This window comes from Arenibacter sp. S6351L (assembly GCF_023016025.1).
GTDB classification, from domain to species: Bacteria; Bacteroidota; Bacteroidia; order Flavobacteriales; family Flavobacteriaceae; genus Arenibacter; species Arenibacter algicola_B.
The window spans coordinates 1-115,343 of record NZ_JALKBB010000013.1 but is presented as its reverse complement, the minus strand read 5'-3'; the positions used below and the strand labels follow the sequence as shown (position 1 = coordinate 115,343).

Here is a 115,343-nt window from a genome sequence, read left to right as displayed (position 1 = left end):
TCTGAACATGATTAATGCCTTCCTTGGCACCCAATTCCATATATTCTTTCTGCCAAAGTGAAATAACCTTTGTGATATCGGATACAGACATTAATGGTAATGTAAGGGCATGGTTAGGCGAAAAACAAACCACCTTGCAAATACCGGATTCGGCTTCCGCATATAAAAGACCATTTTCGTATGTCTCTTCTTTAACATCCGGTAGTAGGGCAGAAAAATCGTTGACAAAGGAATATGGCTTTTCGTAACTGGGATTGAACTCCCCTCCCATTCTTTCGTTCGTAGGGCAAAGGTAGCATGAAGGGTCATACACTGGTAAGTCCGTAGTAGCACTTTTTTCGGTCTTTCCCTGCCATGGCCTTTTGGTCCTATGGGGAGAAACTAAAATCCATTCTCCCGTTAGAATATTTAACCTTCTATGCGGATTATCATTGAAACTATTTGTCATTGCGCTCAAATTTTTATGTAGGTTCCTGCACTGGGTTTTACCTCAAATGCATCCAATTCAATATTAAAAGCTGCCTTGTATGCCTTGGTAGCTGCTTCCACAAAATCATCTACCTTGTCCTTATGTACAATATTTAAGGTACAACCTCCAAATCCACCACCGGTTTGTCTAGCCCCCAACACGGTATCATACTGTTTGGAAAAATCGACCAAAAAATCAGATTCCGGACAGCTCACTTCATATAATTTGCTTATTCCTTCGTGTGCCTCGTATAATAAGGCTCCAAAGAGGTTTAAATCATTAGACTTTAGAGCATTTGCCGTTTTCAACACCCTATCATTTTCATTGATGATAAAAGAACATCTTTTAAAAATAGTGGCACTCATTTCACTTTTACAAACTTCCAGCATTTCGTTATTGGCATTTCTTAAGGAAGTTACTTCTGGATAGTGTCCTTGTAGAATTGCAACACCCTCCTCGCATTCCCTTTTCCTAGTGTTGTACTCACTGGAGGCCAAGTTGTGCGACACTTTTGTATTCAGCATTATCATCTTATATGGATCTATTTGGATAGGTATTTGTTGATGTTCCAAAGACTGGCAATCCAACAAGATTACGTGCCCTTTTTCGCTCATTACGGAAGCAAATTGGTCCATGATTCCACATTGAGTTCCTACAAAGGTATGTTCCGCCTTTTGCGAAAGCAGCACAATATCCATTTTGGAAAGCCCAAGATCAAACAGTTCATTGAGCCCAAAAGCCAGTCCACATTCCAAGGCTGCAGAAGAACTTAGACCAGAACCCATTGGTAATTTACTTTCAATGGTACAGTCAAAACCCCTTAATTTATCGGTCCTTAATAATATCTCATTTAAAACGCCCAGAATATAGTTTTCCCATTCCACATTGCTCTTGGCAATTTTATCCAATTGAAGGGTGAACCCGGTATTGTAACCCAAACTATACAAGTTACACTCCTTATCCGTATGGTTCCTTTTGAATTTAAAAGTAATTTTCTTCTCTATGGCCGTAGGCAATACATAACCAAGATTATAATCTGTGTGTTCCCCGATCAAATTGATCCTTCCTGGGGATTCAACAACTAGTTCAGGGGTGAAATTTTCCGGAAACGACATATACTTTAAAGTGTGTTAGAGCACAAATATAAAAAAATATCTTTTATAAATGTATAATTTACGTTTATAGTAGCTGCTTATTCCGTCAAAACTTACACTTAAAACATCTTGGCAAAAAAAATCCCCTTGGCAAGCCAAAGGGGATTTAAAATTTAAAATATTTAGAAAATACTACTTTTCCTCTGTAAGCATATCCACAGTAGCCACGGTCCTAAATCCCAGGTGCTCCAAGGAAGAATCCAAACTGGAAGCCATCCTGGAAGATATCCTGTAACTGGCACAATAGGAAGCATTACATAAAAAAGACCCTCCTCTCATTACCTTCTCTTTTGCATAGGGCATATTGGGATTATATGCAGTGGCTGCTCCTTGGGGATTTACCACTGGAGCATTCAGGGCACCCAATTCGTTATAATAATTGGTATTGTACCAATCACTGGTCCATTCCCATACATTACCGGCCATATCGTACAGGCCAAAATCATTGGGAGGATAGGATTTAACTTTTGCGCGCTGTTCAAAACCATCCGCTTTGCTATTGGTTACCGGAAATTCTCCTTCCCAGGTATTTGCCATTTGGGACAAAACAGAATCGTCATCACCCCAGAAATAAATACTTTCAGTTTTATTGCCTCTGGCAGCTCTTTCCCACTCAGCTTCGGTAGGCAATCTTCTACCGGCCCATTGGCAATAGGCCAGTGCATCCTCATAGGCCACTTGTACAACAGGTTCGTTATCTTTTCCCTTAATGGTGCTTCCTGGCCCGTTGGGTTGTTTCCAATTGGCCCCAATGGTCCAGTTCCACCATTGTGAAAAATCGTAAAGGTTGGGCACGGAAGTTTTGGTTTTCTTAAAGGTCAAAGAGCCTGGTTGCAAAATGGAATCATGGGGTTTTGGAGTTCCTTCTGGAACTTGAGTTTTCATCTCCTCCCAATCTATTGCCCGTTCGGCCACAGTAATGTAACCTGTTTCCTTAACAAACTTTGCGAATTGGGCATTGGTCACCTCTGTTACATCCATAAAAAAACCATTTACCTTTACCTTATGCGCAGGTTTCTCATGGTCCATTGCCATTTTGTCCTGGGGTACGGCACCTTGGATGAATTCACCACCTGGAATCCACACCATACCATCCGGTGCATTAATATTTTCTGGTTTTTCTACCAAGATAGGAGTTGTGTCGACCACTGATTCCGCAACCTCCGATATTGCGTCACTAGTTTCAACATTATTGGTCGACTTCTTTTCCTCCTTGCATTGAACCATCAAAGCCATAACAAAAAGGGCACTTATAAAATTAATTTTTTGCATTCTATAGTTTTTAATCCTTACAAATGTAAAGAACGAAAATGATTCTATTCCCCTTGCGGAATAAATTTCATGTCATAAGATGTTGAAGCCACTTTCATAATAGCATTGAATATATAATGGCAAACCTGTTTTTGTCCCTCAAAGTTAATCAGCTCTACCGTATCTTCTGGGGTGTGATACTGTGGATGACCCCCAGTATGGATCCCCAGTACGGAAATGTTTTTTTTATAAAAGGAAACATGATCCGAACCTCCTACGGAGCCTGCATGAACTACCGGAGACAAGCCCAAGGGCGGGCCTAATTCCTGCATCAGCTCCACACCACCCGGAAAGGTTCCGGCTCCACCCATATAGACCTGCTTGGCATCGTTTAACCTGCCTACCATATCCATGTTGATCATTAATTTAATCTGTGACAACGGAACAACAGGATTGTTCGCAAAATATTTACTGCCCAACAGCCCTTGTTCCTCTGCCCCAAAAGCGATCAACAAAATACTTCTTTTTAATTCTGACCTGTGTGCCATTAGCTTCTCCCCTATTTCCAATAATGCCGAAGTACCACTTGCATTATCATCCGCGCCATGGTGTATTCCAATTTTATCGGACTTTGATGATGGTCCGCCCCCCATTCCCAAATGATCGTAATGGGCGCCCAAAACAATGTATTCATTCTTTAATAATGGATCATTACCCTCTATAAAGCCTATTACGTTCCATGTCTCAACGGTATTTTTAGGAACCTCCCCTTTCTTTACCCTTAATTGGGCCACGAAAGACTGCTTATAGGATGTCTCAAAGGGAGGTATTCCCGACTTTTTAAAATCCTTGGTTATATATCTGACAATCCTTTTATTGATTTTTCCTCCGGGATATCTTCCAGAATTTTTGTCGGCCGTTAAATAAGAAATATGTCCCTTAAGTTCAACGGTAGTAATATCTTCCTGTGCGATGCAAATATTGAACCAACTGCCCAACAAGAAAATTGCAATAATTAATTTCATATATCGATGTTCTTTACTTCTTTTCTTCAAATTTTGCCTTTTCAAAATTCATCGGCAAACTTATGCCTTGACCTCTCCATCTAATCAACAATCGGTCTAAATTGGAACGGAAAACACTATAATCTTTTCTAGTTTTGGATGTCCAACCTACCTCTGCATAAGCAGCTATTCTAGGGAAAATCATTTTGTCCATGTCAATGGCTTCAGGAATCCATTCTCCCCACATTTGGCAACCGCTCCCAATAACTTTGTCGTGAAATCTTTCTTCCAATCCTTCAGGAATGGGGTCAAAACTATAGGACTTTTCCAGTGGGATAAATTTATAGGAATAGTCCAAATAGGTATATTCATGATATGAATTTACTATATCATATCCGTCGTGAACCGCTTTCGATACCAAATCCAAATTCCCTTTCCAAAAATGGACCAAGGTATTTTTGGCTAAGCTTTTTTTGACCTCCATGTCCGTAGCTTCCTGCCATTCATGTACATTTTCTCCAAGAATTTCATTCCAGCCCATCATTCGGTGCCCTTTCTGATTTAAATAATTCGATATTTTGTTTGTAAAAAAAATATGCAAGTCTGCTGGAGATGTCAATCCGTTTTCTTTAATGAAATTTTGAATTTCCACTGAAGATTTCCATGCATCAAATTTTACTTCATCACCACCAATATGGACTATATTACTTGGAAATAATGCCATAACCTCTGAAAGTACATTTTCAAGAAACTCGTACACCCGTGGATCGGACACATTAAAGGAATCTGGGAGCTTCCCAAAAACGGTAGGTACCTCCTTGAGTTCCCCAATAGTTCCCAACCAAGGATATGCGGCAATAGCTGCAGATGCATGACCGGGCATTTCGATTTCAGGAATAATAGTAATTTGTCTTTCGTTGGCGTATCCAATAATATCCTTAATCTCTTCCTGGGTATAATATCCGGAGTGAGGGGTGTTAGACCTTTCTGCACTATCCCAACCCCCTATTTGGGAATTGTTCCTAGTAGATCCAACTTCCGTCAATTTGGGATACTTTTTTATTTCCAATCGCCATCCTTGATCATCCGTCAAATGCCAGTGGAACACATTCATCTTTAGAAGTGCCATCTGATCTAATAGTTTTTTCACCTGTTCAGTTCCTTTAAAATATCGGCCTTCATCCAACATAAATGCACGCCAGCTAAATCTTGGACCATCTTCGATGCTGATCCCGGAAATTGAAAGGTTCCCATTATCACTATCCTCCCCAATTAACTGCCTAAGGGACATTATACCATAAAAAACACCAGCAGATGTTCCAGCTGAAATTGATATGGCACTATTAGCAACCTTTAAGACATATCCCTCTTCCCCTAATTTCTGGGCTAATCCAGGGTCGAGGGTAAGGATGATTCCTTTTCCCCCTTTTCTTTTGATTTTCAGTTCTTTCTGATATTCAACTTTCAATAATTCTTGGAGATAGCTTGCATTTTGTTGGTTGGGGCTGTCAGCTATTATAGGCGTATTGGAAGTAATAATATACTTCCCTTCTTTCAAATCCGCACTCAAAGGTTGTGGAATTATTCCAGTGTTTTGTCCAATACTAGATAAAGCCCAAAATAAAACCAAAGGCAAAACAATTCTAATGTTCTTCATTTTTTTCAATAATTGCTAATTAAAATCATTTAACAGGAAGTTCTTTGCAGATAATATAATTCCATTTCTTCACAGACCGTCACTAAGGGCCGGAATCCTAAATTTTTCAATAGTGGGTTCCGTATGCTGACTTTCCAAAATCTTGGCCGCTTTTTCCAGTATCTCGGGGTGTTGATCTGCTACGTTTGTGGTTTCTTTTAAATCTGTCTTAAGGTTGTACAATTCTAATGTAGGCTCATTTTTTTTATCCTTCAGGTGAGTTTTTACCACTTTCCAATCGCCCATTCTGATCGCCAATTGCCCACCATATTCCGGAAACTCCCAGTACAGGAAGTCGTGTTTCTTCTCTTGATCCCCAGCAATTAGAGTGGGCAAAAAGCTGATTCCGTCGGTATACTTTGGCGCCTCATAACCTGCAACATCTGCCAGCGTTGCCATAACATCATAGTGTACGGAAATATGATCGGTTGTGGTACCAGGTTTTATACTGCCGGGCCATGTGGCAATCATTGGTACCCTAATCCCCCCTTCATAAACGAAGCCTTTTCCACGACCAAGCTCACTCCTAAATGGTTTGGCACTATCAAACCATGGTGAGTCCGTACCTCCATTAAAAGTGGGGCCATTGTCCGAGGTAAAAATGATCAAAGTATTCTCGTACAACCCGTCTGCTTTTAACTTCGCTACTAGTTTCCCAACATTTTCATCCAAATAAGAAACCATTGCAGCGTAACCGGCATGGGGGTTTTGATGTGGAAAATATCCTCTTTCACCCAAATAGGGTTCCTCTTTCCCAAACTTATTTTTATAATAATCCACCCATTTTTGGGGAGCTTGGATAGCCGCATGGGGAATGGGCGTGGCCCAATAAATAAAAAATGGATTTTCCTTGTTCCTATCTACAAAACCTTGTAACTCCTTAAACATAAGATCGGGAGCATAATCGTTTAATGTATAAGGCGCATAACTTGCTGGTTCATTAATATCTGCCCCTTTGGCCAACTTAGTACTTGGCGCTATAGTATCGTTATTTAAATGTACCCTTTTTTCGTTTTTGTAAAGGTGCAACGGATAGTAGGTGTGGGCTTGTCGCTGACAGTTATATCCGAAAAAGAAATCGAATCCCATTGTTGTGGGAATAGAATTGGTATGGGGCGCACCCAATCCCCATTTACCGAACATAGCGGTGCTATACCCTACCTCCTTTAATTTTTTGGCAATTGTAATGGTGCTGTCCGGCATGGGGCGCTGCCCTTCCAATACGGAGTCTTTGGCCATTGCTTTGTAATTCCATACCTCCCCGCGTTCTCCCCATTCCTCATTACCACGAATATGGGCATGCCCGGAATGAGTACCCGTTAACAACATATAACGTGCAGGGGCACAGACTGGAGCACTTGTATAGTGTTGTGTAAACAACATCCCTTCCTTTGCCAGGGCATCAATATTGGGGGTCTCAATTTTCTCCTGACCATAGGCACCCAGTTCGGCATATCCAAGATCATCGGCCAAAATGTAGATTATATTTGGTCTTGATGCTGGAATTACACTATCTTCTTTTTTACCTTCATCCTTACAGCTTAATAAGATGAATGGAATTAAAATTAGAGCAATTAATTTATTCATAAGTTTTTTTCTTGTTTCTAGCTTGGCGCCTGTTTTATCTAATAACTAAAGTCTTAATTCTATTTTCTTTTCTCTTTTTTATGGCCACTAAGCAATCAATATTTTTTTTAACATCAATTGCACGCTTCCATTCCTTTTGCTCATTTACTAATTCTCAAACTAACGCATTTCCAAATTAATAAATTGCTATTGTATTGGTTTCTGAAGTAGTGAAAAATCTATCACTGGAGCTACTCCGTTAGCAGTCCTTTCATGAAAGGTATCTATAGAGGTCTTTTCATTAAAAAATCCACAATTCTTCATAAAAAATTTGTTGCCAACGGCCCCTCCGGCATAATCTTCCCTAGATCCCTTCCTGGCGGTAGCATCTGCCGTAAATTTGGCTTTGGTAAGTTCATGCCACTGCCCGTTGGTATCGTAAATCCATTGGTTGGTATATTCTCCCATTCTGGAAATATGGCCTACTTCTGTCCTAAAGTTTTCTAGAAAGGAATGTGGTCTTTTTAAATAGGTCGAGGTATGTGGTCTTCTAAAACTGGCTATTAAATTCCATTCTTCAGATTCCGAATCATAGAAATAGGCGGTATAATCAGTAGAATTATTTACAGAAGGTTCACCTTTTAGTAAAAATTTATAGGTATTGCCAGCTTTCCAATTGAACACTTTATAACTTTGTCCACCTGAGCCTTCGTTACCAAATTCGCCTGTGGTTACTCCTTCCCCTTTACCTAGCAAAATTATTCTATATTCCTCCGGAATACTTTTTGGGTCCTGGGTTTCAAACGGACTCCAGACAGAAAACAGGATTCTCCTTTCAGTCTCAGAATTCACCTGCATTCCAAAATAGCCCTCGCCGAAGCCATTGGCCATATAATAGGATCCAATAACATCCTCGTTTTCAGGAACCGTAATTTCATTATAAAACCAAAGTATGTCGGTGTTTTCGGGAGTGGTATAGCTTAAATGGACAGATGGCCCCCTTCTACCCCAATAAAAGTCTTCCTTTACGTAAGTAAGCTTACCATTGGCTGCCTGTCCACCTATAAGTACCTCATTGACCTCCACAAAATTGCTTGCTGTTTTTTCCAATCCTTGAAGTTCCACAAAGTGATAACCAGGTGTGGCAATTTTGAAAACGCCTACATCCACTGTTTCAAAATCTTGATTGGAGACTTCGATCTCCTTTGTGGTTCCGTCCAAGGTAACTCTGATTTTGGAAAAACCTTCGCTCACTTTAAGATTTAGTCCCACATTTAATTGTCCTACTTGATCGGTTTTAAAATAGGTTCTTATAACCGTATTCGCATCATTCCAATTCCTTATCCCCTCATCAGAAATAAGATGTCGATTATCCCTTACCTCATTTACCACCCAGCTATTGCCTCCCGGTTTTATGCTATCGGTTAAGCTTAATTTTTCCAAGGATATTTCTTCAGGATTATCCTGCTTGGCCAAAGTTGTACAAGAGCCCACTACTAATAGTAAACCTAGTCCAATTACATTTTTGTATCCTTTAGTACTTGCTTTAATGCTTTTAGTAGCCACTTTAAAAAATCTGGGGCCAACATTCGTTATTGCTATCATTTTAATCATTGTATTATTATCGTTTTTTTTGAATATTTTGTCCTGTTCACTTTAATTTAAAACCCTCTAGATGATCTACTTTTCCCTTTAACTTTCGAGGACTCTTACCAAACTCTTTTTTAAAGCATTTCGAAAAATATTTGGGATCATTAAAGCCCACCAGGAACGCTGCCTCGGATACCGAGTAATTGCAATCGCCAATTAAAACCGCTGCCTTTTTAAGACGCATGGTCCTAACAAAATCTACTATTTTCTTCCCCGTTAGCCCCTGAAATTTTCTATAAATAGCAGAATAGCTCATATTTAGATCCTGTGACAGATCCTCGGTTTTAAAATCTGGATTACTAATCTGATTTTCCACAAGATTTACCAGATTTTCAAGAAAAACTTCATCTTGGGACCTACTTCCTCCATTTTTAGGAGTCGTAATTAGGTCGTTCTTATATTTCATAATTAACCGGTCACTACGGGTAATAATATTATTCACCTTTAGAACCAGTTCATTAATATTAAAGGGTTTGTTTATGTATTCGACCGCCCCTGTCCGCAACCCCAAAATTTTGTTTTTTGCTGCTTTTTTGGCGGTGAGAAGTATAATTGGGATATGAGTAGTGAGCTCATTTCTTTGAAGCATTTTGCTCATTTCAATACCATCCAATTTCGGCATCATAATATCACTTATTATCAGGTCCGGATTGTGCTCCAAGGCCAAGGCATAGCCTTCTTCCCCATTTTCCGCCAGCAGAACATTGTAGTAATCGGAAAAGATATCTTTTAATGATATTTGTAGTTCATAATTATCCTCTACCACTAAAATGGTCTTCGCCAATTTAGCTGAAGCTGTGACTATATTTTCCTCCTTCATTTCATATTCAACCTCCTCAACTTCCATAATAGCCTCTTCCAAGGTTACCTCATTTTGTACACTCTCATTCCTATTTTTATCCATAGGAAAACTTACACTAAAACAGGTTCCCTTGACCGGGTCCGACTTTACATCGATCTTCCCATGGTGCAGATCCACCAATTCCTTGGTTAGGGCCAGCCCTATGCCCGTCCCTATTTTTTGTTTCCCTGTATCTGCCTGATAGAACAATTGGAAAATATTTTCCAACTCCTCATTTGGAATACCCGGTCCGGAATCGGTAACGGATATTTTAACATTTCTTTCCCAGTCCTCCACAATTACATCTAATGAAATAGCCCCTCCTTTAGGTGTAAATTTGAAGGCATTGGATAGAAGGTTAAAGAAAATATGTTCCATTTTATCTTTATCGTACCACATTTTCAACTCATCACTGGGGTAGCTACATTTAAAATGGATTCCCTTGAACATGGCTTGCTCCTCAAAGGAGCTGGTTATTTCCTTTAGATCGGCAACAATATTGTGTTCTGCCGCCCTTAATACCAGTTTCTCCAATTCCTTGTCCCTTAAAGAAGTTAATTCAAATACAATTCGGGATAATCGATTAGCATTGTTGGAAATTAGCTTGAGGCGCTGTTGCAACAGCACATTACCACTTTTCATAGCACGTTGCAACATGTTTTCCAAAGGAATCAAAATCAAGGTCAAAGGGGTTTGAATTTCGTGGGACATCTTGGCAAAGAAATCCATTTTTAGGGCGTAAAGTTCCCTTTCATGTTTATGTTCCAGTTCATCTGCAATTACCCTGTTCCTAAGTCTGATCCAGATGACCGTTCCATAAAGTAGGCCAATAATTAAAAACAAATAAATCAACTGGGCCAGATTTGATCGCCAAAACGGCCGTAAAATGGTTATAGCAACAGATGTTTCTTTTATGTCCCATTCCCCGTTCCCGGTACTGGCCTTGACTTCAAAAAGGTAATTCCCGGGAGGTATGTTGGTATAAGTTGCCAAACGTTCCTTTTCGGAATTTATCCAATTGTCATTAAACCCTTTAAGTCTATAGGCATAATTATAATTGGAAAACAGCACATTGTCTATTGCCAAAAATCGAAAGGCAAATGATGATTGGTCATGGTCCAGTTCCAGTGCCTCCAATTTTTCAACCCCCTCCGTAATTTGTTCCGGAATGACGTTTATGGCGGGCTGGTTTAGGATAGCAATATCTTCAATAAATAACTTGGCTACTGTTTCTTCTTTTTTAAGTTGATTGGGCTTAAAGTAGCTTACTCCATTTAACCCCCCAAAATAAATATTCCCATCCCATCCCACATGCGCACTGCGCTGCATAAAGGAATCATCCTGCAGTCCATCTATTTTTTGAAACACCCTAGATATGGAATCCTTTACATTTATATGCCAGATGCCCTTGGTTGAACCCAACCATAAATTATCGTTGTTCTCCAATATTACGGATCTAAAGATGGTATTGTCATAAGTCCCGTTTATCTTTATTTTTTCAACTTGTTGGTCAGCAATATTAAATTTAATCAATTCCCCACTTACCATAACCAACCATATGGCATCTGCATTACTGGCGGCCATGGACCAGATATCATAATTCTTATTGGAAATGAGAGTATCGTTGACATGTTGGAACCGGGTAAAATTGGATTTAGCAATATCGCTACCATCTTCGTTGAACCTAAATACCCCACCTCCATTACACGCAAGCCAAACGGTCCCTGAAGAATCTTCAACAACAGATTGGGAAATGGATCCCACCAATCCGGCTGTGCCATTTTCAAAACGCGCCAACAATTTGTTTCTTTCCGAAAACAAATAAATTCCCATGTCGGTCGTCACCCATAATCTACTTTTGGAGTCCTTAAAAATAAATCGAACGTCCAAAACCATATTATTCTTGGAATTGTTCAAAGGCACCTTAGAGAACCGGCCTTTATTCGTATTATAAACCCACAATCCATTTTTATAGGTCCCTATCCAAATATTGCCACTATTGTCCTCATTGATAGAGTGAATATAAAACCCTTTACTTTGGGCCGAGTTGTTAAAAAATTGCTTTTCACCTCCATTTTCGTCAACCTTGGTAATTCCGTCCCCGTCCGTCCCTATCCAAAGTGTTCCATCCTTTGCCCTGTAGGAAGACAACACCCGTGCAGGGCTTCCCTGCACCGCTCCAGAATGAAAATTTATCTGATTATTCTTATTGCGCAGTATGTTTATATCCCCATAATTGGTAAGTACCCACAAGTTGCCCTTTAAATCTTCGTTTATACCGATTACTGTATTGGTACTCAAGGAAAACCCATTAAGATAATTGTGCTTATAAATTGTCAATTCGCCAGACTCAGTATCCAACCTGTACAGACCATCCCCATCGGTTCCCAACCAAATAAAACCATTTACATCGCAATACATTGATATAAACAATTCATTTAACTGACTACGCCATTGCTCATTTATAATCTCATCCTGAACAAAGGATTCTTTGTCAAAATCATAAACCATTATCCCATGCCCCACATAGGACGAACCGATCCATAATCTATTTTTTTTATCCAGCAGCAGTAGGCTGTTGTCTGCCAGGGTATAGTCATAGGGCACCTCCAATGTCTCTAGACGTTTGGTTCCCAAATAATAAATATACATAGGTCCCTTATAGGTGCTTACAATAAGTTGATCGGATTTCCTAACCACCAAGGAATTCACTTCATTTAGACCTGAAGAATTACCGGGAATGGTGGTAATACTATCCACAATTCCCTTGCCGTGGTCATAGGAATATATAACTCCCTTGTCCGTGGCCAACCAAATAATACCATTATCCTCGTTGACAATATTAACCTTGTGCTTCTTCTGAAACCCCTCTATGGAATTGTCTATGGACAAAAACCTTCCATTTTTCTCCAAATAGGATATTTGCCCATTCATGGATAAAGCCCAAATTACCCCCTTGGCATCCCTAAATATTTTTTTTAATTCATCTGAAGCAGTATCCTCCTTAAAAATTGACTCTTTGGGAGTAAATTCAAAATTATAACCATCGTATTTGGATATACCTTCTGCATGGGCCAACCAAACAAAACCCAGGCTATCCTGTACGGTATGGGTAACCTTTACATTACGGTTATCCAGTTTACTGGGAAGGTGGATAAAATTAGAAGAATGCTGTCCTGACAAATAGGACCAACAAAACAGCCCCAGTACATATAGAGCGTAAATTTTATTCCTATTTATTTTCTTGTTCAAACTGCAACAATTACAATTAATCCTTCCTAATTCTGTCCGAAACAAATGTACCTATAATTGGTGTCAACCTAAAGGAGGTATTTTTTGCAAAAAGGTGGAAAAAAACTTCAAATATCGAAATAATCCGAAAATTTACCCCTAGAACGCAAAAAAAGAACACCTAAATAATTAACACAATATTAATATTTGTGGAACATTAACAACAAGTATCTGTATTAAGGAAAATATGAACCAAAGAAGAAATTTTATTAAGAAGACCGCCATTACTGGAGCTGGTATAGCCCTATTGCCTAATCTAAGTTTAGGAAATGGTTTTGCAAAAGACGCCCAAAAAATAAGAGTAGGTGTAATTGGTGTTGGATTAAGGGGAACCAATCATTTGGATAACCTTTTAAAAAGAACGGATGTTTTGGTTACGGCCATATGTGACATAGACCAAAACCGTATTGATATTGCACAGGATCATATAATAAAAGCTGGCCAAAAGAAGGCCAAAGCCTTTGGAAAAAATGAGCACGATTATAAAAACCTATTGGCACTGGCAGACATAGATGCAGTGGTCATTGCCACTCCTTGGTTATGGCATACAAAGATGGCGGTAGACTCCATGAAAGCTGGTAAATATACCGGCCTTGAAGTATCCGCAGCCAATACCCTTGAGGAATGTTGGGATTTGGTCAACACCCATGAGGAAACCGGTTCCCACCTCATGATTTTGGAAAACGTAAACTATAGACGTGATGTGCTTGCCGTATTAAATATGGTTAAACAGAATGTTTTTGGGGAATTATTACATTTTAGATGTGGATATCAGCACGATCTGCGCGGGGTAAAATTCAATGACGGAAAAACTGCCTACGGAAAGGGTGCCGAATTCGGCGCCAAAGGTATCTCCGAATCGGCTTGGAGAACACAGCATTCCCTGTTGAGAAATGCAGATGTCTACCCTACCCATGGTCTTGGACCTATAGCGGTTATGGCAGATATAAACAGGGGAAATAGATTTTTATCACTTACTTCACATGCTACCAAAGGTGTTGGTCTACATAAATATATTGTGGATACCGCTGGTGAAGATCATCCCAATGCCAAATTAAAGTTTAAACAAGGTGATATCATTACCTCTACCATAGAAACTTCCAACGGGGAAACTATCATAGTTACCCATAATGTAAACAACCCCCACCCCTACTCCTTAGGTTTTAAAGTTCAGGGGGCACAGGGACTTACGGACTTCGATTACCACACCCAACGAATCCATATTGAGGGAACTACAGAAGGACATGGATGGGAGAATATGGATTCCTGGTTCGAAAAATATGATCATCCGCTTTGGAAAAAATTCGGAAGCAGTGCTACGGAAGCTGGTCATGGCGGTATAGATTTTTATGTGATAAATGCCTTTATAGAGTCGGCCAAAGAAAATATTGCACCTCCTATGGATGCCTATGATGCTGCCGCATGGAGTGCCGTAACACCACTTTCCGAACTATCTATAGAAAATAATGGGGAACCACAGGATTTCCCTGATTTCACCAGAGGTACTTGGATCAAAAGAAAACCTTATAACTGGATTAAGGACACATACTAGTTGTAAATATAGAATTGCTTATTGAGTTGTTTGAGTTAGTTGTTTTTCAAAACCCATTTCATGAAAATGGAATGGGTTTAAAAAGTAACAGACACTACACAAAAGTAAAACCCAAATAGAATATGAACAGAAACATTTAAAAAAATTAGCTCGACAAGAATTTTTCAAATTTTAACATCAACCGATTATTAATTTAAACTAGATCAATGAAAAAACCATTTTTTTATTTACTAATTCTAATTTTGAGTGTAGGCCATTTAGCCCACGCTCAAAATAAAACGGTCCAAGGAACCGTTTTCGATGACAATGGAGTTCCATTACCAGGAGCTTCTGTCGTAGTTAAAGGAACCTCTACCGGAACACAATCCGACTTTGATGGTAATTTTTATATTGACGTACAAGGTCCACAATCCATTTTAACAGTTTCCTATCTTGGTTTTAAACCACAGGAAATCCTTGTGGGAAACCAAACACAGATAAACATCACCTTGGCTCCGGATGCTACCCAATTGGACGATGTAGTCTTAATTGGTTACCAAAAGGTATTTAAAAGGGATGTTACCAGTGCTGTCTCCAGTATTAAGAGCGACGATATTGAAGGAATTCCGGTATTGGACGTATCAGGATTGATCGCTACCCAAGCCACTGGTATCCAGAGTGTGAATATGACAGGGGCACCTGCAGGTAGGGGTGCACTAATTATTCGTGGTAACACCAGTATAGGCGGGGATATCGATGCCGATTTGGCCTACAGTAGTCCGTTATACGTAATTGATGGGGTACAGACCAGTTTAGAGGATTTAGCCGGTTATGGTGTCTCCAACGTTGACTTTTTGGCCTCACTGAACCCTAACGACATAGCGAGTATAGATGTACTTAAAGATGCTTCAGCAGCGGCCATTTACGGATCCAGGGGAGCCAATGGGGTTATAATCATTGAAACCAAAAAAGGTGTAGCCCTTGACAAACCGGAATTTTCGTTTTCCACCAGTTTAGGGTTGCAACCCAAACCCAACTTGGTACCAATGTTGGCAGGAAGCGCTGAAAGGCAAGCCAAAATGGGGATGATCCAAAGATGGTGGCATACGGACGAATTACAATCGGGACAAACACCAATGGTCTTGACCGACAGTATAAACCCTGCATTTAATAATAATGTAGATTATCAAGGTTTATTTTATAAAACCGGGATTGATCAGCAGTACGATTTTAGTGTTCGTGGTGGTAGTGAGAAAACCAACTATAGGGTTTCCCTAGGTTATGACAACCAGGAAGGTGTTATAAAAGGTACTGGTGTTGATAGGGTTACTTTTTCCTCCAATCTTAATTTTACTGCTGGGGAAAAGTTTCGCAACCAATTAATTACAAGATTTACCCATACCGATCTACAAACTGGACAAGGAAACCCTTACCAAGGAAGTTTTAACCTTAACTCTTCCCTACCTGTAGATCCGGCCGGACTACAATCTTCCCTATTTTATATCACTGACGAAAGAAAACAGTCCTTAAGTGGGGAGCTGGAAGGCAAATTAAATGAGGATAGGACAGTTAACTTTACCATTTCCAACTTTGCCACCTTTGACCTTTTACCAAGCCTTAGCCTAAACTCCCAACTAAGCTTTGTTTATGACAGCAATAAGAAGAACTTTTATGAGCCGTCTACCATAAGGACAGAAGGAGATGGTTTTGCAAGTTATGCTTTGTACAACAGAAAAAACTTGACCGCTGAAACCTATTTAAGCCTATTTAAAAACATTGGTGCCAATAACGATCATGAAGTTACTGGAGTATTGGGAAATAGGGTAGATTATAACAAATATGAAGACATGGCCATGACCGCCTTTGGTTTTGGTAGTGATGCTATTCAAACAATTAACAACAGGTACACCCAAGACCAAATAAGTGGATATACCGATATAAGTGCCAATGCATTGGTATCCTATTTTGGGCGTGTGAGCTATAAGTACAAAAATCGTTATATGGTGGGTGGAAACTTCAGTATTGATGGTTCCTCCAGATTTGGTAAAGATGTACGCTGGGCCAAGTTCCCTTCCCTAAATGCAGGTTGGGTTATTTCGGATGAGCCCTTCCTTAAGCCCCATATTTCCAGTTTTATAGATTATTTAAAAATTAGGGGTAGCTGGGGTATCAACGGGAAGCAATTCCCAGAAAACTACCTACGTTTCGGAAAATACAATTTAGGTTATGGTGGAAACCCTTATTGGGCCAACCAAATGAATGTTTCCAGTTACGGTGGTGTTACCGGGGTTATTCCAAATTACGACCAAATTGGGAATGCATCCCTTTCATGGGAAGAAACCGAACAATGGAATGTTGGGTTTGACCTGGATATGTTCAACAGAAGGGTAAGTTTGGCATTTGATGCCTATAACAAGAGTACGGACAAGTTATTTTTTGATGTTGCTTTCCCCGCCTATTCCGGTTATAACTCCGCTCCTACAAACGTAGCCGGGGTATTAAACTACGGTTGGGAATCCATGCTACGTTACCACGTTTTCCCTAGGGAGAACGACCTTCGAATGGAATTGTCCGTTGGTTTTGCTCAAAACAAAAACTACGTTTCCAAATTGCCAAATGGCAACCAGGATTACATAGGAGGTGATTATGGATATGTTGTTGGGCGTCCGCTTAACCTGTACAAGATGTTCATTAATGATTATATCATTGATGATCTGGATCAATTGCCTGTAAATCCATTTACTGGAGAACCTTTGCAAGGAAAATCCGCTTGGGCCAATATCCGCCCAGGTTTTCCAATATGGCAAGATCTTAACGGGGATTACTTACTTAATGAGGAGCACGATCTAAAATTAACTACAGACTACTCTCCTATCCCCGATATTACAGGTTCCTTCAATATAAACCTGCAGTACAAAAAATGGTACTTCCAAGCCTATAGTCAATTCTCCTTTGGTGCCGATATAAAGAATACCGTGTTAAACAGTTATATGGATAGCTACGATAGGGGTGGTGACGATTGGGCCAGAAGAGGACTTGCCGACCTAAGTGAATATACATTTTGGCAACAGCCTGGTGATGGTGCTGCCGGTGTTGACTTTCCTGCCATGTACCCACAGAGTCCAACACTTGGAGCATTTTACGGCTTTAGGGGCAATCAGACCCTTTGGATAGAAAGTGGTGATTATTGGAAAGTTAACAATGCTTCCATTGGATACACTTTTGATCAGAACGATAACTTTATGAAGAACATTGGCCTATCCCGTTTAAGAATCTACGGAGCAATGTTGAACCCTTACCAATGGCAGAGATCCAAGAAGGTAGTAGATGCCTCCATGGTGGATGCCAAAGGACATACTTATGGAAACGGATATCCACAAGCTAGGACAATTACCATTGGAATTGATACAAAATTTTAAATTATAAACGATGAAACAGATAAAAAGTTTTAAAATATATATCATGGTCCTGGGCTTACTAGGTGCAGCCAGCTGTTCCGATTTATTGGACCAGGAGCCTATCAGCATTACCCATCCCGATGTCTTTTGGGATAGTCAGGCAAACGCCGAACAGGCCGTTGCTGGTGCCTATGGTCTTTTTAAGGAAGCTATTATGACACAATCCAATTTTCTATATTGGGGTGAATGGACCGGAATGACCTTTATGAACAGTCGCAACTGGATCGTTAACTACATTGAAGGTAGTGGCAATTACGTATTGGCTTACCGAGATGCTTCCATGAACTGGAAAAACTTCTATAGAGCCGCCAACTGGGCCTATACCATTGAACAATATATAGCGGATATGCCCGTAGATATGTTCGATTCCCAGTCTGAAAAAGATCGCCTTTTGGGAGAAGCTGCCTTTATTAGATCACTGACCTATTTTTATATGGCCCGTATCTGGGGAGATGTGCCTATTGTAGAGCAATCCATAGAAAGCTCCGATCAGCTTATTTCTGAGGACGGATACATTGTTGAAAATGCAAGGGTTGATGAATTGCAAGTGTTGGATTATGCTCTGGAAGCCGCTAATAAATCTATTGGATTATTGCAGTATTCCACTCCAGGAGCCTCCAATTGGGCTATTACTGCCAACAAGGCAAGCGCAGAAGCCTTAAAGGCCCACATTACACTTTGGTATGCAGGAAGGGACAATGACAATCCCGAGATGTTACAGCAAGCCATTGACGCAACTACATCAGTTATCAATAATAGTGGTGCCAGTTTAATCGATTATGTAAACGAAGGAAAAGAGGGGTTTGATGAAATGTGCATCGGTCAATCCAAGACCGGCTTGTTCGAAATCAATATCAGCGCGGATATGAACGAATCCTTTAGGTTGCTTCAATATGATGATAACCATACTGGACTTACATTAAATTACCCTGTTTGGCAAAGTGTCAATACCGGTATAAGTCCTTATATGGATCCAGATTTCTATGGTAATGAGATGATGGCCACAGATGCCGATAGAGCTAATGACGTGCGTAAGGATCTTTTCTTTTATGAATATGGAACCAATGCAGACTACTCCTACCTACAGAAATACTCGCATTCTGCACAGGATGAAGCTTCCGAAGATGCCTATGCCCAATTTTCTGAATCCAATATCTTAATATTCAGGTTGGCAGATATGTATTTATTAAGAGCAGAGGCCAATGCCAGAAAAGATCTATCGGGTCCTGCTATTTCTGATTTAAATGAGATTAGAAGCAAAGCCAATGTTCCGGATTATACGGGAGGAACAGACCGCGAATCCCTAATGAAGGCCATATTTGATGAGCGCGCCATTGAATTTGTTGGTGAAGCCCAATCTGGTTATGATAGAATACGTATGGATTATTACGATGGAGTGCCATGGGTGAACCAAGCAAGAAATGCCAAAAAAGGATATTTCTGGCCCGTCCTTCCTTCAGTGATATCGAGGAATCCTTCCATTCTACAAACAGAATACTGGAGAGGTAAATTGTAGACTAATTTTAGAACTAAAGAAAACAATCACGATGAAAAAAATAATAATCATACTAACAGCCGTTGTAGTCCTTTATTCCTGTGATAAGGATGGAAACTACCTTGTAGATGGAGGTATTAGTAGTCCAGAGGTGGGAACTACCACCATGGAATTTTTTAAAGCCCATAGTCAGTTGGATACTTTGGCCCTATTAATTGAAAAAGCGGGAATGGCCGATTTGGTGAACGGAAACAACACCATCTTTGCTCCCAATAATCTTTCCATTAAGAATTATGTGAACGCTGTACTGGCAGATATGAGGGAAGTAGATCCACAAGCCCAGTTTACCGTAAACGATATTCCTTTGGATACCCTTACCAAATATATGGGGGGTTATATTTTTTCCGGAAAAATAAGAAGGGAAAACATGACCAAGGACCAAGGAAAAATCTATACTGCCGTAAACGGTGAAGAAAAAAGAATTTCCTTGGAACCAACAGATCAATATAATAATGAGTTGGATTCCAAACCCGAATATGTGTACTTCACTTATAAACAAGGTGATGACTGGGACGAATGGGATAACATAGATGATGATGATAAGGTGGTAGTAAAAACCTCCAATTTAATCTCTACCAATGGAGTTATTCATGTCCTACAGGGAAACCATACTTTGTTCAATTTTGAAAGGGACTAATAAAAATCATAAAAACAAAAAGATGAAAAATATAATTTATTCCATACTGATCATTATCGTAATGGTTGCATCTTGTCAACCACCGGAAGTGGGTTACATCAGTGACAATATCCATGCTTTGGAAGACACCATAGCCGTTCCACGTGGGGTGTTTAAAGTTGGGGCCGCACCGGCCATAGAAGGATCAACCTACCCCTTAAAATGGGAGATTACAAGTATCACGGATGCCCAAGGCAACCCTACCAACGATTTGTTCGACGAATATGAGCTGTTAACTTGGAAGTCCGCCTTTAATGCCGAAACCGATACTACTTTGGCATTAGTGGAAGAAAAGTTGGAACTGGGAGATTACCCCACCATCATGATCAATGAAGTGAGCGGACAATTGGCCTTTACCCAGGCGAGTAAGTTTGTAACCAATAATAACATTTACAAGGTAAACGTTAAAGCTACCAACGTAAGGGGGGAGCGTCAATTGGATGACTTTGTAATAGTAAAATTGGATGATTTTCAACCGGTTGAATTCCCAACAGAAATGCGTTCAAGACTGCAATTGGGCAAAGGTGGCGGCGCTTATGACATAGCCTATACCTCTACCATTATGAACGATTTTGACAACGGTGTTCCCAGTGTTTTGGATGGTACCCATCCTTATATAACAGTAACCAAGGTAAGTGAAGAACCAGCTTTGGGGGTTAAAGTGAAAATGATCATCGCGGACAGTTATGATAAACCATTAAATCCAGAAAAGGTTGTCTTCTATCCATCCGGGTCAACCTTCTTACAAAACTATCATGACAATTCTGTAGATACGGAAGTTGATGCAACTGGTTCCACATTCTCGCTACCGGCACCACCGTTCCCTCAGTACGGAAGAACTTATGCTACCGGGACCAACTCCTATTTAATGTATTACCTAACCACAGATGATGCCTTTACAGTGGACACTGCAGCCTTTGAAGCAGATAATGGACCTAAAGATTGGACACCATATATAGATCCAGACACTGGAGAAATTAGAAACAGGGCCTATATACGCTGGGGAATCAAAATAAATGATTCCGGTACCTGGGAGATAAAAATGAAAATACCATATACCAAGATAAAGGAATAATATAAACTAGTTTAGTATACCTTATAAATGGTTTGTTTTGGCGCAACTTTGGTTCCCATTTCAAACCATTTTTTTATTTATTTTTAGCCATAATGACAACAATTATACTACTTTACACAACTTGAAGTCAACCAGCATGAACAGAAGAAAATACATCAAGACCATTGCACTGGGAACCCTATTGCCCAGCTTTTCCGCTTCGGCATTCCCATTTGGATTAGTAGGCCAAAATAAAATACTTGAAACAATACAATTTAAAAGCAATTGGCACAACTGGCCCGATATGAAATGGGTAGGTCCCGAATATTGGGGAAACCGATTGCAGGATTGGCGACTTAAAAATGGAACGGTCGTTTGCAATATTAGTGCTGAAAATAGAAACCTTCAGTTATTGACCGTTCAAAAAACGGAAAATCTGTCCCCATTACAGGTGAATGTGGAAATAAACTTACTAAATAATAATATATCACCTACCGATAAAGGCTGTTTGGGAATAAGACTGGGATGTAAAGGTCCTTTTGAGGATTACCGATCCGCTGCCGTTTTTGGTAAAGGGCTCAATATAGGACTTAACCCTAATGGTACGCTACAGGTAAGGGATGAATCCTTCGAAACCAAGCTTTCACAAATTCCAAATAACTTCAAATTGGTAGCAGAGTTTAGGCCTTCAGAAAATAAATACCAATTAAAGGTTTTGATACTGGACTCCATAACCGATCAACTAATTCATACCCAGGAAAACATAGCCGTTGATGGTAAAAGTGTTGAAGGCAATTTTGCCCTGCTCGCCGATGTAAAAACGGCTAAGAGTAACGCATCCCAACCTTCTGCCTCATTTTCCAATTGGAATATATCCGCAGATAATCTTATTTCAAACAAGGACCAATTATATGGACCTATTTGCTTTGCCCAATACACCCTTCATGACCAAAAGCTAAAACTAACAGCACAATTAGCTCCCATTGAAGAAATTGAGGGACATACCATTGTGCTGCAATTCAAGGAGCAAGGCATTTGGAAAACCGCCAATAATACCAAGTTGGAACATATAGGAAGAGCAATAAGCTTCATTGTTGAAAACTGGACTGCCAACACGGATGTTCCGTACCGTGTTCTGGTAGAAATTCCTTTAAAAAACGAAACCCACCAATACACCTACGACGGAACCATAGCCCAAGAACCAATGGATAAGGTATCGGTTTCAGCAGCTGTTTTTAGCTGTAACTTTCACTATGGTTTTCCAGATAACGACGTTTACGAAAATATGTCCAAATTAAATCCTGATATTATTCTTTTCCTGGGTGACCAATTTTACGAGGGTACCGGTGGATATGGAGCAGAACGCAGTGGTGACCTGGACAATCTATGTCTGGATTACCTTAGAAAATGGATGATGTTCGGTTGGTCTTACAGGGAATTGTTTAGGCACAAACCCTGCGCCATAATCCCAGATGATCATGATGTATACCACGGTAATGTATGGGGCGAGAGTGGAAAAAAGGCCGATACCAGTGAAGGACATGGCATGCTGGCACAGGATTCTGGCGGATATAAAATGCCTGCCGAATGGGTCAACATGGTACAATTTACCCAAACCAGCCATTTACCGGATCCCTACGACCCTACTCCCGTACAACAGAATATCGGCGTTTATTATACGACTTGGAATTATGCTGGACTTAGTTTTGCCATCTTGGAGGACAGAAAGTTTAAATCGGCCCCAAAGCATGTATTACCTCCGGAAGCCCAGGTTAGAAATGGTTGGATACAGAACAAAGAATTTGATATAAAACAACACCGGGATCTGGATGCCGTACTTTTAGGAAAGAGGCAGCACAAATTTATAGATCATTGGACCCAGGATTGGAACAATGGTATAGAAATGAAAGTAGTGCTATCCCAGACCAATTTTGCCACCGTAGCTACCTTACCAAAAACGGCCCTTAACGATGATGTGGTTCCCTCCTTACCTATTCCTGAAAAGGGAGAATACGTACTTGGGGATGTCCCTACCGTAGATATGGATTCCAACGGCTGGCCTGCAAATGAAAGGGATAAGGCCGTTGAGGCCATCAGAAAATGTTATGCATTTCATATTGCCGGTGACCAACATTTGGGAAGTTTTATCCAATATGGCACCGATGAGCACGGAGATAGCGGTTATGCCTTTGCCGGTCCTGCCTTGAACAATATTTGGCCCAGAAGATTCTGGCCGGAAGTGAAAAGCGATGAACATACTTATGAAAATCCCGCCTATGTAGGTAATCATGTGGACGGATTTGGGAATAAAATATCTGTCCGTGCCGTAGGCAATCCTTTCAATACCGGGATTGAGCCTGCCATTGTTCACAATAGGGCCACAGGATACGGATTGGTAACCTTCAATAAGAAAGAAAGAACCATAACCACGGCCTGTTGGCCTAGATATGCCGACCCTAGCAGCAATAAAAATGAACAATTCCCAGGATGGCCAATCACCATAAAACAAGAGGACAATTATGGAAAAAAGGCTGTAGCCTGGTTGCCTACCATTAAGGTTGCCGACGGAAATAAACCGGTTATTTCAATTTTCGATAATAACCATCAGTTAGTTTATTCCATTCGTATGGCAACCAACACCTTTGCCCCCAAAGTCTTCGATGAAGGAAAATATACCATCGTAATCCTGGATACGCAAAACAAAAGAAAAAAGACACTAAAAAATATTAGGGCCAAAACAATCAACAAACGAATATTGGAGGTTAGTCTTGTATAAAATGGCTCGGTATTTCTTTTAACGCTATATGGACCAATAAAAAAATCCCAAACTTTCTACGATTATAGAAAGTTTGGGATTAATTATCATAAGTATTTAAAAACTTAAATCACTACCGTCTTTCCTGGGATTGGAATATTATAAGTACCATCGGCATTAGGTTGCACCGGTGCTGGGGAATCCCATGTTAAATTGTCCGGAGCCAAGTCAATGTTGGAAGTCATGGCTTCCTCCCACTTAATTACCTTTCCAGAATAAGTTGCCATTCTACCAATAATGGCACTCATTGTACTCATAGCTCCATTCTCCGCATCGGCAATAACTCCTTTGTTCCTAATAGATTCAAAAAGTTTAATATGCTCTACCTGATAAGGGTTTGGATCATCCTTTCCTCTATGGGTAAATATTTCCCCACCGGCATAATCCTTAATAAAGGTGTTATCACCATAGGTCTCAATAGTACCCTTGGTACCTTGGAATGTTTCCGCTACCCTACTCATAGTTTCTGGCATATGGCGGCACTGACTAGCGATTACCGCACCGCTTGGGTAGGTATATTCTACAAAATGGTGATCAAAAATCTCCCCATGGTCCTTTCCCGTCCTTACTTGCCTTCCACCAAATCCTTGTGCCGATATTGGGTATTCCCCAATAAACCAGTTGGCAACATCTATATTGTGGATGTGCTGTTCCAAAATATGGTCTCCGCACAACCAGTTGAAATAATACCAATTGCGCATCTGGTATTCCAACTCGGATTGTCCAGGCTGTCTTTCCCTTACCCAAACACCACCACTGTTCCAATACACTTGTCCGGAAACAATTTTTCCGATCTTATTGTCTTTAATATGTTTTATCCCTGCCAAATAGTTGTCCTGATAATGTCTTTGAAGACCAACAACCACGTTCAGTTTTTTATCCTTTGCCACTTGCGCCGCTGCCAATACCTTTCGTACTCCAGGTATGTCCGTGGCAACCGGCTTTTCCATAAATACATGCTTTCCTGCATTAACGGCATATTCAAAATGCTGGGGTCTAAATCCTGGAGGAGTCGCCAAAATAACCACATCTGCCATGTTTATGGCCTTTTCAGCGCCATCAAAACCAACAAACTGATTGGCCTTGGGAACATTTACCTTCTTGCTATCCTTAAACTCCTTCTGCAAATTCATTAAACTTCCCTGCAACCTATCCTCAAAAGCATCGGCCATAGCCACCAATTCAACATTGGGATCCGCCTTCAAGGCCTGTTGCGCCGCACCTGTACCACGACCACCACAACCAATCAAGGCTATCTTTAATTTCTTGTCATTAGCGACATTTACCATAGCATTCATCTGCATGGTAGGTAAAATCATTGCTCCTGTTACTAGAGCACTGCTCTTAACAAAATCTCTTCTACTGTTTTTAATATTGGTCATGGTGTTACTTGTTTGTTTAGTTTTTTATGTTTTAAATTAAAAAAATACCTAATCATTGCCTCATAAAAAATTGGAGGACAAGAATGGGTTGTCAAGATAGAGATTTATTTGGAAACGTACAATGTACATTTTTACAGAATAGCATCGATTATGTTAAATATTCTATGTTATCCCAAAAAACCGAAAGTAAATTTACCTAACACCAAAAATCCGACCATATTTAGCAGCTAACACTAAAAGGACAATTTCCTTATAGTTTGGACTTTTCTTCAATAGCTTCCGGTTTAAAATTCCGATGCCTTTCCATCATCATATTTTGAAGGGAATCCATTTGTTGGAATAGTTCCCGCATGTCCGAAAAGTTATTGCTACGTTGTCTTTCAAAGAAATCCTTAAAATATTGACTTCCGTTCATAATGGAATCCATATCCATAAACTGCCCCAAATTATGGCCCTCCATAAAAAAGGATAAATTACCCTGTGAAAAAAACTTCATTGAATTCATAATACTGTCCAGATTCATTTCCTTTGGCAAGTTCTTTAGATTGCTGTAGGAATAGGAGTAAATGGAGTCATATCCTATTACATTTCCTTTCTCATCGTATTTTTTATCAACCTTCCAGCTAATTTTCGGTTTATTCACAGAAATACTGTCCGTATTTTTTTCGGCCAGATCAACCTTGGATTTATTGCGGTCGTCCTGTGCCTGGCATGCAACCAAAATCAGACCCGACAAAAGGGAAAACACAAATTTTTTCATTTTAAAAAATTTTAATTAAACCTCCGTTTTTCATCATTGGCCTCAAAAAAATGCCATCCAAGTTATTATTTAAACAGTTGACAGGTTAAAAATGTGTTAAACATATGCTATCTTTAATTATAGAATTCAAAAGTGCCGATAGCGCAAGACAATGGTCAACCGCATGGGCCTTTTTATGTGATCTTAATTGAATGACTAAAGAAAAAATAGCTCAAGAACAAAAGCGATTGGAAGATTCCCGATCCAAAACGAAGGATTGGCATAAATGGGGTCCATATTTAAGTGAGCGGCAATGGGGGACGGTTAGGGAAGATTACAGTCCGGATGGAGATGCCTGGAACTACTTTTCGCACGAAGATTCCCGAAGTAGGGCTTATAGATGGGGAGAAGATGGGATTGCCGGTATATCTGACCGATATTGTAATATATGCTTTGGAATAGCCCTATGGAACGGTAAAGATAGTATTTTAAAGGAGCGACTATTTGGCCTAACAGGGCCTCAAGGGAACCACGGCGAAGATGTTAAGGAGCTCTATTACTATTTGGAGAATACCCCCACCCATTCCTATATGAAGCATCTGTACAAATATCCACAGAACGAATTTCCCTATATAGAATTGGTGGAAGAAAACAGGAAGCGGGGCAAGTATGATTTCGAGTACGAGCTTTTGGATACCGGCATCTTCGATAACAATGAATATTTTGATGTTGTTACAGAATATGCAAAGGCGGACAACGAGGATATTCTCATAAAAATATCTATTAGCAATAGAAGTTCCAAGTCTGCTCCCATACATGTTCTACCCACTCTTTGGACCAGAAATCTGTGGAGTTTCGTAGGCATGCCCGAAAAACCGATCATAAAAAAACAAACCCTTAAAGACCAAACCTTTGTCTCCATAGACCATATTTATGTTGGCAAATACAACCTATATTTTGAAGAACCAACCCGATTGTTGTTTACCGAGAACGAGACCAATATGGAGAAGGTCTATGCGCAGCCGAACGATCATCCCTTCAAAAAGGATCTCTTTCACAATTCCGTAGTGAACAACGATTATTCCATTATTTCTAAAAATAATAAAGGCACCAAATTTGCACCCTTGTACGAGATATATCTTAAAGCTGGGGAAACAAAATCGATTAAATTAAGATTGACCGCCTCTTCTTTGGAAACCCCGTTCGATAAGAGTTTTGAAACTGCCTTTACCAAAAGAATCCAAGAATCCCAAGAATTTCTGGATGCTACTTTTAAAACTACTTCCAAAGAAGCCAAAGAAATACAGAAACAGGCTATTGCCGGACTGTTATGGTCCAAGCAATATTACAATTACGAAGTAGAAAGGTGGCTTAACGGAGACCATAAGGAGATGCCCCCGCCACAAAATAGATTTAACGGCAGAAACAAGGAATGGAAAACACTGAGGAACCATGACATCCTTGCTATGCCGGACAAATGGGAATATCCCTGGTTCGCGGCCTGGGACACCGCCTTCCATTGTGTTAGCCTAGCCTTGGTAGATTCCAGTTTCGCCAAGGATCAATTGTTGTTATTTACCAAGGAATGGTATATGGCACCAAACGGACAAATACCGGCATACGAATGGAATTTCAGCGATGTTAATCCACCCGTACAAGCTTGGGCCTCCCTACAAGTTTATCAAATGGAAAAAAAGAGGACCGGTAAAGGGGACCTTATCTTTTTAAAACGGATGTTCAACAAATTGGCCCTAAATTTTACCTGGTGGGTAAACAGGGAAGATAGTCTTGAAAACAACGTTTTTGAAGGAGGATTTTTAGGCCTGGATAATATTGGGGTCTTTGATCGTAGTCGCGATATTCCAGGGGGAGGGGTTTTGGAACAGGTTGATGGAACCTCATGGATGGCCTTATACTGCCTAAATATGTTGGAGATGGCCCTTGAAATAGCATTGGAAGACATATCTTTTGAGGATATGACCATGAAGTACTTTGGCCATTTTGTCTTTATTGCAGAAGCATTGAATAACATAAGTCAGGATTATAACGGGTCATGGGATGAAAGCGAAGGTTTTTTCTATGATAAGTTGATATTCCCTAATGGCGAATCTATGCCCATTAAAGTGCGTTCCATTTCGGGATTGTTATCCCTTACAGCGGTATTGAATATCAAGAAGGAATATTTGGACAAACTACCCAGGTTTAGAAAAAGTATGGAATGGTTTCGTAGACACCGTATAGAAAACGCAAAATATCAGGTAATGGAAGAATACTCCGAAAATCAGGATGTTCTATTATCGTTGGTGCCAAAAGAGCGTTTGCAGAAGCTGATAGGAAGTATTTTGGACGAAAAGGAATTTCTTTCGCAATTCGGCATTAGATCACTGTCCAAAATACATGAAAATCCCTACACCATCCACATAGATGGAAAAACCTATGGGATTAATTATGAACCTGCGGAGTCTACCACTGGACTTTTTGGAGGAAACTCCAATTGGAGGGGGCCTATTTGGATGCCCATGAACTATTTATTTATTAATTCCCTAAGGGAGTATCATAGCTATTTTGGGAATAAACTAAAATTCCCTTATCCCACTGGTAATGGCAATATGATGAATTTAAAGGATATTAGTGATGAAATTGGCAAAAGACTGATACTACTTTTTGAAAAGGATGCTGACGGTAATAGACCCATTCACCAATTACACGAAGAAAAATACCAAAGCCCACATTTTAACGACCTTATCTTATTTTATGAGTATTTTCACGGGGACAGTGGTAGAGGTGTTGGAGCTTCACATCAAACCGGATGGACCGCTTTGGTGGCTAATTTAATGGAAGAAATATAATAGTAATTTGGAAAATTTGTTTAGAAAAGAATGGTTGGCTACCAACGGACTGGGCGGTTATGCCTCAGGAGCCGTCAACGGTGCCAATACAAGACAGTACCACGGTCTATTGGTCGCTGCCCTAGAGCCTCCTACCGACCGCACTGTGGTGGTGGCAAAAATTGAAGAACGGGTTCTAATAGATGGCCAATATCATAATATTTCCACCAATCAATATCCAAAAGTAGTTTTTCCGGATGGAAGTAAATATTTAAAGAATTTTGATGTTGCCCCCTCTCCTACCTGGCAGTTTGCCAATAGTGATTGGGATTTGCGGAAAAATGTACAAATGATATCCGGATCCAATACCACTTTACTTACCTATACCAACAATGGAAAAAGACCATTGGTCCTGGAGTTACATCCCCTTTATGCCTATAACGACTTTCATACTACCTTTCAAGAAGCTTCCTGCTATAATTTCTTTACCGAGTTCAATAATGACCATTTAAAAACATACCCCAAGTATGGAAGTAATCCGGTTTTTACCGGGTGGACAGCTGGACATTATTTTGAGGCCCGTTGTTGGTTTAAAAATATTATCCTCTCCAAGGGTAAAGCCCGTGGCCTGGGTTCGGTCTGCGACTATTATAGAATCGGATATCTAGTACATGAACTGCAGCCTGGGGAAGATCTAATATTATACTTCACTATTGAGGAGAACGTAATAGCGGAAGGAATAAAAAAAATTCTATCCCTAGACCGCAAAAAACGTACAATGAACAAAGAAAAGCTGGCACCTGGGTTTTTTAAAGACCTCATGTTATCCGGTGAACAATTTATGGTCCAAAGAAAGTCTACCAATAGCATGTCCATAATTGCCGGCTATCACTGGTTTACGGATTGGGGAAGGGACACTATGATCGCCATGCGCGGATTAACCATAGCTACTGGTAAAAAAGAGCTGTCCAAATCCATTTTGAATACTTTTTTTAAAAGTGTGGATCAGGGGATGATCCCGGACAGATTTCCAGATAATTCCAAAGACCCGGTACATTACAATACTATGGACGCCACGCTTTGGCTTTTCGTGGCCAGCTATGACTACCAAAAAAAATTCGAGGATATTGCATTCCTAAAAGATCATATTGAAATATTAAAGAATATATTGGACCAGCATATTGCGGGTGCCCGCTACAATATTCACGTTACGAAGGAAGGATTTATCTACGGCGGGGAATGCACGGTACAGCTGACATGGATGGACGCCATTGTAGGGGGCAAGGTCATTACCCCAAGAATAGGCTGCCCTGTGGAAGTCAATGCGCTTTGGTATAATGCCCTTAAGATTTACGAAAATTTCTGCGAAATTCTTGAAGTTAAAATTGAATCCCGTTACCTTGACTTAATTGCCAAGTTTGAATCCAATTTTACCAAGTTTTTCACCAATCCACAAGGAACCTTATATGATGTGATCATCCCTGGTGTCTCGCAGGACGATACTCTACGGCCCAATCAAATATACTGTCTGAGTCTACCTTTCGGCGTTTTGGACACCAACCAACAAAAGTCCATTTTTGAGGCTGTGGAAAACAAACTTTATACCCCCTTTGGACTTCGTACCTTGGATCCGGCTAGTCCTGAATATAAACCTAACTATGAAGGTAACCAATGGTCACGGGACCATGCTTACCACCAAGGCACGGTATGGCCTTTTCTACTTCATGAATATTTTCAGGCCTATTTCAAAATCTATGGCACTTCCCCAGAAAATAAGAAAAAAGTAATGCTGGAATTGGAGCCGTTGCGCGAACATTTTTATAAGGACAATGGCATTCATTGCATTTCCGAGATTTTTAACGGTAGCGACCCGCAAGAGGGAAAAGGTTGTATTCACCAAGCTTGGTCGGTAGCGGCCATTATTAAATTATATATCGATTTTGGGCTGGACAAAATTGAACAGGAAATAACATCAGAACCGGAACAAAACCCTAAAAAGGCCCAAAGTGAAATTTAGATATTCCCCTACAAAGAAAACAGTCCCTTGGGTATGGCATGAAACCCAACTCCCTTGACCATCTTTTCAATATCTTTTATTTCAACCATTTTAGTAGTATGTACCGTGAACTCTACTGGGAAATCATCATTAAAAATTACATTTTTTACACCTTCGATTTTTAATAGGTTCTCCTTAATTCTCCGTAGGTCATTGGCCTCTTTGGCATTGGTTCCAAAAACTTTTCCATGATTGCCGGGAATTACATTTTCTGATAGAATACTCATAATAAATTTCTGTTTATCTATAAATAATTAATTGACCTACACATCTCCTAAACCTAGATTTTATCATAATGGGTAAGCCTCCTATAAATTTACAAAAACAAGGATAGACAAAGGTCATAATTATCATAACTTTAAAAGCAACAATCATTAGATAATGAGTCTTACATCACCCAATTCCTGGATTTTATAGGGAAATTTATCCCCAGGGGAGCCAATAAACATAAAATTAGTGGGAATTCCCCATCGTTTTGAAAGTTCCTTTATTTTATCTGGACCAAACACACCCACTTCTTCAATAAATTGGATATGAATGTCTGGATAGGCCCTATCCAAAACCTCTATATCCTTCTTTAGATTGGGTGTTATGGTATGTTCCTCATTTATTACGGCAACAATTTTAAGGATTCTCGTTGGTTCATTATTTTTAATATAAAGCATCACCTTATTCAAGGTGGCCACATCATCATGATTGGTAAAAAAAACAAACTGTTGTCTATTAATTGCAGCCAGTAATTCCTTGGTATGTCGATTCAAAGTTTTAAAAAGGTGTCCCCTATCCGGAAATACATAGCTCAAAACATCAAGAAAGCCTTTAAAAATATAAGTGCGGTACAGCATAAAAAATATGACAATAAGCGTTGGGATTAAATACTCCGTAAATATGGCCAAATAAGAGGGATTAAGAAAAATGTTCCCTGCCATAGCTACCATCACCGCCAGGATGGCCACCGTTAGGCCCAACCAACTTGATTTTTCCGGGCGTGGTAATTTGGCCCTATTTATTTTAAGCATCATGTTTCCCAATCCGAACAATACCATAACCGATAAAAAGGCTATGGTATAAACTCCGGCCAATTTTGCCAGATTACCTTTAGTGGCCAATAATATGGAAACACAAAGTATAAAGAAAAGCGTGTAGATCATATAGGAACTGCCCGACTTGTTTTTCTTCAATAAAAATTTGGGCAGAATCCTGTCCAATGCCATGCGCTCCATAAGTCCTCCCACTCCAACGAAAGAGGTAAGTACGGCCCCGCTTAACACCAATGCCGCATCAATACCCACAAGAATGGAAAGCCAATTACCCCCGGATACATTGGCCATGTGGGAAAGCAGAGCATCTTGATTGGATTCAATGGTATGAAGTGGGATAATGGCGAGAGCCAGAAATGCAATCAATGGATTAAAAACAGTAACCACCACCCACATATTGCGCAAGGTCTTTGGAAAAATACCTGCCTCTTGCTCCTCAACATAATTGGCCGAACTTTCAAAGCCACTTATCCCCAACATCGCAGCAGAAAACCCCAAAAACAAAGCACTAAAAACACTACCCTCCACCGGAACCTTATAATTTAATATTAGGGTTTCAAAACCATTCTGAGCAAAAAAGACGATACAAAAAGCACATAATAAGGATAAGGAAAGAAGATGAAATAAAAAAATAACTATTGCCACCTTGGAAGATTCACCAATTCCGATGATAACCAAGGCCATAAAACAAAACATCAAGCCTATTGTTACCGGCAAAACAGGAATAAAGCTCCATATACTATATGCATATTTAACTGCCTCACTAGCCGATATCACGGCCGTTGCCATATATGACAAAACAGTCAATGCGGCCGCTAGGGATGCGGTCGACTTTTTAGTAGTATTCAACAATGCATTATATGCCCCTCCGTTCAATGGTAGTGCTCCCACTACCTCGCCATAAATTTTCCTAAAGAGAAACAAGACAAAGGCCACTACCAAAAGGGAAATCCAGGCATACTGACCGGAGTAAACGATGGCCAATGCGGAAACATATAAACAGGATGAACTTATGTCGTTACCACATATAGCCGTTGCCTCCAGCTGATTCAATTTTTTTTTCATCCAAAAATTATTAAGGAATGAATTCTTATTTAAAGATAAGGGTAATAACACAACTTTATCTTCATAAGGAAAGAAAATAACTTACATTTATTAGATAAAACGCTATAGACATGAAGACCTTTGTAAGCGCCATTTCCTTAAAGGAATATCCGATCAGCGAACAGGTTCCTGTAAAAACAATTCGAAAATCCATAATGGATCTTATCCACAAGGAACATCCAGAAATAAATTCGAAAAAATCCATTTCTGTTTCCGAACTTAATCTATACCGGCAAAAATACCTGTCCGACTATCTCATCCATGAGGTAGGTGAATTATCCACTTTGGAAGAGGATGTACTTAAAACGATAGAGCAACAAAAAATAATCACCACCCAGAGGGAAGGGTTGAATGCTGCAACAGACTATTCCTTTGGTCAGCGATTGGCAGACAAGGTTGCCAGCTTTGGTGGAAGCTGGAGATTCATAATTCTATTTGGCATTTTTATAATTATCTGGATGGTCATCAATATTGTTTTCCTATTGGATAAAGGATTTGACCCCTACCCTTTTATACTTCTGAATTTAATTCTATCCTGTTTGGCGGCATTACAGGCTCCGGTAATCATGATGAGTCAAAATAGGCAGGAGGAAAAGGATAGGGAGCGTGCCAAACAAGATTATATGGTCAATTTAAAAGCAGAACTGGAAATTCGCATCCTGCACGAAAAGTTGGACCACCTTATCATGCATCAACAACAAGAGTTATTGAACATTCAGCAAGTTCAGGTCGAAATGATGGAAGACATCATGAGGCAAATAAAAGGACAACAGAAAAGCTAGGTGTTAAAGGTGCTATAATCACATCTCAAAATTTTACACAGAATTTACGTCAAGGATTGAAGTTATTTTGTATTTTTTAAAAACCAAAAAAAAACCGAAATCAACCATGGACACCAAGATTTTTAACATCAACAGAAGACATTTTATAAAAGGGGCTGCGGCATCCTTGGCACTTTCCTCCTTTGGATCCTATGGCATGGAACTCATTTACCGGGATAAACCCCTTCGTGTTGGGTTAATTGGTACGGGTTGGTATGGAAAAAGCGATCTTTTTAGGCTTATGCAAGTCACTAAAGTGGATGTGGTATCTATCTGTGATGTGGACGACAATTTACTAAAAGAAGCAGCAAACCTCATCAGTCTTAGGCAGCCATCGGGAAAAACCCCGAGAACTTATAGGGATTATAGAAAAATGCTCGCCGAAAAAGATTTGGATATTGTGCTTATAGGTACCCCTGATCATTGGCATGCACTGCAGGCCATTGAGGCCTTAAAATCCGGGGCCCACGTTTATGTACAGAAGCCAATAAGTGTTGATGTCATTGAAGGCGAGGCCATGGTAGCTGCCGCCAGAAAATATAACAGGGTAGTTCAGGTAGGAACCCAGCGTAAGAGTACCCCGCATCTTATAGATGCGAAAAAAAATATAGTGGACGCAGGCTTATTGGGAAAAATTTCCCATGTGGAAATGTGTTGCTATTACCATATGAGGGCCAATGGCAATCCTCCTATAGAAAAAGTTCCTGATTTTTTGGATTATGAATTGTGGACCGGACCCGCTCCCCTGCGTCCTTATGATGGAATTCCCCACAGACGATGGTGGCGAACCTTTATGGAATACGGCAATGGCATTATGGGCGATATGTGCGTGCATATGTTGGATACCGTAAGGTGGATGCTAGAGTTGGATTGGCCAAAAAGAATAAGTTCTACAGGGGGAATCTATGTACAAAAAGACGGGAAATCCAATATTGCCGATACCCAAACCGCCATCTTTGAATATGAGGAACTCAACTGCGTATGGCAACATAGAAGTTGGGGAACCCCTGCAGACCCGGATTACCCATGGTCCTTTAAATTATATGGGGAGAAAGGCACATTGTCCGGAAGCACCATGAGGGCTGACTTTGTTCCGCATGGGGATGGGGAAAAGATCCATATGGACGTTATTTATGAAAAAGAAAAATATCCGGAGGACCTCACCGAAAAAGATATAGAATTGAACGCAGCACCGGCCACCAGATTACATATGTTGGATTTCCTTGCCGCTATTGATAAAGGAACTTTGCCTATTGCCGATATCCGGGAAGGACATGTATCCACAGCTAGCTGTATTTTGGCCAATATGGCTATGGCCACCGGAAGACCGTTGATCTATGACCCTAAAAATATTGTGGTGGTAAATGATGCAGAGGCAACGGCGCTTTTACAAAGGGATTATCGAGCCCCTTGGAAACATCCACATCCCAATGATTTTAAATAGAGCTAAGCTGGTTAAGGACGAGTTATAACCAATACATGTTTAATCCAGAATACGCCCATCCTCCATCTGGATGATGCGATCGGTACGTTTTGCAAAGTCCTCGTCATGGGTAACGATTAAAAGGGAAAGACCTTCCTCCTCTTTAAGCCGCTTAAATATACTGAAGACATTTTCGGAATTGTGACTGTCCAAATTCCCTGTAGGTTCATCTCCCATCAGAATAGCAGGATTGTTTATCAAAGCCCTGGCGATTGCCACCCGTTGTTTTTCCCCACCCGATATCCTTGAGGCACGTTGGTGGGCCAACTTTTCTATGTCCAACATTCTTAGCTTCTCCATGGCATCATGTTCTATTTCCGCTAGGGACTTCTCTGCCAATTTTTTGGCAGGCAGCATCACATTTTCCAATACGCTAAACTCCGACAATAAATAATGGAACTGGAACACGAATCCTATATTCTTATTTCGGATCTGGGACAGTTTGTTGTGTTTTTGACCCGTAATCAATTCATTGTTCAAATATAGTTCACCGGTATAATCCGTATCCATGGTAGACAGAATATAAAGCAGGGTAGACTTCCCTGATCCCGATTTACCCATGATAGAGGCAAATTCCCCCTTTTTTATTCCGAATGAAATATCTTTGAGCACATGAAATTTCACGGGCTTTTCAAAGTATTTATTGATGTTTTTTGTCTCTAAAACGAACTCCATTTTTCTTGGTTATGTTCCCCTAATAATACGCACAGGGTCTATACGCCTTGCTTTGTTGGATGGCAACCAACCGGCTACGAAGGTCGAAATCAGGGCAAAGGAAAATCCTATTACATAATACCATATATTATAGTTTATGGGATAGGTGGTAATGGTTGGCAATGCTTCGGTTTGAAAGGCCACATTATCTATTAGTTTGGAAAGAACGAACCCAACAATAAGCCCAAGAATCCCACCTAATGCGCCAATGATCATGGCTTGACTCATAAAAATAAGCTGCACGTCATTGCCCGAGAATCCCGTAGCTTTTAAAATGGCGATATCCTTCATTTTTTCATAAATGAGCATATTGAGGATATTATAGATTCCAAAACCGGCGACAATCAATAATGTAATGGACACGGCATAGGTAATCAGGTTACGGATATTGGATCCCGTCTCAAATTGGGCATTGGCCTCGTTGATACTTGTCGCCTTTACTTGAAACTGTTTTCCCAATCTGCTTGCCATGGCCGTGGCTTCGTTAATATCGTACAGTTTTACATTGATATCCGTGACATAGTTCTGGGCCTCCCCCAAAATACGTTGAACCGTCTTGAGATTGGCATAACTTTGAATATTGTCTATATCCGCAATACCACTTTGGTATATCCCCACAATTTTTAGTGGAAAAACATCTCCCTTTATGGTGCTGACCTGTACACGATCCCCCTCCTTAAGCGACATTTTTTTGGCAAGGCCTGCCCCTAAAAGTATTCCATTTTCACTGTTTTTTAGATCTTGTGGTGTTCCTTCTACAATATAATCACCAATGTTGGAGAGCCTTGCCTCCTCCATAATATCCACTCCTACCAAGTTTCCCCCTAATTCTATAGATCCCGAAAGATAAAAGATCTGTGCTCTTAGTTGGGGTGTGGCACCATAAACCTTTTTGTCCTTTTTTAAATAATTCAGGATAGGTAGACCATTATGGATTTTCTTCTGACTTTGTTTTGGCTTAATGGAATTAACCACATTAAAGGCATCCTCAAATTCCTGGTAAAGGGCAATGGGCTGTTTATCCGAGGGCTCTATCTCATTGTAGATATGGATATGGGGTGTTTGGTTCAAAATAAGGCTGTCCAGCATTTCATTGAGCCCTGTCATAAAACTAATCAAAGTAATATAGGCCCCGATACCAAAGGTAACGCCTAGGGAGGCGGTGACCGTAGATTTCATCTTGGTGAGCAGATGGGTTTTGGCGATGTTCAATATGACCCTCCAATTGATCATTCTTCAGGTTTTAGAATTTCCGTAGACTCATTAATGCCTTTTATAATTTCTACACGGTCCAAATTTTGCAACCCGGGAACAACTTCAACAAGTCCGTCCGGGGTCTTTACTTTGTTCCCCTCCAACAAAAATTCTTTGGGAATCGTCAAGACGCTTTCCTTTTCAGAAATAATTATATTTCCCTCCCCTGCCAAACCTGGGTAAAGCGCTTTAGGTGGATTGTTAAAAATGGCCTCTGCCTTAAACGTCTGTGAGCGCTCATCCTTTTTCGGATATATTTTACTTACTTTGGCATCAAAGACCTCATCCCCATAAGCATCCAACGTAATAAGGGCCTTTTGGCCCAACTGAAGTTTTACTATATCGACCTCGTCTATCAACAATTCAATAATAAAATCCGTAGCACTGCCAACGGATGCCAAAGGCTCCATAGTATTGACTATTTCCCCTGGGTTTTTGTATAAGGCATAAACCTTTCCGTTGATCTTACTGCTAACGGTAAAATCTTTGGTTGAAATCTGTGAGGTATTATAATTGTTGAGTGCTTGCTGAACTTGGGTAGAAAGTTCGTTCTTGGTCTGTACATACTTATTTTTAAGTTGCTTTAAACTATTCCCTGAAATTTCATAGGCAAGTTTGCGGTTCTCGAACTCCACTTTTGAACCAATATTTTGATCCCAGAGCCTCTTTTGCCTTAAATAATTCATGGAATCGTTTTTAAAGGATAAGGTTGCCGATTGGATCTCATCTTCCAACGAACTTAAAACCGCCGAACTTCCATTATAATTTGCCTGTGCTAATTCTAGGGTCAATCGGGCATTCTCCGTATTAAGCTTTGGGGTACTGTTCACGATTTGAATTATTGGTGTACCCTGACTTACCAAATCCCCTTCTTCCAATAAATTACGATCCAAAATGCCCGCTACAGGGGCATAAGCCTGATACAGACTATCTGGCTGCACGGTTACGGAAGCATAGACCGATTCGGTTAAATGGATTTTAGTGGGAAAAATCTTTTCTTGTTTGTCTCCACAGGATAACAAAAGAAAAAGACAATAGATCAATATAAAATTCCTCATGGATAATATAAAATATGATAGCCCAAAATAAAGGGAAATATACGTTAAAGAATATGAGAAAAATCATATAAGTGTTTAGGCATAAGGTATTCTTTATTAATCAAGCCAGCTTAAAACAAGAGTTTTATGTTTGTTAAAAAATGAATACAGTTGTATTGGGCTTCTTGGTTTGACTACATCACTCTCCAAAAATCCAAATTACCAGTAATTCCCTTCTGACACACCCAATTATTCCCCGCTTAAGGGGATTGAAATAAATCCATAGAGAAAGGACATCCCCAAAGCGCCTTATTAATCCCATCGCTATGGAAATGTCCTTTACCAGAATTTAGGATCAGTTCCTACCCATTGTTCTGTAAAAGGTAAGACCTATTAAAAATCCTAAAGAAATTTACCTGTTTCATCCAGTTTTACCCTTAACATCTTATCCCCGTTCTCCAATTTAACCTTGTAGGTTTTCTTGGCACCTGCGGCATCGGTAAAGGAGACCAAATAAATATCTTTCGTAACAACCCATTCAGGAAAACGATCTGCAATGGACTTCCTTACAGAGGTTGGCAGATTTATATCCTTAAACTTTTCAGCAGTACGCAATAATTTCCCTTCGCCATCATACGCGGCAAGAATTTTACCCTCGGGAATAAAGAACGTAATGTTGTAAAGGTCATAATCATCCTGATAGAATTCGGAGCTTTTAATATCATAGGTCGCCACCTTTTGCTGCAGAAGCTTCACCGGTATGGAGGCCAGCTCTCCCGTGTTTATATCGTTAAGGTACTTATAGTTCGTGGCGTATACCGTTACCTCCGATAGCTCCACCGTAGGGATAATTTGAGAAAAGGCTTGGGTGGTTAGTCCAAAGGCTAATAAACCAAATAGAATTTTTTTCATGATCATTAAGTTTTAATTATTAATTAGTGTTAATATGGATGTTTGTGATCCATTGATAACAAATTATCCTATTCTTAAGGCTTCTACAATGACCTAAGTCATTCAGGTACATTTAATAAGGAAAACCCTGATATACAGAAGTCAGAACTGACCAATATCATATTTTACCAGAAAAGAAGGAATTAGATTTGATCCTATCAAGGATTCATACGAAATGCCTTTTAGAGTATAACATAGAACTGTTACAGTATAGTTTAAAGATTATAGAAAAGAATATGACAAATTTGACCACCAGCGAAAGTTTACGTTTATTAAAAGGCAATTATACCGGACACCTTGGGTATATATATCTGGACAAGCCTTATGTTCTCCCTATTACCTATTATTATGATAAGGATGATCATTCTTTAATAAGTTATTCGGCGGACGGACATAAGATAGATGCCATGCGCAAGAATACTGCGGTGACATTATTGGTAGAGGAAATAAAATCATCCAACAATTGGCAATCGGTAATGGCCCATGGCACTTTCGAAGAACTCCAAGGTACCGATGCCAAATTTAAGTTGCATCAATTTACAGAAGGGGTAAAAGGTCTTATCCTAGAGAAAGAGCATCGGGAAACCGAATTTATTAGTGAATTTTCCAGCAAATTGTACTCTCGTGGAACTCCAACGGTATATCGCATCAAAATATTAGAGATTACTGGAAAAAGAAAAGAGACCTAGATAAGTAATCGACAAGGTTAGTTCCCCCAATTTTACAGCTAATAGCAATTGGACCTACATCTCTAAATGAAAAAATTAAAAACCCATTTAATATATTGGAGATGAAAAACTACATAAAACACTTTAACGAAATAGATATAAACGATGTGCCCGAAGTAGGAGGCAAAAATGCCTCATTGGGTGAAATGTACCAGAAACTGACCTTAACGGGTGTACAGGTACCTGACGGATTTGCCACCACCTCTGACGCCTACTGGCTTTTCCTGAAAGAAGGGCAATTAAAGGAATCCATATTCGCCGAAATTGCAAAATTGGATAAGAAAGATTTTTCAAATTTACGGGAAGTAGGGAGTGCTATAAGAACAAGCATAGCCAAAGCGGATTTTCCACAAGCCATCAAATCTTCCCTTGAAAAAGGATATAATGTACTAGTTAAAAAATACGGTAACCAGATTTCCTTGGCGGTCCGCAGTAGTGCTACGGCAGAAGACCTTCCCAACGCCAGTTTTGCAGGACAACAGGAAACTTATCTAAATGTAAAGGGGTTTGATGAATTGATAGCCGCCTGTCATAAATGTTATGCTTCCCTGTTTACAGATAGGGCCATAAAATATCGCGAAGACAATCATTTTGACCAGACAAAGGTAGCCCTATCCATAGGCGTTCAGTTAATGGTGCGCTCGGATCTGGCCTGTTCCGGAGTAAATTTTACCTTAGATCCGGACACCGGTTTTGATAAGGTAGTTCTTGTCTCCAGTATTTGGGGCCTAGGTGAAAATATAGTTCAGGGAAGTGTAAATCCCGACGAATACTTTGTGTATAAACCTAGTTTGAAAAATAGCATTCGCCAACCCATAATTTCCAGAAAATTGGGCAGCAAGGAAAAAACCATGATTTACGATAGCTCGGGCAGTGGTACCCTTAACCTAGATACCAAAATAGAAAAACAGGAAATATTTGTACTTACCGATGCCGAAGTGATAAAACTTGCACAATGGTCCATGATCATTGAAGAGCATTATGGACGTCCAATGGATATAGAATGGGCGAAGGACGGACTGACCAATGAATTGTTTATAGTCCAGGCCAGACCGGAGACAGTGCAAAGTGCAAAAAAGGACAAACTTAAAATCAGCACCTATACCTTACTGGAAAAAGGTAAGGAAATTACTAGAGGAATGGGTCTGGGCAACAAAATATCGGCTGGAAAGGCACGGATTATACATAGTCCATTAGAATCCGATAAGCTTCAACCAGGAGAAATTCTTGTCACCGAAAAGACAGATCCCGATTGGGATCCCATCCTTAAAAAAGCGGCCGGCATCATTACGGACCAAGGGGGACGCACAAGTCACGCAGCCATAGTTGCCCGTGAGGTAGGTGCTGCCGCCATTGTTGGCACTCTTAATGCTACAAAAACAATAAAGGATGGCCAGGATATTACCATTTCCTGTGCGGATGGGGATACTGGTGTAGTGTACGATGGATTACTGAAATGGGATGAAAAAACAGTGGATATTAAATCACTTAAAAAACCCGCAACCCAACCCATGCTCATTTTGGCAGATCCAGAGCAGGCGTTCAAACTATCATTTTATCCCACTTCCGGCGTTGGTCTTATGCGATTGGAATTTGTCATCAATAATTCCATACAAATTCATCCGATGGCCTTAAAACATTTTGACCACCTGAAAGATGCTTCGGCCAAAGCGCTTATTGAAAAACTTACCCACCACTACCCTGACAAGGCCGATTATTTTGTGCATAAACTGGCAGAGGGCATTGCCACCATTGCAGCCGCCTTTTATCCCAAAGATGTTATTGTGCGTACCAGTGATTTTAAATCCAATGAATATGCCAATTTAATAGGTGGTAAGGAATTTGAACCATTGGAGTCCAACCCCATGATTGGTTTTAGGGGAGCATCACGCTACTATCATCCCAAATATCAAGAAGCCTTTGAATTGGAGTGCAAGGCCATGAAAATGGTCAGGGAGGATATGGGTTTTAATAATGTTAAGATTATGATTCCCTTCTGCCGCACCCTTAAGGAAGCAGAAAAAGTAATTGACCTTATGGCAGATTACGGATTGAAAAGGGCTGAAAACGGCTTACAGCTCTACATGATGACCGAAATTCCTAACAACGTAATTCTGGCTGAAGAATTCGCACATTTTTTTGATGGCTTCTCCATCGGTTCCAACGACCTTACCCAATTAACCTTGGGCGTGGATAGAGATTCAGAACTCTTAAGCGATATTTTTGATGCCAATGATCCGGGAGTGAAAAAAATGATCGCTATGGTCATTGCTTCCGCGCATAAAACGAATACAAAAATTGGACTCTGCGGACAGGCTCCCAGTGATTATCCCGAGTTTGCCCAATTTCTTGTAGAAAAAGGAATTAATTCCATATCCTTTAATCCGGATGCACTCATTGAAGGAATCAAGAATATCAATTTGGCAGAGCAAAGTAAAATCAGCTTTGGAATGGCGGAAAGTAGTAATTAATGTGATAAAAACCATTAAGACCTAGATCGCCAGTTTAGGTTCTAAACCAGTTTTTTTTGAAATAAATCACAATATTTAATGACTTATCGCGCTAAGCAAAAAATTATTTTTATGATTGCATAATTTCCTCATATTCAATCTACATTTTCCGTAACTTAGGTATACGAACAACAAGGTATGTTCTTACTTCCCCTTTTAACCTTAATTCTTTAGAAAATGCAAAGAAATAGCTTTATCGTAGCGCTATCTGCGCTGACTACATTGCCTTTGTTATCTTTTTCGTCCATAGAAGATGTTATTGGAAGAAAAGTCAAAGGCTTTAAGGTTAAGGCTGGCGAAGGCAGAATACACGGGCACATAACCTTGAAAGGAGTAAACTCCAATATTTTGGATGTCAAAATATCCGGTAGTGATACCGATAAGGACCTGGCCATTTTTGAACAAACCTCGCTTACACCAGGAAAAGGGACCCCTTTGCATGTACACCACTTCCAAGATGAAATGTTTTATGTCCTAGAGGGTAGCTACTACTTTAAGGTTGGGGAAGAAACTTTTGATCTAAATGTTGGGGACAGCATATTTTTGCCCAAAAAAGTGCCACATGCTTGGACCCAAGTCTCGGAAAGAGGTAAAATGCTTGTCATCTTTCAACCCGCTGGCAAAATGGAGAATTTTTTTGTAGCCGTATCCCAATTAGACCACGAACCCAGTCCCAAAGAAATGGAACATTTATTTGCGGATAATGAAATGAAGATAGTTGGACCACCCCTTAAAATTAAATGACCAACCTATCTGGGCATTTGGAAAAAATTAAAATGCCTGGTTCTTGGCCCGTATGCTCGTAAACCTACACATACTCAAAATTATAATTTTAGCGCTAAAATAATATGGTATTTGCCATAAGTATAATGATTAATATCATATTAGATCACCTTCATAATTACTTCCTTTGGGATTGCAATTAGAACACCTATGCGTGGTCTGTAATCCAAAAAATGAAAGTAGCGGTTTTTAATACACATAAATTTGAGAAGGAATATTTAATCAAGGCCAATGCAAATAGACATAATTTAAAATTATTGGATTCCTATCTTACCCTAGATACTACAGTTTTGGCCGAAGATTGTGAAGGTATTTGCATCTTCACACAGGACAACGGCTCTGCTCCTGTTTTGGACAAGCTCCATGAAATGGGGGTTAAATATATTGCATTACGATCAGCTGGATATAACAACGTAGATATAGCCCATGCTAAATCCTTAGGTCTGAGGGTTGTCCGGGTACCGGACTATTCCCCCAATGCCATCGCCGAATTTACTGTAGCCATAATCTTGGCCTTGAACCGTAAATTGATACGAAGCCATTACCGCATTATGGAAATGAATTTTTCGCTAGACGGCTTGGTAGGCTTTGATATGCACGGAAAAACCGTGGGAATTATCGGTACCGGAAAAATTGGAAGAATCGTAGCTAAAATTCTACATGGTTTTGGATGTCATATTCTGGCTTACGATGCCATGAAAGACCAAAGCCTGGTAGAAGAATGCAAGGCCACCTATACCGATTTGGATACCTTGTGCAGCCAATCCGATATTATTTCCTTACATGTCCCTTTGATGGAACAAACACATTATCTAATAAACGAAGCCCAGATTGCCAAAATGAAAAAGGGGGTAATGCTAATCAATACCGGTAGAGGGGGATTGGTAAATACCCAAGATGTTATTAACGGCCTTAAATCCCAACAAATTGGCTATTATGGAATGGATGTTTATGAAGAGGAAGAAGGCTTATTTTTTGAAGACCATTCCGAAGATATACTTCAGGACGATATGATAGCGCGTTTAATGACCCTCAGAAATGTAATGATTACCAGCCACCAGGCTTTTTTAACAGATACCGCCCTAGGCAATATTGCACAAACCACCTTTGAAAATCTGGATTGCCTGGAGCAAGGCCTTCCTTGTAAAAATGAAGTCCTTTAAATTAATGATAAATGGGAAAATTGATTCTTATAAGACATGGACAAAGTCTTTGGAACTTGGAAAACATCTTCACAGGTTGGACCAATATTGACCTTTCACCACAAGGAAAGGAGGAAGCTAAAAATGCTGGCGAAATCATTAAACGCAATAAAATAAACATCGATATATGTTTTGCTTCCTATCTTAAAAGGGCCATACGCACGGCCTGGATCGTTTTGGACAATTGTGAACAAATGCATGTAGATACCTACTATCATTGGAAACTAAACGAAAGGCACTACGGTGATTGGCAGGGTAAAAATAAGGACGAGACCTTAAAAGAGGTGGGCGAAAAAAAATATTGGGCCATAAGGCGCGGATATTATGAGTCTCCTCCGAAATTGGGTCCCAACAACAAACTACATCCTAAATTCGACCCGAACTACAAAAATGTAGACCCGGCAGTCTTGCCATCGGGGGAATCGCTAGGGGACAGCTCAAAAAGAGTCGTCAATTATTATTTCGAAGCAATAGTTCCCAATTTGGTACAAGGTAAGACGGTCATGATTTCGGCACATGGTAATTCCCTACGTGCCCTAATTGGCTACATTTGTAATATTCCTTCTATAGATATAGCCGGTTTAGAAGTACCCACTGGCGTACCACATATATATGAATTTGACGGCAACCAAAATTTAATGGAACATCACAAATTAGAATAACACCATTTAAGTCGAATAAATGGGAAAACATAAAATTCAATCAACATGCTCAAAAAAATAGTAACACTTACCTTAAATCCTGTAATAGATAAAAGTGTCTCGGTAGCAGGTATCAGCCCCAATACCAAACTACGCTGTACCTCACCAACTTACGATGCGGGAGGTGGCGGTATCAATGTATCACGCGCCCTTAAAAAATTGGGAAAGGAATCACTCTGCATGTATCTGGCAGGCGGACCTACCGGGGAACATTTACATCAAATATTGGACAAGGCAGGTATTGATCAATTGGTAGTGCCCATTAAAGGATGGACAAGGGACAATCTTGCGGTTACCGATACCACAACCAACTTACAATACCGCTTTGGAGTACCAGGACCACAGGTTGCAAAGAAAGAGTGGGAAACCCTACTGACAAAATTGGAAAAGAATCTGGAAGAAGGAGATTACTTGGTAGCCAGCGGTAAATTACCTCCGGGAATGCCGGATGATTTCTACGTTCTGGTGGCCGAAATAGCCAAAAGTAAAAAAGTGCACTTTATTTTGGACACTTCCGGGGAGGCATTGGCTAAGGCTACCAAATCCAGAGTATTTATGCTAAAGCCCAACCTAGGGGAACTAAGCACTTTGTGTGGTGTTACATCAATTTCAGCTATGGAATTGGAACCCCTTGCCAAAAAGTTTTTGAAGGAACATGATTGTGAGATACTTGTCGTATCCTTGGGTCCGAAAGGAGCCCTATTGGCCACCAAGGATCTCATAGAACATATACCAGCGCCCACAGTGCTGCAAAAAAGCACCATAGGGGCAGGTGATAGTATGGTGGCAGGTATGGTAGTTAGTTTGCTTAAAGGCAAATCCTATAGCGAAATGGCAAAATACGGGGTAGCTTGTGGTACTGCGGCTACCATGCATGAAGGTACCCAATTGTGCAACAAGGATGACGCCGATAATTTGTACAAATGGATCCTAGGACAAAAAAACACTTGAAAGTAAACCTTGGATTACTTAATTTGATTCAGAATAAATAACAGGAATAGAACATAACCATTTTATAAAAGATAGACTTTATGGACAATATTCAAAGATTTTCATTACCCGCCATCCATGAAGGGGAGATTCCCTTAGCTTTTATGAATACCAACATATCCCGGGATAAGGGAGTAATTTTGGCCGCCGATGTTGGAGGCACTAAAACAAATTTGGCCCTTTTTCAAATCCAGGACGGAGACATGGTTCCTTTGAAGGAAAAATCATATCCCACTAAAAAATATAAATCTTTTTTGGAGATGGTATCTAACTTCCATACGGACGACATGCCTAGGATAAATGGAATATGTCTAGGTGTTGCCGGACCCGTAATTCGGGGCAAGGTATATGGCACTAATTTTCCTTGGGCAATTGACAGCGAAGAAATTAGTAGGGAACTTCATATACGTTCTGTTTCATTGATCAACGATATGGAGGCCAATGCCTACGGACTGGCAGCGCTCCAAGAAAAAGACTTCGAAACACTTAAGTCCGGAACAAATATACCTGGCAATGCCGCACTTATATCTCCCGGTACGGGACTTGGGGAAGCAGGAATGTTCTGGGACGGATCGCACTACCACCCCTTTGCCTGTGAGGGTGGCCATTGCGATTTTAGTCCTCGTAATGAATTGGACATAGAAATTCTGCAACACTTCCAAAAAAAATATGAACATGTCAGCTGGGAAAGGTTGTTGTCAGGTCCCGGAATCATGGAACTATATGTATTCTTGAGGCAAATAAGTGGCATAAAGGAGCCACAATGGCTGAGTAATCAAATGTCCAAAGGCAATCCTTCTGCTATAATTACCGGGACGGCAATGGAAGGAAAAGATTCCGTTTGTGTTGAAACCTTGGATATTTTTATTAGGTTCTTGGCTATAGAAGCGTCACAGCTTGCCCTAAAATTCAAGGCTACGGGTGGTATTTATATAGGTGGGGGCATCTTACCAAAAATAATAACAGGTATTAAAAGGGACGTATTCTACAACAACTTTGTACAATCGGGGCGGTTAAACGCACTCTTGGAAATGATACCGGTAAAGGTAATCCTTAATGAAAAAACGGCGCTTCTTGGGGCCGCTTATTACGGCGCTATGGCTCTGCAAGGGGATTAAAATGTGATGCTTTGCAGTTATCAAAATACAAGTAATGCATACTTCTATAGCATCAATCTAAAATTCCTTGCCTAAACCCCATTAACAAACAAGGGATATCCCTAGAAAAATAGGGTTTTATGGTTGTGTTCATTAAAGCTCATCAATATTATCTCGCCCTTATCCTCCATTTTTTTTACTAGATCCCTATGGAACCATTTTTTTAAAAATCCTTTCTTTTCCCTTTCCAGCATCACTACCATATCCGCATTTACGACCCCAAGATAGATTCTGAGGGTATCAAATACATCTTCCGAAAACAATAGTTCGAACTCAATTTCTGAATAATCTACCTTGGATTTGAGCATCTCCTTGAACCACTCCATTAATAAGTCTCCCGCATATTCCTCGTTCGTTGAAATATGCACTACCTTAATCTTTGCTTTTAAAGGTTTGGCAATTTCCGTAAGTTTTTGGATGGCATGTATATCTTCCTCCTCAAAATCGGTGGCATAGACCATGGTATCCATATTTCTAGGCAATATATCATTGGGAATTGCAATTACGGGACAAGGTGCTTTCTCTATGAGTTTCTTGGTGGTACTGCCCATGATCATTTCCTCAAGACCACTTGCTCCTTTAGTACCCACCACAATCAGTTGGGCGTGATACTCTTCTGCCTTTGATATAATTCCTTTGATTACCGAACTGTTCTGTACAGGCTCCAATTGTATTTTGGGATTGTCCCACTTGCTTCCAAGGTGTTCTGTGCAGAATTTTTCCAGCTGGGCACGGTGAATTTTAAACGGATTTCCTTCAAGGACAGGCCGGTCATCCTGTCCCTCAACACCCAAAACAGTAGGTAAATTAAATGTGTGGGTGACCACCAGTCGAGTTCCCAGATCCTGACTTAAATTATAGGCCAACTGCAAAGCAGAGACCGAGTTTTTAGAATAATCCGTGGCATAAAGCAATGTTTTCATTTTATGATGTATTGTAATTTATCAGCAAAACTTGCAAGCAACAGATCCGATTGGAGTACATCCTAAGATACTTGCTATTTTAAGAAGTTAAATTGTTAATGGAATAAATTTGATTGGTTAAAATTAGAACCTAATGTCGTATCCATAAATGACTTCTATCATATATGGTAATCTTTCTATGCCCGAACTTCGCAACTGGAAAAAGAATCGTTTATATAAATTCAAAGAATATTAATAGTTCATGAGCAAAGCCATATACCTTGCCACTACAGAGCCCAATAGCGGAAAATCTATCGTATCCTTGGGCATGATGCAGTTATTATTGGGGAAAACCGCGAAAGTGGGTTATTTCCGGCCCATTATCGATGACTTTGAAAAGGGCAGGATCGATGACCATATAGATACTGTACTAAAGCATTTTGAAGTAGACCAGAAATTTAAGGATTCCTATGCCTATACCCGTAGCCAAGTGGTACAACTTAAAAATATGGACAAGGATGACGAAATTATAAGTAATATCATCAATAAGTACAAGGCCATTGAGGATAGGTTCGATATTGTAGTGGTGGAAGGAACAGATTTTTCTGGGGAGGGCGCCATCATAGAATGGGACATTAATGTACTTATTGCCAAAAATTTGGGGATTCCGGCCATTATTATAGCCAACGGAATGGGCAAATCCCTTCAAGAATTGGTCGGAAATATATACATGGCCTATGACTCTTTTAGGGAAAAGGGCGTTGAAGTTCTACTGACCGTTGCCAATAAAGTACAACCAGGGAATTTGGAACAGGCAATATCGGGTCTCAAGACAAAACTGCCAAAAAAAGTATTGATAGCCGCAATCCCCGTGAATCCTGTTTTGGGAAATCCGACCGTAAAGGAAATTGCACAGGCCCTATCGGCCAAGGTTTTGTTCGGAGAAGATTTTATAAACAATCAGGCCGGTGAATTTAGCGTGGGTGCCATGCAGCTCCGCAATTACATCACCCATTTAAAAAAGGATAGCTTGGTCATTACCCCTGGTGATAGGGCCGATATTATTTTAGGGGCTTTACAGGCCAATATCTCCAGTAATTACCCCAATCTATCTGGTATTGTCCTAACAGGCGGTCTATTACCAGAGGATTCCATTATTAAACTTATTGAGGGCCTTTCCGATATTATACCTATCATCTCGGTTGCGGATGGCACCTTTTCGGTAACCAACCGCATTGGAACTATTAAACCCAGGATCTATCCCGAGAACAAGGAAAAAATAACTACCTCTATACAGGAATTTGAAAAATATGTCCCCACAAATGAATTGGCTGAGCGACTTATTACCTTTAATGCTGAGGGAATTACCCCTAGAATGTTCCAATACAATCTTCTTAAACGGGCAAAATCGGCCAAGAAGCATATAGTACTCCCGGAAGGAAACGATGAACGCATTCTAAAGGCTACTAAAAAACTTCTGGACACCAATGCCGTTACCATTACATTGTTGGGGGACAAGGAGCAAATAATGGCGAAAATTTCAGAATTGGATATCGATTTGGATTCCAGTGGCTTCGATATTATAGATCCCACATCATCCCCCAATTTCATGGATTATGCCACTACGCTATACGAACTGAGAAAAGAAAAAAATGTTAATCTTGCCATGGCAAAAGATCTTATGGAAGATGTTTCCTACTTTGGAACTATGATGGTCTATAAAGGCCATGCCGACGGAATGGTTTCCGGAGCGGCACATACCACACAACATACCATAAGACCGGCTTTACAATTTATCAAGACCAAACCGGAGGTCTCCATTGTGTCCTCCGTGTTCTTTATGTGCCTCCCCAACCGTGTCACCATATTTGGGGACTGCGCTATCAATCCAAATCCCACCGCTGAACAATTGGCGGAAATTGCCATTTCTTCTGCGGCCACCAGCCAAGCGTTCGGCATTGAACCAAAAATTGCCATGTTATCCTATTCATCAGGGGCTTCGGGAGTGGGCGAAGACGTGGATAGAGTGCGTAAAGCCACAGAAATTATAAAAAGAAAACGACCCGGTTTAAAAGTAGAAGGCCCCATTCAGTACGATGCTGCTGTAGACATAAATGTAGGCAAGAGCAAATTGCCGGATTCGGAAGTGGCGGGACAGGCCAGTGTATTCATTTTTCCAGATCTAAATACCGGAAACAATACTTATAAGGCCGTTCAAAGGGAAACGGGTGCCCTGGCCATTGGCCCCATGTTACAAGGTCTGAACAAACCTGTTAACGACCTTAGCCGTGGCTGTACCGTGGAGGATATCTATAACACTGTAGTCATCACCGCTATACAGGCACAAGGCCTATAATTTGAATCCAATAAAACAAAAGCTATGAACATACTGATCATAAACGCAGGTAGTTCTTCCATTAAATATCAATTGATTCAAATGCCTTCGGAGCTTATAATCGGTAAGGGATTGATAGAACGCATCGGCTCAGAAAATGCCACAGTGAAGTATAAAACCAACTCAGTGGATACCGAAGAGGTGATGCTGATTCCAAACCATAGTGCCGGATTCAAGAAAATGGCCACACTCCTGATGGATCCTGACCAAGGTGTTATTGCGAATGTCAATGATATCTCTATTGTAGCCCATAGGGTAGTACATGGTGGAAACACCTTTTCCGATACTACCGTGATTACACAAGAGGTTAAAGATAAAATAAGGGAACTTTCAGTATTGGCCCCTTTACACAACCCACATAATTTGGAAGGCATTATATTGGCAGAGGAAGCTTTTCCTACTGCCAAACAAATTGCCGTTTTTGATACCGCTTTTCACCAGACCATGCCAGTGAAGGCCAAGAAATACGCTTTGCCCAATGAATTATATACAGATCATCGTATCCAAGCCTTTGGTTTTCATGGTACCAGTCACAAATACGTGTCCGAGAAGGCAATTTCCTTATTAAAATTAAAATCTTCCAAGATAATTACCATACATCTGGGCCATGGGTGCAGTATCACTGCCGTAAGGGAAGGAAAAAGTGTTGATCATTCCATGGGGTTTACCCCTGCCAACGGACTTATCATGGGCTCTAGAAGTGGGGACATAGATCACTCCCTTATCTTTTATTTGGTAAATAATTTGGGCTATGGTCTGGAAGAAGTCAATGCTTTACTCTCCAAAAAAAGTGGGATGCTAGGGCTTACAGGCCATAGGGATTTAAGGGACATTGAAGCCAAAGCCAAAACAGGAAATAAAGAATGTATCTTGGCCTTGGAAATGAATGCCTACCGCATAAAAAAATATATAGGGGCCTATACAGCAGCCATGGACGGCTTGGATGCCGTGGTCTTTACCGCCGGCATCGGAGAAAATTCCAGTACCCTTAGGAGCCTTGTATGCACGGATATGGATTATCTTGGCATAACATTGGACCCTGCCAAAAATGAATCAAAATCTTCCAACATAAGGGAAATTGGCAGTACCGAGGCCAAAGTTAAAATCTTGGTAGTACCTACCAATGAAGAACTGGAAATTGCGAAACAGGCCTTCGGTCTATCCTAGAACCAATAATTATGGTATAGATTTTTAGTCAACGTTGGGAGAAATCAAATTTTCCATGATGACCGATGACTAGTATAGTCAAACAAAATTACCGTTTGTCACAAGCCAGGTTTACTCCTTTTTTGCCTTACATGTTTTTATTCCAAAAGGAAGGTACAACGGACAAAAGCCCATAAAGCTGGTAAGGAAAAAGATAATGGCCAAAACCACCAATACAATTCCCAACACCCCGGAAATAGTACCGTTATAATAAAGAGCGATCAATGCCGCCGCTATCACAAAACGCAAGGTTCTGTCCAAATTACCCATATTTTTCTTCATGATTATAAATTTAAGTTATAGAACTTTTAAAAACCCCACAAGGCACTTTCAATGCCATTGTTAAGGAATATTTTTATATGTAAACATCAATCTGTGAAAAGCATCCTTTTGCACTTCATTCCTAACGATTCATGCAACTTTCCGCTTTTTCCAATTTTTTAACTTGATAAATCAAAGTAAATGGATATGTATTCCTATTCAAATGATATATGTCATTTCAGGGACCAATACCTTTAAATAATTTTGTAGTACGCCAAGTATTATAGTACTTAAAGCAAATTATCATGGAAAAACAAATCATATATAACTCAAATCTGCATTTTGAACACGAAATTTGGAGGCGGGAACTCTTCTTTTGGCAGGATGAACTCATCATTTTCAATAACAGGCTTAGTGAGCTGGTTACTAGGTGGACCAAAAAAGAGGTATTAAATCAATTGGACTACTTTCAGAACGAATTTATCCTACATGGTGGAGTAATCGAGGATTTATTGGAAGAAATGGAAATCCATGAATCCCGCATGGCCGATCAAGATTTGTTGTCACATGATGCCATGGATACCATGATGGTAAAAAAACACATGGAGTTCCGAAAAAAAATGGAAATACAGGAAGAGATCTATACAGCTCTTAAAAGGGAATTCTTTCGTTTTTTGACCAAGCACCTATAAATCATATGTTTGGTATAAAATTTCCACAAAAACAAAATCTTAAAAGATACAACGCCCTATTTGTAGTACTTACCAAATATGGGTTTGAGGATGTAATGGCCAGTAGCAAGGCAAGAAAATTTATCCCTAAAAATTACCTTTTAAAACACCCTGATAAAGCAAAGAAATTATCAGAATCCACTTTTGAACGCATCCGCATGGTGCTAGAAGAATTGGGCCCTTCCTATGTAAAGATGGGGCAAATTATGAGCAACCGTGACGACATGTTGCCCCCAGACCTGGTGAAAGAACTAGAAAAACTACAGGACCATGCTCCTTCCCTACAGAATTTTGACGTAGAAAAAGTTTTGTCGCAAGAACTGGATATTGACTGTTCCCAACATTTCCTTTCCATAGACCCCAAACCTATGGCGGCAGCCTCTTTGGCCCAAGTTCATAAAGCTCAGCTCTCCAATGGGGATTGGGTAGTATTAAAAATACAGCGCCCCAATATAGCCGAAGTCATTGCGTCTGACATTTCCATTATGAAAGAAGTTGCGGAAGCAATGGAAAAATATAGTTCACAGGTAAAAGCCTTTCAACCTGTAAAATTGGTGGAATCCTTTGAAAAAAGCATTAACGAAGAACTTAGTTTTCATAGGGAAATGGACAATATGGAACATTTCGCCAAGAATTTCAAGGACAACGAGGCTATCTATGTCCCCCATCTATATCGCGAGCTTAGCAACGACCATATCATATGTATGGAGTGGATAGACGGAATCAAGGTTTCCGAGCTGAATAAATTAAAGGAAAGCAATATTGATTCCAGCGCCGTAGCCAAAGTTGGGGTAGATCTATATTTGGAACAGGTTTTGGAACACGGCTTTTTTCACGCGGACCCACACCCCGGAAATCTATTTGTGTTACCCGAGATCCAAAAAATCTGTTTCATAGATTTTGGCATGATGGGTACCATTATGCCCAATGACAAGGAGGCACTCATAGAACTGCTGCTTTCTTTTTTAAAAAAGGACGTAAGGAAAATCATCTCCGTCCTAAAAAAAATAGCCTTAAAAACCGAGATTCCCGACGAAAAAAAGTTGGAGTACGATTTGTACGAATTGATTGAAGGCATAAGCAATACCTCTATCCGTAACATTAAGTTGGGGACCACCTTGAAACAATTTAAAAATGTGCTTTATGAAAATAAGATTACCATACCGCATTACTTGTATATTCTAATACGCGCTTTGGTAATAATTGAGGGTGTAGGACTAAAATTGGATCCAGAATTCAACATAACGGATAATCTAGAACCATACATGGCCAAGATAACCCGTAAAAGGTTTGGCCTAAAACGACTTTTTCAAAAGAACCTAAATAGATTTCAAGATTACAATGCGCTGCTGGATAAATTGCCGACAGACATTAATGAAATAGTAGATAAGATCAAAGATGGGAAATTGGTCATTGTGCATGAGCACAAAGGCTTGAACGAGTTTAGAAAGTCTCTAAAAACTGCCTTTAACCGTTTGGTCTATGCGGTTATTATTGCAGCCCTCTCCATTGGCTCTGCCCTTTTAGTAATGGCCGATATGCCTCCAAAGATTAGCGGAATACCCGTATTGGGCGCAATAGGTTTTAGTCTTTCCGCCATTATTGGACTGGTTATTCTAATCTCAATTTATAGAAATAAGGAAGAGTAAATCTTAGTCTATTGCTATGAATAGTTGATAACAGATTGGGCAAAACTTTAGGTGTTCATTTTATAAAAATAGTTCGGAATCATTATCTTTATTCCGAATTGTATTTTTCATAGCATTGTCCAAAATAATATCCTAACAATGAGAATAATTTCATGGAATGTCAACGGAATTAGGGCCGTTGCAAAAAAAGATTTTTTCGAATCCATAAATAAAATGGCACCTGATATTCTATGTCTTCAAGAGACCAAGGCCCAGGACCATGAGGTTGAGGAGACCCTTTCGGCAATGGAACATTATACCATGCATTACAATTCGGCAGATAAGAAAGGATATTCCGGTACTGCACTTATCAGCAAAATAGAACCTATTGCCGTAACCAAAGATATGCAGGTATCGGAACACGATAGCGAAGGTAGAATACTGTGTGCGGAGTATAATGATTTTTACTTGGTAAATGTCTACGTGCCCAATTCCGGACAACAATTGGATCGTTTGGACTATCGTGAAAAATGGGATGCCGATTTTCTGAACTACCTTAAAAACCTTGAAAAGACAAAACCTGTAATTGCTTGTGGGGATTTTAACGTAGCCCATAGGGCAATAGACCTTAAGAACGATAAAAGCAACTATAACAAAACTGCAGGATACACCCAAATTGAAATTGATGGCATGGACAATTTTATTGAAGCCGGTTTTGTGGATTCGTTCAGGCATTTTCATCCAGATACCATAGCATATACCTATTGGAGCTATCGTTTCAAGTCCAGGGAAAGAAACACGGGCTGGAGAATAGATTATTTCTTGGTAAGCAAGTCTCTGGTAGATCGCATAAAGTCTGTAGATATCCTATCGGATTATTTTGGTTCCGACCACTGCCCTATCTCCTTGGAAATAGAATTCTAGAAAGACCCGTAGTGCCCTATATATTCCTGTAGGACACTAATTTGAAAATCCCCAACCACCCTAAGTTCGGCATCCGCGTTCATAAGTACCAATCCATATGCCAAATGCGATAGCTTACAGTCGCTTACAACCTGTTTTTGGATTCCAGTAAAAACCGGCCTAAAATGTTGGTCTATATCCAGACCGGCAGATTTGCCAACCGTCATGGCCTTGATGACAGCCTCGGTAATTTGTTTTGGTGATAATCCTTGATCCAACAAATCGCTGGCTAGATGCTTTAATCGAAGACTGTAGTAGAAATCCATAAAATGGGCTATACTATCTACAGTCTTATTATCCGTGTTATAAATAGAGATTTCCATAAATTTTGTTCCTAACAGATTAGACAGTGATATTGGGCAAGCTATTGGTCATAATTTCTTGGCATACCCAAAAACCATTTTTTTAAATTCCATAAAGTCTTTGGTAAACAAATCCATTTGGTCCCTGATATTTGCATGTTTTTCCCTGAAATCCTGATCGGATAGTCCCTTCTCTCCCTTTATTAAACGGGACAATAGACTTTCATGGGCTACAATATCTTCGGCCAAATAATCAAATAAGGTTTCGTGAATCTTATCCAGATATTGTAGCATCTGTCCGTATTCAGAAGCTTTTACCTGTTCCTTATCCAGCAAATCCGTAAAGAACCTGGCTTCGTCCTTCCAAAAGGCAATGATGTTCAACCATTCCCTACTTTCCTTATGTAACGCATCAAGCCCTTCACCCAACAATATTTCTTTTTTTGACTTTGGTCCAGTGCTCATAGTTCTATAAATTAAAATTCCTTGTTATTAGTCCAAATATCTTTTGATGAAACTGGTCCTTAGACTATTTCTTGCAGTCTTCAATATCGATTCTATTTCCTGAACGGTACTATTGTGTATTTTGGAAATTTCCGATATATCAAATTGATGTTCCGTAAATAGTTCAAATACCCTTCGCATTTGCTCGGGCATATGATATAAGACCATTTCTGAGTGTTTTCTAATGTTCTCCGCTCCCAATTCCTTATCCAATTGGAGTATCACTTTTTGATCGTCATCGCCAACAAAAATATGGTTTAGCACATAGTCGTCCTTGGCATAGGAAATATCGTCCAATTCTTCGTTCATAATTAAATCCCCATCTCCATCCGTAGTAAATTTTTCCTGCATGCTATCCCATTCAGGTTTGGAGTAGGTATCTATATTTTCAAGGAACAAGGCATCATACTCTTCATCCACAAAGATAGTCTCCAGCAATTCATCCACTTTCTTGAACATCCATGGATGCAGCTCATTTTTATTATTAATCTCATCCAAATGGTCATATACCTCTATAAAAAGCTGATCAATAATATCATCCGCTTTATACCTGTTCCTATCAATTTTACCCTTTACCACGGCACGGTTGAGATTTTTTTGGACATATCGCCTTACTTCGGGCATGGCCTTTAGCAATAACTGATTGAATGCCTTAAGGTCTCCTTCCTTTTTTAACCGTCGTAAATTAGAAAAGGAATTGGCTACAAACACATGAAATTCCCTTTGACTTTGAAATATATTGACTGACTCTTTCATACTTTATATAATTATATTTTAAATAGTTGTACTTCAAAAATGCCAACTTCCTTCTTCTAAAAAAATGATTTTAATCATCTATCCCGAATCGATCCAGATAAATAAATTTTGATAGTAATCCTAGACGTTCACTAGTGCTTAAATTAATTTGTCCAACTTTTCTTCTATCAGCTGAATTTGCGGCAAAGTGTGGCGCACCAAAAGAATTAAGTGTCCTTTTTTTAGTGCCTTGAGATAAAAATTAACCTTATCCTCCGTTATGCCCAATCCCCTTAAAATTCCATACGGTCCGGCCGACATAGATCCCAGTGGTCTCCCCGATATATCAAATAAAAATTGGGAGGCCAAGGCACCAGCAATAAAGAGAGTCCCAAACTCTGTATGGGGAAATACGCCAAAATTTACCTTTTCTTTTAAAACCCTGTTCCAATAAGCATTCCAGTCCGATTCTTGAAGTAAATCCTTTTTGCCATTGGCAACAAGGTTGTTTCCAAGTTTTCCCAGGACAGATATTTGCGGCCTTTCCATATCTTCCTCAAGAATAATTTCAATGGCCTTACGCAACATCTTTAGATGCTCATAATCCCTCAAAATAAAATTATACACCGCTTTATTTACCCTAGTATTCATTTGATAAAGAATGATGAAATGGCTAGGTTGGTATATTCGTCCAACCCTAATTTAAGAACTAATGCCTGTAAATGATATGATTTATATCATTTCCAAAGCATTTTAATAGACTTATTTTTGAGTATCATTTTAAAATATGTAATAATCAAAAAAATCAGTAATCATGACAAACAACGACGGAAATATTCTTTTAGCTTTATTGACAGGTGCTGCCATAGGTGCAGGAATTGGAATCTTGTATGCGCCGGATAAGGGCACAGAGACTAGGCACAAAATAAAGCAAAAGGTGGGGGAGACCACGCACGACTTATCAGAAAGAATCTCCCATGCCAAGGAAGAACTTACCAAAACTGCCAATGAGAAAAAAGATGCCTTTGACCGTAAGTTGGATGAAGCTATCTCCACTATGAGCTACAAGGCAGATGACATTATTGCTACCTTGGAGCGCAAATTGGAAGACTTAAAAAAGAAAAACGCCCAATTTCAAAAATAAGGTAATATGGCCTTGGAAGAACTTAAGAGAGACCTTACAGAGGCAGAAGCCGATGTAAGGTCTTATCTAGAAAATAGCGAGGAATATGCCAAGCTGAAAATATTTAAGGTACTTATGGAGCTTGTAACCGTATTTGCCCAAACCCTTTTAATTGGGGCCTTGGCCCTACTTGCCTTGGTTTTGATATCTTGGGCCGCATCCAATGCCCTGAATGAAGCATTGGAAAGTGCCTACCTTGGTTATTTGCTCATAGGTACGGGCTATGTACTAATAGCCATCATTTGTTATTTTCTAAGGAATAGGCTCAATAGGCCATTACTGCGTACATTTTCCAAACATTATTTTGATTAAGACCATGGGGAAACAATACAACTCTTTTAAAGAAATTGATGAAAGACTAATGGTCTTAAAGCTACAGCGCAAAATTGAAATTGAAAGTCTTAAACTCAATATCAATCAGGCAAAGGCAAATCTAAGACCTCTGCAATTGGCGGGGAGCCTTAAGGGTAGCCTTCAGCAAATGCTGTTGATCTATGCCATAAGAAAATTAAAGTCCATTTTTAATAGAAGGTAGCCACAAAGCGCGTCAAGCTTTTGCCCAATGTCCACCTCAAAAATCCGCTACCTCCCTGAGTCCCTTTTCATTTAAAATAATGATCCTTCTTCCGTGGTCGGTGGCAATAAGGCCTTCGTCCTTAAAATCGGATAGGGTTCGAATAGCTGTTTCAGTAGCGGTACCGATCATACCGGCAAAATCCTCCCTTGGAATTCCTATTCCGCCCATGGGTTTGTCCTGTATAACATGTTTATCATAAAGTTCCAAAAGGGCCTTTGCCGCCCTTTGCCTTACCGAGGCAAAAGCCATATCCACCAATTGCTCCTGTAGGTGCATTAAATTATTGGATATCATTCCTATGAATTTCTGTGAAACGGCAGAGTTACCATAGATTAATTTGGTAAAATCCTTCCTAGGTATGGCGCACATTTCGGCATCCTCCAAAACAGTGGCATTTTCAACATAAACTTTATCGGAATTCAATAAAGATATTTGTCCAACAAAATCTCCCGGACCATATATTCCGGTTACAAATTCCTTTCCGGATTCCGTACTCTTGTAGGTCTTTACACTGCCCTTTTCTATAAAATACAAGGATTTTGCGTTATCGCCTTCCCAAAAAACAATATCCTTTTTATGATACGTTTTAAGGGGATAATCCTTGGGTAGACTTTTCAAATCGTGGTATTGGGAAGCCTCGTCCAGAAATTTATTGAGGCCTTCCAAGTTTTTGGCAATCTCTTTTTTTAGAAAGTCGCTCTTTCGTAAACGGGAGGATATGGCTTCGAGTAATTCCTTTTCCTCAAAAGGTTTCGTCAGATAATCGTCGGCCCCCAAATTCATTCCCAACCTCACCTCTGCCCTATCGGTTTTTGCCGTTAGAAATATAAAGGGTATGCTGGAGGTGGCACTATTTTTACCCAACAGTTCCAAGACTCCATAGCCGTCCAGTTCTGGCATCATAATATCACATATGATTACGTCTGGCTTAAATTTTTCTGCAAGTTCTACCCCTATTTTTCCATTCTCGGCAGTAGCTACATCGTAATTGGCCAATTCCAATATGTCCGCTGTATTTTCCCTTACATCCTTGTTATCCTCAATTAATAGAATTTTTTTCATTTTCGTATATATTTACCGGAAGCATTAAACTGAAGGTGCTACCCACTCCTAATTCACTGTTAAAGCTAACACCACCGCTTAAAAGCTCCGTATACTGTTTCACAATATGAAGTCCAAGACCTGTGCCCTGAATATTGGTGGCGTTCTCTGCACGAAAAAAGCGGTTAAAAAGATTTTTTTGCTCCTCTTTGGGTATCCCAATGCCTTTGTCCTTAATATTTATGGATAAGTCTTTACCATTAACCTTAATTTCAATGATGATCTCCTTTTGCTCCTCCGAATATTTTATGGCATTGGAGAGAAGATTTATAAGGATATGATTCAATAGTTTCGGATCCAGATAAACCGATATTGAAGGTTGGGAATGCTTTAATACAATGTCCTGGCCTTCTTTTTTGTTCGGCTCCAATTCATCGATTAACATTTTAACAAACTGTATTAACTCAAAAGACTTTGGTTTTACCTGCACTTTGCCCTCTTCCAATTTGCTCAAGGACAGAAAATCATTAAGAATAACAACTAGATCCTTTACATTATTTCTAATTCTGGAAACGTGCTTCATCCTCCTATCTTCCTTACCGGGTTCATTTTGTTTTCCTATTAGGATTGCAGAAGATAGAATGGCACTTAGTGGGGTTCTGAATTCATGGGAGGCCATCGAAATAAAACGGGATTTCAGCTCATTTAATTCCTTTTCCACCTTGAGTGTCTTTTCCAATTTATGCTGAACCTCTTTCTGCTCGGTAACATTGTTGTAAACGAACAAGGCCCACTTTATTTCCTTTTCATCGGAATAGAGCGGTGTGGAATTTACCGCATAACACTGATTTTGAAAATCCACTTCAAATGAAATATTGCTCCCCCTTAATGTTTTTCGAATATCGGATTTAATTTTATTGATCTGCCATTTTGAAAAAACCGGGATATGATCAATGGGTATTCCTTCAAAATCTGACTTATTAATATTGATCCGGTCCATTTCCTCCCCTTCCACATAAACCAGTTCATAATCGGAATTAAAGACCATAATTACCCCATTGGGAAAATTGTGCGCTATCGCGGTAAACAATGCCCTACTCAGCTTGGCCTTCCTTTCCGCTCTTTGTGTCTCTACCAACTGATCTTCCAGGCTTAAACTGGTAGACACCAATTTTTGCACTGTGGATTGAACCTCCCTAGTACGTTCTTCAACGGTATTCTCTAAATGAAGGGCATATTCCTCCAATTTTTTCTTGGCATCCTGAATTTCTGTTACATCGTTCAGAACCCCTATAAAATGGGTTAATTTTTCGTTTTTATCATATAGAGGGGTAATGAACAGATCGTTCCAAAAGAGGGCGCCATCCTTTCTATAATTTCTTACCAACACCCTACAAGGCGTTCCCTCCTTCACGGCTCGGGCCAATTGGGCAATTCCAAGCTGATCACGATCGTCGTTCTGTAAAAATCTACAGTTTTTGCCCGTCACTTCTTCAGTCCCATATCCGGTAATATCTGTAAAAGACTTGTTGCAATAAATTATAGGCTGATCAGGAAGTTTGGCATCCACAATAATGATACCGTTCCCGACAGCTTCCAAGGCCCTATTTCTAATATTCAAGGTATTCTGTAAGAATGTAGTTTCGGTAATATCCAAGCCCGAGCTTACCACCCCAATAATTTCATTATTTCCATTCCTCAAGGTAGCATTGCTCCATTGAATTAGTCGCTCTTCCCCACCTTTGGCAACTATATGGTTTTCGTGAATATTGGGCACTTCCAACTTCTCCTGGAAAATGTCTTCAAAGAGTTCTGTTATTCGCTTTTTATCCCTGGCCGGTATAAAATTTCCAAACCAATTTTTATTCAAAATAGCATCTTGTTCCAATCCCAAAATTTCACAGGTCCTTTTATTGACAAGTTCAACAGTATGGTCCTTATTGATTACTAAAAACATTGTAGGAGAAGAATCCATATATTGACGGAGCAATTTTTTCTCCTTGTCCAGGGCCATTTCTATTTCCTTCCCCTTTGTTATATCCTGCATAAAACCTTCCAAACCGCAGACATTTCCCTGCTCGTCCATTACGCAGGAAACCTGTTCCCATATCCATTTTATTTGCTTGTTTGCAGTAGCGATCCTATAAGTGAGTTGATACTGTTTCTTATCCGCCATTCCCTTCTCCACCTCAAGCAAAATCCTGGACAAATCTTCAGGATGAATTAAGATATCCCAACTTATATCCGGGCTATCATAAAATTGTGCCGGAGAATATCCAGTTATGTTTAAGCAGGCTTCACTGATAAATTCAATGTTCCAAGGTCTATCAGTTTTAGAGCGATATACAATTCCGGACACATTGGAAATCAACGTTCTAAACTTTCTATCACTTTCAAATACTGAAATATCGGCCGGTTTACAATAAATGACTTTTAGGTTCTGAGATTTTACTACAGTTGGGACGATCCTGATATCGATTGGAAATTTTACGCCATTCCTGTCCCGGCCATAGAACTGATTGGGGCCCACGACAACCTTATTCATCTCTGCACCAACAGCATTTAGCTTCCAATCAGGAATAATAAATTGGATATCCCGCTGTACCAACTCCCCTTCAACATATCCGAACATCTTTTGGGCAGACATGTTGGCAATGAGAATAGATCCATGTTGATCCACCACAAATAATCCAGCTAAGGAAGATTCAAAAATGGATTGAAAGAGATCGCTATTTGTTAACTGTTCATTCATTGTACTTTTGCTGTTCTTTACTAATTGGTCCTGACGAAACCAAAAGGAAGTGCTGCTAAGTTGTTTCGTTACATATCTACTGCCAATTGAAGCCTATGTTCCGGTAATATGGCACTCAGTTACACAAATGTATTGTGCACTACATCCGAAAGAAATGATATCGGTCATAACCCCTACCTAGATTGTAAAAACCTGACAATGGTCATATGCGTATTTCTTTAGATGGAATAATTTTGATTCAAATTCTAAATAAAAGGTTTATGACAACAGGGTTGGTCCTTTCTGGTGGCGGTATACGGGGTGTTGCCCATATTGGGGCCATAAAGGCGTTGGAGGAATACGGTATTTACCCTTCACATATTGCAGGCACTAGTGCAGGAGCCATAGTTGGTGCCTTGTACGCTTCTGGCTGTACTTGGGAGCAAATGTTGGATTTTTTTAAGACTACAGAGATTTTTAGTTTTAATAAGTATGCCATGGGAAAACCTGGCTTCCTAGATACAGAAAAATTTCATGATCAATTAAAGGCCTACATACCCCATGACACCTTCGAATCTTTGGAAAAGCAACTTTATGTAACAGCTACCAATTTGCTTGATGGTACGCTAAATGTCTTTAATCAGGGCGAACTTATAAAACCCGTTTTGGCATCAGCAGCTGTTCCCGGACTATTTGCGCCAGTACAAATCGACAAAGGTTATTACGTAGATGGTGGCACCTTGAATAATTTTCCGGTAGACCTAATAAAAAAATACTGTGATCGGATTGTGGGAGTTTATGTAAATCCGTTCAATCATGTAAGCATCAAAGAACTGAATCATGTAAACAAGGTTTTGGAAAGGGCATATCATGTAATGGTAGCCAATGAAACGACCAAAAAATTTATAGACTGTGATCTATTGATCCGTCCTTCCAACATGGATCGTTATAGTATGTTCACTTTGAAAAATTTAGACATTATCTTGGATTTGGGCTATAATGCCACCATAAAAGCACTGGACAATAGTCCCCTGGCCTCCGAATTATTATCTGCGGCAGAATTGGAAGCTATGAACGGTTTTTCAATGTAAGCTTTAAATCCATCGTATTGGAACTCAAGGATTCCCCTTTATTTTTATGTACATTTATGCAAGACAGAAAAAAATTCGAAGTATTATTATTTTGTCAAACATGAAAATATTATATCCTTGCCCGCTTAAATAATTGCGCCAAAACCATTGCCCCTAGGGCAAATAGCACGGAATATCCCAATTGTTCCATTGACAGCATGCGCAACGAAAATGCCGCTGCCAAATGAGTGCTAAGATTGGCTCCCAGAGTCAGGAGCAAGGATAGTAGAATTGCTCCCCAAACCCACACATTTGTTGTTATCTCATTTACAAAAAATGCTCCTCTGTGCCTTGCTATATTAAACACATTAAGCAACTGGGCAAATACCAGGGTATAGAAGGCCATATTATTAATGGTTTCTGCGGAAAATTTTAGAATCCTATCGGCATAAGCAACAATGCCAAGCACCGCAATACTTATACTTAGTCCGTACATTACAACAGAAATCCAATCGTTTTGATCCAATATGGGGCCCTTAGGGTTTTGGGGAGGCTGTTCCATAATATCCTTCTCTCCCTTTCCAAATCCCAAGGCCAGGGCAGGAAAAATATCAGTTACTAAATTGAGGAATAATATTTGTAACGGTAATAACGGAGCTGGCAAATTTAGCAAGGCCGCAAAACCTACCGTAAGTATTTCAGCTAAATTGCAGGACAGTAAGTAAACTACAAATTGGCGAATATTCTGAAATATTACCCTTCCCTGTCTGATTCCCAATTCCATGGCCGTAAACTTATCGTTTTTTAAAATCACATCGGCCACTTCTCGGGCAGCCTCGGCACCTCTAACTCCCATGGCCACACCTATGTCGGCTTTTTTTAAAGCCGGGACATCATTAATGCCATCCCCGATCATTCCAACGATATGGCCATGTCTCTGATAATAGCTTATTAAATTCAACTTCTGTTCCGGACCGACCCTGGCAAAGACCGAGGCTTTTAAAAGGGACAAATCATTTCCATCCGCTCCCTCCATAATTCTTTTGAGGTCCTTGCCATGCCGTATTTTATCAGCAATCGCATCAACCTCCAAAATCCCAACATCCTGAGCTATTTTCTTTGAGGTACCGGGATGATCACCGGTAACCATAATTACCTTAATGCCCGCCTTCTTGTATATATCCATCACTGCTTTCACATCCTGCCTGGCAGGATCCAAGAATCCAATTACCCCCAAAAAAGTAAGTCCGTTCAGTATATTGGCCCTTGTGGGTAATTCAACTTCTTCCTTATAAGCAAAAGCAAGGGTGCGCAAACCTTGGGAAGCAAGAGTATCTACCTTTTTATTCCACAATAGTTTATGTTCACTGATTGACATTCCTAGCCCATAAACATCAAAATCACAATGGTCCACCAAACTCTCATATGCCCCTTTAGCATAGACCGTATAGCCTCCTTGTTTTTTATGTGCCGTTGCCATCAACTTTAGTGCAGAATCAAATGGCAGCTCCAATATTTCCAGATTATTTTGTTTTACAATTTTGGGGTCATACCCCAAATGTATAGCAAATTGTATCAAAGCCACTTCAATGGAATCGTCCTGTTCATTAATGGCTGTCGGATCTACATTGTTACAAAGTATCCCAGCCATCATCATTTTATCAAAAACAGGCTTGTCCTTTAAGGAGGTGTAATAGGATTTCTCCTTTTGATAGAGATTGTCCAAATATGTTTCGTCAAATATCACTGCTGATACCACCATCCGATCTTCGGTCAAGGTTCCCGTTTTGTCCGTAAAAATGATATCCGTAGCACCCAATGTCTGTACGGCTTCCATTTTTTTTATGATGACCTGTTTTTTGGATAACCTTATCATGCCCCTTGCCAGGGCAATGGTAGCTACAATTGGAAGACCCTCGGGAATAGCGGCAACCGCCAAAGCCACTCCCGTCTCGATCATAAAAAAAAGATCATTGCCCCTAAAATAGCCTAAGACAATAATTAATCCAGCAATACCCAGTGTTAACCCTATAAGCCAATTGCTTAATCGGTTTAATTTCTTCTCCAAAGGAGTTCGCTCCTTATCGGCATCCACACCCATTTGCTGAATGTTCCCCAATTGTGAATGTTTTCCCGATGCAGTAACAATAGCCTTCCCAAATCCCGAGCTAACCACCGTACCCCTAAAAACCATATTGATCTGATCGGTAATCGGGGTATTCATTGGTAATGGTTCGGTTACCTTTGCTACCGAAAAACTCTCTCCCGTTAATACGGATTCTTTCACCAACAGATTATCTACATGGATAAGGCGTGCATCGGCAGGCACAACATCCCCAGGGCTCAAAACAATAATGTCACCGAGTACAATTTCTGCCGCCTTGATATGTGTTCTTTGTCCAGATCTAATTACATGGGTACTTGTCTGCCCCATTTTTACCAGGGCCTCCAAGGATCTCACGGCCTTAAGTTCCATAAAATATCCTATGGTAACGGAAATAAGTATTACAAAAAAAATAGCAGCACTTTCCAATTTATCGCTGAAAATAAAGGCAAGAATTGCTGCCGCAAAAAGAATATAAATAATAGGATCCAAGAGCTGTTCCAAAAAAATGGCCCATCTTTTCTTGGAACCTTCTTCTGGAATTTGATTGGGTCCATATTTCTTCAAACGCTCTGGAATACCCTCTTTAGCCAAACCCTGTTCCAAATCACTATCCAATTGGGCAATAATTTCATCCACAGGAGTAAAAAAGGCATTTTGCAGCATAGGAAAAATAATTAGATTACAAAAAATATGCCCTCCCGTCTGGACCACCCATATGGACTTATATTGGGTTTTGACGGGAAGGCATTGCTACTAACAAATAACCAACCAATAATTATCCGATTTGTACTTTTTTAGGAGGTGCCTTTTTAGCTTCCTCTTTCTTGGCAAGATTAAAGCTAAGTATACCATCCTTGTAGGCGGCCTTAATTTCCTCCTGTTTTACATTCTCAGGTAGCTGCAAGGACCGTTCAAAGGAATTATAGCTAAATTCTCTACGCGTAAATTTGTCCTCCTTTTCCTCCTTGGTTTGCGACTTCTCGGCAGCAATATTTAAGCATCCATCCTCAATGGTTACCTCAAAGTCCTTTTTTTGAAAACCTGGAGCGGCCAGCTCTATCTCAAAATGGTCGCCGGTTTCCTTAATGTTCAAGGCTGGCTCCGACCTTTTCCCATTCCAGAAACTATCGGGTAGCATGTCCCTTACCCAAGCACGATTATCAAAAAAATCGTCCATATCAAAAAAATCTTGGGTCATAAGATTTCTAAATGGTCTTCTTTTAAATTTTACAAGTGTCATAGTATTTTGTTTTTAAGGGTTATATATTTATTGTGCCTCTAAAGTACATCCAACAAGCCTTGTACAAAATGATTTAGGTCAGTCACACCAAAATTCTTTACATTTATTTTTACCATATCAAATCATTATATCAAAACTGTGCTAACCTTATACCAATTAGAAAGAATACGAAAGTTGGATTGCCATATATGGTTAACTACAATTTTGTTAATTTAGACAACATGATCAATCCACTCGATTTTGGCATTAAAGGCCTAACTGATGAAGCAGTAAAAAGCTCAAGAAAAAAACATGGCGAAAATAGCCTTAGCTATAAAAAGGAAAATGGGTTTTTGGACGCTTTAAAAAGTGTTGCCCAGGAGCCAATGGTCATCCTATTAATGGTGGCTTCCTCTATCTATTTTATAACAGGAAATAATGGTGATGGAATATTTATGGTCGCTGCCATTATCTTGGTAGCCTCCATATCCCTTTATCAGGATTCCAAAAGTAGGATGGCCCTGGAAAAATTAAAAAGTCTTACCCAACCCAATAGCCAGGTCATTAGGAATGGAGAAGTGGTAGATATTCCTAGTGAGGAGTTGGTAGTTGGCGACAGCCTAATGGTTGAGGAAGGCAACACCATTCCTGCCGATGGCACCATTGTTCATTCCAACGATTTCTCCGTAAACGAATCCATTCTTACGGGAGAATCCCTTTCCGTTTTTAAGGATGCATCAAAATTGGACAATAAGATATTTGGTGGTACTACCGTAGCCAGTGGACTGGCGATCGCCACCATTACAGAAATTGGCAACAGCACCCAGTTGGGTAAAATTGGAAAAAGTCTCGAAGGAATCCAGGAAGAAAAGACGCCTTTGGAAAAACAGATATCCAATTTCGTAAAACAGATGTCCATTTGGGGCGGTATCATTTTTCTATTGGTCTGGGGTATCAATTACCTTCAATCACGGGAGGTATTGGATAGTTTGTTAAAAGCCTTAACCTTGGCCATGAGTGTCCTGCCAGAAGAAATACCCGTGGCCTTTACCACTTTTATGGCCTTAGGCGCCTATAGATTGATGAAAATGGGCATTGTGGTAAAACAAATGAAAACCGTAGAATCCTTGGGAAGCGCTACCGTAATCTGTACAGACAAAACAGGCACCATAACCCAGAATAAAATGGAACTTGCCAAACTCTTCACCTTGGATACGGGAGAGGTAGTTTCTGCAGATGCCCTCCTGAATAATTCTCAAAAAGAATTGGTCACCATAGCAATGTGGGCCAGCGAACCAATACCTTTCGACCCTATGGAAAAGGCCTTGCATGAGGCCTACGGTAGAATTGCCTCTGTAGACCAGCGACCCCATTATAAAATGATACATGAGTATCCGCTAAGTGGAAAACCTCCTATGATGACCCATCTGTTCGCAAATAGTGAAGGTAACCGTATCATTGCAGCCAAAGGGGCGCCTGAAGCCCTTTTGGCAACTTCCAAACTTACCGATTCCCAAAAAGAACAGATTACGGATATCTTGACCAATTTAGGGCAGGAAGGATACCGAATGTTAGGAGTGGGACAGGCCAATTTTAAAGGATCTGACTTTCCTGAAAAACAACAGGATTTTCAATTTGCCTTCAAGGGATTGGTGGCCTTTTATGACCCCCCTAAAGATAACATCCGCCAGGTATTGAAAGATTTCGACAAGGCTGGAATACAGGTAAAATTGGTTACAGGGGATAATCCCGCCACTTCCATGGCCATTGCCAAACAAATTGATTTTCCCGGCTATGAAAAAAACATGACCGGGGAAGAATTAATGCAATTGAAGGATGAGGAATTACAGCAAAAGGTAAAAAGCACACAGGTCTTTACCCGTATGTTCCCCGAAGCCAAACTAAGGATTGTAAATGCCATAAAGGCCAATAACGAAGTAGTGGCCATGACAGGTGATGGGGTCAACGACGGTCCAGCACTCAAGGCATCGCATATTGGTATTGCCATGGGTAAAAAAGGAACTGAAATTGCCAAGCAGGCAGCCTCCTTGATCTTAGTGGACGATGACCTTTCAAAAATGGTAGATGCCATTGCCATGGGCAGAAAAATTTACGGCAATTTAAAAAAGGCCATCCAGTATATCATATCCATTCATATCCCAATCATATTAACGGTATTTATCCCCTTGGCATTAGGGTGGGTCTATCCCGCTATATTTTCACCCTCCCATGTTATATTATTGGAATTGATCATGGGCCCCACCTGCTCCATTATTTATGAAAACGAGCCGATGGAGAAAAATACTATGATTCAAAAACCAAGGCCATTTACCACAACTTTTTTTAAGTTCAAGGAACTGATAACCAGTATCATTCAAGGACTAGTGATTACCTTGGGATCTTTATCCGTATACCAATACGCCGTTTTAGAAAGTCACAATGAATCCGTAACAAGAACTATGGTGTTTATGGTCTTGATATCTTCCAATATTTTTCTGACCTTGGTAAACCGCTCTTTCTATTATTCCATTTGGACCACTTTAAAATATAAGAACAACTTGGTGCCTTTGATCATTGGAATTACTTTGATCTTATCGGCATTGTTGCTCTTTGTGCCCCCATTGACAAGCTTTTTTCAATTTGAAACCTTAACCTTCAAACAGCTGGGAATTGCCGTCATGGCAGGCATGATGTCCGTACTATGGTACGAAATTGTGAAAGGGATTAAACGAGCCAGGTTAAAATTAAAATAGTGCAATAAATGTCCGGATGGTGAGCAGGCTAAAGTTTCACTCCAAATGCCAAATCCCCAGCATCCCCTATACCGGGAACAATATAGCCTTTGCTATTTAATTGGGTATCAATGGCCGCTATCCACAATTGGGTATTCTTTGGAAAAACTGTCTTAATATGGTCTATCCCGGATTGGGAACCAATTACCGATATAATATGGATCTGCTTGGGTTTGCCATGGTTTTTAAGTGCATTCAAAACATTCTCCAACGTTTTTCCAGTGGCCAGCATTGGATCTGTAAGAATTAAGGTTTTATTTTCCAGAGATGGGGCGGCAAAGTATTTTACTATAACTTCAAAAGCATCTTCATCTCCACGGTGATGCCTATAGGCAGAAATAAAAGCGTTCTCAGCGTTGTCAAAGTAATTTAAAAGACCCTGATGTAATGGGAGTCCGGCGCGTAAAACGGAACACAGCACCAGATCATCCACTGGCATGGACATTTCCTTGGTTCCCAAAGGAGTTTCAACCATTTGGTTCCTATAGTTAAGGGTCTTGCTAAGTTCATAACCCAAAATTTCCCCAATACGTTCAATATTACGCCTAAAGCGCATACTATCGCGTTGAATATTGGCATCCCTAATTTCGGCGACAAATTTATTTAACAGTGAATTTTCTTCCCCTAGACTATGTACTATCATTGTTTATCCTTTTAGATTCAAGATACAGAATTCCCGTTACAATCCCTATAAAATCAGCAGCACCTGCCTCATAGCGTAGTCTTTTTTCTTCAAAATAATTATCGTTGCCATAAAATCAAATTGTTTTCCAAGGGTACGGAAATATTGTGGTAGCAGGGAACTATCCGGGCCGTGTAATGACCCGCCGGTCTATTGGTCCTTACACTTGCTTGGAACTCATGATCCGACCCATTCTTTGCAAGCCCCACAATCTCCATTTTAATTATTTCGTTTGGGCCTCCATGTAGGCCTTCGGCAAAAAGCTCAACAGAAATTTTGTCAGGGCCAAGGTGGTTTAACCAGACCAATATTTTATATTGATATCCTCCCGCAATATTTTCAATTTGGGTTTGGACAAAGCGCATTTGCCACCACTTATTTTGTAGATCAAGGTTGGTCTCGACTATTTTTTTTCCTACCATTCCTTTTTTGGACGATCTTTTTTTGTAATTATTGGCTGCTGGGAGGTAATATTTCTCCGTGTACTCACGAACGGCACGGTTTGCCGAAAACTTTGGGGTTAAGGTGGACATACTATTTCGCATTTTTGCCACCCATTTTTCGGGTATCCCCTCATCATTGCGGTTATAAAACTCCGGTACAACTTTTTGTTCCAATAACTCGTACAATTCGTTGGCCTCGATAGCATCCCAAGACGGGTCCCCACTATGTTCATTTCCATCGCCCAATGCCCACCCCACTTCCGGAGTATAGGCCTCTGCCCACCAGCCGTCCAGCTCCGATAGATTGATACCTCCATTTACCAAAACCTTCATACCACTGGTACCACAGGCCTCCCACGGACGCCTAGGTGTATTTATCCACACATCTACCCCTTGGACAAGGTGTTCTGTCAACAGCATATCATAATCGCTTAGAAAAACTACGTGATTATATAGGCCATGCCTGTCAATAAATTGCACCCATTGTCTTATCAACGCCTTTCCGGACTCATCATAGGGAGGAGACTTTCCTGCAATTACCAATTGAACTGGCTGTTGGGGATTGGTTAGAATGCGAATAAATCTTTCCGGATCATGTAAAAGTAGGTTTGGCCTCTTATAAGGAACAAATCGACGTGCAAAACCCAAGGTCAATGTTTCCTTATTAAATATATGCTTGGCCATTTCCACTATTTCTGGAGACTGGCCGGCGTCTTCGGTCTGTCCTTGGAACCTTTCGCGGATAAAATTTATCATGTGATGTCTGGAATCGTTCCGGAATTGCCATAAAGCAACATCGGAAACACAGTAAATGTCTTGCTCAACAGATTCCAAATGACCTCTCCAGCGATCTTTTCCGCAGGAATGTGTCCAGATTTTATCGGCGTATATCGAATCCCAGCTGGGCATGTGAACTCCATTGGTGACATGTCCTATCGGCACTTCGCTGTTAGGCCACCTTTTAAACAGATTTCCAAAAAGAGTGCGACTTACCTCTCCATGAAGCCTACTTACCCCATTTACGGCACTACAGCCATGAATGGCCAGATAGGCCATGTTAAAATACTGGGATAAATTAAGCGGGTTTTCCCTACCCAAAGCCAAAAGGTCGTTAAAATCCAAATTCAAATCTTCTTTGGCATAATTGGCAAAGAACTGCCACATTAAAGACGGACTAAAATTATCAAATCCGGCTGCGACCGCGGTATGGGTGGTAAACAAATTTCCTGCACGGGTAACCGCCAATGCTTCCTGAAAGGATACGCCATTCTCCCGCATAAAATCGGCCGCCCTTTCCAGTACAAGAAAGGCGGAGTGACCTTCGTTCATATGACACACTTCCGGTGCAATATTCATGGCTCGGAGCAATCTCCACCCCCCTATACCCAATATAATTTCCTGCTGAATGCGAAGATCCGCCCCACCACCATATGCTGCACCGGTAATTCCCCTGTGAAGCGGCATATTAACTGGATCATTACTATCCAAAAGATAAAGTTTCACCCGGCCCACCTGTACCTGCCATGTACGCAACCAAACGGTATGCCCGGATAAGGAAATATTGATCCTCAACCATTCGCCATTGGGCAACCTGAGCGGTGAAATTGGCAATTGCCCGGGATCATTGTAAGGAAAAAGCGCCTGTTGGGTACCAAATTGATCTATCAACTGTCTAAAATATCCCTGTTGGTAAAGTAGCCCCACGGCAATAACGGGAATCCCTAAATCACTGGCCGATTTTAATTGATCTCCAGCAACATTGCCAAGACCGCCAACATAAATAGGCAATGCTTCGCTCAGCATGAATTCCATACTAAAGTAAGCTACACATTTTAAGGAGGATGAGGGATATTTCCTTTGGAACCATGCGGGGTCGTTTTGGGATTTCTCCTTAAGTTTCATCATTTCATCCAGCTTAGCCCTGAAGGCCTCATTGCCCATTTGAAATAGGAGTTGGTCCCGGGACACGTTCTGTAAAACTACCCACGGATTATGGGTCTCCATCCATAGTTCGGGATCCAATTGGTACCAGATTTCATCTACGGCATGGTTCCAAGACCATCGTAAATCAAGGGCCAACTCCGCAAGATCGTCAACCCCATCAATATCCGTTGGAATAAAACCATAAACCTGGTTGTTTACTAGAGGTTGTCGCGAACTATTTTTTTCTTTTCCTTCCACGGTTTGATTTTTAATGCCATTAAATAATAGGAAGCTGTATACGGTTAAAACAAAGGTTTTTAATTGGCAATTGGTGCATGTACTTTAGGTAGGAAGTCTTCCCTAGAAGTATTATAACTTGGCTCCAATGATAATGACTTTCCAGATCATATGTTGCACTTGAATTCATAAATCCCTAACTGGCCGATACCGTTTTCAACAATATAAATTCACTAATATTTACCATATCTATAGCACCGATCAATTTTTCATTACTTGTTACCGGAAAAAAACTCTTTTTTTCCTTACCAACAAGTTCCAATACCTTGGTGATCTCTGTAGATTCATCGATCACAAGGAAGTTCTTATCCATAATATCCCTGACTAAAACAGAGGGATTCTTGGCATGTTTTATAACATCCTTTTGGGTCACTATTCCCTTTATTTCATTATCGAGAGCTACTACAAAATCTTTTTCCGTACTGGCCAAAAGGATATCTATAACCTCTTGTACATTATTATCCGGACGTAGTACCGTTATATTGGTCAAGGTGGCCTCCTTTACCAGATGCCCCTTTAAAATGAAGTTTTGCCTAACCATTTGATTCTCACCATACGCCCCGAAGAAAATAAAAAAGGCGATCAGGATTAAAAAGGGGTTTACAAAAAATCCTAGTATAAAAAATACCACAGCCAAGGCCTGGCCAATACTGGCTGCGATATTCGTTGCATCTACACGACTCAATCTAAATGCTAACAAGGCCCTAAGTACCCGTCCGCCATCCATAGGAAATGCAGGTATAAGATTAAATACCACCAACATTACATTGGCTACAAAAAGATAAAATAGAAAATTCTGTAGGTTGGGTGCATATAGCATCTCTTCTACCATTATATTATCGAAATTGAAATAGCTTTTGATAGGTATTATAAGAGACAAAATAATGGCTATCACAACATTAACAGCCGGACCGGCCAAGGCTACCAAAAGTTCCTGCCCCGGTTTTTCCGGCATTTTGTCCAAGGTGGCCACACCGCCAATGGGTAGAAGTATGATTCTTTGGGTTTTGATACCAAATTTTCTAGCGGTCAGGGCATGACCCAGTTCATGCAGCACCACACAGGCCATCAACACCAATATAAATCCCTGATTAACGGCTACTCTTTCAAAGTTTCCGCTATTCTGAAACTCAACAAAACCGGCCCAAATCAATAATAGTGCAAAAGTCCAATGGACCTCCAATTGAATACTGGCAATCTTTCCCAACCTTAAAAAACCTTTCATAAATAATATTTTGCTGAAGATATTTCCACAGCACGACATTGACAATGACAAATGTCATATGTGCTAAAATTGCCCCGTGCAAATACCTAGGGGAGCAAACCCATAATCTTCAAACCAGAAAAACTATAGTACGGTAATAATAAATTTGGAAAGGCCTAGCTGTAAAAACCGGTAGTATTAGAAGAAAAAAGGGGTAATATCAGCTTATTTTTAATTTTCGTATCCTGGCATTTATCGAAGCTATTTCCTCCTTTTGCAATTTTCCGATAAGAGTCCTAAAATCCTTTTCCAATCCTGGATCTTGGTCTTTAATATCACAAAGGGCCTGTAAGGCATTCACCCTTACAATTCTACTTTCTGCAGGGTCACTTGCCCATTCCTTAAGTTTCGCCAAGACAATTTCCAATTCATGGTCATTCAGCGGCAACCTGGACACCAACAAGGACAGATGCCACTTCAATTCCTTGTCTTCGGCGCTTTGGAGCAACCCCAATAAGTGACCTTTGTGACTTTCCAGATATTCCGGATGTCGTAGCGTAATTTTTTCCACGGCATCCGCAGCCCTCATTACTATATGCCTATCCTTGAAGCGGAGATAATGGAATAAAAGGTCGAAGTCCTTTTGATCCCGTATCAAAGGAACAAGAAAATTCACCCCTCCTATGGTCCTTAGGTCTCCACCCTCCAAATATTTTCTTATATCTTCCTTATCCATATCTCAAGAACTTAACATACCGCCATCTACCACATTGGTAGTACCTGTAATATACTTACTCTCGTCCGAGGCCAAGAAAAGTGCCATCTCCGCAATTTCCTTGGATTCTGCATATCTACCCAAAGGTACAGCGGCCTCAAAGCCTTTCATAACCTCATCAGGACTACTGGGCGACATATCCACTTCTATACGCCGCATCATGTTATTGTTAACGGGACCCGGATGAATGGTATTCACTCGGATTTTACGGTTGGCATTTTCTTGGGCCGCAACCCTCATTAAACCAACCACCGCATGTTTGCTGGCCACATAGGCTCCCAACCCAGCAAAACCCTTTAAACCGGCTACTGAGGAAGTAATAATTACACTTCCACCGCGCTGCATTTTCGGAATTACATGCTTGCACCCCAGCCAAACTCCTTTTAGGTTTACCCCAATTACCTTATCGAAAATCTCGTCCGGATATTCCGTAATTGGTTTGGAAACACCTTCAATTCCGGCATTGGCGAAAAATATATCGATCTTTCCATGAACCTCTAGCGCCGTTTCGACAAACTTTTCGGTATCCGTGGCTTTTGAAACATCGGCAACACAAATGGACAGATTCTCGTGATCTATGGCCAAAATCGCCTTTTCCAAAACTTCCCTATCAATATCCACGATAACCACCTTGGCACCTTCCTGTAAAAACAATTTTGCCGTGGCCAATCCTATGCCCCCTGCACCGCCCGTTATAACGGCTACTTTACCCTTTAGTCGTAACATCTTAATTATTTAAAGTTATCTTTCTTACTTCCCAACCTTGATCTTGGGTATGTACCCCAACCAAGCCTTTTGATAGTTGTTTCACCCCTACTGAAGGTCTCTGGTACCTTTTTTTGGTCATTTGGATATTATACCTTCTATTAAAAAACTCAACAATTTCCCCAGAGGTATCCAGCATAACATCGTGAAATTTAAATTCGTAAATATCTAGATTGAATTCATTTTTTCCCTTCATGGATTTCTCAAAAAGGACAGCCGTAGTAAAACCATTCTCAAAGGGATAAACATTTAATAGCTGGGGTTCAAGTATTACATTACCCTTGGTATCTATAAACCCATAAACGGGAACACCATCCTCCACAATTTTGGTAATCAGGCACCGTCCTTCATTGAACATAGGGTATTGAACACCGGAAATATCCTTTTTAGAGGTATCCGCATCCTTGTTCCAATAAATATCGTTGCGAAAATTAATGACCATTTGTCCCTCTTCATTAATAAATCCCCATTGATTCCCTTGTCTAACGGCCGCCAACCCTTCGCTAAACGGAGCTATTTCATCAATGTTTTTAACAGTTTGGGAATGGAATACGTTCGGAAGCATTAGCATTACGAATGCCGTAATAATATATTTTTTCATGATTTTGAATTTTAATTTCCTCTAAAATAGTGTATCGTAATCCAGTACAAAATGACCAATGTCAGTAGTGCACAAATATAAATTGCCAAGCCCGGTCTTTCATCCCTGTTCGTAGTTTACAGGAGTATTGGAGATATTAAATTGGAATGAAGCATTCCCAAAGTTCAGGGATCCTTGAAATGTCTTTATTTAAAGCTTATATAGTGACTAATATCATTTTAAATGGTAAAGCAACTGTATATTTTTGTTTCAGAACATTCTGGCCTTATAACAGAACCTGGGCCCGGCCTAAACAGAAATGGAAATTTTGTATTGGGGAACCAGCGAATTGAAACCGCTGCCAAAAAGTAAGCCCAAGATGATCACAACCATAAAAAACATACAATGAAACACATATTGGTACCTATTGATTTTTCGGATTACTCGGCCTACGCCCTGGAGGCCGCTGCCGGCATAGCAAAACAGCAGAACGCGGATATTACCGTATTACATATGCTGGGAATTTCGGAGGCAGCATATGCCGAAGAGGAATTTTTGGAGTACGAAGAAGCCAAATACTTTATGGGGCTTGCAAAGAAAAAATTTAAGACCTTTCTGGACAAACCCTATTTAAAGGACATTACTATTCATAAAATAGTACAGAACTACAAGGTGTTCAGTGAGCTCAACAATGTGGCCAAGGAACAAAATATAGACTTGATCGTTATGGGTTCGCATGGAAGTACTGGCTTCAATGAAATTTTTATCGGCTCCAATACCGAAAAGGTAGTGCGCACTTCCGATGTCCCTGTTTTGGTTATAAAAGAGCAAAATTCAAAATTCACTATAAACAATATCCTTTTCGCCTGTAGTTTTTCAGAGGATATGATACCGGCATTTAAGAATGTTAAGTTGATGGCACAAAAATTTTCGGCCAAATTAAAATTGGTTTACATCAATACTCCTTATCAAGATTTTTTGAGTACTCCGGAAGCCGATGATCGCATAGCCAAATTTATGAAGAAGGCCGGGGATACCCGATCGAAAGTTGAAATATACAATGACCGTAGTGTGGAAAATGGAATACTGAATTTCAGTAAGACCGAAAAATTTGACCTACTTGCACTTCCAACACATGGAAGAAAAGGCGTTGCTCATTTCTTGTTGGGAAGTATAGGTGAAGATATAGCCAACCACGCGAGATTACCGGTTATGACATTCAAGATCTGACAAATAAACGGAGTCTAACCACTTCTACTTTATTATTCCTTGAGCAAAAGTTCCAATTTGCCCAACATTACCAATTCTGCCTTATTTTTTCCTGAAAAACTATTGGAAATGGCGTTCGCTGTATCCAATATAAGCACCTTTATAAATGCACTGAACATACCTTTATTGTCTTTATAGAAATCCTTAAAATCGTCGTAACAGGCTTCACTGTCCAAATCATTGTCCATTGACCAATCAAATACCGATTCGATTTGAAAGGCCGCGTCGGTACCAAATTCATCCTCCAGCTCATCTACTTCCAACCAATATTTTCTAATAAAAGACCTAAGCTTGCTTACTTCCTTACCATGTACGCGGGAATCTGCCATGGCAATGGCATAAAATAATTTTCCCAGGTTTTCGTACAATTCCTTACCTACTTTCTTTGTATTTTTCATTTTTATATTGTTCAAGTGTATGCGCTAAAAATAGCGAATAGACCAAGTTTTTTATATGACAATAATCAGTTTAAAAATTTTATCTTTGGCTTATGCAGGCCTTTCAAAAAAACAGTGAAATATTCAACCTTCTTTCCGAAGGAGTATCCGAAGGAATTATAGTTGTCAATACCCAACAGCTTATTGTAGCCACCAATTCCTCGGCCGGGAGAATGTTTGGCTACCATAAGGGCGAGCTTCTTGGAAAACCCCTGGACACCCTTATACCCAGAAGGTACCACGGGCATCACGGCCACCATGTGGAGGACTTTATTGATAAAAGTGAACGTAGGCAAATGGGCCGGGGTAGGGATTTGCACGGGGTACGTAAAAACGGCGAGGAATTTCCGGTCGAGGCGGGTCTAAATCCGTTTAAGCTTTATGACGAAACCTATGTAATGGCCCTAGTTATCGATATTACAGAACGTAAGATCAAGGAAAAGGAACTTAGCCATTGGGCCAGGATCTTTGATGAATCCCTTAACGAAATTTACGTTTTCAACGCCAAAACACTACATTTTGTAAATGTCAACAAAGAAGCTCAGCGAAATATGGGCTATGACCTGGAAGATTTTAAGGCCATGACCCCATTGGATATTAAGCCCCATATGGACGTGCCACAATTTAAACTACTTATAGACCCGTTGTTGAAGGGAGAAAGGGATAAGGTAAAGTTTGAAACAGACCACCAAAGAAAGGACGGATCTATTTATCCTGTAGAAGTGCATATTCAATTATCAATTCTTGGTGAAGAGCAGGTTTTTGTTGCCATAATACTCGATATCACAGAACGAAAAAGTTACACGGAAAAATTAGAAAAAAAGGTCCAAGAGCGCACCAAACAACTTACGGAAGCCTTGGCCAAGGAGAAGGAATTGAACGAACTAAAAACACGCTTCCTTTCCTTGGTTTCCCATGAATTCAAAACCCCTTTGAGCAGTATACTTACCTCTATAACGCTATTGGCCAAGTATACCGAAAGTCACCAACAGGAAAAGCGCGACAAACACGTAGAAACGATAAAGAACAAAGTACGATATTTGGATACCATTTTAACCGATTTCCTTTCGGTGGAGCGTTTGGATTCAGGAAAGGTAAATTACAAGATCGAAACTTTTCCTCTAAGCAAAATTATAAACGAGGTTGTCTATGGTGCCAACATGCTCCTTAAGGCGGGCCAAACCATCCAATATCCAGAGAATATCGATGACATTTTCATCAGGTTTGACGAAAAAACCTTGGAACTTGCCTTGTCCAACCTAATTCACAATGCCATTAAATATTCCCCTGAAGATACAACCATAAGTCTAGCGGTGGATAAGGGAAAAGATACTATATTAATAGAAGTTATTGATCGTGGTATTGGCATACCTGCCGAGGAACAAAAACATATTTTCAATCGTTATTTCAGGGCTGAAAATGCATTATTGAACCAAGGTACGGGCATTGGACTTAATATTGCCAAACAGCATTTGGAAAATCTTGGCGCCACTATTGAATTTACCAGTGAGGAAAACAAGGGATCTATTTTTACTGTAATTATCCCATTAGAAAACATAAATTAAAAGAACAATGAAGACTATTCTATTGATCGAGGACGATAGGGCCTTACGTGAAAACACCGAAGAGCTTTTGGAGCTTTCAGGTTATTCCATGATTACCGCCCCGAACGGAAAAATTGGTATTCAAATGGCAAAAGAAAAATTGCCGGATATTATCGTTTGCGACATTATGATGCCGGAAGTAGATGGTTATGGTGTTCTAAAGGACTTGTCTTCCGATGAAAAAACCAAACACATTCCCTTTATATTCCTATCTGCCAAAACCGAACACAAGGAAATACGACGGGGAATGGATCTGGGAGCAGACGATTACCTTACCAAGCCTTTTGAAGAGGAAGATCTTGTAAATGCCATTGAAAGTCGTTTGGCAAAAGTGGAACTTTTGGGGCGCATGGCAAAGGAAAGATCACAAGGTCCTACAGGTTCGGAAGATCAAATACGCACCTTGAACGAGTTAAAGAATTTTTTTGACGACAATGGTGAGCCCACTAGTTTTCTTCAAGGAAGTACCATCTACCAAGAAGGTACATATTCGCATAAAATATATCTTATCCTAAAAGGAGTGGTAAAATGCCATACTATGGACGAGGACGGAAAAGAACTGATCACTTCCCTCTATAGGGCAGACGACTTTTTAGGATTTACCTCTTTTATAGACAATATTCCTTATCAAGAATCGGCAACCGCCATTGAGGATGTGGAACTGGCCGGGATATCCAAGGAAAATCTAAAACAGGTATTGGAAAATAACCACAATATCTCCTTGGAACTAATGGAACTGCTTACTGGAAATATTAAGGACATAAAACAGCAATTGTTGCAAATGGCCTACAGTTCCGTTCGTAAGAAAACCGCGCAGACCTTGTTGCAGTTTGCAGAAATAATGAACAAAAAAACCGAGGATCCCATTAAAATTTCCCGAAACGATTTGGCCAGTGTAGCCGGTATTGCCACCGAAAGCCTTATACGCACACTTTCCGGGTTCAAAAAAGAAGGGCTTATAGATATTGAAGGAAGAAATATCCGTATCAAGGAATTAAAGGCCCTGCAATACATCAATTAAGCATTTTCCCAATACTATATTTTATTGGAAACTGACCAATGTCATATTTCAATTATAGCCATAAGTCTAGTTTTGTACAAATGTTGCTATATAATTTTGAATGAAGAATATACTGTTCCCCACCGATTTTTCCAAAAATTCTTGGAACGCTATTGAATATGCCATAAAGCTTTTCAAAGATGCCCCATGTAATTTTTACGTACTCCATGTTGATGCCTTAAGTCAATCCGGTGTGGACAGCAATTCCTTTATTATGCCTTCCAAAGCCGTGAATATGGCCCTTAGGGATAATCTGGCAGATACCTTTGCCCGCATCAAGACCATTACCACCAATAAAGAACATAACTTTATTGCCCTCCATGAATACGGAAATCTCATAGATATTATTCGCAAGACCGTAATGGACAAAAAGATAAATCTGATTGTCATGGGGACCAAAGGGGCTTCGGGCCTAAAAGAAACCATTTTGGGCAGTAATAGCGGCAATGTCATGACCAAAGTACCTTGTAATCTATTGGTGATTCCGGAAAAAGCCGTGCAGTGCATCCCCAAGGAAATTGCCTTTCCTACCGATTACAATATTTTCTATTCCCATTCTATTTTGGAGGCGATTTCAAAAATGCTCCGTATCACCAAAGCCAATCTCAGAGTTGTGAATGTCTCCAAGCCCAATGTTCAATTAAATGAAGCCCAAAATCAGAACATGGTCTATCTAAAGGACTATTTACTGGAGCTTTATGAAAAATCGCATAGTATCCACAACCTAAAACATGAAAAAGCAAAAAGTGCCATTGAGCAATTTGTGGTCAGCGAGAAAATAGATATGGTAATCATGGTGGCCAAGAACCTTAATTTTCTGCAACAACTGCTGTTCGACACCACCATTAAAAAGATTAGTTTTCAGACCAGCGTTCCTTTACTTGTCCTGCACGAATAAACGCTCTCCCCTATGTTGATATTGGGCTACTGATAAATGTCATAGGTTTTATATGTCCCTACCAATAACTTTGGTAGGTATACAAAAGAAAACCCATGAAAACAGTTTTGATTCCTACCGATTTTTCCAATAGTGCAATGCATGCAATAGATTATGCACTGAATCTTTACAAATGCGAACGCGCCAATTTCTACTTTTTACATGCTTATGCAGACGAGGTTTATGGCCCGTTCAAGACTAATGGGGAAACCTCTATTGAAGATCAAAAGAAAACTGTTAAGAATACTACGGATAAATCTTTAAAGGATCTTATCCAAAAACTTACCGCTAGGGAGAGTAATCCAAAACACACTTATGAAACGCTCTCGGCATTCGACACTTTGGTGGATGCAGTCAACGATTTTGTCAATCAAATAAATGTTGACCTAGTGATAATGGGTACAAAAGGGCAAACTGCCGACAAAAAACTTACCTTCGGCAGCCATACGGTACAGGTTTTCAAATACGTACAGTGCCCTGTGCTGGCAATACCTTTGGACTATAAATATCATCAGCCCAAAAAAATATTGTTTCCCACAGATTATATGCTGCCATATAAGCGTAGGGAATTGAAGTTGTTGAACACTTTGGCATCCGAATTTAAATCGGAAATCCATTGCCTTTATATTTCAGACTTCGAAGATTTAAGCAACAGGCAGATAGACAACCAACGTTTCCTTAAGGAATCTTTGGCAGAGGCCTTCCTGTTTTTTGAAAGACTTCCCACTAAGAATAAGGCGGAGGCCATAATGGATTACATCAAAAAGAATAACATAAACCTTTTGGTCATGGTAAACTCGCGCCATTCATTCTTGGAAGATATGCTATACAGATCAACCGTAGACGAAATTGGGCTACGATTAAAGCTGCCTTTTTTGGTGATGCAGAATCTACCCCGATAATTTAAAAAGAAGCAAGGATGAAAAAAATATTATTGCCCACCGATTTTTCCGCCAATGCCTGGAACGCTATCGTGTATACGGTGAATTATTTCCAAAATGAAAAATGTCTTTTCTATATACTTCACACCTATACCCCCACATTTTATAGGGTAGATTATATGATGGGCGGTCCGGTCAACAGTGCTATTCCCGACAAGGGGGTCGAGACGGCCCAGGCAGGTTTGGAAAAAACACTAAGGGATATAAGGAAGCAATATCCCAATAAGAACCATCAATTCAAGACCATTTCATCCTTTAATATTCTGACCGATGAAATTGAAGAGGTTACAGAACGGGAGGGCATAGACATCATTGCCATGGGAACCCAAGGGGCTACAGGAGCCAAGGAAATCTTTTTGGGAACCCAGACCGTCCATGTCATCAAAAAAGCCAGAATTCCGGTATTGGCCATTCCCAATGGTTATGCCTTTAAGGAAATTGATTCCATAGTTTTCCCAACAGATTACACAACGCCCTATGACCCCAAATCATTAGGCTTTCTGGCAGAATTATCCAAAGTGCATAAGGCTAAATTGATAGTACTGAATGTTAAGGAGGACTATGCTCTTGACGAGAAACAAAATGTCCATAAAAAAGCCCTTGGCATTTTCCTTGAAACCATGGACCATTGCTTTGAGCAGGTAAAGGGCGAATTAATGCCCAATGCCATACATGAATATGTGGAAAAACATAGAATTGGGCTTTTGGCAATAATGAATAGGAAGCATTCATTTTTGGAAAGATTGATTACAAAATCTACCTTAGACTCGATAGGGTACCACTCGAGGATTCCCTTTTTGGTAATACCGGATACTTGGAAAGACCTCCCTCAAAAAGCCAAAACATGAAAAAAATCCTGCTGCCTACCGATTTTTCCGATAATGCCTGGAATGCCATATTTACAGCATTAAAACTCTATGCCGATGTACAATGTAAGTTTCTCATTTTACATGCCTATGAACCAAAAGCCATGAACATGTTGGGGCAAAAAAGTCAACAGCGACTAGGCGTCGTTTATGACTCCTTGGCACAGAATTCAGCTAAGGAACTTGATAAGATTTTGTCCTACCTGAACCAAAACCACAACAACCCCAACCACAGTTTTGAAACTATTTCCAGATCCGATACTTTGGAAGGCTCGGTCAGGGAATTGGTATCTGTCAAAGATATAGATCTCGTTGTTATGGGTACTCAAGGGGCTACTGGTGCAAAGGAAGTCTTTATGGGCAGTAATACGGTGAAAATCTTAAAACAACTTAAAAATATTTCCATTTTAGTGGTTCCCAAGGACTTTAACTTCCAACAGCTAAAGACACTTGTCTTTCCAACGGATTATACCAGAAAGTATGAAAAGTTTGAACTATTGTCCATGATAGAACTTATAAAACTTTGGAACACAGCAATACAGGTGATACATGTGGCGGTAGAATTTATTCTCACCGATGTCCAGAAAGCGAACCTGAAAATTTTGGAACAACGGTTGGCCAGTTATAAATATTCCCTTCATGAACTTAGATTCGAATCCAATATTGCGGACGGTGTAGAGCAGTACGTAAACGAAACAAGGGCGGATCTACTTACCATGGTGAGATACCGGCATAGCTTTTGGGAGAGAATTATAGATGAGCCAGTTATTAAAAAAATAGCCTTCCATTCCATGGTGCCGGTCTTGTTTCTTCCAGGGCAATCATAGGAGGAGCTACTAAAAACCGTTCAACCATTTATAAAATTAGCCCCACATGATTCAGAATATTACTATTCAGAAAGGGCCTTAACATTTTTTAATCATCAAAGGCGACACACGACAGAACGAATCTTTCAAGCCGGTGTATCTCCTAAGAGCAATAAAAACAAACACATGAAAGCAAAACATATACTCCTACCTACAGATTTCTCTACCAACGCCCGCAATGCCATAGACTACGCCGTCTACCTTTTTGAAAAGGTGGAATGTGTTTTCTATGTTTTGCATGCCTTTGAAGTTGGGGCATCCAATCTTAGCAGTACTATGGGCAAGGCAAAGGACACCCGCCTATTTAGGGCAATAAAAGACGAATCCAAGAGAGACATAAAATCCCTAATAGACGAATTGGAATCCAAAAACAAAAATAGTAAGCACACCTTTAAGGGATTAAGTATTGCCGATTCCTTGGTTAATGCGATAGCAAGAACCACAATAGATGAAGGCATACAATACATTTTTATGGGAACCAAAGGTTCCTCTGCACTGAAAGAGGTATTTATGGGCAGTAACACGGTAAGGATTATACAGAAAATAGACTTCTGCCCTATCATTGCCGTTCCGGAAAATTATGATTTTGATCTTCCCGATGAAATAGCCTTTGCCACAAATTTTGAACATATTTATAGTGAGGTAGAATTAGTACCGCTAATAGGATTGGCAAAATTATGGGACTCCAAAATAAGCATTGTACATATTGATACGGGCAAGGAATTGCAACCCCATCAAAAAACTGCCAAAGATTCATTGCCCAAACGGTTCATTAGTCTAGAATACAATTTTAAAGAGGTTAAGGGACATAACAATATTTCAGGGGCAATAAATGGCTATACCCATGAAAATGAAAATATAGGAATGATCGCCATGGTAAATTATTGGCATAGTTTCTTTGAGAAGCTTACCAAAGAAAATGTTATTAAGCGGGTAGCTTTTAATACGGAAGTACCTTTTTTAATATTCCCCCTAATAGAACCCTAAATACCACTCCCATTTTGCGACTATTACAATCAACATGATATATGTCATTGGGAAACAATTAAGGAGGGCTTAATTTTAATTCATTGAAGCTTGCCAACAAAACCGAACAGTATTGAACCGATAAAACAACTTACATGAAAAATATATTGATCCCGACCGACTTCTCCGACAATGCTTGGAATGCCATTAAATATGGAACCGCATTGTACTCCAAAACCAGATGTACGTTTCATATTATACATATAAATCCTATTTCCTATAATTCGGGTGGTGAGGCAGCCATGTATGCTTCACCGGAACTTCTGGAGGAAAACATTCTTAAGGAGAGCAAAGAAAAATTGGAAGATTTGCTTAAAGAGATTGGACGTTTGCCCCTTAACACAAAACATACCTTTAATACAACAGCGCTATACGGATTTTTTACAGATCATATTAAGCAAGAAGTAAAGGATAAAAATATTGACCTGATCATAATGGGAACCAAAGGGGCCACCGGCCTTAAAGCCGTTTCCTTGGGAAGCAACACCGGCAATGTTCTTACCAAAGTACGATGTGCTGTTCTGGCCGTGCCCGAAGACGCCGAGTATAATAACCCCCGGGAAATTGGGTTTCCTACAGATTTCCAATTGAGCTATGATATAAAGGTCCTGAACCATATCAAGGAACTTGCAATAATGCACAACTCTGCACTGCGCTTCCTACATGTGTCCCAAAAAGGAAAGGACCTCAGCGATCTCCAGATGAAGAACAAGGAATTTTTAAAGAATTATTTTAGGGAAAACGAACATTCCTTCCATACCCTTACCGTAAAGAACTTGGATGATGCAGTACAAGCATTTGTAGAAAGTAGGGATCTGGATATGTTGGTCATGGTAGCCAAGAACCTAAACTTCTTGGAACGCATCCTATTTAAACCAGCGGTCGAAAAAATTAGCTACCATACCAAGATTCCATTTCTAATTGTTCACGAATAAGAATGTTGGATTTTAATTGCCGGGCGAATCCTTAGGACCGCCCTTTAAATATGTTGTTTAACAACATGTAGTATGTCGTTCTTTTGAAGTACGCCGGATTGTCGCCAAACCTGCTTTCCGTTTTTAAACAGCAACATGGTAGGTACCCCCCTAACTTGATAAGTACTGGCCAAGGATTGATTCTTGTCCACATCGATCTTTACGATTTTTAGGGCATTCCCCATTTCGTCCTTAACCTGTTTTAATATAGGTGCCAACATTTTACAGGGTCCGCACCAATCTGCGTGAAAATCAACCAGAACAGGGGTTTCTGAATTGATAATGTTATTAAAACTATCCTTCATAATCAAATTTTTGAAAAGTAAAATTACCTAAACAAAGAGAAAATGAAACTGACGAATATCATGGTTTTCAAAATTCTTCTTCTTTAGTTTTACCGTACTAATGTAATAAACACTATGAAAAGAATATTGCTTCCTACTGATTTTTCGGACAACTCCATTAAGGCCATTAACTATGCCATAAAGATTTTCGAAAATACAAAATGTAACTTTTACCTTATGCATACCTATATGCCCCCAGTGTACGAAGCGGAATATTTGGTAGGAAGTCCTGGTCTGATAGGTTTGGGCGATGTAATGCAGGAAACGTCCATGACCCAACTGGAAAAATTAAAAAGTCGTTTGGAAAAGGAATACCATAACCCCAATCATAGCTTTGTTGTTCACACTGCTTTCAACACCCTGGTGAACGAAGTTATGGAAACCGTTGAATCCGAAGGTATACATTTGGTCGTAATGGGCACCAAAGGGGCCACAGGGGCCGAGGAAATCCTCTTTGGGACCAATACGGTACATGTTATTAGAAAAGCCAATTGCCCTGTACTAGTGGTACCCCCCAATTTTGAATACGAGAATCCTTTGGAAATACTATTTCCAACCGACTATGAAATTGCATACAAACAGGAGAAATTAAGCCAACTTTTGGAAATAGCCAATGAATATGGATCCCAAATAAATGTGTTGCACGTCTCCACAGGTTATGAACTAACTCCAGATCAAGAAAAGCAAAAGAAAGGCCTTGAAAAGATTTTGGGCAACAAGGCATTATTCCACGATGTTCCAAATAATGAAATTATAGACGCCATCAATGCCTTCCAGGCCAAAGAAAAAATCAACCTTCTGGTCATGGTTCAGAACAAACATACTTTTATGGAGCGACTTTTTATTGAACCTGTTATCAAAAAAATAGGTTTCCACGTCACTATCCCTTTTATGGTAATTCCACAATTTTAATTAAAACGTAATGAAGAATATACTTGTTGCCACCGATTTTTCCAATAATGCCTATTGTGCCCTGTTCTATGCATCAAAACTTTTAGCATCGGAAACATGCACATTTTATATTCTTAACACCTATTCGGAACTTACCATATCCCCAGGAAAAACACTTCCTATCCTAAATATCAAAAAACATTTGAAGGAACAGGAATCGGAGTCCAAGGAAAAATTAACGCATACCAAGCACAAAATAGTCTTGGACAATGAAAACCCTCTACATACCTTCCATACCATATCCCAAAAAGGGGACTTGGTAAATATCATAGCGCAACAAATAGAGGAACTTAAAATTGATTTGGTAACCATGGGGAATAAAGGACTCACCGAAGCTACCGATGTATTTTTTGGAAGCAATACCATAAAAGTGGCAGATAATCTTAAATGCCCCTTATTGGCTATTCCGGGGGAAATGGATTTCCACCCTATAACGGAAATTGCTTTTGTGACCGACTTGAGAAAGGATTGTGGCCAAAAAACTATAGATCAACTTCTATACATTGCCTCTTTGTCCAAAGCCTCCATTAGGGTGGTTCACGTTCAGGAACAACATATTCTGAACAAGACCCAGGAGGAGAATAGAAAGCAATTGGAAGAAGGCCTAAGCAATGTTGGCCATTCCTTCCAATGGATCAAGAATTTTGATGACAAAGCTAAGGTTATAGATGTTTTTTTGGAAAAACTGAAAGTGGATATGTTCGCCATGGTACATGAAAAGCGCAATCTTTTTGAAAAACTTACCCGTGAACCTGTGGTAAAAGACCTAAGTATGTATTCCGATATCCCATTCTTAATTCTCCCTTCCCAAGAATGACCATTGTCATAGTAACATTCACGAAAGCCTTTTATATTTAATAAAACTAAAGAAGCATTGTCATGGACAAAAGAATATTAATTCCTACCGATTTTTCCAAAAATGCGCTGAACGCCACACGCTATGCCTTGGATCTTTATGCAAAACTTAACTGCGAGTTCTATTTTTTGAACGTTTTCCGTTTGGACAATTACACAACAAACACCCTTATAATGCCAGAGCCGGGCAGTGCAGAATACGAAGGGGCCAAAGGGGCATCGGAGGAAGCTTTTGCCAAGCTATTGGACATGTTGGAGCTACACCATGACAACCCAAAACATAGTTATCACACTATTTCTTCCTTCAATTTTCTCTCAGAGTCCATAAAACAGACCATTGACAGCAAGGATATAGACCTTGTAATCATGGGTACACAGGGAGCTACGGGAGCCAAAGGGGTTATTTTTGGAAGCAATACGGTAAATGCCATGGAAAAAATAAGGGAGTGCCCAGTAATGGCAATTCCTGATAATCTGCGGTTTTCCATTCCCAAGGAAATTGTATTTCCTACGAATTATAAATCCAGCTTTAGCCGAAAGGAATTGAATTATTTGATAGAGATTGCCAAGATGCACAATACGTCCATAAAGGTTGTATACTTTACGAAAAAAACCACGCTTACCGAAGACCAAGAAAAACACAAACAACTCTTGGACGACATCCTCCAAGGTGTAGACCATAGCTTCCACACCCTGACGGATAAAGATGTTGCCCAAGGAATAACCTCTTTTGTTCAAAGTAGGAATAGCGACATGATCGCGTTCATTAACAAAAAGCATTTCTTGTTCAATAGTATATTTTCTAGACCATTGGTCAAAGAAATTGGTTATGATGCCACAGTGCCTATTTTGGCTTTGAACGAATCTTAAAAACACTGTATTATGAAAAATATTGGAATATGGATGGACAGGGAAAAAGCCCATATCATCCGTTTGGACAACAAAGAAGAGAAATTGGAAACCATTTTTTCGGAGATGGAATTTTTTAACCGCAAGGGGACCTCTGGACCTAGGGTAAAATCTGGTGCAACCCAAGACGTTACACATGAGCGCACCTATCTGGAAAGGGAGAAAGCACAATTAAAATCATATTTTAAAAAACTTGCAGATGCCATAGGCGATGCCGATTCTATAGCGCTTTTTGGCCCGGCAGATACCAATGAAAAATTTAGAAAAGAACTACTGGAACACCACAAAGGCTTGGCAGAAAAAGTAAAAGCCGTCACCAAAGCCGATAGCATGACCGAGAACCAGACCAAAGCCTTGGTCAGGGACTTTTTTGGCCAAAAAAAATAGTTGGTTAATTTTTAATTGGGAGACCGCCTAAACAAAAATTGTTCTGGCGGTCTTATTTAAATCCATTGCCCATGAACAGTCCCTTGGACTTTATTAACGACCCAGTAGTATTGAAGATTGCCAAACTTTTATTATGGATACTGGCCATTGTAATTTTCATTGGGTTTCTTCGGAGGGTCCTAAAAAAAAGAATAGATAATGTTTCTGTTAGATATAAGGCTCAAAAAGGAGTAGAGATTATTGGCTACGTGCTAATTACGCTCTTGATCCTAATGGCATTTACAGTAGAAAACATTAAGGACTATACCATTATTATAGGGCTGTTTACTGCTGGTATAACATTTACCCTCCAAGAATTGATCCTAAGTATTGCAGGATCTTTCTATATCTTTTTTGTAAAGGTCTATAAACCTGGGGACCGTATTGAAATTAACGGTATTAAAGGGGATGTCATTGATATAGATAGCATCTATACTACCTTAATGGAAATTGGGGAATGGGTCAGTAGTGACAATTATTCGGGTAGGATCGTCAAGATAAGCAATGCCTTTGTTTTTAAAGGCCCCATAAAGAACTATTCCATGGATTTCCCTTTTGTTTGGGACGAACTCAATATACTTATTACCTATGATTCGGATGTTGCCTTGGCAAAAAAACTGGTCCTGGAAAAGGCCACGGATTTCCTTTCCGAATACACCAAAAATTCATTGGCCAAATGGGAGGAAATGGTGGAGCACTATTATATAGAAAACGCCACAATTGCCCCTACCCTGGCCATTAATCCAACAGACAACTGGATTGCGATAAACTTAAGATATATCACGGATTATAAATTAAGGCGTATTACTAAGCACGAATTGTTCGAGCAGATAGTACAGGCCCTCATGGCTACGGATGACAAAGTAAAACTTGCTTCCACCACCTTGCAACTACTAAAAATACCAGAATTGGATATTCATCTAAAGCAATGATATGGAAAAGGAATTAGACATTGAAATTCTAAAATCCTCTGGGGAACGGGCCAAATTTTCCTTGGACAAACTGCGTAAATCCCTAAAACACAGTGGGGCCGACCATAATCTAGTGGAACAGATCGTAGGACAGGTGAAGGATGAACTCTATGAGGGCATCTCTACCAATGAAATCTACAATAGGGCCTATGCCCTCCTGAAAAAGAACAAATCGGTCTTTGCTTCAAAATACAAACTAAAAAAGGCCATATACGAATTGGGACCAACTGGCTTTCCCTTTGAACGTTTTGTGGCCGCCATCCTGGAATATTCCGGCTACCACACTAGTGTAGATCAAATAATGAACGGTATCTGTGTTACCCATGAAATTGATGTAGTTGCAGAAAAAAATGGAACCGTCACTATTATAGAATGTAAGTTCCACTCAGAAGAAGGTCGTAACTGCAACGTTAAGATTCCCCTATACATCCATTCCAGATATAACGATGTAAAAGCACATTGGGCCACCAAGAAAAACGAAAGTAGGGAACTGGATAAAGGCTGGGTAGTAACCAACACACGTTTTACCAGCGATGCCTCAACCTACGGAAAATGTGTAGGGTTGAACCTCTTAAGTTGGGACCTACCCTTAAATGATGGACTTAAGGATCGTATAGATCGTTTAGGGCTTTATCCAATTACCGTATCCACCCTACTCAGCAATAGGGAAAAACAGTTTTTGTTGAGTAGGGATGTGGTCTTATGCAGGCAACTTTGGAAGGATAAGTTTTTTTTGGACCATTTGGGAATCTCCAATACTAGGAAAGAAAAAATCCTGAATGAAATTAAACAACTTTGCAATCATTAGATTATGAATACTATCAAAATACATTTCCTAGGTGCTTCCGGAACCGTGACAGGCTCCAAATTCTATTTGGAAACCCCTGAATTGAACCTGATGATCGATTGTGGTATGTTCCAAGGACTAAAGGAACTCCGACAAGAAAACTGGAATCCCTTGCCAATAGATGTCTCTAAAATAGATGTGGTGCTATTGACCCATGGACATTTGGACCATACAGGATACCTGCCCAGATTATTAAAGGAAGGTTTTAAAGGAAAAATTGTAGGAACAGCACCCACATTGGCAGTTACCCGAATAATACTTTTGGACAGCGCCAAAATACACGAGGAAGAAGCTGAGCAGGCCAATAAGGAAGGGTACAGCAAGCACGACCCCGCGCTTCCTTTTTACACCGTAAAGGAGGCAGAGCGTACTATAGATTTGTTTCAATCCAGGGAAAAGGACGAATGGATTGCCCTTTCGGAGCACATTCGCTTCAAATACCGCTATAACGGTCACATCATCGGTGCTACCTTTATTGAATTGGAAATTTTCGGAAAACTGTTCGTTTTTTCTGGGGACGTTGGAAGATTACATGATGATTTATTGGAAGCCCCTGAACGTCCAAAATGGGGCGATTATCTTTTTGTGGAAAGCACCTATGGGAATAAATTACATCCTGAGGAAGACGTAGAAACAATACTCAGCGATCTCATAAAAACAACCATTCAAGAAAGGGGAAATCTTATCATCCCATCCTTTGCGGTGGAGCGACTACAATCGTTAATGTATCTACTTTGGCAGTTGTACAAAAAAAACAAGATCCCCAATATCCCTGTTTTTATAGATAGCCCCATGGGCAACAATGTGTTGTCTGTTTTTGAACAATTTCCACATTGGCATAAACTGCCGATGAACGAGTACTATGCCATGTGCAATCACTTCAATATTATAACCTCCTATGCCGACACCTGGAAGACTATCGACGATCCCAGATCTAAAATTGTAATTGCCGGAAGCGGCATGGTTACAGGAGGCAGGGTACTTACCTATTTAAAACAGTTGATAGACATCCCATCAACATCGGTTTTATTAGTGGGTTTCCAAGCGGAAGGAACCCGCGGACGCCAACTATTGGAAGGGGCCTATGAAATAAAGCTGTTTGGAAAATATTATCCGGTTAAAGCAAAAATTCATCATTTGGAAAGTCTTTCTGCCCATGCCGATCAAAGCGAGTTGTTACATTGGATGGAGGAAATTGAAAATATTCCGGAAACAGTTTTCCTTATCCATGGGGAACCTACCTCCTTGGATGCCTTTAGAGTCAAGATCAGGGATGTTCATGGATGGAACGTACAAATCCCTAAACTCAACGACATACAAGAAATATTCATCTAAACCTGCGATGACGAATCTCATTGCGGAGGTTTTTAAAAGTTCTTAACTTTATCCAAGATCCAAAAAAAATGGAAAAGAAAAATACGGCCACAGATAACGGGGGGAAAGTTACCCTATTGCACTGGAAAATTCAGCAATGGAAATTGAGGTTTCAGTTAATGGATGAGGAAATTGTTTTTATAAAACGGCTATTGGATTCCAATGCCTTTAGGCCCAACATCCCTAACCTCTTTGAACGTTTACAGGATTACAAAACCCGTTTGAAGGATATCGAAAATAGAAATGCGGCCGTAAGAACCCAAATTTCATTGCACGAAAACAATTTAGGTACTGAGTTGGATATAGCGGACAGCGCCATTAGTGCGGACGACATTAAAAAAAATGATAGTCTTCAATTGGAGGTCGACGAATGTCAGGGGGCTTACCAAAATCTAAAAAGCGAAATTTTCAATTATACGGGGAGCATTCTTAATAACTGACCAACGTCATATTATTTCATTAGCACATCTGCTACCTTCGCAACTATTCCTGAAATTAAAAAATACTATTATTACAAAGGCTTATACCATGAAAAAAATATTAATTCTATTCGCAATACTACTAACGGGATGCTCTTCCACTAGTTTGGTTGAAAACTGGAAAAATCCGGACACTGTACTGTTCCATGCCAATAAAGTGTTGATAGTAGGAATGGCCTCTGACGAGGAAGCCAGGATGGATTTTGAAACGAACATGCAGAAAGAATTTAGCAAACGAAATGTTGAAGCCATGCGCAGCCTTGATGTTTTTGATGTTTCCTTTACCGATACCCGTAAGACCGAAAAAGAACTGGATGATGTGGAACAAAGTCTTCTGGATAAAGATTTTGATGCTATACTGTTTACCAAAGTTGTTGGTTCGGAGGATAAGGAAAGTTTTTTGAAATCCATTTCAAGGTGGAACAATTACCAAGGAAGATTTAATGACGATTATCTAAGTCACCAGGACATCTATTATGACCAAGGATATTATGATAAATTTACGGTATACCACGCCGAGACCACACTTTACTGTATTTGTGAAGGCAAGGAAAGGTCTATGATCTGGAGGGGAAGTATAGACATCTCAGACCCCAAGAACATACAAAAAACCATCAAAGATTATATAAAGCTTGTTATACTGGCCATGGAAGACCAAGATCTAATATTTATCAAAGAAGAAAAAAATGAAATTACTGGTCTATAGCGCTAAAGATTTTGAAATCCCTTTTTTAAATAGCGCCAATAACAACGGTCATAAAGTTACCTTTACAAAAGATGCCTTAAATGCAGAGACGGCCATCCAAGCTGTTGGCCATAAGGCGGTTTCCATATTTTCCGGAGATGATGCCTCCGCCCTAGTATTGGAAAAGTTATCGGATTTGGGCGTTCTTTATATTAGCTTGCGTTCGGCCGGGTATAACAACGTGCATCTAAAAACAGCACATAAATTTGGGCTTAAGGTAGCCAATGTCCCAGAGTATTCCCCCTACTCCATTGCCGAACATGCCGTTGCCCAATTGCAGGCACTTAACCGGAAGATTATTTTGGCAGATAAGCAGGTACACTCCTATAATTTTCTACAAAACAATCTGATGGGCTTCGATTTGAACGGAAAGACCGTAGGCATTGTTGGAACTGGCAAAATTGGCAGTGTAATGGCAAAAATCATGCATGGTTTTGGTTGCAAAATATTGGCCCACGACCTTAAACCTGATTATAAACTTGTTCAATTATATGATCTTACCTACACTTCCTTGGACAAGCTTTGTGAACAATCGGATATAATTAGCCTTCACATTCCGCTCACCCAAGAGAACTACTATTTAATAGACAAACAAAAATTAGCCTTAATGAAACCGGAGGTTGTTTTGATAAATACTGCAAGAGGAGCCTTAGTGGAAACTAAAGAATTGATCAATGCTTTGGAAAAAAACGCAATTGGCGGCTACTGCACAGATGTTTATGAAAAGGAAATAGGGTCGTTCTTTAAGGATAATTCTATTGATGGAATCAAAGATGAGACCCTAATAAAATTATTATCCTTTTCCAATGTACTTCTTACACCCCACCAAGGTTTTATAACCAAAGAGGCGTTGACCAATATTGCTGAAGTTACTTATGAAAATCTAAATAGTTGGGAAGAAGGTAAACCATGCCAGAACGAACTGGGTCTTGAAATGATCAATTCATAACAACGGACTAAACACTTTTCCAAAACCTTCTTTTAGTTTTTCACCCCAAGGTCTTTTTATATGATCTTCGTAGACCAGCATTCTACTTGAATAGGCGTCCTTAAGAAAATCCTCCTTCAACAGCTGTGCAAAAGGGGCATCATAAACAATGGCATTTACTTCATAGTTCTGTTCAAAGCTCCTATCATCCAAATTGGCCGTGCCTATGGTAGCTATAGTATCATCACTAACAATGATTTTACTATGTAAAAATCCGTCAGGAAATAAATAGATCTTCACCCCGGATTTAAGAAGGGGCTCAAAATAAGACCGCACGCTCCAACTTACTATTTTGTTGTCCGCATTCTCGGAAACCATCAAGCGTATGTCCACACCTCCCAAAGCGGCGGTCTGTAAGGCCTCCATTATAGCCTGTCCGGGAATTACATAGGGATTGGTAATAAACAGATAATTCTTCGCCTTATTTATAATTGTAAAGTAAGTCTGTTCCAAGGAAGGGAAATCATCATCCGGTCCCCCAGAGACGATCTGTACAAGTTTACCTTCATTTTTTTCAATAGCACCTTTATCAGTATCCAAGGGCAGCACAGAAATCGTCTTCTGACAAACCAAATACCAATCCATTGCAAAAACAAAATCCAAATGACTCGCTGAAGTACCCTTCAATCTTAGGTGCATATCGTGCCAATTGCCCAGTTCCACATCACCTTTTAAGTATTTATCAGATACGTTGATTCCCCCGGTAAATGCCACCTTGCCATCTACAACAATGATCTTTCTATGATTCCTATAGTTTAAGGAAGAAAAAAACCGCCCGAACTTGAACGGCAGAAAAGGATATACCTCTACACCTATAATTGTTAATTTTTTCAAATAGGCCTTACTTAATGAAAAGCTGCCAATACCGTCATAGATCATTCTAACCTCCACCCCTTCCGCAATTTTACGCTCAAAAAGTTGCAATAGCCTTTGCGTAAGTTCCCCTTCTTCAAAAATGTAGTATTGTAGATGTATACGGTATTGGGCGTTTTCCAAAGCTTCGAAAATAGATTCGAAGGTCGTTTTTCCATCTTTCAGCAGTTTGAGTTCATTATTGTCCGTTGGAGGGAAATGTGAATTCCGGTATACCAAGGTCATTAGTTTTTGGTGCCTCCCGCTCATGGAAGCCATGTGCTGCATTAGGGGTTCCGGCAAATTTAAAAAGGCCTTCTTTTTTAATTTCAGCAACTTATTTTTTCTTCGATTTCTTCCCAGAAGAAGATAAAGAAACATCCCACCTACCGGAATGGTAAAAATGGCCAGAAGCCAGGCCAAACTTTTTGAAGGTTTTGCGCCGTGCAAAAGGATACTTATGATAATGACTAAAGCAATAAGTAAATAAAGACTAAGAAAAATAGCATTCCACATGTTTCCTTTTTAGTTTGTTGACTGGGATAAGTGCAATGAACAAAGTTCGGGAATTGCTGTGTTTTAACTATGATAATTATCAGCTATTGATAGGATTGAACTATTTACAGCTATCCATTAAACAGTGAATGCTAAATATAAAACCCACAAAACAAGTTACTCATGTTCTGTGGGTTGTTCGTAGTCCGTATTATTTAGGCCATTACATCTCTGGAAACTGATTTTGTCCCAATCAACGGGCTTTTTGGATTTCCAGACCTACGAGTGTGCGAGCTTGCCCACAAGTGCAGCAGGGCCTTTAAAAAATTGTGCAATGGACTTCAAAAGTCCCATTGTTTTAAAGGGTACAAAATCAAACCGGAGAATAGCTTCGGGCGACTCCTCCCCTTCAATGGTTAGTCCGTTCACTATCTCGAAGTCCAGGAATTTAATTCCGTCCGCACGTTCTTGAAATCTATCACTATAGATTATCTTGCTCCCAGATTTGCCAAGATAAAATCTGAATGCACTGTAAGAACCTTTTTCCAAGCTAAGGACGCTTTTGGATTTTAGAAATAGGCCCGTATGCATACCTTTGATAGGTATGGAAGCCTGACCTGGGAAGTCTCCAATAAAATGCTCCTGTCCATGGGTATCTATAGCAGAAAACTTAGTAATGTTCAAATCCATTTCGGACACTTTCATATCCGTGGCATAGCTATTCCGCAAGACCAAATCCTTTATACATTTTCCATCTGAATCCAACAGATACCTATCGGAAAGCAGTGGTACCACTTGCCAAGTCTTGGGATAAAAATTCATTTTTTTCATAACGAAGTATTTAAAGAATACGCCTACAAATTTATAGACATACACTTCCTCATGAAACAGCAGGATTTTCCAATTTATATGCTATTTTAACTGCACATTGACAACAAATCTTAAAAAATGTCAACATTTAGCATAGTTGGGTTAATCCCAATCTAGAGCAGTGTATTAATTATTTAAGGTGTTACAATATCCAAGAAGTTGAATATTAAGTGATATTATTTGCAGAAGCACTCATAGGAATTGCCGCAAATGGGATAAAATTCTCTGTAAACCTAATTGGGAAAAACGATTGAATCTATCGTCAAAAAAAATGGGAATCCGGTTCTAATCCCCCCCTAGGTACTTTAAAAGACCTCGATGCCCGATATCAACACAAGTAAGATAGTGTTTGGCCTTGCGCTATTAAAACTTTAATGCCACCTATGCCGCCAATCTTCTAAAAGGTAATATTTACAAAGGGAAGAATGGGACTGGTATATACACTTTCATCTTCCTTGTACAATACATTGTATTTTGCCCCTACGGATATTTTTTCATTAATATTCCATCCTAAACCAACGAAGAGTGCAGAGTCCCAGTAATCATCGGTAACTTTTCCCGTGGGGGTCTCCGTTTTGGTATTTACCTTGAGTTGGGCGAATTCCAATAAGGTAGTCAATTGTCGGATCGGCCTATACTGGGTTATAATGTTGGCTCCAAAAGTGGTGGTATTCTGCAAATCCTTGATGGAGGTATAACTGCCCTGGATTCCACCGCCAAGACTCACTTTATTGCTTACATCATAAATCAAATTAGGAGATAGACTAATATTGGTACCTCCAACAAAGCTCAATCCAAACCCACAACCGAATTTTAATCTGTTTTCTGCTTTGGAGGTACTATCCACTACCGCGATATCTGTGGTCTGGCAAAATGCATTTTCACTGTATAGGAACACTACAATTACCGTGGCCACGGTCATAAAGAATCGGTTTATTTTCATATTGACTTTGTTAATGGGTGGTTATATTTTAGAGTTTTTTTAGCTTATTCAATATATGGCTTTTTTTTAACATTATTCAATATTTATTGTGCCAAGTACAACTTCAACTATCCTATATGCGAGCAATGAAAATGGATCGCCATTGCTGCCGTACCTCCTTTGCCAGGATGTCATTGCCAACAATGGAATTAAATTGACCTGGGAAGGAACTGCCACAGTGGTAGAATTTACACATTATGACGTTGATGGCAATATTCTGAACAATGAAATCATTAGCCGGTAAAAATTAACTAACTTCAAAATTATTTTACGATTTTAGCCCGGTATAGATAAGCAACCTGTTTAAGCACATAAAGGGATTAAAATAGTTTGTAGGACAGAGCTTTAATACTTTTTGCCTATCTACTGCTACAACTGAACCTCAATCCTTATTTTTGCCAAATATTCAACATTGCATTCTGGTCATGAACAACGGTTTAAGACGATTACTTTACGATTACCTGATCCAATCCGGTTTGGAAGCCAACACGGCCGCCTATCTCAACGCCCTAATTCTTTTCATAGGAATAATTTTAGTGGCCCTATTGATGGATTATATCCTTTGGAAACTATTCCGTTTCTTATCGGTCAGGTTCGCTAGGCAGTCCAAGACCAATTTTGATAATTTTTTAGTGTTCAATAAGGTGCCCAGGTATGTAGCGCACATTATACCCTTATGGTTGTTGTACAGGTATCTTCCCTTGGCCTTCCTCGATTTTGAAAATACCGAAGGTATTATATTGAAGGCCATTGAAATCCTAGCCGTAATTTTGGTGCTAATACTTATAAGAAGCCTGCTCCGAAGCATTAAGGATTATCTAAAAACCTTGCCCCATATGAAGGACAAGCCTTTGGATAGCTATATTCAGGTATTTATGATATTCGCTTGGATCGGGGGCATCCTTACTCTTTTTGCGGTATTGACCGATACCACCATTTGGAAATTCTTTACCGCCTTGGGCGCTGCCTCTGCGGTAATTCTTTTGATATTTAAAGATACCATTTTAGGCCTTGTGGCAAGCATACAGGTAAGTATCAATGACATGGTGCGTATAGGGGACTGGATAACCTTTGAAAAATTTGGGGCCGATGGCAATGTTACCGAAATTTCCCTTGCTACTGTGAAAGTCCAGAATTTTGACAAGACAATTACAACCATTCCTACCTATTCGCTTATTTCTGATTCTTTCAAAAACTGGAGGGGAATGCAGGCCTCCGGAGGCCGTAGGATTAAACGCGCTCTGCTTATAAAACAGAAAAGTATTAAATTCCTGACTGCAGAAAACATCGAAACCCTGAAAGGTATACAGATAATTTCCAAATATTTAGAGGTAAGAAATACCAATATCGATACCTATAACAATGAGCACGATATTGACAAACAAATGGCCATAAACGGAAGGAACCTTACAAATATTGGTGTTTTTAGAAAATATGCGGAAACCTACTTAAAGAACCACTCCGCTATTAACCAGACTATGACCCTAATGACCAGGCAATTATCTCCTACACCACAAGGGATACCCTTGGAAATCTACGCCTTTAGCAGTGATAAACGTTGGGAAAATTACGAATATATAATGGCGGATATTTTTGACCATTTGTTGGCGGCACTGCCTTATTTTGAGTTGGAAGTATTTGAACTGCCAACCTCTTTTAACAATGGTCTGGATAAGGTGTAGATCGGTAAGGAAGGGCCTAATTACAGATATGGAATGCCATATTTATTGGAAATGAAACCTTGGTTCCAATGTTATGCATTAAATTAAAAGTATGAATCGAATATTAATTTTGTTTGCACATCCAAAATTTGAACAATCCAGAGCAAACAAAGCCCTGGTAAAAGTGGTAGAAAATAAAGAGGGGGTTACTTTTCATGACCTTTATGAGCGCTATCCTGATTTTAACATAGATATTACAAGTGAAAAAAAACTTTTGGCCGAACACGATGTTATTGTTTGGCACCATCCCTTTTATTGGTACAGTTGCCCCCCCTTGATGAAACAATGGATGGATGTGGTTCTGGAATTTGGATGGGCCTATGGAGCTAACGGCAAGGCGCTACAATCCAAAAAATGTTTAAATGTTATTACCACTGGTGGAACCAGGGCAGTTTACTGTTCAGAAGGTAGCAATAACTATTCTGTAAATGAATTTTTGCGACCCTTTGAACAGACCGCCAGACTCTGTAATATGATATATCTGCCACCATTTACGGTTATGGGAACCCATAACATGTCCGATCAAGAGCTGGAAGATTACACCTTGAAATACGAACAATTAATATTTGAATTACAGCAAAGCCTTCCTTTTGACAAGATCAAAAACTGTGAATTCTTAAATGACACTCCCCAACTAAATAAAATAACTTCTAAATGAGCGGTAGCATACTTTTTGCAGCAATTGTCTTTCTGACCGGTGCCATTATTTGTGTTCCCATAGCCAAAAAGTTCGGACTAAGTTCTGTTCTGGGCTACCTCTTGGCTGGAATATTAATAGGGCCTTATATTATGGGCTTTGTTGGCGATGAAGGTCAGGACATACTTCACTTTGCCGAATTTGGTGTGGTCATGATGCTTTTTCTAATAGGCCTTGAAATAGAACCAAAGAGTTTTTGGCAAATGAGAAAAACCATAATTGGCATGGGCGGAGCCCAGGTTCTGGGTACTATGATCGTTTCCTTCCTGTTATTTAACATGATTGGATTTGATTGGAAAGTTTCGCTTATCATATCCATGGCAGTATCCCTGTCCTCCACTGCCATAACCTTACAGACTATAAAGGAAAATGGATTGATGAATACTACCTACGGGGCTTCATCTTTTTCCATTCTTCTTTTTCAGGATATTATTGTTATTTTGATGTTGGCGGTAATCCCCTTACTAACGGATTCGGAAAAAACTGCAATTGCCGACGACCATTCGGATCATATCTATCTACTTGAAAATTTACCCCTAGGTTTTCAGGCTTTGGCCATTTTCCTGTCGGTAGTGACCGTTGTTCTTGCCGGTCGATATTTCTTTGTACCCATGTTGCGGCTGGTAGCCAAAACCAGACTTAGGGAGCTACTATCCGCTTCCGCCCTGCTCATCGTTATTGCCCTCGCCTATCTTATGGAATTGGTTGGACTTAGTCCGGCCTTGGGGGCTTTTCTAGGCGGAGTGGTATTGGCTACCAGCGAATTTAAACATGAACTGGAAAGTAATCTGGAACCCTTCAAAGGCCTGTTGTTGGGTTTGTTCTTTATGGCGGTCGGAGCCTCTATTAATTTTATTGTTATTGGGGACAACCCCTTAATGATTAGTGGGTTGGTAGTCGCCGTAATCGTTTTAAAGGCCCTAATCCTATTCTTGGTCGGAGCCATTTTTAAACTTAAGGCCGATCAAAGACTGCTCCTAACTATTGGGCTGGCCCAAATTGGGGAATTTGCTTTTGTACTACTTTCTTTCGCCTATCAATTGAATATTCTGGATAGGGTTGAATTGGATATGATGTTGGTGGTAACAGCACTTACCATGACCCTTACGCCCATACTGGGAATAATAAATGAGCGATTGATCCTACCGCGGGTAGGAACCAAAAAAGCGGAAACCAGACCAGTGGATCACATTGCCAAGACCCACAAAGTTATTTTGGTAGGTTTTGGCCATTTTGGAAGTACGGTTGGAAGGTTCCTCAGATCCTATGGCATTGAAGCCACTATATTGGATAACGATTCCAACCGGGTAGATCTTCTAAGGAAAATGGGGTTTGAAGTATACTATGGGGATGCCACTCGAATAGATCTATTGGAATCTGCAGGTATAGCAGAGGCCAAGATTCTAATATCGGCAATTGACAATAGCGATAACGTAATCCATTTAACGAAAATGGTGAAGGAGAAATATCCTAATGTGAAGTTGATGTTACGCGCAAAAAACAGATATGATGCGTACGATTTACTAAATATGGGTGTTGAAGATGTGTACAGAGAGTCTTTGGAAACCTCCGTTAAAATGGCAAGTGATGCTTTAAACCATTTAGGGTTTAGAAAATACACCATATACAGGCAAGCCCAGAAATTTATTCAATACGATGAGGAAAGCCTAAGACGATTGGCCAATAAACCCAAAACCAGGGAAGAGTATATTTTTAAGGCCAAAAAAGAAATGAAACAACAAGAAAAACAGTTGGAGGAAGATTTAAATAGGGGTATTATTGAATTTGACAATCATTGGGACAGTGAACAAATGCGAGAGGCCCATAATGCCCCTGAACATTAATTAGAAGATCATATTCCTTGTAAATACTTCAATACGCCTCTTTAATTCCATCTGGAATACACTGAAGTCGGTAATCAAATCGACAATTAACAATATTAGGTTAAGTTACCCATCTTGAATGGATTGTAAAAACTACATTTCCTAAAGAGATAATCCTATAGAAAATTTCCAAAATTGCATTTTAATATACGTCCAAGCCCGGACAGTACAGGATGCCTAAAAAACTCACTAAGCTTATCATTGTAGTATTGAATGGTCTATAGAAACATTAATAAAAAAGTTAAACCTAAGAATAACACTCAAAAGGAATGGCCTTGTAGTTTTGCCATCCTTTTACGAAATATTAAACAATTAACACAAAAATTGTAATCTTTCTTATGAATAACCTCAAATATTTTGTTAATTCTCTATTTTCGCCAATTTTCTATAATCATAACCAATAAGTTAATTTTCATAAATAACTAAACCATTAACCAAAATGAAAATAGGCATTTTAAAAGAAACCTTGGATGGAGAAAGACGCGTTGCCATTACGCCGAACATTGCCAAACAATTAATTGCCTCAGGATTTGAACTTCTTGTGGAGGAAGGTGCAGGAGAGTACTCTTCCTTTAAGGATTCAGATTATAAAAATGTTGAGGTAGCTGTTGAAAAACGAGCTGTCATTTTCCATGAAGCCGAGGTACTCCTAAAAATTAATCCGTTTGATAAAGAAGATTTAAAATTGGTGGACGAAGGGCAGATTTTGATCAGTAAATTGTATCATAAGTCGAACCCAGAACTAATCCAGGCCATTGCCAATAAAGGCGTTACTGCTTTTTCCATGGATGCCATTCCTAGGATATCAAGGGCCCAGGATATGGATGTATTGAGTTCTCAAAACAATCTGGCCGGCTATAAAGCTGTGATTTTGGGAGCCTTTGAGATGACTAAAATCTTTCCTTTGATGATGACATCGGCCGGAACCATTGCGCCAGCAAGGGTATTGATCTATGGTGTTGGCGTTGCAGGCTTACAAGCCATAGCGACTGCCAAAAGATTGGGAGCTATTGTAGAGGCCACAGATATAAGATCTGAAACCAAGGAGCAAGCGGAATCCCTTGGGGCCAAATTTATCTCGGTAGACAATGAGGGCGAGGAAACAGAAGGGGGTTATGCCAAGGAAGCCTCGGCAGATTACCAAAAAAGACAAAAAGAGGCGGTAAACAAATCCCTGTTCCAGGCAGACCTGGTTATTACAACAGCCAATATTCCCGGCAGAAAAGCACCAGTATTAATTACGGAAGAACAGGTAATGCAAATGAAAAATGGTGCTGTAATCATTGATTTGGCCGCTGCCCAAGGAGGAAACTGCGAAGTAAGTGAGATAAATAAGACCATCGTCAGAAATGGTGTTAAGGTCATTGGCACCAGTATTGATCCAAGAAGCGTATCCACAAATGCCAGTGATCTGTATGCAAAAAATATCTACAACTATATTAAACATTTAACCGAAGGGACCAATTTTAAATGGGATCTGGAGGAAGAAATTACGGATGAGACCCTGATTGTACAAAATGGAATTATTAGAAATAATTAAAAAATTAAACAATGAATGAGTTTTTGGAATTTATAGAGAACAACCTACAGATTACCTATATCCTTATCCTTGCCATATTTGTTGGGGTAGAGGTAATAAAGAGTATTCCTGCTGTTTTGCATACACCTTTAATGTCCGGGGCAAATGCCTTGAGCGGTGTTGTAATAGTGGGAGCTATTTTAGTGATGTTGCATGCAGATCCAACTGATTATGTAGCCTTGACCTTGGGATTCATTGCTGTTGTCTTGGGGGTCCTAAATGTGGTAGGTGGTTTTGCAGTTACCGATAGAATGTTACAAATGTTTAAAAGAAAAAAATAATGGGGATTTTATTGAATATCATATATCTGATTGCGACCGTAACATTTATAGTTGGCCTAAAAATGTTGGGCCACCCAGAAACGGCAAAAAAAGGTAACTCAATTGCGGCCGCCGGTATGGGATTGGCCATTTTAGGGACTGTTTTTGTTCATGAGCAACAAGTTTCACCTCTAATTTATATCCTTATTGGGGTGGCAATTCTCATAGGTTCCATTATTGGCTGGTTAATAGCCATAAAGGTAGAAATGACGAAAATGCCAGAATTGGTCTCCTTATTCAATGGTTTTGGAGGTGCAAGTGCAGCACTTATCGGGCTAGTGGAATACGGTAAAAATGTAAACTACGCAACCCAATCCACGACCATAGTTTCAGGAATAATAATCGGGGCCATTACTTTTTCCGGTAGTTTAATTGCCTGGGGCAAATTAAACGGCTCTTTAAAAAGTGTGGTAAGGATACCCTACTACAACATCATAAACAATATTACCATTATTGGAATTATCATTTTTGCGGCATTTATGGTCACCACCGGCGTAGATAGCCAGCTTGTGTTGTATACACTATTGGCTGCAGGCCTAATCTATGGAATTCTATTTGTGCTTCCCATTGGAGGCGCTGATATGCCAGTGGTAATCTCTTTATTAAATTCTTTGACAGGTATTGCCGCTGCCATAACAGGGATTTTGTATAATAATATGGTGATGCTCGTAGGGGGTATATTAGTAGGATCTGCTGGTATTATACTTACGGTGGCAATGTGCAAGGCCATGAACAGAACCTTGGGGTCGGTAATTTTTGGTGCTTTTGGGGGAGCAACTGCAACTGCAGGTGAGAATAAGGCTTTAGGGTCCATAAAGAGCACCACCGCCAGCGATGCTGCCATTATGATGAATTATGCGAACAATGTAGTCATTGTCCCTGGCTATGGCTTGGCAGTTGCACAGGCGCAACATGTAATTCATGAGCTGGAGGAGATGTTGACAAGAAAGGGGGTAAATGTGAAATATGCGATCCATCCCGTTGCAGGTCGTATGCCAGGACATATGAATGTATTATTGGCGGAATCCAATGTAGAATACAATATGCTGGTTGAAATGGAAGATATTAATCCCCAGTTTAGCAATACCGACATAGTACTGGTTGTTGGGGCGAATGATGTTGTTAACCCGGCAGCACATAACAATCCAGCAAGCCCCATTTACGGTATGCCAATTTTGGATGTGGAAAATGCCAAGCATATCATCGTAAACAAACGCAGTATGAACGCAGGTTATGCCGGGATTGAGAACGAATTGTTTTATAATTCCAAAACTTCCATGCTTTTCGGTGACGCAAAGGCGGCTTTGACAGATTTGGTGGCCGAAATGAAAAATATATAATAATGCTATTCAATATATAAGGCTGATTTTATAAGGAGGTATTATTGGTGATATTACGGCCCTATTTAGCTTCTAAAATATAATAGACACAGGGGCTCAGGTTTTGGGGCCGGGCCCCTGGTTCTCCATAGTCGTCCTTAGTCCTCCTTAGTATGAAAGCTGAAGCTCCGATCAAAAAGCACCATTGAAACCATTTGTTCCAATGGTCAACCTAATTGTAGCGTAATTGGTTACCACGGACTTGGAAAAATATAAATCACTCAAAAGAAATATGTCTACTCATGTTTTCCTCCACGGACATAAAAGATTCTACCCCTTTTATCCCGTCTATGGTTAAAATGGTATCCTGGTACACATCCCGATAATGCATACTATCCCTAGCGTGCATTTTAAGAAAAATATCATATTTACCAGTACTGTGGTGAATTTTAACTACCTCCGGCACCTTTCTCAAGGCCTCGATAACCTGTTTGTACATAAAACTTTCACGTAGATAAACCCCTAGAAAAATAGTCATTTTCCATCCTATCTTGCTGTAGTCAAGATCTAAGGTTGCACCCTTTATCAGCCCCAAATTTATCATTTTCTTGGTCCGGGCATGAACTGTACCAGGGGAAATACCTGCCTTTTTAGCCACCTCGGTATAGGGCATCTGGGCATTGTCTGCCAGCAAACTTAAAATTTTGAAATCCATTTCATCAATTCTATCTTTCATATTGTTCAATTTTAGATTATCCAGAACATTAAATATCTGTCACGTATATAACATCAGTTGTGAAATAATGTGTTTTATTCTGATAATTATAAGTTTCAGTAAATTTAATTCATCATTTAAGGAAAAACACTAATAATATGATAATAAAAAGATGTAAAAATAATTTTATGTCATTTTTCAGAAGTAGGATTTTTCATATTATTAAAAATCACTTTTTCATTTTTTTGTTCTTAGCGATGGCCTTTGAACAATGAATTCGAAAATCTAAAAAATCATCAAAAAAAATGATATAATATACTTATATGACATATAATATTTATTAAAACTGCCAATTCTTTAGTTTTAGATAAAAACAATCTCCTTTATTGAAATCTTTTGGCCAACTCCTAAGATCACTACCAACTAACTACAACTTCTTTTAAATATTGAATATTTGGAACCATTGCTTAACGGCAACTTGGATCAGGCTCTTTTACTAAATTATCGAATTTAACAACCTTCAACCCTGGGCTATTAAGTTTTCCAAAGGCTTCTCTATTATACGGCTCCATCAACCATATATTGACAATAATAAAAAAGGAACTTATTCTTTGACCTTCAGTAACGGTATAAAACCCGAAGCACTTTACCATAGAAATATACTCCTTATTATATATAGGTATACATTTCCCAATATTGATATAGTTGTAAATTAACATTAGCCGTATATAATAAAGGTTACCCCTTAACTCCAACTCCATTAATCATTCCAATATTAGTTTATCCTTCCTATATACCTTTTTGGATTTCAATTATACCCTTTCCGCATACGGACCAATGTCATTACACCTTTAAAGCAATTAGGATAATATAGCTCTATGCGCATACTTCGGCTCGCTTTGTGGTCCAGTCACTGAAAGCTACTCCTGTTGTGTTGTCTTTAATGGGACACTTAGAATCCCCATTATTGGATCCAATCTTAATATTATCACTTAAGACTCCCGAATAATAATAACCGTTATGGATGAAATCTAAGACCCACTACTATACAATACTTGTAAAAACATCCATTCAAGACCAGATAATATTGTTTTATCACTTTTTAGATCATAATAAACTTATTAGTCAGTTTTTTACAAAAATAACGATGAAAAATATTCAATAAAATCCTTTTAATGGTCGATTTTAATAAATTTAATTTACCATTTTGAAAAAAACACAAATAATATGGCAAGAAAAAGAATCAAATACTGATTTTAATTCATTTTGAACAAGAGGCTTTTTATCATAATGATAAAAATGAATTATTTGCAAAATTGATCATATTGACAGCTTTTATTCTTTCAAATTAAAAAAGCTGACATATCGTTAGAAAACGGACTATAAAATGGCTATATGTTTACTTTTTGACTTGTAACTGACTATAATACAGACTTTTAGAAAACCACCAAACTTTTATTTATCCTAATGTATCGTTAAATTTGTAAAGTCATTTAACAATAAATTTTGGTTGTTTTTTGATAGCTAAGTATCCGGAACTTTCCTTTTACCAGGTGTACAGTTGAATTTCCATGGCCATGGAAACGATTGGAATAGGTATGCCTAAAACATTGTTTACTAACTACCTTAAACTATTGTATATGAAGAAAGCTCTAATACTATCACTCGCACTATTCAGTATGCTAGCGATGAACGCCCAACAAATTACTGTATCTGGAATAGTTACAGATGAAGTCGGTACCCCCCTACCAGGCGTGAATGTAGTAATCAAGGGTACCACTAAAGGAAGTATATCGGATTTTGACGGAAATTTTTCCATTGACGCGGAATCCGACGCAGTTTTATTATTATCATCATTAGGTTACGCTAATAAGGAAATTCTAATAGGAGGAAGAACCAACATTACCGTAACCCTTCCCGAAGCTGCTGAAATGTTAACGGAAACTATAGTTATTGGCTCTAGAAGTAAAGGTAGGACCAAATTGGAAACTACTGCCCCCGTCGATGTTATAAGTATAAAGGAACAGGCTATTAATATGCCGCAAATGGACCTGGCGCAAATGCTGGTCGCCTCAGCACCTTCATTTAGTGCCTTTCGCTCCCAGGGTGGTGACCTTTCGTCTGCTGTTGATCCCCCCACCCTTCGTGGTCTAGCCCCGAACCAAATGTTGGTACTTGTAAATGGTAAGAGAAGACACACTTCAGCACTGTTGGCAGGTTCACAAACTGGATCAGCTGCAAATGCCACGGATATGAGCTTCATTGTCCCCGACGCCATTGACAGGGTCGAAATTTTAAGGGACGGTGCCTCGGCGCAATACGGTTCCGATGCCATTGCCGGTGTAATGAACGTTGTACTAAAAAAGGGTACTGGAGAGTTTACCGGAAATTTTACTGTGGGCGGATTCCCAAATTCCGCCCCAGATCTTAGCGGAACCGATGTAAGTGTAGAAAATCAGGCTTTGTTGAAAGACACAGAACCAGATGGTATCAATTATCAATTGGCAGGAAATTACGGGGTCTCTTTTGAAGAAGGTGGCTACTTAAACCTTACAGGACTTTACCGCCAAGCAGAAGCAACAGTTCGCCCCAATATAAGTAATGCTACTCCTTATGGAGATGCATACCTGAACAATGAGCGTACGGATGCCCAAGGGAATATTATCATAACCAACCCAGAACTGGTAGCGGCACAGGCTTCAGGCAATACAGCCCTTGCAGATGAACTTAGGACAGATGCCGGACTTTCGGATGCGAGAGGCCTTACTGCCAAGGATTTTTCCTCCTATGCAGGTACCGCGGCATCCAATCTAGGAGTCGTGGCCTACAATTTGGCATTTCCCATCAATGAGGATATCCAATTTTATTCTTTTGGTGATTTTGGATATAAATACACAGCTGGGTACAGCTGCTTTTACCGTAGAGCTGCACAAGCGGACCGAGCCAATTTTGACCTTTTCCCGAATGGATTTAGGCCCCAGATTGCCAGTACCCAGACCAACATAGCCTTTACAGGTGGAATTGATGGTACCCTGGGCGATTTCAATTTTGATTTCAGCAATACCTTCGGTAGAAACAAAATGAATTATGACATGTTCAATACCTTCAACGCAAGCCTACAATCCGCATCCCCTACAACAATGGATTTGGGAACACACAGCTTCTACCAGAACACAACCAATTTTGATGTATCAAAATATTTTGATGATGTACTATTAGGGCTTAACGTTGCTATAGGAGTAGAACTAAGGGTAGAAAACTACCAAATTGAGGCAGGTCAGCCAGAAAGTTACGCCATAGGCGATGCCGGGATATATACGGCAACTACTGATAACGAAGCGCTATTGGGTCCTGATGGTTTTCCCTTGGAAGATCTTAACTCCGAACCCATTGTAAATGCAGACGGCAGCCCAGTAGTTCTGCCTTATGGTGAGGCCAGTACCAACATAAATAAATTTTACAGCCCCAACTGTCAGTGCTTTAGAGGCTTTGCCCCTGAGAATGAGGCCAACGAATTTCGCTCGGTTACCGCTGCCTATTTGGATGCTGAACTTGATGTTACCGAAAAATGGCTATTGACGGGTGCCGTTCGTACTGAGAACTACTCAGATTTTGGAGATGTCTTTACTGGGAAAATAGCTACTAGATACTCCATCTTGGATAACTTTGCCTTGAGAGGGTCTTTGAGCACGGGCTTTAGAGCTCCATCCCTACAAGAATTGAATTATTCACACACCTTTACCTTCTTTGTAGGTCTTGATCCTTTTGATGGTACACTTTATCCAAATACAAGTAGTGCCGCAAGAGCCATCGGTATAGAGGCCCTAAAACAGGAACAGTCCACAAATTTAAGTATAGGTTTCACTACCCGTCTCTTCAACAAAATAGACCTAACAGTAGATGCCTATAAAATTGATATAAAAGACCGCATCTTTGAAACCGATAATTTTGATGCTAGCGAAGCTCCTGCATTGGCACCTATCATTGGTTCCGGATTGGCCAGTTTTAGAATAAATGGGGGCGACATAAGCACCAAAGGAGTTGAAATAGTGGCCAACTATAGAGAAAAAGTAGGTGAAGGCATGTTAGGCCTAACACTTTCAGGTGTATTCCGTGAAAACACTTTTGAAGGGGCAAGTGTTCCCGATCTTAATACCGTATTGTCCGATGAGGAATTGGAAACTAAATATGTAAACAGGTCTTCCATAGGTCAATTTGAAACAGGTACTCCAAACACCACCTTTATTGGTTCTGGAACCTATACTTGGGGCAAATGGTCAGGAATGCTAAGGGGATCCTATTTTGGGGAAGTAACCTCCTTAAGCAACAATTTCATAACTCTTAGTGATGGTTCTGAAGGCTATCCAGATCAAACCTTTTCAGCTCAGTTTGTTACAGATATAGGAGTTACCCACAACTTTACTGACAAGCTTGCATTAACTGTAGGGGGCAATAACATCTTTAATAAGTACCCAGATATTCTAAGGTCCGAACAAAGAGGCTTCTACCTATACTCCAACTATCAGCAAGGTTCTAACGGAGCATATTATTTCGCTAGGCTAACTTTTGGATTTTAATCTGTTAACGCTATAAAAATAAAAGATATGAAACATACATCTATAAAAATTATTAGTTTGCTATTTCTTGTTTTCTTCACTGCTTCCTGTGAGCAAGAAATGCCAGAAGCTGCATTAGAGGTCGCCGAAGGCGGAGGAACTTTACGCTATTATACTGCCTATACCATTGATGCTGCCGACCCAGGTGGATCCAATGTATATGGGCGAGTGGTTTTTTGGAAAGGCACCCTAGACAGAACACTTGTTCAGGTTTCGCTATATAACACCATTGAAGGCCAACAACATCCTGCACTTATTATAGAGGGTGCGGCAGGAGTAGGAACTACTACCCTGCTAACACTGGATACCGTTTCCGGAGATACGGGCGAGTTAAATGACAACAAGTTTTACGTCATAAGCGATACTTCTTTTTATGATGGGCTCCTAGATCTGGATGCGCACATCAACATTTACCTAAGCGAAACAGATAATACGGTAGTGGCCTCAGGAAATATAGGTGCCAATGCCGAACCAGTAGAAAGTAATTAAAAATTAAACTCATAAACTTAAATACGATAACATTATGAAAACATTAGACAGAAGATCATGGTTAAAAAAAGGAGCATTAACTGCTGCAGGAGCAATGGCTATGCCACATTTGAGTTTTGGGATCTCCGAGATGCCCAAAGCACCTTTAGCACTTGATGCCCAGGGAAATGCCATTTACACTCCATTTTTTAAGGAATTTTTACCGGACTATAGTCGTGAAATGCCGGTATTGGAAGCTAAATTAAATGCCAACGAAAATCCTTACGGACCATCCCCAAAAGCCATTTCGGCCTTACAAAATGTTGCCTTTAAAGGCAATCGTTATGCTTGGTACGAACTTTTTGACCTAATGGGCAAAATAGCTACGGAAGAAGGCGTAGACATCAAGAACATTATGATGGGGCCTGGATCATCCGATCTATTGGAAAAAACAGCCATGGTCCTTTTTGCGAACGGTGGTAATGTGGTATCCGCTGACCCTACTTATATGTCATTGATTCGTGTAGCAGAGGCCACAGGTGCTTCTTGGAAAGCCGTTCCCTGTAAGGCAGATTGGTCACATGACCTTAAAGCCATGGAAGCTGCCATTGACGCAGATACAAAATTGGTATACATCTGTAATCCCAACAATCCTACCGGGGCAATGACCGATAGTGCTGAATTGGTAGATTTCTGTTCAAGGGTATCCGAAAAAGTTCCCATTTTCGTGGATGAGGCCTATATGGGCTTTTTAGAGGATGGTGCCAAACAAAGTATGGTATCTCTAGTAAATGAAGGCAAGGACGTAATAATAGCCCGTACATTCTCAAAAATACACGGTATGGCCGGCCTAAGGGTAGGATATATCGTGGCACAGGAATCGACTCTGGCAAAACTTGAAAAAGTTACCCGCGGGGGTATGGGCATTGCATACACTTCCATATTTGCAGCTACGGCCAGTATGGATGATGTAGCCTTTCAGGACAAGTCCAGAAAGCTCAACGCTGCATGTAGAGAATATGTCTACCAAAGCTTGGATAAAATGGGCTTTGAATACATTCCGTCTTCCACAAGTTTCATAATCTTCCCTATTGAAATGGAAGGAAAGGCCTTCCTAGAGAAAATGACAGCCCAGAAAGTAGGTGTTCGCGCCTTCGAGATTATGGGTAAGAACTGGTGCCGCGTTAGTATGGGTACCATGGAGGAAATGAAGCTATTTACAAAAGCGTTGGAAAAAGTATTGGTTTAAGTTGAGTTTACCCACGGGTTGGATCAATAGGAGGGTCTTACAGATCTTTCTATGATCCAACTACTGTTGGGTTCTTTATTACGGAAACCCCCGAACGGAATAGTGAATTATTAAGAACTTATAATATGAATTATGCATTACAAAAAACATTAGAACTCCTACTGATCATAGGTCTGGGTCTGTTACTACAAAAAAAGGTAGCTAAGGATGACCTGAAAGGGATTAAGACCTTGATATTGAGCGTGGCATTGCCAGCTACAATTTTTGTGGCCTTATTAAAAATAGAACTCAAAGGGTCATTATTGGTTTTTCCCCTTATGGCTTTGGTATTTAATTTTATAATGGTCATAGCCACTAAGTACCTATTGGCACCTTCACTACCAAACAATGAAGGAGCTAAAAAAAGAACATTGACAATGCTCCTCCCCTCTTTGGCACCAGGACTTTCCTGTTTCCCCTTTATCATAGTCTACTTGGGGGATGAATATCTGGCCTTGGCCGCATTGGCCGACGTTGGCAACAAAATCTTTGTCCTTATCCTTTTGTATATGTTAGGGATGCACTGGTATCATGCAAGGGCCGTCAAAGATTTGGTTGCAACTACTTCCAGCAAGTTAAAAGGCCTGTTCCTTTCAATGCTGAATGAACCTATTAACCTGGTTATAATAGTAGCTATGGTACTTTTGGGGTTCGGACTAACCCTTAGCTCCTTTCCTGATTTCTTGGGGAACACCATAGTTAAAATGAGCTTGATTATGACACCTTTGGTGCTCCTTTTCATTGGTATGGCAGTACGTATAAAATTTAGGGAATTTGGCTTTATCTTTTCACTTTTGATGAGACGCGCCGGTATCACCTTTTTACTATCGGCTATTTTTGTTTTCCTGTTCCCTGCATTGGCCGCCCCAATGATTTTATTTATTGTGGTATTCCCACAGAGTGCCTGCAGCTTTTGGCCGTTTGCCCATATGAGTGCTGTAAGTACCTTGGAGGAAAAGGACGAACAGAAAAAGCCCACTTTCGATATTAACTTTGCCGTTAATATTTTGGCTTGTTCCATGCCGTTTTCCACCATTTTGATCATTAGTATTTTTTCTTTCAGCGAATTTTTCGTGAACCCAGTGGTACTAGTGGTTACAGGAATTATTATGGTAGCTGTCACCTACATTCCATATTTGATCACTAAATTAAAAAGAAGCGATAAAACCGAGGAGGTTGTTAATTACAATACCTTCTTTGGAATAAATACCAATGCACATTCATCTGAAAATCATTAATACTTCTAAATAAGTATTGATAGTTTTGCAAAAAATCAAAAGGCCCCTGAAATACTTTCAGGGGCCTTTTACTATTATTTAATTGAATCAGCTTACAGGATACTTCCCTTTTTACTGACTTCTAAAGGAATACGATATATAACTCCTTGCTCGAAAGTTCCTTTTGAAACTTTTTGAAAATCGATACTATTGCGAATATAGGTCTCCAATGCTTGGTTTTCCGTTTTAACACTTAGAACCCGCAAATAATCACCATTGTCCAATGCCACACGTACCTCGGCTTTTGCGCCACGAATTTCATCGGGAATAATATTGTCACTCAACAATTGGAAAATTTGGGTCGTAACTGCTTTCGCCGGTTTTGCTTCGCCTTTTTGGGGATCGGTAGCAAAAACTTGAACCACGTTCAACAGCATTGCAGCCATCAAGATAAATACTGACTTTTTCATATTTTAAGGATGTTTTAGATTTGTTTTTTTAACTAATTCTACTCAAACTTATTAAATATATCGCAATATAGGCCGGCTATATTATAGATTTAATAAATTTTAACATTACAAAATACGAATATGCAAAATATAAGCAAAAAGCTAACGAATCGTCAGGTTTTCTTAGGATTCTTATAGTGGGTAGACGTAAACTTTGAAGGGAAATATATGAAAAAGAAGGGTTTCAATGTATATTGAATCAATAATCAGAAATTAACTCAATGAGTTCCATAATCCTCTAGCAGGATCGTGGCCTATAAAAATCCGATACAGACTTGTGCCTATCCCGATTTTTTGTTTTCCACTGCTTAACCCCCTCGCTATGCTAATGGTATCCGTGCCAGGATTACCTCGCTGTGCTCGGTGATCATGTTTAGGGTTCGGTGCTCAAGATAATCCGACACAGGCTGACGCCTGTACGTCTTTTTTGTTTTTC

The 115,343-nt window shown here is 39.8% G+C and carries 96 protein-coding genes (1 of these 96 running past the window's edge); 57 read left to right on the top strand and 39 right to left on the bottom strand.

Annotated features, from left to right (window positions below; all coding sequences use genetic code 11):
• From MWU82_RS12440 to MWU82_RS12405, 8 genes are all read right to left on the bottom strand, one after another.
• Positions 1–448: the 5' portion of a UDP-glucose--hexose-1-phosphate uridylyltransferase gene (locus tag MWU82_RS12440; protein WP_215948863.1), read on the bottom strand. It extends 596 nt beyond the left edge of the window; only the first 448 of its 1,044 coding nucleotides appear in the window; its start codon is at positions 446–448; its stop codon lies beyond the left edge, outside the window.
• Between the two features lie 5 nt (positions 449–453).
• The gene (gene galK, locus MWU82_RS12435; protein WP_247096607.1) at positions 454–1,584 is read right to left on the bottom strand and encodes a galactokinase; all 1,131 of its coding nucleotides are present in this window, start codon (positions 1,582–1,584) and stop codon (positions 454–456) included.
• A gap of 171 nt (positions 1,585–1,755) precedes the next feature.
• A complete protein-coding gene (locus MWU82_RS12430) occupies positions 1,756–2,895 on the bottom strand; it encodes a formylglycine-generating enzyme family protein (RefSeq protein WP_247096606.1) in 1,140 nt (379 codons plus the stop codon).
• A gap of 44 nt (positions 2,896–2,939) precedes the next feature.
• Entirely contained in the window at positions 2,940–3,899 is a 960-nt protein-coding gene (locus MWU82_RS12425) for a M20/M25/M40 family metallo-hydrolase (protein WP_247096605.1), read from the bottom strand.
• A 13-nt stretch (positions 3,900–3,912) separates the two neighbouring features.
• Positions 3,913–5,535 (bottom strand): beta-N-acetylhexosaminidase, encoded by a 1,623-nt coding sequence (locus MWU82_RS12420; protein WP_247096604.1) that lies wholly within the window; start codon positions 5,533–5,535, stop codon positions 3,913–3,915.
• Positions 5,536–5,604: 69 nt separating this feature from the next.
• Positions 5,605–7,161, bottom strand: coding sequence for an arylsulfatase (locus MWU82_RS12415; RefSeq protein WP_247096603.1), 1,557 nt, complete (start codon positions 7,159–7,161; stop codon positions 5,605–5,607).
• Between the two features lie 186 nt (positions 7,162–7,347).
• On the bottom strand, positions 7,348–8,745 hold the full coding sequence (locus MWU82_RS12410) for a DUF3472 domain-containing protein (protein WP_215948857.1): 1,398 nt from the start codon (positions 8,743–8,745) through the stop codon (positions 7,348–7,350).
• A gap of 46 nt (positions 8,746–8,791) precedes the next feature.
• A complete protein-coding gene (locus MWU82_RS12405; protein ID WP_247096602.1) occupies positions 8,792–12,883 on the bottom strand; it encodes an ATP-binding protein in 4,092 nt (1,363 codons plus the stop codon).
• A 226-nt stretch (positions 12,884–13,109) separates the two neighbouring features.
• Between MWU82_RS12405 and MWU82_RS12400 the strand changes: the two genes are divergently transcribed.
• From MWU82_RS12400 to MWU82_RS12375, 6 genes are all read left to right on the top strand, one after another.
• Complete coding sequence (locus MWU82_RS12400) at positions 13,110–14,474, top strand: Gfo/Idh/MocA family oxidoreductase (protein WP_215948855.1); 1,365 nt, start codon at positions 13,110–13,112, stop codon at positions 14,472–14,474.
• 206 nt (positions 14,475–14,680) lie between these two features.
• A complete protein-coding gene (locus MWU82_RS12395; RefSeq protein WP_215948854.1) occupies positions 14,681–17,872 on the top strand; it encodes a SusC/RagA family TonB-linked outer membrane protein in 3,192 nt (1,063 codons plus the stop codon).
• Positions 17,873–17,882: 10 nt separating this feature from the next.
• On the top strand, positions 17,883–19,427 hold the full coding sequence (locus MWU82_RS12390; protein ID WP_215948853.1) for a RagB/SusD family nutrient uptake outer membrane protein: 1,545 nt from the start codon (positions 17,883–17,885) through the stop codon (positions 19,425–19,427).
• A gap of 31 nt (positions 19,428–19,458) precedes the next feature.
• Positions 19,459–20,103 carry a fasciclin domain-containing protein gene (locus tag MWU82_RS12385; protein ID WP_215948852.1) on the top strand — a complete coding sequence of 215 codons (645 nt, stop codon included), beginning with the start codon at positions 19,459–19,461 and terminating at the stop codon, positions 20,101–20,103.
• Positions 20,104–20,125: 22 nt separating this feature from the next.
• Positions 20,126–21,217: a DUF5007 domain-containing protein gene (locus MWU82_RS12380; RefSeq protein WP_215948851.1), complete on the top strand. Its 1,092-nt coding sequence runs from the start codon at positions 20,126–20,128 to the stop codon at positions 21,215–21,217.
• Positions 21,218–21,353: 136 nt separating this feature from the next.
• The gene (locus tag MWU82_RS12375; protein ID WP_247096600.1) at positions 21,354–23,972 is read left to right on the top strand and encodes an alkaline phosphatase D family protein; all 2,619 of its coding nucleotides are present in this window, start codon (positions 21,354–21,356) and stop codon (positions 23,970–23,972) included.
• Between the two features lie 104 nt (positions 23,973–24,076).
• Here the strand turns inward: MWU82_RS12375 and MWU82_RS12370 are convergent, their stop codons facing one another.
• Positions 24,077–25,393, bottom strand: coding sequence for a Gfo/Idh/MocA family oxidoreductase (locus MWU82_RS12370; protein ID WP_215948849.1), 1,317 nt, complete (start codon positions 25,391–25,393; stop codon positions 24,077–24,079).
• Positions 25,394–25,643: 250 nt separating this feature from the next.
• Positions 25,644–26,153, bottom strand: a complete 510-nt coding sequence (locus MWU82_RS12365; RefSeq protein WP_247096599.1) for a hypothetical protein — start codon at positions 26,151–26,153, stop codon at positions 25,644–25,646.
• A 191-nt stretch (positions 26,154–26,344) separates the two neighbouring features.
• On the opposite strand from MWU82_RS12365, the gene MWU82_RS12360 reads away from it, so the two are divergent.
• The gene (locus tag MWU82_RS12360; protein ID WP_247096598.1) at positions 26,345–28,981 is read left to right on the top strand and encodes a glucosidase; all 2,637 of its coding nucleotides are present in this window, start codon (positions 26,345–26,347) and stop codon (positions 28,979–28,981) included.
• A gap of 7 nt (positions 28,982–28,988) precedes the next feature.
• Positions 28,989–30,977 carry an amylo-alpha-1,6-glucosidase gene (locus MWU82_RS12355; protein ID WP_247096597.1) on the top strand — a complete coding sequence of 663 codons (1,989 nt, stop codon included), beginning with the start codon at positions 28,989–28,991 and terminating at the stop codon, positions 30,975–30,977.
• Between the two features lie 8 nt (positions 30,978–30,985).
• Here the strand turns inward: MWU82_RS12355 and MWU82_RS12350 are convergent, their stop codons facing one another.
• Both MWU82_RS12350 and MWU82_RS12345 read right to left on the bottom strand, forming a co-directional pair.
• Positions 30,986–31,243 carry a heavy-metal-associated domain-containing protein gene (locus MWU82_RS12350; protein WP_215948845.1) on the bottom strand — a complete coding sequence of 86 codons (258 nt, stop codon included), beginning with the start codon at positions 31,241–31,243 and terminating at the stop codon, positions 30,986–30,988.
• 147 nt (positions 31,244–31,390) lie between these two features.
• Entirely contained in the window at positions 31,391–33,121 is a 1,731-nt protein-coding gene (locus MWU82_RS12345) for an APC family permease (RefSeq protein ID WP_247096596.1), read from the bottom strand.
• A 110-nt stretch (positions 33,122–33,231) separates the two neighbouring features.
• Here MWU82_RS12345 and MWU82_RS12340 point away from each other — a divergent pair, with 110 nt between their 5' ends.
• Positions 33,232–33,942 carry a DUF1003 domain-containing protein gene (locus MWU82_RS12340; RefSeq protein WP_247096595.1) on the top strand — a complete coding sequence of 237 codons (711 nt, stop codon included), beginning with the start codon at positions 33,232–33,234 and terminating at the stop codon, positions 33,940–33,942.
• Between the two features lie 106 nt (positions 33,943–34,048).
• Positions 34,049–35,425: a Gfo/Idh/MocA family oxidoreductase gene (locus MWU82_RS12335; protein ID WP_247096594.1), complete on the top strand. Its 1,377-nt coding sequence runs from the start codon at positions 34,049–34,051 to the stop codon at positions 35,423–35,425.
• Positions 35,426–35,464: 39 nt separating this feature from the next.
• Here the strand turns inward: MWU82_RS12335 and MWU82_RS12330 are convergent, their stop codons facing one another.
• From MWU82_RS12330 to MWU82_RS12315, 4 genes are all read right to left on the bottom strand, one after another.
• Complete coding sequence (locus MWU82_RS12330) at positions 35,465–36,139, bottom strand: ABC transporter ATP-binding protein (protein WP_215948841.1); 675 nt, start codon at positions 36,137–36,139, stop codon at positions 35,465–35,467.
• Between the two features lie 9 nt (positions 36,140–36,148).
• Positions 36,149–37,411: an FtsX-like permease family protein gene (locus MWU82_RS12325; protein ID WP_247096593.1), complete on the bottom strand. Its 1,263-nt coding sequence runs from the start codon at positions 37,409–37,411 to the stop codon at positions 36,149–36,151.
• Positions 37,408–38,490: an efflux RND transporter periplasmic adaptor subunit gene (locus MWU82_RS12320; protein WP_215948839.1), complete on the bottom strand. Its 1,083-nt coding sequence runs from the start codon at positions 38,488–38,490 to the stop codon at positions 37,408–37,410. The genes MWU82_RS12325 and MWU82_RS12320 overlap by 4 nt, the downstream gene beginning before the upstream one ends.
• A 381-nt stretch (positions 38,491–38,871) precedes the next feature.
• The gene (locus MWU82_RS12315) at positions 38,872–39,381 is read right to left on the bottom strand and encodes a nicotinate-nucleotide adenylyltransferase (RefSeq protein WP_215948838.1); all 510 of its coding nucleotides are present in this window, start codon (positions 39,379–39,381) and stop codon (positions 38,872–38,874) included.
• A 275-nt stretch (positions 39,382–39,656) separates the two neighbouring features.
• On the opposite strand from MWU82_RS12315, the gene MWU82_RS12310 reads away from it, so the two are divergent.
• From MWU82_RS12310 to glk, 7 genes are all read left to right on the top strand, one after another.
• Positions 39,657–40,109: a pyridoxamine 5'-phosphate oxidase family protein gene (locus tag MWU82_RS12310; protein ID WP_247096592.1), complete on the top strand. Its 453-nt coding sequence runs from the start codon at positions 39,657–39,659 to the stop codon at positions 40,107–40,109.
• A gap of 101 nt (positions 40,110–40,210) precedes the next feature.
• Positions 40,211–42,619: a phosphoenolpyruvate synthase gene (gene ppsA / locus MWU82_RS12305; RefSeq protein WP_111624655.1), complete on the top strand. Its 2,409-nt coding sequence runs from the start codon at positions 40,211–40,213 to the stop codon at positions 42,617–42,619.
• 216 nt (positions 42,620–42,835) lie between these two features.
• On the top strand, positions 42,836–43,402 hold the full coding sequence (locus MWU82_RS12300; RefSeq protein WP_111624656.1) for a cupin domain-containing protein: 567 nt from the start codon (positions 42,836–42,838) through the stop codon (positions 43,400–43,402).
• A gap of 212 nt (positions 43,403–43,614) precedes the next feature.
• On the top strand, positions 43,615–44,604 hold the full coding sequence (locus tag MWU82_RS12295; protein ID WP_111624657.1) for a 2-hydroxyacid dehydrogenase: 990 nt from the start codon (positions 43,615–43,617) through the stop codon (positions 44,602–44,604).
• 11 nt (positions 44,605–44,615) lie between these two features.
• A complete protein-coding gene (locus MWU82_RS12290; RefSeq protein ID WP_247096591.1) occupies positions 44,616–45,305 on the top strand; it encodes a 2,3-bisphosphoglycerate-dependent phosphoglycerate mutase in 690 nt (229 codons plus the stop codon).
• Between the two features lie 45 nt (positions 45,306–45,350).
• On the top strand, positions 45,351–46,295 hold the full coding sequence (locus MWU82_RS12285) for a 1-phosphofructokinase family hexose kinase (RefSeq protein ID WP_247096589.1): 945 nt from the start codon (positions 45,351–45,353) through the stop codon (positions 46,293–46,295).
• Between the two features lie 80 nt (positions 46,296–46,375).
• Positions 46,376–47,452: a glucokinase gene (gene glk, locus MWU82_RS12280; protein WP_247096588.1), complete on the top strand. Its 1,077-nt coding sequence runs from the start codon at positions 46,376–46,378 to the stop codon at positions 47,450–47,452.
• A gap of 101 nt (positions 47,453–47,553) precedes the next feature.
• Here the strand turns inward: glk and MWU82_RS12275 are convergent, their stop codons facing one another.
• Positions 47,554–48,414, bottom strand: coding sequence for a universal stress protein (locus MWU82_RS12275; RefSeq protein ID WP_247096586.1), 861 nt, complete (start codon positions 48,412–48,414; stop codon positions 47,554–47,556).
• A gap of 241 nt (positions 48,415–48,655) precedes the next feature.
• Between MWU82_RS12275 and pta the strand changes: the two genes are divergently transcribed.
• Positions 48,656–50,749 (top strand): phosphate acetyltransferase, encoded by a 2,094-nt coding sequence (gene pta, locus MWU82_RS12270; protein ID WP_247096585.1) that lies wholly within the window; start codon positions 48,656–48,658, stop codon positions 50,747–50,749.
• Positions 50,750–50,773: 24 nt separating this feature from the next.
• Positions 50,774–51,955 (top strand): acetate kinase, encoded by a 1,182-nt coding sequence (locus MWU82_RS12265; protein ID WP_247096584.1) that lies wholly within the window; start codon positions 50,774–50,776, stop codon positions 51,953–51,955.
• A 111-nt stretch (positions 51,956–52,066) separates the two neighbouring features.
• Here MWU82_RS12265 and MWU82_RS12260 read toward each other — a convergent pair whose 3' ends face one another.
• Positions 52,067–52,276: a DUF2892 domain-containing protein gene (locus MWU82_RS12260; protein ID WP_031443584.1), complete on the bottom strand. Its 210-nt coding sequence runs from the start codon at positions 52,274–52,276 to the stop codon at positions 52,067–52,069.
• Between the two features lie 284 nt (positions 52,277–52,560).
• Between MWU82_RS12260 and MWU82_RS12255 the strand changes: the two genes are divergently transcribed.
• The 3 genes from MWU82_RS12255 (at position 52,561) to MWU82_RS12245 (ending at position 55,538) form a co-directional block, all read left to right on the top strand.
• Entirely contained in the window at positions 52,561–52,947 is a 387-nt protein-coding gene (locus MWU82_RS12255) for a hypothetical protein (protein WP_111624664.1), read from the top strand.
• Between the two features lie 5 nt (positions 52,948–52,952).
• On the top strand, positions 52,953–54,635 hold the full coding sequence (locus tag MWU82_RS12250) for an AarF/ABC1/UbiB kinase family protein (protein WP_111624665.1): 1,683 nt from the start codon (positions 52,953–52,955) through the stop codon (positions 54,633–54,635).
• Positions 54,636–54,773: 138 nt separating this feature from the next.
• On the top strand, positions 54,774–55,538 hold the full coding sequence (locus tag MWU82_RS12245) for an exodeoxyribonuclease III (protein ID WP_247096583.1): 765 nt from the start codon (positions 54,774–54,776) through the stop codon (positions 55,536–55,538).
• On the opposite strand, the gene MWU82_RS12240 is transcribed toward MWU82_RS12245, so the two are convergent.
• The 4 genes from MWU82_RS12240 to MWU82_RS12225 form a co-directional block, all read right to left on the bottom strand.
• On the bottom strand, positions 55,535–55,900 hold the full coding sequence (locus tag MWU82_RS12240) for a hypothetical protein (RefSeq protein WP_072861876.1): 366 nt from the start codon (positions 55,898–55,900) through the stop codon (positions 55,535–55,537). The two genes, MWU82_RS12245 and MWU82_RS12240, sit on opposite strands and share 4 nt — an antisense overlap.
• Before the next feature lie 48 nt (positions 55,901–55,948).
• Entirely contained in the window at positions 55,949–56,344 is a 396-nt protein-coding gene (locus MWU82_RS12235; RefSeq protein WP_111624667.1) for a hypothetical protein, read from the bottom strand.
• Between the two features lie 27 nt (positions 56,345–56,371).
• Complete coding sequence (locus tag MWU82_RS12230) at positions 56,372–57,139, bottom strand: sigma-70 family RNA polymerase sigma factor (protein WP_247096582.1); 768 nt, start codon at positions 57,137–57,139, stop codon at positions 56,372–56,374.
• 138 nt (positions 57,140–57,277) lie between these two features.
• The gene (locus MWU82_RS12225) at positions 57,278–57,769 is read right to left on the bottom strand and encodes a hypothetical protein (protein ID WP_111624669.1); all 492 of its coding nucleotides are present in this window, start codon (positions 57,767–57,769) and stop codon (positions 57,278–57,280) included.
• A gap of 163 nt (positions 57,770–57,932) precedes the next feature.
• On the opposite strand from MWU82_RS12225, the gene MWU82_RS12220 reads away from it, so the two are divergent.
• The 3 genes from MWU82_RS12220 to MWU82_RS12210 are packed head-to-tail and all read left to right on the top strand — an operon-like array spanning position 57,933 to position 58,836.
• Positions 57,933–58,262: a YtxH domain-containing protein gene (locus MWU82_RS12220; protein ID WP_072861880.1), complete on the top strand. Its 330-nt coding sequence runs from the start codon at positions 57,933–57,935 to the stop codon at positions 58,260–58,262.
• A 6-nt stretch (positions 58,263–58,268) separates the two neighbouring features.
• Entirely contained in the window at positions 58,269–58,613 is a 345-nt protein-coding gene (locus MWU82_RS12215; protein ID WP_111624670.1) for a hypothetical protein, read from the top strand.
• 4 nt (positions 58,614–58,617) lie between these two features.
• Positions 58,618–58,836, top strand: coding sequence for a DUF6327 family protein (locus MWU82_RS12210; RefSeq protein WP_072861882.1), 219 nt, complete (start codon positions 58,618–58,620; stop codon positions 58,834–58,836).
• A 36-nt stretch (positions 58,837–58,872) separates the two neighbouring features.
• On the opposite strand, the gene MWU82_RS12205 is transcribed toward MWU82_RS12210, so the two are convergent.
• Both MWU82_RS12205 and MWU82_RS12200 read right to left on the bottom strand, forming a co-directional pair.
• The gene (locus tag MWU82_RS12205; protein ID WP_111624671.1) at positions 58,873–59,940 is read right to left on the bottom strand and encodes a response regulator; all 1,068 of its coding nucleotides are present in this window, start codon (positions 59,938–59,940) and stop codon (positions 58,873–58,875) included.
• Positions 59,918–62,671 (bottom strand): PAS domain S-box protein, encoded by a 2,754-nt coding sequence (locus MWU82_RS12200; protein ID WP_247096581.1) that lies wholly within the window; start codon positions 62,669–62,671, stop codon positions 59,918–59,920. Before MWU82_RS12200 ends, MWU82_RS12205 begins: the two co-directional genes overlap by 23 nt.
• Before the next feature lie 260 nt (positions 62,672–62,931).
• On the opposite strand from MWU82_RS12200, the gene MWU82_RS12195 reads away from it, so the two are divergent.
• On the top strand, positions 62,932–63,741 hold the full coding sequence (locus MWU82_RS12195; RefSeq protein ID WP_111624842.1) for a patatin-like phospholipase family protein: 810 nt from the start codon (positions 62,932–62,934) through the stop codon (positions 63,739–63,741).
• Between the two features lie 109 nt (positions 63,742–63,850).
• On the opposite strand, the gene MWU82_RS12190 is transcribed toward MWU82_RS12195, so the two are convergent.
• Positions 63,851–66,490, bottom strand: coding sequence for a cation-transporting P-type ATPase (locus MWU82_RS12190; protein ID WP_111624673.1), 2,640 nt, complete (start codon positions 66,488–66,490; stop codon positions 63,851–63,853).
• A 112-nt stretch (positions 66,491–66,602) separates the two neighbouring features.
• Positions 66,603–67,067, bottom strand: coding sequence for an Hsp20/alpha crystallin family protein (locus MWU82_RS12185; RefSeq protein ID WP_111624674.1), 465 nt, complete (start codon positions 67,065–67,067; stop codon positions 66,603–66,605).
• Positions 67,068–67,288: 221 nt separating this feature from the next.
• On the opposite strand from MWU82_RS12185, the gene MWU82_RS12180 reads away from it, so the two are divergent.
• Positions 67,289–69,799 (top strand): cation-translocating P-type ATPase, encoded by a 2,511-nt coding sequence (locus MWU82_RS12180; RefSeq protein WP_247096579.1) that lies wholly within the window; start codon positions 67,289–67,291, stop codon positions 69,797–69,799.
• Positions 69,800–69,827: 28 nt separating this feature from the next.
• Here MWU82_RS12180 and upp read toward each other — a convergent pair whose 3' ends face one another.
• The 6 genes from upp to MWU82_RS12150 form a co-directional block, all read right to left on the bottom strand.
• A complete protein-coding gene (upp, locus tag MWU82_RS12175) occupies positions 69,828–70,481 on the bottom strand; it encodes a uracil phosphoribosyltransferase (RefSeq protein ID WP_072861886.1) in 654 nt (217 codons plus the stop codon).
• Between the two features lie 98 nt (positions 70,482–70,579).
• Positions 70,580–73,144 (bottom strand): alpha-glucan family phosphorylase, encoded by a 2,565-nt coding sequence (gene glgP / locus MWU82_RS12170; protein ID WP_247096577.1) that lies wholly within the window; start codon positions 73,142–73,144, stop codon positions 70,580–70,582.
• A 175-nt stretch (positions 73,145–73,319) separates the two neighbouring features.
• Complete coding sequence (locus MWU82_RS12165; protein WP_247096576.1) at positions 73,320–74,408, bottom strand: site-2 protease family protein; 1,089 nt, start codon at positions 74,406–74,408, stop codon at positions 73,320–73,322.
• A 199-nt stretch (positions 74,409–74,607) separates the two neighbouring features.
• Positions 74,608–75,123: a hypothetical protein gene (locus MWU82_RS12160; protein WP_247096575.1), complete on the bottom strand. Its 516-nt coding sequence runs from the start codon at positions 75,121–75,123 to the stop codon at positions 74,608–74,610.
• A 3-nt stretch (positions 75,124–75,126) separates the two neighbouring features.
• Positions 75,127–75,888 (bottom strand): SDR family NAD(P)-dependent oxidoreductase, encoded by a 762-nt coding sequence (locus MWU82_RS12155; protein WP_247096574.1) that lies wholly within the window; start codon positions 75,886–75,888, stop codon positions 75,127–75,129.
• 1 nt (position 75,889) lies between these two features.
• Positions 75,890–76,528: a WG repeat-containing protein gene (locus MWU82_RS12150; RefSeq protein WP_247096573.1), complete on the bottom strand. Its 639-nt coding sequence runs from the start codon at positions 76,526–76,528 to the stop codon at positions 75,890–75,892.
• A gap of 384 nt (positions 76,529–76,912) precedes the next feature.
• On the opposite strand from MWU82_RS12150, the gene MWU82_RS12145 reads away from it, so the two are divergent.
• Complete coding sequence (locus tag MWU82_RS12145) at positions 76,913–77,737, top strand: universal stress protein (protein WP_247096572.1); 825 nt, start codon at positions 76,913–76,915, stop codon at positions 77,735–77,737.
• 32 nt (positions 77,738–77,769) lie between these two features.
• Here MWU82_RS12145 and MWU82_RS12140 read toward each other — a convergent pair whose 3' ends face one another.
• Positions 77,770–78,174: a hypothetical protein gene (locus MWU82_RS12140; protein WP_247096571.1), complete on the bottom strand. Its 405-nt coding sequence runs from the start codon at positions 78,172–78,174 to the stop codon at positions 77,770–77,772.
• Positions 78,175–78,266: 92 nt separating this feature from the next.
• Here MWU82_RS12140 and MWU82_RS12135 point away from each other — a divergent pair, with 92 nt between their 5' ends.
• From MWU82_RS12135 to MWU82_RS12100, 8 genes are all read left to right on the top strand, one after another.
• Positions 78,267–79,778 (top strand): PAS domain-containing sensor histidine kinase, encoded by a 1,512-nt coding sequence (locus MWU82_RS12135; protein ID WP_247096570.1) that lies wholly within the window; start codon positions 78,267–78,269, stop codon positions 79,776–79,778.
• A gap of 7 nt (positions 79,779–79,785) precedes the next feature.
• Entirely contained in the window at positions 79,786–80,838 is a 1,053-nt protein-coding gene (locus tag MWU82_RS12130) for a response regulator (protein WP_247096568.1), read from the top strand.
• Between the two features lie 100 nt (positions 80,839–80,938).
• Positions 80,939–81,775 (top strand): universal stress protein, encoded by an 837-nt coding sequence (locus MWU82_RS12125; protein ID WP_215948799.1) that lies wholly within the window; start codon positions 80,939–80,941, stop codon positions 81,773–81,775.
• Between the two features lie 95 nt (positions 81,776–81,870).
• Positions 81,871–82,716, top strand: coding sequence for a universal stress protein (locus tag MWU82_RS12120; RefSeq protein ID WP_215948798.1), 846 nt, complete (start codon positions 81,871–81,873; stop codon positions 82,714–82,716).
• 17 nt (positions 82,717–82,733) lie between these two features.
• Positions 82,734–83,603 carry a universal stress protein gene (locus MWU82_RS12115; RefSeq protein WP_247096567.1) on the top strand — a complete coding sequence of 290 codons (870 nt, stop codon included), beginning with the start codon at positions 82,734–82,736 and terminating at the stop codon, positions 83,601–83,603.
• Positions 83,600–84,448, top strand: coding sequence for a universal stress protein (locus tag MWU82_RS12110; RefSeq protein WP_215948796.1), 849 nt, complete (start codon positions 83,600–83,602; stop codon positions 84,446–84,448). Before MWU82_RS12115 ends, MWU82_RS12110 begins: the two co-directional genes overlap by 4 nt.
• A 165-nt stretch (positions 84,449–84,613) precedes the next feature.
• Positions 84,614–85,474 carry a universal stress protein gene (locus MWU82_RS12105; protein WP_247096566.1) on the top strand — a complete coding sequence of 287 codons (861 nt, stop codon included), beginning with the start codon at positions 84,614–84,616 and terminating at the stop codon, positions 85,472–85,474.
• A gap of 134 nt (positions 85,475–85,608) precedes the next feature.
• Positions 85,609–86,448 carry a universal stress protein gene (locus MWU82_RS12100; RefSeq protein ID WP_215948794.1) on the top strand — a complete coding sequence of 280 codons (840 nt, stop codon included), beginning with the start codon at positions 85,609–85,611 and terminating at the stop codon, positions 86,446–86,448.
• Between the two features lie 44 nt (positions 86,449–86,492).
• Here MWU82_RS12100 and trxA read toward each other — a convergent pair whose 3' ends face one another.
• Positions 86,493–86,792 (bottom strand): thioredoxin, encoded by a 300-nt coding sequence (trxA, locus tag MWU82_RS12095; protein ID WP_247096565.1) that lies wholly within the window; start codon positions 86,790–86,792, stop codon positions 86,493–86,495.
• Between the two features lie 114 nt (positions 86,793–86,906).
• Between trxA and MWU82_RS12090 the strand changes: the two genes are divergently transcribed.
• The 10 genes from MWU82_RS12090 to MWU82_RS12045 all read left to right on the top strand — a co-directional run bounded on the left by MWU82_RS12090 (position 86,907) and on the right by MWU82_RS12045 (position 95,337).
• The gene (locus MWU82_RS12090) at positions 86,907–87,743 is read left to right on the top strand and encodes a universal stress protein (RefSeq protein WP_111624692.1); all 837 of its coding nucleotides are present in this window, start codon (positions 86,907–86,909) and stop codon (positions 87,741–87,743) included.
• 10 nt (positions 87,744–87,753) lie between these two features.
• Positions 87,754–88,599, top strand: coding sequence for a universal stress protein (locus tag MWU82_RS12085; RefSeq protein WP_247096564.1), 846 nt, complete (start codon positions 87,754–87,756; stop codon positions 88,597–88,599).
• A 62-nt stretch (positions 88,600–88,661) separates the two neighbouring features.
• Positions 88,662–89,507, top strand: coding sequence for a universal stress protein (locus MWU82_RS12080; protein WP_247096562.1), 846 nt, complete (start codon positions 88,662–88,664; stop codon positions 89,505–89,507).
• Between the two features lie 12 nt (positions 89,508–89,519).
• Entirely contained in the window at positions 89,520–89,933 is a 414-nt protein-coding gene (locus MWU82_RS12075) for a hypothetical protein (RefSeq protein ID WP_072861906.1), read from the top strand.
• Positions 89,934–90,004: 71 nt separating this feature from the next.
• Entirely contained in the window at positions 90,005–90,904 is a 900-nt protein-coding gene (locus MWU82_RS12070) for a mechanosensitive ion channel family protein (protein WP_111624695.1), read from the top strand.
• 1 nt (position 90,905) lies between these two features.
• A complete protein-coding gene (locus MWU82_RS12065; RefSeq protein WP_111624696.1) occupies positions 90,906–91,751 on the top strand; it encodes an ATP cone domain-containing protein in 846 nt (281 codons plus the stop codon).
• A 3-nt stretch (positions 91,752–91,754) separates the two neighbouring features.
• Positions 91,755–93,125, top strand: a complete 1,371-nt coding sequence (locus MWU82_RS12060; protein WP_247096560.1) for an MBL fold metallo-hydrolase — start codon at positions 91,755–91,757, stop codon at positions 93,123–93,125.
• A 68-nt stretch (positions 93,126–93,193) separates the two neighbouring features.
• Positions 93,194–93,604, top strand: a complete 411-nt coding sequence (locus tag MWU82_RS12055) for a hypothetical protein (protein ID WP_215948785.1) — start codon at positions 93,194–93,196, stop codon at positions 93,602–93,604.
• A gap of 88 nt (positions 93,605–93,692) precedes the next feature.
• The gene (locus MWU82_RS12050) at positions 93,693–94,349 is read left to right on the top strand and encodes a hypothetical protein (RefSeq protein ID WP_215948784.1); all 657 of its coding nucleotides are present in this window, start codon (positions 93,693–93,695) and stop codon (positions 94,347–94,349) included.
• The gene (locus MWU82_RS12045; RefSeq protein WP_247096559.1) at positions 94,330–95,337 is read left to right on the top strand and encodes a 2-hydroxyacid dehydrogenase; all 1,008 of its coding nucleotides are present in this window, start codon (positions 94,330–94,332) and stop codon (positions 95,335–95,337) included. The genes MWU82_RS12050 and MWU82_RS12045 overlap by 20 nt, the downstream gene beginning before the upstream one ends.
• Here MWU82_RS12045 and cls read toward each other — a convergent pair.
• From cls to MWU82_RS12030, 3 genes are all read right to left on the bottom strand, one after another.
• Complete coding sequence (gene cls / locus MWU82_RS12040) at positions 95,332–96,744, bottom strand: cardiolipin synthase (protein ID WP_247096558.1); 1,413 nt, start codon at positions 96,742–96,744, stop codon at positions 95,332–95,334. The genes MWU82_RS12045 and cls overlap by 6 nt on opposite strands.
• A gap of 258 nt (positions 96,745–97,002) precedes the next feature.
• Positions 97,003–97,554: a hypothetical protein gene (locus tag MWU82_RS12035; RefSeq protein WP_215948781.1), complete on the bottom strand. Its 552-nt coding sequence runs from the start codon at positions 97,552–97,554 to the stop codon at positions 97,003–97,005.
• Between the two features lie 436 nt (positions 97,555–97,990).
• Positions 97,991–98,536 (bottom strand): hypothetical protein, encoded by a 546-nt coding sequence (locus MWU82_RS12030; protein ID WP_247096557.1) that lies wholly within the window; start codon positions 98,534–98,536, stop codon positions 97,991–97,993.
• Positions 98,537–98,624: 88 nt separating this feature from the next.
• Between MWU82_RS12030 and MWU82_RS12025 the strand changes: the two genes are divergently transcribed.
• From MWU82_RS12025 to MWU82_RS11995, 7 genes are all read left to right on the top strand, one after another.
• Positions 98,625–98,819: a hypothetical protein gene (locus MWU82_RS12025; protein WP_247096556.1), complete on the top strand. Its 195-nt coding sequence runs from the start codon at positions 98,625–98,627 to the stop codon at positions 98,817–98,819.
• Positions 98,820–99,000: 181 nt separating this feature from the next.
• On the top strand, positions 99,001–100,257 hold the full coding sequence (locus MWU82_RS12020; RefSeq protein WP_215948778.1) for a mechanosensitive ion channel domain-containing protein: 1,257 nt from the start codon (positions 99,001–99,003) through the stop codon (positions 100,255–100,257).
• Positions 100,258–100,348: 91 nt separating this feature from the next.
• The gene (locus MWU82_RS12015) at positions 100,349–100,954 is read left to right on the top strand and encodes an NAD(P)H-dependent oxidoreductase (protein ID WP_247096555.1); all 606 of its coding nucleotides are present in this window, start codon (positions 100,349–100,351) and stop codon (positions 100,952–100,954) included.
• A complete protein-coding gene (locus MWU82_RS12010) occupies positions 100,951–102,837 on the top strand; it encodes a monovalent cation:proton antiporter-2 (CPA2) family protein (protein WP_215948776.1) in 1,887 nt (628 codons plus the stop codon). The genes MWU82_RS12015 and MWU82_RS12010 overlap by 4 nt, the downstream gene beginning before the upstream one ends.
• Before the next feature lie 478 nt (positions 102,838–103,315).
• A complete protein-coding gene (locus MWU82_RS12005; protein ID WP_247096553.1) occupies positions 103,316–104,416 on the top strand; it encodes a Re/Si-specific NAD(P)(+) transhydrogenase subunit alpha in 1,101 nt (366 codons plus the stop codon).
• A gap of 11 nt (positions 104,417–104,427) precedes the next feature.
• Complete coding sequence (locus MWU82_RS12000) at positions 104,428–104,736, top strand: NAD(P) transhydrogenase subunit alpha (protein WP_215948774.1); 309 nt, start codon at positions 104,428–104,430, stop codon at positions 104,734–104,736.
• Positions 104,736–106,115, top strand: a complete 1,380-nt coding sequence (locus MWU82_RS11995; protein WP_247096552.1) for an NAD(P)(+) transhydrogenase (Re/Si-specific) subunit beta — start codon at positions 104,736–104,738, stop codon at positions 106,113–106,115. The genes MWU82_RS12000 and MWU82_RS11995 overlap by 1 nt, the downstream gene beginning before the upstream one ends.
• Positions 106,116–106,371: 256 nt before the next feature.
• Here MWU82_RS11995 and MWU82_RS11990 read toward each other — a convergent pair whose 3' ends face one another.
• Positions 106,372–106,830, bottom strand: a complete 459-nt coding sequence (locus tag MWU82_RS11990; RefSeq protein ID WP_215948772.1) for an Lrp/AsnC family transcriptional regulator — start codon at positions 106,828–106,830, stop codon at positions 106,372–106,374.
• 1,619 nt (positions 106,831–108,449) lie between these two features.
• On the opposite strand from MWU82_RS11990, the gene MWU82_RS11985 reads away from it, so the two are divergent.
• From MWU82_RS11985 to MWU82_RS11970, 4 genes are all read left to right on the top strand, one after another.
• Positions 108,450–111,386 (top strand): TonB-dependent receptor, encoded by a 2,937-nt coding sequence (locus MWU82_RS11985; protein WP_247096551.1) that lies wholly within the window; start codon positions 108,450–108,452, stop codon positions 111,384–111,386.
• Between the two features lie 27 nt (positions 111,387–111,413).
• Entirely contained in the window at positions 111,414–111,914 is a 501-nt protein-coding gene (locus MWU82_RS11980) for a hypothetical protein (RefSeq protein WP_247096550.1), read from the top strand.
• 34 nt (positions 111,915–111,948) lie between these two features.
• Complete coding sequence (locus MWU82_RS11975) at positions 111,949–113,142, top strand: histidinol-phosphate transaminase (RefSeq protein WP_215948769.1); 1,194 nt, start codon at positions 111,949–111,951, stop codon at positions 113,140–113,142.
• Positions 113,143–113,267: 125 nt separating this feature from the next.
• Positions 113,268–114,419: a permease gene (locus tag MWU82_RS11970; protein WP_215948768.1), complete on the top strand. Its 1,152-nt coding sequence runs from the start codon at positions 113,268–113,270 to the stop codon at positions 114,417–114,419.
• Between the two features lie 92 nt (positions 114,420–114,511).
• Here MWU82_RS11970 and MWU82_RS11965 read toward each other — a convergent pair whose 3' ends face one another.
• A complete protein-coding gene (locus MWU82_RS11965) occupies positions 114,512–114,868 on the bottom strand; it encodes a hypothetical protein (RefSeq protein WP_247096549.1) in 357 nt (118 codons plus the stop codon).
• Positions 114,869–115,343: the final 475 nt, after the last annotated feature.

Bases quoted from the DNA above. Each gene is read 5' to 3' on its own strand.
- MWU82_RS12240 (WP_072861876.1), bottom strand. From the start codon at position 55,900: ATGGAAATCTCTATTTATAACACGGATAATAAGACTGTAGATAGTATA.
- MWU82_RS11990 (WP_215948772.1), bottom strand. From the start codon at position 106,830: ATGAAAGATAGAATTGATGAAATGGATTTCAAAATTTTAAGTTTGCTG.
- MWU82_RS11980 (WP_247096550.1), top strand. From the start codon at position 111,414: ATGAAACATACATCTATAAAAATTATTAGTTTGCTATTTCTTGTTTTC.
- MWU82_RS12260 (WP_031443584.1), bottom strand. From the start codon at position 52,276: ATGAAGAAAAATATGGGTAATTTGGACAGAACCTTGCGTTTTGTGATA.
- MWU82_RS12335 (WP_247096594.1), top strand. From the start codon at position 34,049: ATGGACACCAAGATTTTTAACATCAACAGAAGACATTTTATAAAAGGG.
- MWU82_RS11970 (WP_215948768.1), top strand. From the start codon at position 113,268: ATGAATTATGCATTACAAAAAACATTAGAACTCCTACTGATCATAGGT.
- MWU82_RS12120 (WP_215948798.1), top strand. From the start codon at position 81,871: ATGAAAACAGTTTTGATTCCTACCGATTTTTCCAATAGTGCAATGCAT.
- MWU82_RS12070 (WP_111624695.1), top strand. From the start codon at position 90,005: ATGAACAGTCCCTTGGACTTTATTAACGACCCAGTAGTATTGAAGATT.
- MWU82_RS12410 (WP_215948857.1), bottom strand. From the start codon at position 8,745: ATGATAGCAATAACGAATGTTGGCCCCAGATTTTTTAAAGTGGCTACT.
- MWU82_RS12390 (WP_215948853.1), top strand. From the start codon at position 17,883: ATGAAACAGATAAAAAGTTTTAAAATATATATCATGGTCCTGGGCTTA.
- MWU82_RS12090 (WP_111624692.1), top strand. From the start codon at position 86,907: ATGAAAAGAATATTGCTTCCTACTGATTTTTCGGACAACTCCATTAAG.
- MWU82_RS12265 (WP_247096584.1), top strand. From the start codon at position 50,774: ATGAACATACTGATCATAAACGCAGGTAGTTCTTCCATTAAATATCAA.
- MWU82_RS12295 (WP_111624657.1), top strand. From the start codon at position 43,615: ATGAAAGTAGCGGTTTTTAATACACATAAATTTGAGAAGGAATATTTA.
- MWU82_RS12000 (WP_215948774.1), top strand. From the start codon at position 104,428: ATGAATGAGTTTTTGGAATTTATAGAGAACAACCTACAGATTACCTAT.
- MWU82_RS12200 (WP_247096581.1), bottom strand. From the start codon at position 62,671: ATGAATGAACAGTTAACAAATAGCGATCTCTTTCAATCCATTTTTGAA.
- cls (WP_247096558.1), bottom strand. From the start codon at position 96,744: ATGTGGAATGCTATTTTTCTTAGTCTTTATTTACTTATTGCTTTAGTC.
- MWU82_RS12065 (WP_111624696.1), top strand. From the start codon at position 90,906: ATGGAAAAGGAATTAGACATTGAAATTCTAAAATCCTCTGGGGAACGG.
- MWU82_RS12145 (WP_247096572.1), top strand. From the start codon at position 76,913: ATGAAACACATATTGGTACCTATTGATTTTTCGGATTACTCGGCCTAC.
- MWU82_RS12395 (WP_215948854.1), top strand. From the start codon at position 14,681: ATGAAAAAACCATTTTTTTATTTACTAATTCTAATTTTGAGTGTAGGC.
- MWU82_RS12320 (WP_215948839.1), bottom strand. From the start codon at position 38,490: ATGAGGAATTTTATATTGATCTATTGTCTTTTTCTTTTGTTATCCTGT.
- MWU82_RS12360 (WP_247096598.1), top strand. From the start codon at position 26,345: ATGACTAAAGAAAAAATAGCTCAAGAACAAAAGCGATTGGAAGATTCC.
- MWU82_RS12430 (WP_247096606.1), bottom strand. From the start codon at position 2,895: ATGCAAAAAATTAATTTTATAAGTGCCCTTTTTGTTATGGCTTTGATG.
- MWU82_RS12245 (WP_247096583.1), top strand. From the start codon at position 54,774: ATGAGAATAATTTCATGGAATGTCAACGGAATTAGGGCCGTTGCAAAA.
- MWU82_RS12115 (WP_247096567.1), top strand. From the start codon at position 82,734: ATGAAAAAAATATTATTGCCCACCGATTTTTCCGCCAATGCCTGGAAC.
- MWU82_RS12400 (WP_215948855.1), top strand. From the start codon at position 13,110: ATGAACCAAAGAAGAAATTTTATTAAGAAGACCGCCATTACTGGAGCT.
- MWU82_RS12055 (WP_215948785.1), top strand. From the start codon at position 93,194: ATGGAAAAGAAAAATACGGCCACAGATAACGGGGGGAAAGTTACCCTA.
- MWU82_RS12300 (WP_111624656.1), top strand. From the start codon at position 42,836: ATGCAAAGAAATAGCTTTATCGTAGCGCTATCTGCGCTGACTACATTG.
- MWU82_RS12050 (WP_215948784.1), top strand. From the start codon at position 93,693: ATGAAAAAAATATTAATTCTATTCGCAATACTACTAACGGGATGCTCT.
- MWU82_RS12135 (WP_247096570.1), top strand. From the start codon at position 78,267: ATGCAGGCCTTTCAAAAAAACAGTGAAATATTCAACCTTCTTTCCGAA.
- MWU82_RS12315 (WP_215948838.1), bottom strand. From the start codon at position 39,381: ATGAAAAAAATTCTATTTGGTTTATTAGCCTTTGGACTAACCACCCAA.
- MWU82_RS12285 (WP_247096589.1), top strand. From the start codon at position 45,351: ATGCTCAAAAAAATAGTAACACTTACCTTAAATCCTGTAATAGATAAA.
- ppsA (WP_111624655.1), top strand. From the start codon at position 40,211: ATGAAAAACTACATAAAACACTTTAACGAAATAGATATAAACGATGTG.
- MWU82_RS12205 (WP_111624671.1), bottom strand. From the start codon at position 59,940: ATGAAAAAAATTCTATTAATTGAGGATAACAAGGATGTAAGGGAAAAT.
- MWU82_RS12085 (WP_247096564.1), top strand. From the start codon at position 87,754: ATGAAGAATATACTTGTTGCCACCGATTTTTCCAATAATGCCTATTGT.
- MWU82_RS12275 (WP_247096586.1), bottom strand. From the start codon at position 48,414: ATGAAAACATTGCTTTATGCCACGGATTATTCTAAAAACTCGGTCTCT.
- MWU82_RS12080 (WP_247096562.1), top strand. From the start codon at position 88,662: ATGGACAAAAGAATATTAATTCCTACCGATTTTTCCAAAAATGCGCTG.
- MWU82_RS12415 (WP_247096603.1), bottom strand. From the start codon at position 7,161: ATGAATAAATTAATTGCTCTAATTTTAATTCCATTCATCTTATTAAGC.
- MWU82_RS12005 (WP_247096553.1), top strand. From the start codon at position 103,316: ATGAAAATAGGCATTTTAAAAGAAACCTTGGATGGAGAAAGACGCGTT.
- MWU82_RS12420 (WP_247096604.1), bottom strand. From the start codon at position 5,535: ATGAAGAACATTAGAATTGTTTTGCCTTTGGTTTTATTTTGGGCTTTA.
- MWU82_RS12160 (WP_247096575.1), bottom strand. From the start codon at position 75,123: ATGGATAAGGAAGATATAAGAAAATATTTGGAGGGTGGAGACCTAAGG.
- MWU82_RS12230 (WP_247096582.1), bottom strand. From the start codon at position 57,139: ATGAAAGAGTCAGTCAATATATTTCAAAGTCAAAGGGAATTTCATGTG.
- MWU82_RS12140 (WP_247096571.1), bottom strand. From the start codon at position 78,174: ATGAAAAATACAAAGAAAGTAGGTAAGGAATTGTACGAAAACCTGGGA.
- MWU82_RS12060 (WP_247096560.1), top strand. From the start codon at position 91,755: ATGAATACTATCAAAATACATTTCCTAGGTGCTTCCGGAACCGTGACA.
- MWU82_RS12020 (WP_215948778.1), top strand. From the start codon at position 99,001: ATGAACAACGGTTTAAGACGATTACTTTACGATTACCTGATCCAATCC.
- MWU82_RS12365 (WP_247096599.1), bottom strand. From the start codon at position 26,153: ATGAAAAAATTTGTGTTTTCCCTTTTGTCGGGTCTGATTTTGGTTGCA.
- MWU82_RS12325 (WP_247096593.1), bottom strand. From the start codon at position 37,411: ATGATCAATTGGAGGGTCATATTGAACATCGCCAAAACCCATCTGCTC.
- MWU82_RS12015 (WP_247096555.1), top strand. From the start codon at position 100,349: ATGAATCGAATATTAATTTTGTTTGCACATCCAAAATTTGAACAATCC.
- glk (WP_247096588.1), top strand. From the start codon at position 46,376: ATGGACAATATTCAAAGATTTTCATTACCCGCCATCCATGAAGGGGAG.
- MWU82_RS12220 (WP_072861880.1), top strand. From the start codon at position 57,933: ATGACAAACAACGACGGAAATATTCTTTTAGCTTTATTGACAGGTGCT.
- MWU82_RS12385 (WP_215948852.1), top strand. From the start codon at position 19,459: ATGAAAAAAATAATAATCATACTAACAGCCGTTGTAGTCCTTTATTCC.
- MWU82_RS12340 (WP_247096595.1), top strand. From the start codon at position 33,232: ATGAAGACCTTTGTAAGCGCCATTTCCTTAAAGGAATATCCGATCAGC.
- MWU82_RS12165 (WP_247096576.1), bottom strand. From the start codon at position 74,408: ATGAAAGGTTTTTTAAGGTTGGGAAAGATTGCCAGTATTCAATTGGAG.
- MWU82_RS12110 (WP_215948796.1), top strand. From the start codon at position 83,600: ATGAAAAAAATCCTGCTGCCTACCGATTTTTCCGATAATGCCTGGAAT.
- MWU82_RS12225 (WP_111624669.1), bottom strand. From the start codon at position 57,769: ATGAATACTAGGGTAAATAAAGCGGTGTATAATTTTATTTTGAGGGAT.
- MWU82_RS12380 (WP_215948851.1), top strand. From the start codon at position 20,126: ATGAAAAATATAATTTATTCCATACTGATCATTATCGTAATGGTTGCA.
- MWU82_RS12185 (WP_111624674.1), bottom strand. From the start codon at position 67,067: ATGACACTTGTAAAATTTAAAAGAAGACCATTTAGAAATCTTATGACC.
- MWU82_RS12075 (WP_072861906.1), top strand. From the start codon at position 89,520: ATGAAAAATATTGGAATATGGATGGACAGGGAAAAAGCCCATATCATC.
- MWU82_RS12100 (WP_215948794.1), top strand. From the start codon at position 85,609: ATGAAAAATATATTGATCCCGACCGACTTCTCCGACAATGCTTGGAAT.
- MWU82_RS12150 (WP_247096573.1), bottom strand. From the start codon at position 76,528: ATGAAAAAATATATTATTACGGCATTCGTAATGCTAATGCTTCCGAAC.
- MWU82_RS11985 (WP_247096551.1), top strand. From the start codon at position 108,450: ATGAAGAAAGCTCTAATACTATCACTCGCACTATTCAGTATGCTAGCG.
- MWU82_RS12425 (WP_247096605.1), bottom strand. From the start codon at position 3,899: ATGAAATTAATTATTGCAATTTTCTTGTTGGGCAGTTGGTTCAATATT.
- MWU82_RS12195 (WP_111624842.1), top strand. From the start codon at position 62,932: ATGACAACAGGGTTGGTCCTTTCTGGTGGCGGTATACGGGGTGTTGCC.
- galK (WP_247096607.1), bottom strand. From the start codon at position 1,584: ATGTCGTTTCCGGAAAATTTCACCCCTGAACTAGTTGTTGAATCCCCA.
- MWU82_RS12370 (WP_215948849.1), bottom strand. From the start codon at position 25,393: ATGACCAATATTAAAAACAGTAGAAGAGATTTTGTTAAGAGCAGTGCT.
- MWU82_RS12155 (WP_247096574.1), bottom strand. From the start codon at position 75,888: ATGTTACGACTAAAGGGTAAAGTAGCCGTTATAACGGGCGGTGCAGGG.
- pta (WP_247096585.1), top strand. From the start codon at position 48,656: ATGAGCAAAGCCATATACCTTGCCACTACAGAGCCCAATAGCGGAAAA.
- MWU82_RS12125 (WP_215948799.1), top strand. From the start codon at position 80,939: ATGAAGAATATACTGTTCCCCACCGATTTTTCCAAAAATTCTTGGAAC.
- MWU82_RS12045 (WP_247096559.1), top strand. From the start codon at position 94,330: ATGAAATTACTGGTCTATAGCGCTAAAGATTTTGAAATCCCTTTTTTA.
- MWU82_RS12250 (WP_111624665.1), top strand. From the start codon at position 52,953: ATGTTTGGTATAAAATTTCCACAAAAACAAAATCTTAAAAGATACAAC.
- MWU82_RS12180 (WP_247096579.1), top strand. From the start codon at position 67,289: ATGATCAATCCACTCGATTTTGGCATTAAAGGCCTAACTGATGAAGCA.
- MWU82_RS11975 (WP_215948769.1), top strand. From the start codon at position 111,949: ATGAAAACATTAGACAGAAGATCATGGTTAAAAAAAGGAGCATTAACT.
- MWU82_RS12350 (WP_215948845.1), bottom strand. From the start codon at position 31,243: ATGAGTATTCTATCAGAAAATGTAATTCCCGGCAATCATGGAAAAGTT.
- MWU82_RS12130 (WP_247096568.1), top strand. From the start codon at position 79,786: ATGAAGACTATTCTATTGATCGAGGACGATAGGGCCTTACGTGAAAAC.
- MWU82_RS12235 (WP_111624667.1), bottom strand. From the start codon at position 56,344: ATGAGCACTGGACCAAAGTCAAAAAAAGAAATATTGTTGGGTGAAGGG.
- MWU82_RS12190 (WP_111624673.1), bottom strand. From the start codon at position 66,490: ATGCTGCAAAATGCCTTTTTTACTCCTGTGGATGAAATTATTGCCCAA.
- MWU82_RS12215 (WP_111624670.1), top strand. From the start codon at position 58,269: ATGGCCTTGGAAGAACTTAAGAGAGACCTTACAGAGGCAGAAGCCGAT.
- MWU82_RS12290 (WP_247096591.1), top strand. From the start codon at position 44,616: ATGGGAAAATTGATTCTTATAAGACATGGACAAAGTCTTTGGAACTTG.
- MWU82_RS12375 (WP_247096600.1), top strand. From the start codon at position 21,354: ATGAACAGAAGAAAATACATCAAGACCATTGCACTGGGAACCCTATTG.
- MWU82_RS12105 (WP_247096566.1), top strand. From the start codon at position 84,614: ATGAAAGCAAAACATATACTCCTACCTACAGATTTCTCTACCAACGCC.
- MWU82_RS12345 (WP_247096596.1), bottom strand. From the start codon at position 33,121: ATGAAAAAAAAATTGAATCAGCTGGAGGCAACGGCTATATGTGGTAAC.
- trxA (WP_247096565.1), bottom strand. From the start codon at position 86,792: ATGAAGGATAGTTTTAATAACATTATCAATTCAGAAACCCCTGTTCTG.
- MWU82_RS12330 (WP_215948841.1), bottom strand. From the start codon at position 36,139: ATGGAGTTCGTTTTAGAGACAAAAAACATCAATAAATACTTTGAAAAG.
- MWU82_RS12210 (WP_072861882.1), top strand. From the start codon at position 58,618: ATGGGGAAACAATACAACTCTTTTAAAGAAATTGATGAAAGACTAATG.
- MWU82_RS12310 (WP_247096592.1), top strand. From the start codon at position 39,657: ATGACAAATTTGACCACCAGCGAAAGTTTACGTTTATTAAAAGGCAAT.
- MWU82_RS12010 (WP_215948776.1), top strand. From the start codon at position 100,951: ATGAGCGGTAGCATACTTTTTGCAGCAATTGTCTTTCTGACCGGTGCC.
- MWU82_RS12255 (WP_111624664.1), top strand. From the start codon at position 52,561: ATGGAAAAACAAATCATATATAACTCAAATCTGCATTTTGAACACGAA.
- upp (WP_072861886.1), bottom strand. From the start codon at position 70,481: ATGATAGTACATAGTCTAGGGGAAGAAAATTCACTGTTAAATAAATTT.
- MWU82_RS12035 (WP_215948781.1), bottom strand. From the start codon at position 97,554: ATGAAAAAAATGAATTTTTATCCCAAGACTTGGCAAGTGGTACCACTG.
- MWU82_RS11965 (WP_247096549.1), bottom strand. From the start codon at position 114,868: ATGAAAAAGTCAGTATTTATCTTGATGGCTGCAATGCTGTTGAACGTG.
- MWU82_RS11995 (WP_247096552.1), top strand. From the start codon at position 104,736: ATGGGGATTTTATTGAATATCATATATCTGATTGCGACCGTAACATTT.
- MWU82_RS12030 (WP_247096557.1), bottom strand. From the start codon at position 98,536: ATGAAAATAAACCGATTCTTTATGACCGTGGCCACGGTAATTGTAGTG.